We start from the raw sequence: 111,411 nt of genomic DNA on the forward strand, positions 1-111,411 counted from the left end.
TGATCACCAAGGGCGCCCACACCATGAACACAATCTTCGGCGACAAGCCGACGGGTTGAGTCCGAGTGAGATGGCTCCCCGATTGGCTCCTATCGACTTTCAGAAACGGAAAAGGGCCCGACCCGCTCAGTGGATCAAGCCCTCTACCTGGTTAAACGGCGTCGGGGTGGCGGGATTTGAACCCACGACCTCTTCGTCCCGAACGAAGCGCGCTGCCAAGCTGCGCTACACCCCGGCGCACGCCGGTCTTGCGCGTGCTTGGAAAAGTCTAGCGGACTCTCAAGGTGCTTGTGACCGCCTTTATCTCCGGGGCACGAGGGTGAGGAGGGAGGCCTCGGGGAAGCAGGCGAAGCGGGCAGGCGCGTACGGCGAGGTGCCGAGGCCGGCGGACACGTGGAGCCAGGCGCTGTCGTGGCGGCTCAGGCCCTTCACCCTGGCGCGGTCGATGCCGCAATTCGTTACCAGGGCGCCGTAGAACGGGATGCAGAGCTGGCCGCCGTGGGTGTGGCCGGCCAGCAGGAACTGGTAGCCGTCGGCGGCGAAGAGACTCATGTTGCGGGGCTCCGGCGAGTGCATGACGCCCAGGCGGAGGTCGGCATCCGCCGGGGCGGGGCCGGCCACCAGGTCGTAGCGGTCGCGGGAGATGTGGGAGTCGTGGATGCCGGCCACTGCCACGTCCAGGTCGGCCACCTTGATACGGGCCGTGGTGTTGTTCATGTCCAGCCAGCCCTCGGCTGCCATGCCTGCGCCCAGCTCTTCCCAGGGCAGGTTGGGTACGTGTTGGCGGCGTTCGTTCCTGGAGGTGCGCCACAGGTAGCGGGCCGGGTTCTTCGGCTGCGGGGCGTAGAGGTCGTTGGAGCCGTAGACGAACAGTCCCGGGCGGGACAGCAGGGGCTCCAGGGCATGCAGGAGCGAGGGCACGGCTTCCGGGTGTGCGATCGAGTCGCCGGTGTTGACGACCAGGTCCGGCTTGAGCGCGCCCAGCGAGCGGACCCAGTTGATGAGCATCGTGCGGCGCGGCGTCAGATGCAGGTCCGACAGGTGGAGGATGCGCACCGGACGCTGGCCGCGCTCAAGCACGGGCACGTCGAAGCGGCGCAGCCGGAACCAGTTGCGCTCCACAACAGAGGCGTAACCCAGCCCGGCCAGGCCGAGACCGAGCATGGACAGAGGTACTGCGACGGCTTTCCTCACCTACTCATGATGCCCGACATCCGGCGCGAGGTGTCCGCGCAGGCGGCAAGATGGACCGCATGAGCGCATTGAAAGACAAGCTGAAGGCCGATCTGACGGCCTCGATGAAGAGCCGGGACGAGGTACGTCTCCGGACGATTCGCATGGCACTGGCCGCGGTGAACGTCGAGGAGGTCGCCGGCAAGGAGGCCAGGCAGCTGACCGATGACGAGATCATCAAGGTGCTGACCAAGGAGGCCAAGAAGCGGCGCGAGGCGGCGGAGGCGTTCAGCAACGCCGGGCGCGCCGAGCAGGCCCAGGCGGAGCTGGACGAGCAGGCGGTGCTGGAGGAGTACCTGCCGGCGCAGCTGTCCGATGAGGAACTGGTCGAGCTCGTCGACGCCGCCATCGCCGAGGTCGGCGCCTCCGGGCCGCAGGCCATGGGGCAGGTCATGAAGGTCGTCAATCCGAAGGTGGCAGGGAGGGCCGAGGGGGGCCGGGTGGCCGCCATCGTCCGGGCCCGCTTGGCCGCCGGCTGACGGCCGTCACTTGACCGGCCGTCACTTGACCGGCCGTCACTTGACCGGCCGTCACTTGACCGGCCGTCACTTGACCGGCCGTCACTTGACCGGCCGTCACTTGACCGGCCGTCACTTGACCGGCCGTCACTCGATCGGTCGCCACTTGATCGGTTGCCGACTGGCGGCTGACCGCTGGCGGCCGCCACCTGGCGGCTGACCGCTGGCGGCTGACGAATGATGGCTGGTGGCTGGGCGGACCTGGCATCGCCACCGCCACCGCCGCCACTACCACCGCTGGTGCTGCGGCGGCGATGAGGCCCGGGGAAGCGGCGGCGGTGATCGGCCGACAGTGTCGGAGATCCAAGGATGGGCAGCCGACAGTGTCAGAAGCCCATGGATGGGCTTGCAGGCCGTGGCGAGTCTCGCGCAGGCCCGCGTTCGGTGACCGGCTCAGTCGCCCGGGACGATGGTGGGGCCTGCGTCGCCGCCGCGGCCGCGCCCGTCGTCGCCGTTGCCCGGCCCGTCCCCGTCCGGCGGCCCGTCGCCGTTGCCCGGCGGGTCGAAGATGTCGAACGGGTCGCCGTCCCTGGGCCCCTCCTCGTCCTCCTTCTCCTTCTTGGGCTTGGGCGCGCAGTTGTCCGTGCACCCGCCGAAGCGCGACCGGTCCACCGGCGTGAAGTCGACCGCCTCGATGCCCTTCAAGGCGTCGATCATGGATTCCTTCCAGATCCGCCCCGAGATGGACGCGCCGTACACGTACGAGTAGTAGCGTCCGCCGATCGTGATGCTGGTCAGCTTGTGGCCGGAGGCGCCGCGAGGGTCGCCCAAGCTGACCGCCGAGGCCAGGTTCGGCGTGTAGCCGGCGAACCAGGCCGACATGTAGTTGTCAGTGGTGCCGGTCTTGCCGGCCGCGTCCCGGCTGATGCCGCCGACCTCACGCATCGTGCCCTTGGTGAACACGCCGGACAGGATGCCGTTGACCGCGTCCGCGACTTCTTCCTCCAGGACCTGCGAGCACTTGGGCTTGTACTGCTTGGCCTTGCCGTTCCTGTCCTTGATCTCGGTGATGGCCAGCGGCTTGCAGTATTGCCCGCGCGAGGCGAACACGGCGTACGAGCTGGCGATCGTGACCGGGTCCACCTCGTTGACCCCCAGCGTGAACGTCTCCACCTCGGACAGCTTCTGTCCGTCGGCCCGCTTGACCCCGAGCTTCTTGGCCATCTTGACCACGCTGCAGAGCCCGACCTTCTCCTGGAGCTTGATGAAGAACGTGTTCACCGAGCCCCAGGTGCCGCTCTCCAGGGTCTTGAAGCCGCCGCCGCCCTCGCTGGAGTTGCGCACGGTGTGCGACGGGTCGCCGACGTTCTGGCCCTTGCAGTTCTTGAACGTGCTGTAGCCGCCTGCCCGGTAGCCGGCGGGGGCGGGGAAGCCGTCGCCGTACTTCAGGCCCTCCTCGAGCGCTGTGGCCAGCGTGTAGACCTTCGCGGTCGAGCCCTGCTGGAAGCCGGTGCCGCCACCGTGTGCCGCGTCGGCCACGATGTTGTAGCTCATCTCGTTCTTCTTCTTGCTCCCGCCGAACGTCCGCGAGGCGGCCATCGCCTTGATCTCGCCGGTGCCGGGGACGACCATGGCCTGCGAGGCCACGGGCTTGTCCTTGCGGGAGACGAACTCCTTGATGGCCTTGTCCGCGGCCGCCTGCATCTTGGGGTCGATCGTGGTCTTGATCGTCAGACCGCCCCGCTGGAGCAGCTTCCTGCGCTCGTCCGGGTTCTTGCCGAACTCCTCGTTGTTGAGGATCTCGTACTGGACGTAGAGGCAGAAGTACGGAAATTTGCTGGCCTCGCAGCCTCCGGGGAACTCGATGTCCTTGTACCCGAGCTTCTTCCCCCTGGCCTCGGCGGCCTCCTGCGGCGTGACCATCTGGAGCTCGAGCATCCGGTCGAGCACGGTGTTGCGCCGCTGCAGCAGCCGCTCCCGGGACTCGGGGCCGACGTTGGGGTCGGTCCTGGCGGGGTTCTGCACGGCGCCGGCCAACGTGGCGGCCTCGACGAGGGTGAGCTCGGAGGCTGGCTTGTTGAAGAAGCGCTTGGCCGCGGCCTGGATGCCGTGCGCACCGGCGCCGAAGTAGGCGATGTTCAGATACTTCTCGAGGATCTGGTCCTTGGAGTATTTCTTCTCGATTGCCATCGCGTAGCGCAGCTCGGCCAGCTTGCGGGAGACCGTCGGGGCGATGGCCGCCGCCTGCTCCTCCGGCGTCTCGGCCTTGTTGACCAGAACCTGCTTGACGTACTGCTGGGTGATCGACGAGCCGCCCTGCGTCACGCCGCCGGTGGTCAGATTCTTGACGAGCGCTCTGGCCGTTCCTTCCACATCGATCGGCCCGTGCTGGTAGAAACGGAAGTCCTCGATTGCGATCAGTGCGGTCCGCATGATCGGGGCGACCTGGTCGAGGCGTACGGACTGGCGGTTCTCGTAGTAGAAGCGCCCGATCTCCTTGCCGTTGGCATCTTGGAGGATCGTGCGCTCGGGAAGAGGGGGTTCGTCGAGCTCTTCGGGTTTGAGGTCGAGGGCCTCGACTGCGCTCTTCGCCGACACTCCCGCGCCACCGACCGCGGGCAAGGCCACGGCGGCCGCGAGCACCCCAGCGGCCGTTCCCGCGATGATCAGACGCAGGAGGGCCAGGATGGGGTTGGAGCGATCTTTGCGCTGCGCTTGCACGCCTCCAAGAGTACGTGGAAAGCCTGACGTTTTCGGTATCCGGACCCCATTTCGCCTTGACTGGAGGGGGTGACTAGTCATTCCCGGTCAAGATGGCCGCGAGAATTTGGTCCTCTGGGGTCTGTCGGCCCGAACGTCTCGTTGCGTACGTTCTCCTCTGCGGCAACTGAATACGGAGGCTCGGCGCCCGCGCCCGTCGGCCCCAAATGACGACTGACCACCTAAGGGGAGTGGGGTCGAAAATGTGGATCACGGATTGGACCTCCCGTGCCGCCTGTAAAGGTGCGGATCCGGATGCCCTGTTCGTGCAGGGCGCCGCGCAGAACAGAGCGAAGCTCATCTGCCGGGGTTGCCCGGTTCGTACCGAATGCCTCGCCGATGCGCTGGACAACCGCATCGAGTTCGGGGTGTGGGGCGGTATGACCGAGCGGGAACGTCGTGCGCTGCTGCGACGGCGGCCCGACGTGGACTCGTGGCGAGAGCTGCTCGAGTCGGCGAAGGAAGAGTACGAGCGAACCAATGAGCTGATCGCGGGCTGACCCAAGCCCGGCGAGCCGTGTACGGCCGGCCCCGTCCGCCGGCCGTACTTTTATGAGACATCTACGTGCTCGCCAGCAGCTCCCCGATCTGCCGCAACCCGGCCAGATCATGAACGTCCTCGGACATGGCGCGGACCTGCGTCACGGGCACCGTGGGGTGGGCCGAGACGAAGTGTTCCCGCTCGCGGCTCTCGCGGGCGGTGAGTTGCATCCGACCGGCGTGCAGCCGCAGCACGGCGGCGGTCAGCTCATGTTCGCCACGGGACTCCAGGTCCTCGGCCGCGGCGGCGCTACGGGCCGCAGAGAGCGCGACGCCAGGGGACATGTGCACGCGGTTGACCACAAGGCCGGCCAGCGGCATACGTTCCTCGGCGAGCCGTTCGACGAAGTAGGACGCCTCGCGCATCGCGTCACGTTCCGGGGCGGCCACCACGAGGAAGGCCGTGCCAGGGGCCTGCAGCAGCCGGTACGTCATGTCCGCACGCTGCCTGAACCCGCCGAACACGGCGTCGAGCGCGGACACGAACGTCTGCAGATCCTTGATCACCTGCGCGCCGAGCAGTTTGGTCATGGCCCCGGCCATCAGCCCGAACCCGGCGTTGAGCAGCCGGAACGCGCTGCGCCCCCCGACCTTGGCCGGTGCGGTCAGCAGCCGGATGAACCGGCCGTCAAGGAAGCGCCCGAGCCGCTCGGGAGCGTCGAGGAAGTCGAGCGCCGAGCGTGACGGCGGCGTGTCCACCACGATCAGGTCCCACTCGTCGGAGCGGCGCAGCTGGCCCAGCTTCTCCATGGCCATGTACTCCTGCGTGCCGGAGAAGCTGGAGGACAGTGACTGGTAGAAGGGGTTCGACAGGATCTGGCGGGCCCGCTCGGGATCGGCGTGCGCCTCGATGATCTCGTCGAACGTGCGCTTCATGTCGAGCATCATGGCGTACAGCTGGCCGTCGCCGTCCGGTGAGCTGATCAGCCGTGGGGTGTTGTCCAGCTCGGTGAGCCCCATCGACTGTGCCAGCCGCCGCGCCGGGTCCACGGTCAGCACGACGGCGCACCTGCCGCGCTCGGCCGCGCGCAGCCCCAGCGCCGCCGCGGTCGTGGTCTTGCCCACGCCGCCGGCGCCGCAGCAGACGATGATCCTGGTGCCGGGGTCGTCGAGTATCGCGTCGATGTCCAGCCTGGTGGGCTTCTTCACGCTGCTCCCTGGGTGCGGATGCTCTCTGCCAGCTCGTACAGTCCTGCCAGGTCCACGCCGTCGGCCAGCAGCGGCAGCTCGTACCTCTTCAGCCCCGCCTCGGTCAGCGACTCGCGTTCTGCCTGCTCCAGCTCGGTGCGGCGGGCGTGCTCGGCCACCTCTTCTGCGAGCGACTCGGCCAGCGCCGTGGCCTCCGCGCCGTCGGCCAGCCCTACCGCCTTGAGCCCGAGAACCAGCTCCCCGACGTCGAAACGGCCCTTGACAGCCGTGTCAAGGGCAGTCTGAGGGAGCAGTGATTCGCGCACCATGTTGACGAAGATCCCGCCGGTGGGCAGCCCTGCAGAACGCAGTTCCGCGATGCCGTCGAGTGTCTCCTGGACCGGCATCTCCTCCAGGAGGGTCACGAAGTGCACCGCCGTCTCAGGAGATTTCACGACTCCGCTGACGAGGTCCGAGTGGTTCTTGATCGGCCCCACCTTGGCCAGCCCGGCGACCTCCCTGGTGACGTTCAGGAAGCGCGCGATGCGGCCGGTGGGCGGCGCGTCCAGCACGACGGCGTCGTAGACCCTGCGACCGTTCCTGGCGCGCCTGCGTACCGCCTCGGTGGTCTTGCCGGTAACCAGCACGTCGCGGAAGCCCGGCGCCACGGTGGTGGCGAAGTCGACGATGCCCATCTTGGTCAGCGCCCGGCCGGCCCGGCGCATCCCGTAGAACATCTCCATGTACTCGAGCATGGCTTCTTCGGGGTCGATCGCCAGCGCGTACACGTCCCCACCCGACGGCGCGACGGCGATCCTGCGCTCCTCGTACGGCAGCGGCGGCAGATCGAAGATCTGCGCGATGCCCTGCCGGCCCTCCACCTCGACCAGGAGCACCTTACGGCCGCCCGCGGCCAGTGCGAGGGCGAGGGCCGCGGCAACGGTCGTCTTGCCCGTGCCGCCCTTGCCGGTGACGACATGGAGCCGTACGCCGGCCCAGTCCGAGTCCGGAGAGTCCACGTTTCGAGGCTACCGAACGGTCACTTGTCGAATGCCGGTGACCACCCTTTGAGATTGCTCACACTAATGTGACCGTCATGAAGAAATGGGAGTACCTCACAGCCCCCGTGCTGATCCACAACACGAAGATGATTCTCGACAACTTCGGATCGGACGGCTGGGAGCTGGTCCAGATCCTGCAGGGCGCCACGCCCGAGCAGCTGGTCGCCTACTTCAAGCGGGAGAAGCAGTGACGCCCGAGGAGCGCCTGGAGGCGCTCGGCCTGACGCTGCCCGAGGTGCCCAAGCCGGTGGCGGCCTACGTGCCGGCCGTGCGCACGGGAAACCTCGTCTACACCTCCGGCCAGGTGCCGCTGGTCGACGGCAAGCCTGCCAGGACCGGCAAACTGGGTGCGGAGCTGACCACCGAGGAAGGCGCCGAGATGGCCCGCATCTGCGGGCTCAACGTCCTGGCCGCGCTCAAGTCGGAGCTCGGTGACCTGGGGCTCGTCGCGCGGATCGTCAAGGTGGTCGTGTTCGTGGCCAGCGACCCGGCCTTCACCGAGCAGCCGAAGGTCGGCAACGGCGTGAGCGAGCTGTTCGCCGAGGTGTTCGGGGAGGCGGGCAAGCACGCGCGCAGCGCGGTGGGCGTGGCGGCGCTCCCGCTCGACGTGCCCGTAGAGGTGGAGGTAATCGCCGAAGTCGCCTGAGCGGGGATATGTCACCATGACCGAGTGATGTTCTAGAAGGAGGTCATGTGACCGGATTTCCGCTTCCAGCCGAGCTCGCCGCGCGGGCCAGGGATCTTCTCGCAGGACGGGTGGAGCCGGTGCCCACCCGGGACGCCGCCACGGTGGTGATCTTGCGCGGCGGGCCCGAGGTTTACCTTCTGCGACGAAAGTCCACGATGGCCTTCGCGGCGGGTGCGTACGTCTTCCCCGGCGGGTCGGTGGACGTCCGCGACACCGACCAGGCCGTGGCCTGGGCCGGGCCGTCGCCCGCGGAGTGGGGTGCGGTGTTCCACGCGAGCGAGCAGGTCGCACGCGGCCTGGTGTGCGCGGCCGTACGCGAGACGTTCGAGGAGTCCGGCGTGTTGCTGGCCGGTCCGGGACCCGGCTCCGTGGTGGCGGACACGACGGGGGACGACTGGGAGGCCGACCGGCTGGCGCTGATCGACCGGAGCCTCGCCTTCGCCGACTTCCTGGCCAGGCGTGGCCTGGTGCTCCGGTCCGACCTGCTCAAGCCGTGGGCGCACTGGATCACGCCGGAGATCGAGCAGCGGCGCTTCGACACGCGGTTCTTCGTCGCCGTGTTGCCCGAGGGCCAGCGCACCCGTGACGTAGGCGGCGAGGCCGACCAGGTCGCGTGGCGGCGCCCGGCCGAGGCGATCGAGTTGGCGCACCGGAGGGAGATCTTTCTGATGCCGCCGACGTATCACACGCTGACCGAGTTGTCGGCGTACGACAGCGTGGCCGAGATCCTGGCCGCGCACCGGGAGATCGTGACCATCATGCCGAGGGCCGTGGAGGTCGAGGGCGAGATGCGGCTGGTGACCATATGAGCGGACTGCACATCCCGATCGACACGCCCGACGGCTCCCGTACGGAGCACGCCGAGAACCTGCTCGCTCCCAACCCGTCGATCATGACGCTCGACGGCACCAACACGTGGGTGATCGGCGCCGCCGAGGAGGTGATCGTCGTCGACCCGGGGCCTGACGACGATCGGCACCTGCGGCGCGTACACGACCACCTGGCCGGCCGCCGCGTCACCCAGATCCTGCTGACCCACGGTCACTTCGACCACAGCGGCGGCGCCAAGTCCTTCGCTGCGATGACGCACGCCCCCGTACGCGCCCTGGACCCACGCCACCGGCTCGGCGACGAAGGGCTCGCCGACGGCGACGTCGTGACCGTGGCCGGCCTGGAGATCCACGTGTACGGCACCCCGGGCCACTCGTTCGACTCGCTGTGCTTCTGGCTGCCTGCCGACGCGGCGATGCTGACCGGCGACACGGTGCTCGGCAGGGGCACCACGATCGTCGCTCAGGACGGCGGCCTGGCCGACTACCTGCGCAGCCTCGACCGGCTCAGGGCGGCGGCGGAGAGCCTGGAGGCGCGCGCGCTGCTACCCGGCCACGGCCCAGTCCTGCCGGACCCGATCGGGGCGCTGGACGGCTATATCGCGCACCGGCGTCAGCGGCTCGACCAGATCAGGGCGGCGCAGGCGCAGGGCGCGCGCACGCCGCGCGAGATCGTCCGCATCGTCTACGCCGACGTCGACAGGTCACTCTGGGCGGCCGCCGAGATGTCAGTGAAAGCCCAGCTGGACTATCTGGAGCGGTTGTAGAGCCGGTCCATGTCGAGGATGACCACGGCCTTGGCCTCGATCCGCAGCCAGCCGCGCTGGGCGAAGTCGGCCAGCGCCTTGTTGACCGTTTCCCGCGAGGCGCCGACGAGCTGGGCCAGCTCCTCCTGCGTGAGGTCGTGGTGCACTCGCAAGCCGTCCTCGGTCTTGGTGCCGAACCGCTCGGCCAGGTCGAGCAGCTGCTTGGCCACGCGTCCTGGCACGTCGGTGAAGACCAGGTCGGCCAGCACGTCGTTGGTGCGGCGCAGCCGCTGCGCGAGCGCGCGCAGCAGATGCAGCGCCACCTCGGGACGGCCGGTCAGCCACGGGCGCAGGTCGTCATGGCCGAGGCCCGCCAGTCGCACCTCGGTCAGCGCCGTCGCCGTGGCCGTGCGCGGCCGCGGGTCGAACAGCGACAGCTCGCCGAACATCTCGCTCGGCCCCAGCACGCTCAGCAGGTTTTCCCTGCCGTCAGGTGAAGTGCGGGAAAGCTTGATCTTGCCTTCGAGCACGACATAGAGCCGGTCGCCGGTCTCGTTCTCGTGGAAGAGCGTCTGTCCCTTGGACAGCTGGACCTCCGTGATGCTTGTCCGCAGCGCCGCGGCGCTCTCGCGGTCCAGCGCGGCGAACAGGGGGGCCTTGCCCAGCACATCTTCGGTGTTCACTCTGCCTCCTCTGCTGCCATTGTGACGCACCCCACTCCAAGCGGCACACACAGGTTATGGGACTGCCGGAGTGTTCTGGTTCGTACCGATGAGTCGCATCCAGAGGAAAACTACCGGAGGCCCTGGTTCAGGAGGCGAGCAGGTCGTCGACAGAGGCCACGGCCGCCGCCACGGAGTGGCCGAGGAGGACGCGCAGCAGGTCCACGGGCCTTGGGCGGGCCGCGGCGTCCGATTGGCGGCACTGCTCGACCGCGATGCGCAGCGCAGGAGGCAGGACCGCGGGATCGCCGTCCTGGCGGCCGGTCGCCGCGAACACCACGAGGTCGGCCCAGGCCTGTACGTCTTCCGCCGCCGAGCAACCCTCTGCGGGCTGCCAGCCGATGAGCACCTGGCCACGCGTGCTAAGTGCCACGCTCTCCTGGCTGAGCCGCAGCCCGGCGGCGCCACGCGCGTGCAGCCTGGCCAGGGCGGCGGCGCAGGCCAGGGCGAGGCGGTGCAGCGCCTGCCCGCGCAACGGTCCCGAGTGCCGAACGAAGTCCGCAAGCGTCGCGCCCTGACCGCTCATGGCCACCGCCTCCCGTGTCGCCAGGTTGTACGCGAAAGCGCGGTCCTGGGTTCAAACCTTTGTGGCTACCCTTGCGGCATGGCGACGAACGCGGCGGGGCGCAAGCCGGAGACCCAGCTGGCACTGGTGCGGCGGGCGCGCAAGATGAACCGCATCCTCGCGGAGACGTACCCGGACGCCCACTGCGAGCTCGACTTCCGCAACCCGCTCGAGCTGCTGGTCGCGACCATCCTCTCCGCACAGTGCACCGACAAGCGGGTCAACATGGTGACCCCCATCCTCTTCGCGAAATATCCGAAGGCCGAGGACTACGCCGCCGCGGACCGGACCGACATGGAGGAGATCATCCGCTCCACCGGGTTCTTCCGCGCGAAGACCAACAGCATCATCGGCATGGCGCAGGCGATCTGCGAGCGGCACGGCGGCGAGGTGCCGGGCAAGCTGAATGACCTGGTCAAGCTGCCCGGTGTGGGCCGCAAGACGGCCAACGTGGTGCTGGGGAACGCGTTCGGCGTGCCGGGACTCACCGTCGACACCCACTTCCAGCGGTTGGTGCGCCGTTTCGGCTGGACCGAGCAGACCGACCCGGTCAAGATCGAGCACGTCGTGGGCGAGCTGCTGCCCCGGCGCGAGTGGACGATCTTCTCGCACCGGGTGATCTGGCACGGCCGCCGCATCTGCCACGCCCGGCGCCCGGCCTGCGGCGTCTGCCCGCTGACCGCGCTCTGCCCCTCGTACGGCACCGGGCCCACTTCGGCCGCCGAGGCCCAGAAGCTCGTCAGATCCGGGCCCTTCTCCTGACCGGCGGGGAACTCACCGGAGCCCCGGCTCCCTGTACGACCTCAAGAGGACCTCTGCCGAAGTGTGGCGGTGTAGGGGTGGGCGGCGAGATGTGGGGAAGTGACCGAAGCCCCGGCGTGTTGGAGGATGCGTGACCCAAGTGCCCGACTGGCTCGACACACTGGCGGCGCAAGCGCAGCAGACCCGAGTCCCCCGATACATGCGGCCACCCGCCGGGCGTGGGCGGGCCGCGGCGGTGCTGATGTTGTTCGGAGAAGGGCCGCACGGCCCCGACGTGCTGCTCATTCAGCGCAGCACACGCGGCCGCAGGCACGCGGGCCAGCCCGCCTTTCCAGGCGGTGGCGTGGACCCCGAGGACGGCGGCCCCATCGAGGCGGCGCTGCGCGAGGCCGAGGAGGAGACCGGGGTCGACCCGCGCGGGGTCGATGTGCTGTGCATGCTGTCGGAGCTCTACCTCAACCACAGCGACAACCGGGTCACGCCGGTGATCGCGTGGTGGCGCGAGCCGTCGGCGGTGCACGCGGCCTCGCCCGACGAGGTCGAGTCCGTGGAGCGGGTGCCGATCGCCGAGCTGGTCGACCCGGACAACCGGATCATGTTGCGGCACCCCAGCGGCATGGCGGGGCCGGCGTTCCGGGTGCGGGGCATGCTGGTGTGGGGGTTCACGGCGATGATCCTCGACTCGGTGCTGCGCGAGGCAGGGCTCGAACGGCCGTGGGATGCCTCGCGGATCGAGGAGCTGCCCCCGGACGTGGTCAAGCTAGCGCGCTGACCGCAACGCCACGCCCAGGGAGGCCCACCCCGCCACGTCGGCGTCGCTGTCGCCGGCCAGCATGCGCAGCGCGTCCAGGCCCGCAGGGTTCGGCGGGTCGCCGAGCACGTGTTGCAGCGCATACGCGGCGCCGTACCTGACCCGCGCGTCGTCGTGGCCGGCCAGGTCGATCACCGACGGCAGCGAGCGGGGATCCCCCAGGTGACCGAACGCGATCAGCACCGAGTAGAGCACCATGGCGTCGTCCTCGCTGGCGGCGAGGTACCGCAGCACCGGCAGCGTACGGTCCGCGAACGGCCCCAGCATCCCCATGATGTCCACCCCGAGCAGCCGCTCGGACACGCTGTCTGCGGCGCACAGCCGCCGTGCCTCGATGAAGGACTCGAGATCGCCGCGCTGGCGCAGCACGGAGATCACGTGCCAGCGCAGCGGGCCGTCAGGATCGCTGTCCCGTAGAGCTGCCTCGATGAGATCGCGCACTGTTCCCTCGGCCGGCGGCATACCGCTCAAGGTAGCCAGGGGTGACGCCGTCCTGGCCGAAGACGTGCACGCTTGACCGTATCGCTGGCTACCTTTGAAGCGTGCGCGGTGATCTGCTTGACCTCATCTTGATCGGCCTCATGATCGCCTTCGGCATCTCGGGCTATCGCCAGGGCTTCATCATCGGGGTCATGAGCTTCGTGGGGTTCGCCGGCGGGGCCGTGCTGGGCGTGTTCATCGCGCCGCCCATCGCCAAGGCCGTCGTGGACGGCGACACGCCGCAGGCGCTGCTGGCCATCGTGATCGTCTTCCTGTCCGCCACCATCGGTCAGTTCGCGTCCTCGACCATCGGCGCCGTCGTACGCAGCCACGTCACGTGGGAGCCCGCGAAGATGGCCGACGCGGTCGGCGGCACGTTCGCCAGCGCACTGTCCGTGCTGGTCTTCGCCTGGCTGATCGGCTCGCTGATCATCTCCACGGCCTTCACCCCGCTCGTCGACCAGGTCAAGAACTCCGCACTGCTCACCACGGTCGACGACGCGATCCCGCAGGCGGCACGCAACTGGCAGCAGCCGTTCAAGAAGTTCATCGACCGCTCGGAGTTCCCGCCCGTCTTCGACGCCATCGGCGCGGGCACCCTGATCGACGTGCCGCCCCCGGACCAGAGCGTGTTCCAGGGCAACCGGCTCAACCGGGCCCGGCGGGCGATCGTCAAGGTGCAGGGCAACGCCGAGAGCTGCAACAAGCACATCGAGGGCACCGGCTTCGTCTACGCCGCCGGCCGGATCATGACGAACGCGCACGTGGTCGCGGGCGTGACCAGGGACCTGCAGGTCATCGACCACAACAATGTCCGGCACACGGCCACGGTCGTGCGCTACAACCCGCGCCGCGACATCGCCGTGCTCTACGTGCCCGGGCTCGACCTGCCGCAGCTCGCCTTCGACGGCGAGGGGAGCCGGGGCGACGGCGCGATCATCGCGGGCTTCCCGAAGGGCAAGGGCTTCACGGCCGTGCCGGCCAGGATCGGCGGCAGGCTCGACGCCGAAGGGCCCGACATCTACCGGGAGAACACCGTCATCCGCAAGGTGTACGCGATCCGCGGCGAGGTGCTGCCCGGTAACTCGGGCGGCCCCCTGCTCGCGCCGGACGGCCGCGTCTACGGCGTCATCTTCGCCGCGGCGGTCAACGAGAAGGAGACCGGCTACGTGCTGACGGCCGAGGAGGTCGCCCCCGACGCTTCCGCCGGTCGCAACGACACCACGCCGGCCAGCACCCAGGAATGCGACTAGCCGCCTGACGTCCAGGGCGTGAGGGTCTGTCTTCGCGCGTTCCGATGTGATAACTTCTCACAATGTGAAAGCCAATCACATACAGACGCGCAGACTTGGCAAGACGGACATCGAGATCACCCCCATCGGCCTGGGCTGCATGCAGTTCGCCGGCACACGGAACGTCACGCGCTGGATCGTCAGGCCGATCGACCAGACGACCGCCACGTCGGTGGTGCGGGCAGCGCTCGACGGCGGCGTCAACTGGTTCGACACGGCGGAGATGTACGGTGCGGGCCACTCCGAGGAGATGCTGGCCGCCGCGCTCAAGGAGTGCGGCATCGCCCCCGGCGCGGTCGCCGTCGCGACCAAGTGGGCGCCGCTCGGGCGCACCGCGACCAGCATTCTCCGCACCATCGGCGACCGGCTGACGCACCTCGGCGGCTTCCCGATCGACCTGCACCAGATCCACATGCCGACAGGCAGCCTGTCGAGCATCCCCGCCCAGCTCAAGGCCATGGCCAAGCTGCTCAAGGCAGGGAAGATCCGCTCGGTCGGGGTGAGCAACTTCTCCGCCCGCCAGCTGGCGCTCGCCCACCAGGTGCTCGCCGGCGAAGGCGTCACGCTGGCCGCGAACCAGGTCAGGATCAACCTGCTGCACAGGAACATCGAGCGTGACGGCGTCCTGGACACCGCACGCAGGCTGGGCGTCACGCTGATCGCGTACTCGCCGCTGGAGGGCGGCATCCTCACTGGCCGATACCACGAGGATCCGGCGCTGGTCAGGTCGGCGCCGGTGATGCGCAGGTTCTTCGGGCGCCGCGAGCTGAGCGCCAAGGGGATCACGCGGACGCGGCCGCTCATCGACGCCATGCGGGAGATCGGGACGTCCTACGGCGTGTCCATCTCGCAGGTGGCACTGAACTGGGTGATCACCCGGTACGGCGACGCCGTGGTGGCCATCCCAGGCGCCTCCAAGCCGCGGCAGGCGGTGGAAGCCGCGGGCGCGATGGCGTTCACCATCAGCGAGGCGGAGATCCGCAGGCTGGATGAGCTGTCGCTAACCTGAGGCTGTGCCCCGAACCACCAAGCGCGACCGCTACCACCACGGCGACCTGCGGGCCGCGCTGATCGACACCGCGATGGAGCTGATCGTCGAGCACGGGGTTCAAGGGTTCTCTCTCGCCGAGGCCAGCAGGCGGCTCGGCGTCGCGGTCAGCGCCCCCTACCGCCACTTCGCCGACCGGGACGAATTGCTGCTCGCGGTCGGGGTGCGCGCGGGCGAGCTGCTGGTCGCGGCCGTCCGCGCGGAGGAGAGCGGCAGCGCGCCCGAGGACCGGCTCGTGGCGGTGGCCAGGGGGTACGTCAGATTCGCCGCCAAACACCGCGCCTTGTTCGAGTCGCTGTTCGGCACGGCGCTCTCGCCGATCGGGGAGCCGGAGCTCGAGCGGGCTTCCCGGCCGGTCAAGGAGGCCTTCCACACGGCGGCGATGACGCTGGCGGACGGCGACCCGGCGGCGGCCGAGGCGCTCGGGGTGGCGGTGGCGGCCACCGCGCACGGGCACGCGGGACTGCTGCACCTGGGGATGTTCGGCAAGGGCGCAGAGGCCGTGGACACGGCGGTGCTCCGTGCGGCCGCCGCCACGCGCGCGCTCATCGAAGGACGCGCGGCGCTGTGTTGATGGCCTCACTTCGTGAGGCGGGCTCGGTCGCCCTATGCCGCCGTCTTCCCCCGCTCTGGTCGCTGCGCTCCCGCCGCTCCTCCAGACGACGGCACTCCCTCCCCGGTTAACCGGGGAGTCTCTCCAGGATCAAGGCGATGGCCTCGGCCGGGTCGCTGTCGTGGCTCAGGTCGGAGGCGGCCTTGCCGACCGCGTCGTACGCGCCCCCGTACGCCTGCGCCTTGGCCGCGCCCCGGCTGAAGAGCGTCACCGCGCCGCTCCCGTTCCCGCGCTGCAGGTGCGTCAGCCCCACGCAGATCTGCGCCAGGCCCTGCCACAGGTCGCGCTCGTCGTCGGGGGCACATTTCCAGCGGCCCTCGAACACCTCGTGCGCGTTGAACGGCATTCCCTCGCTCAGGAACCTGCGGCCGTCGGCCAGGGCTTGCTCGGTCGTGGGAGCGTAGTCGTCGGGAACCCTGGGCACGCCCGGCGAGCCGTAGGGGAGCGGCCTGCCGAACGCGTCGCGCGGCCTGGCCTGGCGCGGCCGGCCCTCGGGGTCGCGGTCTCTCATCGGTCGGGCTCCGGGTCGGCCAGCCAGCCGAGCAGCTCGGTGTTGAACACGTCAGGGATCTCCTCATGGGGGAAGTGGCCGGCTCCTTCGAGCAGCCGCCACCGGTACGGGGCCGCCACGTAGCGGCTCGAGCCCTGGGCCGTACGCGGCAGGACCCGCGGGTCGAGCGCGCCGTGCAGGTGCAACGTGGGGGCCTCGACCTCGGTGCGCATGGCACGGGCGTAGCGGCGGCCGTCGGGACGCAGCTGGGAGCGGCCGAACCAGCGGTGGTACTCCAGCGCGCAGTGCGCCACGGCCGGGATCCTGAACGCCTCGCGGTAGGCGCGCGCGTCCTCGGGCTCAGGCCAGCCGGGCCGCGACCAATCCTCGAGGAACCGGCCCACGAGCGCCCCTTCGCGGCGCCTGAGCCGGTGCTCGGGCAGCAGCGGCAGCTGGAAGCCCAGCGCCTGGACGCTGGCCTTGAGCTGGCCGAACGGGTCGGTCAGCAGCGCATTGCGCAGCCGCAGCGGATGCGGCGCGGACACGACGACCAGCCGCCGCACGCTCTTGGGGTCGCGTACGGCCATCGTCCAGGCCAGCATCCCGCCCCAGTCGTGCCCGACCACGATCGCCCCGGTCTCACCCAGCGCGCGGATCAGGCCGGCTGCGTCGGCGGCCAGCGTGGGCAGGTCGTAGCCACGCGGCGGCTTGTCGCTGCCGCCGTAACCGCGCAGGTCGGCCGCGACCGCCCGGTATCCGGCCCGCGCCAGCGAGGCCAGCTGGTGGCGCCAGGTCCACCAGAACTGCGGGAACCCGTGCAGCAGCAGCACCAGCGGTCCCTCGCCGGCCTCGACGACGTGGAAGCGGGTGCCGCCCGCGTGCACCGCGCGGTGCGTCCACGGCCCCTCGATCTGGACGACCGACTCGTCAGGCGCCATCGCGGGTCACCGGCTCGCGATCAGGGCGTGGGGCGGGGAGGTGCGCCTCGGAAGTCGCGATCTCCTTCAGCCCCTTGATCGACCTGGCGGTGCGCTTCATTCCGGCCAGGCCCTTGAGCCGCCGCACGCCGATGAACACGAGCAGACCCGCGACCACCAGGTAGAACACGGTCACGATGAGGAAGGCGAGCCAGTTGGGCATCCACTGGGCCAGCGCGTAGGCGATGGCGAACGAGGCCAGGATCAGGCACAGATGCGCCATGAACGCGGCCGCGGCGAACAGGCCCCCGGCCGTGCCGACCCGCTTGGCGTCGAACCTGAACTCGGCCTTGGCCAGCTCGATCTCCGAGCGGACCAGGTCCGAGATGTGACTGCTTGCCTGGGCGACCAGGGAGCCCAGGGATTCTTCCTCGGGAGTCTGCGGCATGAACGTCTCCTATCGAGGCCTGGTGGCCGTGTCAATCATCATCTAGCGCATTGCGACGCTCGCGTAGCCGAACGTGCTGCGTATCGCCGCGATGTCCCGGCAGTGGAGCTCCTTCGACTCCCAGATCTACCCGATCGGAGAAGATAACGCCCAGGCGGAATGCGTTCGGTTCCGCCCCCGCCGTCAGCCGGCGGAGGGGGCACCCCACAAGAAGGCGCATGTCCCGAATTTTCGGGACATGCGCCTTCTGAGGCGGAGGTGTCAGTCCTCGGACTTCGCCGAGGGGAGCTTCTCCGAGATCAGGTTCATCACCGTGCTGTCGGCCAGGGTGGTGACGTCACCGACGCTGCGGTTCTCCGCCACGTCGCGCAGGAGGCGGCGCATGATCTTGCCGGAGCGGGTCTTGGGCAGCTCGGGCACCACCAGGATCTGGCGCGGCTTGGCGATCGGGCCGAGCGTCTTGGCCACGTGGTTGCGCAGGTCGGCGGCGATGTCCTCGCTCTCCTCCGCGCTGCCGCGCAGGATCACGAACGACACGATGGCCTGCCCGGTCACCGGGTCGGTCGCGCCCACCACGGCCGCCTCGGCCACCTTCGGGTGGCTGACCAGCGCGCTCTCCACCTCGGTGGTGGAGATGTTGTGGCCGGAGACCAGCATGACGTCGTCCACGCGGCCGAGCAGCCACAGGTCGCCGTCCTCGTCCTTCTTGGCGCCGTCTCCAGGGAAGTACATCCCCTCGAACCTGCTCCAGTAGGTGTCGATGTAACGCTGGTCGTCGCCCCAGATCGTGCGGAGCATCGACGGCCACGGCTCCTTGACCACGAGGAAGCCGCCCCCGCCGTCGGGGACACTGTTGCCCTGGTCGTCGACCACGTCCGCGGTGATGCCGGGGAGCGGGCGCATCGCGGCGCCCGGCTTGCCCGCGGTCACGCCGGGCAGCGGGCTGATCATGATGGCGCCGGTCTCCGTCTGCCACCAGGTGTCCACGACGGGGCAGCGGTTGCCGCCGATGTGCTCGCGGTACCAGACGTACGCCTCGGGGTTGATCGGCTCGCCGACGGAGCCGAGGATACGCAGGCTGGACATGTCGTACTTGGCGGGGATGTCGTCGCCCCACTTCATGAACGTCCGGATCGCTGTGGGAGCCGTGTAGAGGATCGTGATCTTGTACTTCTGCACGATCTCCCAGAACCGGCCGCGGTGCGGGGTGTCCGGGGTGCCCTCGTAGATGACGCTGGTGGCGCCGTTGGCGAGCGGGCCGTACACGATGTAGGAGTGGCCGGTCACCCATCCGATGTCCGCCGTGCACCAGTAGATGTCGGTCTCCGGCTTGAGGTCGAAGACCGCGTGGTGCGTCCAGGCCGTCTGGGTCAGGTAGCCGCCGGTCGTGTGCAGGATGCCCTTGGGCTTACCGGTGGTGCCGCTGGTGTAGAGGATGTACAGCGGGTCCTCGGCGTCATGGGGCTCGGGGGTGTGCTGGTCGCTCTGACGCTCCACCACGTCGTGCCACCACACGTCCTTGCCGTTCGTGGGGACGTCCTGGCCGGTACGCCGTACGACGAGGACGTGCTCCACCTGCGGGCACTCGGCGACGGCCTCGTCCACAGTGGGCTTGAGCGCGCTGGGCTTGCCCCTGCGGTAGCCGCCGTCGGCCGTGATCACCAGCCTGGCGTCGGCGTCGTCGATGCGGCTCTTCAGCGCGCTCGCCGAGAACCCGCCGAACACCACCGAGTGGACCGCGCCGATGCGGGCACAGGCCAGCATCGCGATCGGCAGCTCGGGGATCATCGGCATGTAGATCGCGACCCGGTCGCCCTTGCCGACGCCCAGCTCCTGGAGGGCGTTGGCGGCCTTGCTGACCTCGGTCTTCAGATCGTTGTACGTGAGGGTGCGGGTCTCGCCGTCAGGCTCGCCCTCCCAGTAATAGGCGACCTTGTCGCCGCGGCCCTCCTCGACGTGGCGGTCGACGCAGTTGTAGGCGACGTTGATCTCGCCGCCGATGAACCACTTGGCGAAGGGGGCGTTCCATTCAAGGGTCGTGTCCCACCGTCTGGCCCAGGTCAGCCGCTCAGCCGCACGCTCCCAGAAGGCGAGACGATCCGCGGACGCCTCCTCGTATGCGGTTGCGGTCACGTTCGCGGCCGCCGCCAGGTCAGCCGGAGGTGCGAACCGGCGGTTCTCCTGCAGCAGGTTGGACAGCGCCTGGGTCTCGGTGCCAGGGGTCTCCGGGGCCACCTCGTGCTCCTTCTATGGCCAGATTGGACAGGTCGTGTCCCACTTCACCAGCTCACAGTGTCCATACACAAGAGGTCTAGACAGGTCTGTACCGATGGGCCCGGCTCGGGGCGACGCTTATCAGGTCGCATGACAAACGCTATTGAAATGTTGTCGTCTTGAAATCAGGAGAATATATGACGGAGTCGTTTCGGGTTTATAGGACTCTTGGGGCGGCCGTTGTTTGCGTTGCCCGGTCCTGTCGTCCTTTCCCATGACTTTCCGCCCGGTCCCTACCGGCTGTGAGGTAGGAGTTGTGCGGTATGGCCTGTGTGGTAGACCGGAAGCGCGCTGAGTGAGTGTTGCGGCCCGCCCTTGAGGGGCTTTGCGTGAGCCTTGGGGGAGCAGGTCGTACTCACGGGTAAGGTCGGTTTCCGTGAGTGACCCATTGGCCGTCATCGCGCGGTTCCCCGGCGTTCCGGAGGCGGTGGACGAGGCTCGCCAGGCCGTCGACAGGCTCTACCGCCACCGCGTGCTGCGCCGGGCGAGCCCCGCCGTGTCCGCGGAGTCGTCCTTGCGCGGCGCCCGCGCGTCGGCCGCCGTGGAGGGCGTCGACGTACCCCTCGACGCCCTGCGCAGGGACGAGATCCATGACCCGCTCGTCCAGGGAGCGCTGCGCGCGTCGGCCGAGATGGGTCGCATGGGCCCGACCTGGCGCAAGGCGCCGCGGCAGGTGCTCGCCCGCCTGCACACGGTCGCGGCGGCCGGCCTCGTGCCGCAGGCCGCGCTGGGCCGTCCCCGCACGGAGGACGAGGCCCCTGACCCGCTGGAGCTGGGCCCGGCGCCGGACGCCAAGGTGACCGCGGCCCGCATGGACGGCCTGATGGACCTGCTGGAACGTCCTACGGAGGCCCCCGCGATCGTGCTGGCCGCCGTGGTGCACGCCGAACTGGCCGTGATGCGCCCCTTCGGTTCGGCGGACGGGATGATCGCGCGTTCGGCCGAGCGGCTGACCCTGGTCGAGTACGGGCTGGACCCGAAGTCCCTGGTGGCCGTGGAGGTCGGGCATCTGGAGCTGCCGTACGCGGAGGGGCTGCGGGCCTACCTGAGCGGCACGCCGGAGGGCGTCGGCCAGTGGGTACAACAGTGTGCCTCGGCGGTAAGCCTCGGGGTGCGCGAGACGGCCGCCATCTGCGAAGCCATGCAAAGGGGCTGAGCCAGAGAGGCTGACATAGCTGACGGCGTCTCAGTCAAGAGACGCCGTCTGCCGGTGCATCACGCCGGGTTACCAAGCGTGCACCTGTATTCGTCGGAGCGGGTCAAGCCCGCCACGACACGCCTCCCGCGGCTGGTCGCGCGTGGGTGCCCGGCTGATGCACCCGGACTATTCGTCCGTCACCTCTTTCTACGTCGGATTCGCCCTGATGGGAACCCCTCGGACCAAGACCTTTACCCGGCCGTGGACCGGGGTCCAGGTGGGCACGGGCGCCCGCCGGCGCGCCGGCCTGGTTACCAAGCCGTGATGATCACTCTCTGTGATCGTCTTTATGTGATCGTTATCGGTCGGCGAAAAAACTTGGCGAAAATGCGAGTTTGCTCCTCGACGAAACTCGATCCGATCGGGCAGCATACGGGGGTATCGCCTCGAAACTGGAGCGACCTTGCACGGGATAGGTTTGCCAGTCCCTTGCCAGGCTCTGGTGAAGTGATGAAAGCTTTCTTCTGAAACGGGACCGGCTCTACCCCCCCGGAGCCGGACCGGTCAGGCGACCCCCGCTCTCCCCCCCGGCGGGGGTCGCCCCTTTTCCGGCCTGTGCCCACTCCTAAGGCCGCCCGGACCCGGCGCCCGAGCTCTTCCCTCACCCGGATGCGCCGGGCTTTCCGCCACCCGGATGCGCCGCCCGGGGCCTTCCTGATCACACGGCCACCCGCAAACCCGGCCCGGGCCGCGCAGCCTCGACTCGTTTGCCTGGTCGAGTTGCCCGACCGCCCCTCCTGGTGCGCCCTGCCGACGACGACGCACGGCCCAGCGATCGCACACTCATCCACCGGTTGTCCACAAGAACACCGGCACCGACACCGTCTATCCCCAGAACCCCGTTCGCCCGCTCACCACCGCCACCATCTGCAACAAGCTGTCCCTCCCATCAAAACGGGAGGCCGACATGCACCGACCCTTGGTCATCACCGACGACCACGCCCTACTGGACGACCTGGTCCGCATAGCAGCCGCAGCCGGCGCACAACTCGACGTGGCCCACGTCCCAGCCCACGCCCGCCCATACTGGAACCTCGCCCCGCTCATAGCAGTGGGCGCCGACCAGGCAGAGGCCGTGGCCGCCTCATCCCCTCCCGCCCGCGATCAAGTCCTCCTGGTCACCCGTGACTTCGACGACCCGGACACCTGGCGAAAATGCGTCGCAGTAGGCGCCCAGTCCGTCGTGAACCTCCCCGCCGACGAACGCCATCTGGTGGAGCGGTTCGCAGACGCCATCGAGCCAGACTCCCGCTCCGGAGCGGTGATCTGCGTGACCGGCGGCCGGGGCGGAGTAGGCGCGAGCGTCCTATCCGCCTGCCTGGCCCTTCACGCCTCCGGCAGCGGCCACCTCCGCACGCTCCTCGTGGATGCCGACCCGCTGGGCGGCGGCATAGACGTGCTGCTGGGCCACGAGGAGGCGTCAGGCGCCCGTTGGGGAGACCTGGTAGCCAGGGAGGGCCGGATCAGCTGCGCTGCCCTGCAGGCGGCGTTGCCGTCGTTCGGCGACCTGGCGGTCCTGTCCTTCCACCGGGGTGAGGTGGCCGCAATCCCGGCCCAGGCCATGCGCTCGGTCCTCGAAGCCGGCCAGAGAGGCTTCGACCTGGTGGTCGTAGACCTCCCGCGCCACCTCGACCCGGCCGCCGTCGAGGCCCTCACCAGGGCGAACGCCACCCTCGTCGTGGCGGCGGCCGACGTACGCGGAATCCTCTCCGGAGTCCAGGTCCTGTGCGAGGCCCGCAAGCACACCTCCGACCTCCGAGCGATCCTCCGCCCCGGCGTCGTGGACGGCGACATGGCAGTGGCCGCGCTCGGCATCCCCTGCGCCGGCACCCTCCCCGACCAGCCAAGACTCACCGCCACCCTCAACCGCGGCGAGCTACCCAAACTGGGCCCGCGCACCGTACTAGGCGGCCTCTGCGCCTCCCTCCTACGCGACGTCCTACCACCGTGACAAGCCCCCTGCCCCCGGCCTGGGCGGCCAGATCCGACACACCTCAGCCACAACAGCGCCAACCCCACCTCCGGCCCGATACCCGGCACTTGGCCGCCGGGTCGACCCCGGCGCCTCGCATCCCCGAAAGCAGGCGAGCACCCTGAAGCCCCAGCCCACCCCTTCGGCAGCCCAGCAATCGACAACGTTCTCCCCTCCCGCACCGACGTCCGCGGTGTCCCCGGAGCTGGTGGAGGCCGTCCGGGTACGCCTGGCCCGCATAGGCGCCGAACCCAGCGCCGCCCAGGTAGCCGTCGCCCTCAGGGCCGAGAAAGCCGTCTACGGCGACGCGGAGATTCTGGCCGTGGCCCGAGCCCTCTGCGCGGACCTCATAGGCGCAGGCCCCCTGGAACCGCTCCTGGCCCGGCCCGACGTAACGGACGTCCTCGTCAACGGCCCCCGCGAGGTGTGGATCGACGACGGCAGCGGCCTGCACCGCACCTCGGTCACGTTCACCGACGATCCGGCAGTTCGCAGGCTGGCTCAGCGCTTGGCAGCCGCGGCAGGCAGACGACTGGACGACGCCTCCCCCTACGTGGACGCCAGACTCGCTGGAGGCGTACGTCTCCATGCTGTTCTCCCACCCGTCGCCCCCGGCGGCACCTGCGTGTCGCTGCGCCTGCCGCCGCGCCGCACGTTCACACTGGCGGACCTGGTGTCAGCGGGCATGATCACTCCGTCCGCCGTCCCTGTGCTGACCGCAATGGTGGCCGCCCGACTGGCCTTCCTCGTATCCGGCGGCACCGGGACAGGGAAGACAACGCTGCTGTCGGCCATGCTCTCGCTGGCCGACCCGGGCGAACGGCTTCTCCTGGTCGAGGATTCGGCCGAGCTCCGCCCTCTCCACCCACACGTGGTACGCCTGGAGACCCGTCCGGCGAACCTGGAGGGCGCGGGCGGCGTGGGTCTACGTGACCTGGTACGGCAGGCATTGCGGATGCGCCCGGACCGTTTGGTGGTCGGTGAGGTGCGAGGTGCCGAGGTGGTGGACCTGCTGGCCGCTCTCAACACCGGCCACGAAGGAGGCTGTGGCACCCTGCACGCGAACACGGCGGCGGACGTACCGCCCCGCCTGGAGGCACTGGGCTGTGCGGCCGGTTTGAGCAGGGAGGCCGTACACAGCCAACTGTCCGCGGCTCTCGACGCCGTCATTCACCTGACCCGCGACCGCCCGGACGGCCGAAGACGAATCGCCGAGATCTGCCTGCTCTCCAGAACGTCACCAGGCTTCGTGGAGTCGCTCCCCGCCCTGACCTTCGACACGAAGGGCAACTCCCGAACCGGCCCCGGCCACGACGCCCTGGTCCAGGCCGTACAGCCGGACACGCACCCCTGATGACTCGCCCATCGAATTGGGCAACCAGCCACCCAACGGAGACGAGTCAGACATCGATGACCGAGATGGAGGCAAGCTGGCGATGACAAACAGCGCCCTGGTAGCCGCCGCGTTGTCCACAGCCTGCGCACTGTGGCTGTGGACAGGCCCGACCACTGCCACAACCCGCCTCGCCAGACTGACCGCAAGCCGCCCGAAGCCCCAGTGGCAGTCCCTGCGAAGGCTATTCACTCGCCAAAGCCCCGCGCGCCGAGCTCAAGCCTGGCGACTGGCGTCGATCGAACTATGCCAGGCACTCTCCGCGGAGCTGTCCGCAGGCCGCACTCCAGGGGAGGCGCTGACCCGAGCCATTACGGCAGTGGACTTCCCCGACCGCGAGGCCCTGCGCCCGATCGTTGCGGCAGCGAGAGACGGCGGCGACGTCTCCGCTGCCCTGACCGCCTCGGCCCCACCACAGGGAGGCGAGGGCCTACGCCAACTCGCAGCATGCTGGAACGTGAGCGTCACGGTAGGCGCAGGCCTGGCAGCCCTGGTCGAACGCGTAGCCGGCACATTACGCACAGCGCAGGTCCACCGCCAGGACGTCGCAGCACAACTGGCAGGACCACGCACCACGGCCAGAATGCTGGCCGCGCTTCCCGCCCTCGGCCTCCTCATGGCCGCAGCCCTGAACATGCACCCCATGCACTTCCTCTTCGGCAGCATCCCCGGCTTCGCATGCCTGGTGACTGGAATCACCCTCGACGCCTGCGGCCTGTGGTGGACCAACCGAATGGCGGCCCAAGCACAAGGCTGACCAGCCACGCCCCGAACCAGCCCAGCCACGTCCCGGATCAGCCCCAGCCGCAAGATCCGCTCGGCCAAAGATCGCAGGGCCCCGCCAGGCGGACGTCTCCTTCCCTGGCGTCGGCGTGACGGACATTCCTTCCTCCGCACCTAGCCTCACGAAGTTGATCGGACTTCCCGCCAATGCTTCCATTCCTGTCTGCCCTGTGCGCCGGCATGGCCATGTGGCTGTGGCTCTCACCAAGGACGCCGCAGGAACGCCTGGCCCGACTCCACCCCCCGCAGAAGGAACCTCGTAGCCGTCCCGAGCCCCCCTCGCAGGACTTCTTGCCGTACCAAAACCCGAACACCCCTCCAAACACACCCACACCAACGCCGAACATCGAACGCCCCCACCCAACCTGGCTCGATCCAACCCATGACCAGGCACGACCGATCACGCGCAAGACGATCATCACCGCCACATGCGCGGGGCTGGCGACCGCCGCCCTCGTCGGCGGCACGATCGGAATCCTGGCCGGCCTTCTGATCAGCCCCGCCGCCGGGATTTACCTCCACAAAAAGAAGCCCAGGCGGACCCAACGCGAGCACGAACGAATCACCAATGACCTGCCGTTCGCCGCCGATCTGATGACGGCCTGCCTACTCGCTGGACGCCCGGTGAGCGCCGCCACCGAGATCGCCGCCGACGCGATCCGCGGCCCCCTCGGCGAGCGGTTGACCTGGGTGAGCAGCCAGCTACGTCTAGGCGCCGACCCCGAGCCCACCTGGGCTCTCCTCGCCAAGGACCCGGCACTGGGCCAGCTCTCCCGGGCCATGACTCGAGCAGCTCAGAGCGGTGCCCCGGTAGCCGACGTTCTTACCCGACTGGCCGACGACGCCCGAGAAGCGATCCGAGCCGCATCCGTAGCCTCGGCCAGGCGCGTCGGCGTAAAGGCAGTAGCGCCCTTGGGCCTGTGCTTCCTGCCGGCGTTCGTCCTTCTCGGCATCATCCCGGTAATAGCCGGCCTCGCCTCGACGATTGTCCTCCCATAGCGATCGTCCCTCGCGAAAACCGCAAAGCCTTCGCCCCGGGGCCGGGGTGCGGGCCCGGGGCGAAGGCTGCCGCACAGCTGCCGCACAAGGGGTGGGAGGTCCCGCACCGCCAAGGTCGCCAGGTGCCGCCGCCACGGTCCGCCGATAACCCGCCAGAGATGCCGACGCCACGTCGAGGTGCCGGTGCCCGGCCAGGGCGGATGGCCGATCAGGCCTGACGATTGCCAGGTTGGCCCCCCTTCGCCGAAACACTCATCACCGAACGCCTACGCGGATCACGGATATCCACAAACTCCCGTAATCCACAGGACTTGCGCCGTCGCCCTCGCCCATCCACAGAACGCCACTCGGCCCATCGAACCCGGCCTCGCCTCGGCGAACCTAGGTATCCCGCCGGACAAGACCCCGGCTCCACCGAGCACCTGGAGGCACGATGCATCGTCCCGCCACCACGCCAGACAACATCAGCGCCAACCCAGTAGCCCTCCTCGCCACATCGCCGGAATGCGCAGCTAGCAAACTGAATCTCAGCGAGACGAGCATTTCCACGCTCACCCACTCCGCCGATGCGCCCTCACCTGGCAATACGGCGTGCATGGCCATGACCACTCACAACCCGACCCACTCCATCGCAGGTAGAAGCGCAGCTCACAACGTTGCAGAAGCCGCCCATACAGACCGCGGGTTCGCAAGGGACATCGAGCCGGAGTCCAAGCGCCAACCAGCGCCTCACGCCTTTCCGCACGAGCCATCGACCACCGCTCCCGATGACCCCAGAGCACCCCGAAGCTCGCGACGGCCGTCCAACAGGTGGCTCCACTACGCGGCCGCCAACCGAGAGCGAGGCATGTCCACGGCCGAGTACGCCGTAGGAACCATCGCAGCCTGCGCTTTCGCTGCACTCCTCTTCAAAGTGGTCAGCAGTCCGGAGGTCCAGGAAATGCTCTCGTCCCTCATCGATCGAGCGCTCAACACGAACGGGTGACCCGGCGCCCCGCGCAGACTACGTCCCTCGCGTGGACCACTGGCGGCGCCCGGACTATGAGACTCGCGCGGCCTCGACTCCTGCTCGGTTCACGACGGTCGCGCAGGTCCTGAGCCCTGCGCGGTCTATGACGCTCTCGCCGCCTGCAAGCTTCAGACAGGCAGCAAGCCTCAGACAAGCTACGAAGCCTGCGTGTACACGGAAGGTCAGGCAGGTCATGAAGCTCACTCAGGTCATGAAGCTCACGCGGGTCACGATGCTCACGCGGGTCACGACGCTCACGCGGGTCACGATGCTCACGCGGGTCACGATGCTCACGCGGGTCACGATGCTCACGCGGGTAATGAAGCTCACGCAGGTTTCTAGCTCGGAGCAGACTGCGGGGGCGCGAACTGTGACGGACGGCCGGCGGATGGCATCGCGTGGATCGGTGACGGCTGAGACCGCCGCGATGCTGCCCGCGCTCATCGTCGTCCTGGCAGCCGCGCTATGGGCCATCCAAGCCGTGAGCGCGCAATTGGAATGCGTGGACGCGGCCCGAGCGGCGGCCCGAGCCGCCGCTCGCGGCGAGCCGCTGGACCAGGTTCGCGACGTCGCCCGCTCAGCCACACATCCAGACGCTCAAGTAGACGTAACGCGCGACACAGAGACCACAAAAGTGCAGATCACAGTCCAAGTCCGACCAGCGTGGGGCTCCTCGCTGCCAGCAGTTCGCGTATCAGCCTCGGCCACCGCCGACACCGAATCATGACGACCGCCATGACGTAGAAGGGGAGCCATGGAGTCGTGAGATCCATCCACCGTTCGTCATCTGGAAGGCGAAACCGGATGTATGACGACTTGCCACATCTCGCCAGCAACGGCTCCATGGCCTCCACGATCCATCAGCAAGGTGGCACGCAAGGGGAGGTAGAAATCAATCCCAGGGAACGAGGGTCAGCCACGCTATGGGGCGTTGCCCTCATGGGGCTCCTGATGGCCGTCGCTACGGCGTTCGCCACCGTGGGCGCCGCGCGCGTGGCCCGCCATCGCGTCAACAACGCCGCCGACATGAGCGCCCTTGCCGCTGCCAGGTTGGCCCTCTTCGACCCCGAAGGCGCCTGCGCCAGAGCCGCTGCATTGGCTGCCCAGAACGGCGTCGAGCTGACCCGATGCGAGATCAACGACGAGGTGGCCGATGTCTGGACCTCGTTACCGATCTCGTTGCCAATTGTCGGCACTCACACCGTGATGGGCAGATCACGGGCGGGCCCGGCAGAGTGGACTCCACCCGACAACGACGATCATTAGAAGCCCTCGCCGAGGTGAGCGGGCCGCGCTGGGAACTGGCCGCGCCGGGAAGTGGCCGCGCCGGATGGACCGCGCGGGATGGACCGCGCCGGGAAGTGGCCGCGCGGGATGGACCGCGCCGGGATGGACCGCGCTGGGATGGACCGTGCCGGGAAGCGGCCGTGCCCGGATAGGCCGCGCTGTGCGGCGCCTGTGGCGGACGGTCGAGCGACGCCATTTGGCAGCCCTTCCAAATGGGCCTGCCGAATGGTGGTTCGGGGGTCGAGTGTGCTGATGGGGGCCTTGCTTGGTCGGTGTGGGCGGATGGGTGTCATGCGGCTTTTGAGGTTTGTGAGGCAAGGTCGCAATCGAGTCACGACTTCTTGGACAAGGTGTCCAAGAGTTGAATATTTCGCGTAACGTTCCGCTTACCCTCGGTCCATGCCATCTATGACAAAGGGTCTGGGAGAGCCGGAACGGAGTCGCTAAGGTGCAGGTTCGGGGGGCGGTCGGTGACCGTATCGCCGGGCGGACTGCACTTCCGATCGTCGTCCGAGTGGCCCCATCCGGGCGGCCGGGCGGCGCGAGGCTCTCGATGGAGGGAAGCGTCGTGACGGTAGTTGGCAGAGTGGTGACCGCGGGGATCATCGCGGTGGGATCCATTGTGCTCGGCGGCTCCGCCCAGGCGGCCACGGTGACCGCGGTGACTCAGGCCGGCTCCGCCGGGCAGATCACCTCACCCTCTGACGGTCAGGTCGTCTCGAGTTCGTCCGTCACGGTGTCCGCGCGTACGGGGCTGATGCAGCTCCGCATGGGCCTGTACGTGGATGGGCCATCGACACCCACGCAGAAGGTGGCCGATGGCGGAGCGAACCAGACGATTTCCGGTACGTTCGACGCCGGGAACGCCCCCAACGGCACCTTCACCGTGACCCTCAAAGGCGAGATCACCGGGACCAAGTACGCGAGCAGCACGTTCAAGCTGCGGCGGCCCGCCGAGACCCCGGGCAACGTGAACGCCGGCCTCCAGGGCACCAAGAAGGTGCTCGTGACCTGGAGCAAGGGCTCCGAGCCCGACTTGCAGTCGTATGAGGTTGCCAACACCCAGTCCGGCGTCGTGGGACGGCTGTCTGTGGATAGCGCGTGCGCCGGCGGCACCTGTGAGGCGGCGCTCACGGTGCCGGCCAATGCGGCGGGGCAGAAGGTGGGGTTCACGGTCAAGGCGTTCCGGGGTGACGGCGACGGCGGGTCGATCGGGTCGGACGAATCGGGTGCCGCCTACGTCACGATCCCCGCCCCGGCCGCCGCCCAGCCGAAGAAGGAAACGGCCAAGACCCGGGAGACTCCTAGGGACACCAGGAAAGTCGATCCGCTGCCGACCCTGCCTGCCAAGAAGCAGACCGTACCCACGAGCAAGCCGACCATCCGCAAGCCGACGACCTCCAAGTTGCCGGCCATCCCCGATGCCGACTCGGACGGCAACCTCCCGATCCCGACCGCCGACGGCCAGGGCGAGACGGGTGGCCTGAACCCGGCGGGCACCAAGGAAGACGGCACGGATTCCGCGCCTGTCCAAGCGGGTGGCGTGAAGGCCCAATCGGACGAGTCCCCGATCGGGAACCTCGGCCAGTATGGGCTCTACATCGCGGGCGGCCTGCTCCTGCTGCTGCTCGGCGCCCACGCAGGGGGTTGGGCCCGGCGGCGCGCGCTCGCTGCCGAGGGAGGACGGCACCCCCAAGCCCCGGCCGTCATGGCGTCGGGGCCCGTTGCCGATTCGGAGGGGGGCGAGTTGGCGACGGTGCGGGGTGATGACGGGGACGCCCCGGTCACCTCGACACCCCCGCGACGCAGGCCCGCTGTGATCCTTGCCGTGGCCAAGACACGCGTTCCCGATCACTCACCTGCTTCGAAGGCGTCGTCCGCCGATCGGCCACGTGGCGAGGACACGTCCTCAGCCGAGGCTCGACTAGGTCAGGGGCTGTCGTCGGTTGGCCGGTCCCACGCTGAAGGGGCGTCGGCCGGTCGGTCGCATGCTCAAGGGTTGTCCTCGGGTGGTCGGTCGTTGACTCAGGGAGCATCCTCCGTCGATCGTCTGGAGGTTCGGGAGACAGCGACGTCCTCCGGCGACGGCCGGCGGTTGCAACAGGTGTCCGCTGCCGGCCCCCGCGCGCGGCTTCAGGAGCTTCCTCAGGCGGCTCCGATTGACCAGGCACACACGGAAGTGCCTGCTGCCGCGGCGCCGCTTGGTGGTGGCGAGGCGCGGGCGGTCGAGGGCAGCGCCGGGGATGCGGATGGTGCCGACGAAGCAGACGTGGTTCGTCAGGAGCCGGTTCGGATCGCACTGCCCAGTTCGGCTGTTACGGATGTGCCTGAGTCGTCCGCTTCCGTTCTCCGTCCCGCCCCCGCCGTGCAGATCGAGGATCGCTGGGACGACTACCTGCCGCCGTCGCCCAGGTCTATGGAGGACAGCGGGTTCTGGGAGCGGCCGCAGCCTGGGGCCGCGGATTTCTGGGCCGCGGACGACGATGACGACAACGTCGGCGATGAAGGGGATGACGACAAGCGCGCCTTCGCGGTGCGCCGGCGCGCCTGACGACAGACCACAAAGTCCCCCGCGTCCAGTGCCGCCGACGGGAAGCCGTCATCGACGTTCTGTGTCGGTGCGGCCGATCAGGAGTCGGCGTTGAGGTCCTGTGTCGGTGCGGCTGATGGGGGCCGGCGTTGAGGTCCTGTGCCGAGGCGGCTGATGGGGGTCGGCGTTGAGGTCCTGTGTCGGTGCGGCTGATGGGGAGCCGCCGTCGGCCACGCCGTCGCCGGGGTTGCAGTGCTCCACGACCTTCAACTCGACGTCGCTGCATTACTGCCCCGCGACCGAGGGCAGGAGGGCTCGCTCGTAGCCCACTACGGATGTCCTTGGGCAGACGAAGCCGTGCGGTTCACCTGCTCAAGGGCGTGCGTGGGCGGGGTTCCGTCGTATCGGGCGTGTGCCGGTGTCGGTCATTCGGCGGCCAAGAGTGTGTTCAGGAGACGGATGGCACCGTGTTTGTGAAGGGGTTCGTTGCCATTGCCGCATTTGGGGGACTGGATGCAGGAAGGGCAGCCGCGTTCGCATTCGCAGGAAGCGATGGCTTCGCGGGTGGCCGTCAGCCAGTCCGTCGCGCGGGCGAAGCCGCGTTCGGCGAAACCTGCGCCGCCTTCGTGGCCGTCGTACACGAACACTGTGAGCAGGCCGGTGTCGGCGTGCAGCTCCGTGGAGACGCCGCCGATGTCCCAGCGGTCGCAGGTGGCGAACAGCGGCAGCAGGCCGATCGAGGCGTGTTCGGCAGCATGGGCTGCGCCGCCGAGGTCGATGCCCGCTTCCGCGAGGGGGGCCACGGCCGAGGCGGGCAGCGTCCACCAGACCGCGCGGGTACGGAGGGTGCGGGGTGGCAGGTCGAGCGGCTCGTCGCCGAGCATCTCGCCCGATTGGATACGCCTCTTGAGGTACGAGACCACTTGCCTGGTCACCTCCACCTCGCCGAAGTGCAGCGTGCCGGGGCCCAGCGGCTGGGACCGCTCGGTGGCGAGGATGGAGATGTCGGTTATGTCCCGGGCGAACGTCGAGTAGTCGGGGTTGGCGCTGGAGACCAGGGCCACTCCGGCGTCCAGGTCGAGGAGCTCCACCAGGAAGGTCTCGCCCTGGTGGATGTAGACCGCGCCCGTGTGGACGGTGGTGTGCGAGGACGGCTCGTCCACGCTGCCCAGGAGGCGGCCTGTGGACGACTCGACGACCTGGATCGGGGCGCCTCCGCCGCCTCTGATGTCGGCGAGGTCGGTGGCCCGCTCGCGCCTGGTCCAGAACCAGCCCGCCGGGCGCTTCCGCAGCAGGCCCTCGCCGACCAGATCGTCCAGGACATCGGGGGTGGTGGGGCCGAAGATGGGCAGGTCGTCCTCGGTCAGGGGGATCTCGGCGGCCGCGGCGCAGAGGTGGGGGCCAAGGACGTAAGGGTTGCCCGGGTCCAGGACGATCGCCTCGACGGGCTGGCCGAACAGGGCCTGCGGGTGGTGTACGAGGTAGGTGTCCAGCGGGTCGTCTCTGGCGATCAGCACCGCGAGGGCGTCCCTGCCGTCGCGGCCCGCGCGGCCTGCCTGCTGCCACAGGGAGGCCCGGGTGCCGGGCCAGCCCGCGATCAGCACGGCGTCCAGGCCGGAGACGTCGACGCCTAGCTCGAGGGCGTTCGTGGTGGCCAGGCCCATGATGGTGCCTTCGCGGAGCGCCTTCTCCAGGATGCGGCGGTCTTCCGCGAGGTAGCCGGCTCGATAGGCGGCGATCTTGTTCGGGAGGTCGGCCAGGTCGGGGAGCTCCGGTAGCGCCCAGGTGAGGGGCGTCGCCGCCGTTGGTGCTGCGCCGCTCCTGATGTGCGATTCGTCGGGTACGGGCGAGGTAGTCGACGTGGTGCGGAGGTCGTCGACGGTGGGTGACGTGCCTGCCGAGGTGTGGAGTTCCGCCGGCCGCTCGGGGTCGGCCCGGCGATGTGCGCGGCTGGAGGCGGGCGTCGTGGCGCCGCGGCCTTGAGCGGGGGTCTGGTCCCGGTCCGGCGTGGCGGGTGCGGGGGTATGGAGTGCCGGGGGCGTGCCCGTACCGGTGAAGGGGGCGGAGAAGGCGACGTCGGCGAGTTTGGCGCGGGCCGACAGCGCGACCGTCTCCGCGCCGCGCCGGGAGCGTACGAAGGCGAGCGTGCGGACATCCGCCAGAACGAGGTCCGCCAGCAGATCCGCCGCCTCCGCCGTCGCCGTACGCCGCACAGGGGCCCCTCCCTCGCCCCGTAGCTCCGTCAGAGGCGGCTCCCAGAGGGCGATGGTGGTAGACCCCTTGGGAGAGGCGTCCATGGTCACCTCGTTCATCTCAAGCCCCGTCAGCCTCATTGCGAACGCCGCCGGCTCGCTGGCCGTCGCCGAGGCGAGCAGGAACGTGGGCCGCGAGCCGTACCGGGCGCAGACGCGCCGCAGGCGGCGCAGGATCTGGGCGACGTGGGAGCCGAAGACACCCCGATAGCCGTGGCACTCGTCCACGACGATCAAGCGGAGCCGACGGAAGAAGGCGGACCACTGGGCGTGGCGCGGCAAAATCCCTCGGTGGAGCATGTCCGGATTTGTCAGGACGTAGTTGGCGTGCTGGCGTACCCACGTCCGCTCCTCGAACGGCGTGTCGCCGTCGAAGCAGGCCGCGCGCAGCTGCGTGATCCGGAGCTCCCGAAGCCCGCGCAGCTGGTCGGCGGCCAGGGCCTTGGTCGGCGTCAGGTACAGCACCGTGCCGCCGTCAAGACATGAGGCGACTGCGGGAGTGAGATACGCGAGGGACTTCCCCGATGCCGTGCCTGTGGAGATGATCACGTTTCGGCCACGAAATGCCAGGTCGGCGGCCTCGTATTGGTGAGGCCAGAGTCCTGTCACCCCGCGGTTCGCCAAGCGCGTAACAAGCACTTCTGGCGTCCATTTGGGCCAGCGGGCTTGACCGGCCTGACGTGCTGGAACATGCTCCACATGGGTGACACGCTCATGACGTGCAGGAACACTGAGCAGGTGGCGGAGGAGTGGACCTGCTCGTTGTGGGGAGGATGCCGTGGAAGTCACTGTTTCCAGTCTTGCATCGATGGGCAAAGTCGTCGGGAATCGTGATTTCGTATAGACACAAGCCAGACGCGTGGTTGAATGCCCACGCGTCAAGGTCGGACAGTCTGGGGCCAGACTCCAGATTGCCAGGCTGGCAAGAGTACTTTCGCAGGCGAGGCGCTGGAGGATCTGTGGATCTGAAGTTGGATCACCACAACGAGGACCGACTCACCATCGTCGAGGTCGAGGGTGAGATCGATGTCTACACCGCGCCGAGATTGCGTGAGCTTCTGATCGACCTGGTGAACAAGGGTAACTTCCACCTTCTCGTCAACATGGAGAAGGTCGACTTCCTCGACTCCACGGGCCTTGGTGTCCTGGTCGGCGGGCTCAAGCGGGTGCGGGCGCACGACGGCTCCCTCGAGCTGGTCTGCACGCAGGAGCGCATCCTCAAGATCTTCCGGATCACCGGTCTGACCAAGGTCTTCGGGATCTACGCTTCGGTCGACGAGGCCAAGGAAGCTCACGGCAAAGACAAGTAGCATGGCTACCGTCGAGCTGACGTTCAGCGCTCTCCCCGCGCATGTGCGCACCGCCCGGCTGGTCGCGACGGCGATAGCTCGCCGCACCGGCGTGGAGGAGTCTCTGCTGGACGAGGTCAGGCTCGCCGTGGGTGAGGCGTGTTCCCGGGCAGTGGAGGCGCATCGCGCCCACTGCCCGGGCGAGCCCATTCGCATCGAGCTGCGTGACGACGCTGGACGCTTCGAGGTCACGGTCAGCGATCACGCCCCCAGTGATGAGCTCCAGCAGGAGAAGCCGCTTGACCTCGGCATGCTTTCCGACTCGTTCATGACGGGCTTCGGCCTCGCGGTCATCACGGGGCTGGCCGACGACGTCGAGGTCCTCCCCACGCCCAAGGGCACCGACATCCGCATGAGCTGGCCCGCCGCCGGTATCCCTACCTCATAGTCTTTCCCTTTCTTTCTTTACGGTGGCCCAGCCCGGCGCCACCCGCCGAACGGAGCTGAGGTCTCTCCAGGGAGACGCTGCTGACTCGGTCAGTGGCAGGCCGCCGTTACGGCGCTACCGGCACCTATGCCTCAGTACAGGCGTGGGCCGCAGGCTCCTTTCCCCTCAGGCGTGACCGTGGACATCGCATCGTCCACGGTCACGTCTCGCTTGCACGCGCTTTCCGATGCCGGGTTTCGGCTAACCGGAACCATGTCTTGTCATGACCGTAAACAGAAGGAAATTACGGTTGTCAGGGTGCAAACCGGGGCACGGGCACGGGCGTACGAGACGCATGCATAATTAGTGACCTTCCGAGCCTTCATATCCGTTCACTGCCTGCGTAGACTCCCGGCACCGGCCAAGGTGATCCGGCGGAACGCGGATTCAACCGGAAGCGGCACCCACAACCCGGATGGTGCCGCAACACCCGCCGAGGAAAACTGCAGCACCGTCCGGGCAGGACGACCGGTCTTGCCGAGGAGAACGATGAGCAGGCACATGCTGGCATCGGAGCCAGCGTCCAATTTGGCCCTTAGCGCAAACAATCTCACCATCGTGATCGTGGTCGCCGCGGTCGCACTGATCGCACTAGCCGTCGCCGGCGGCCTGGTGCGCGAAGTGCTGTCCGCCGGCCAGGGCACCGAGCGCATGCAGAACATCGCCCGTGCCGTACAAGAAGGCGCCGCCGCCTATCTCACGCGTCAATTCCGCACGTTGGCGATCTTCGTCGTCGTGATTCCCTTCCTGTTGCTCCTGCTACCTGGAGAGATGGACGTCCGCATCGGGCGATCGATCTTCTTCGTGGTCGGGGCGGTATTCTCCGCGCTGACCGGGTTCATAGGCATGTGGCTGGCCGTGCGCGGGAACGTCCGCGTCGCCGCCGCGGCCAATGACTCGGGCGAGAAGCGCGCCATGCGCATCGCGTTCCGCACCGGCGGCGTGGCCGGGATGTTCACCGTCGGCCTCGGCCTGCTGGGCGCGGCCGTGGTCGTGTTCATCTACCGGGGCGAGGCGCCCCACGTGCTCGAAGGGTTCGGGTTCGGGGCGGCGCTGCTGGCGATGTTCATGCGAGTCGGCGGCGGCATCTTCACCAAGGCCGCCGACGTCGGCGCCGACCTGGTCGGCAAGGTCGAGCAGGGCATCCCGGAGGACGACCCGCGCAACGCCGCCACCATCGCGGACAACGTGGGCGACAACGTCGGCGACTGCGCCGGCATGGCGGCCGACCTGTTCGAGTCGTACGCGGTGATGCTGGTCGCCAGCCTCATCCTGGGCAGTGCGGCCTTCGGCGAGCAGGGGCTGATCTTCCCCCTGATCGTCCCGATGATCGGCGTCATCACTGCGATCATCGGCATCTTCGTCACCGGGATGCGCGACGGCGACCGCAACGGCATGGCCGCGATCAACCGCAGCTTCTTCATCTCGGCCGGGATCTCTGCGGTGCTGGTGGCCGTGGCGGCCTTCTGGTACCTCCCCGCCGACTTCAGCGGTCTGACCGGCTCGGTCATCCAGTCCGACGCCGACCCGCGGCTCATCGCCATCGGCGCGGTCCTCATCGGCCTGGTGCTGGCCAGCGCCATCCAGCTGCTGACCGGCTACTTCACCGAGACCACCCGGCGTCCCGTACGCGAGATCGGCGAGAGCTCCCGCACCGGAGCCGCCACCGTCATCCTGGCCGGCATCAGCGTCGGCCTGGAGTCGGCCGTCTACTCCGCCCTGATCATCGGCGGCGCGGTCTACGGCGCGTTCCTGCTGGGCTTCGGCAACGTGACGCTCGCGCTGTTCGCGGTGGCCCTGGCCGGCACCGGCCTGCTGACGACCGTGGGTGTGATCGTGTCCATGGACACCTTCGGCCCGGTCTCCGACAACGCGCAGGGCATCGCCGAGATGTCGGGCGACGTCCATGGCGAGGGCGCCCAGGTGCTCACCAGCCTGGACGCCGTCGGCAACACCACGAAGGCGATCACCAAGGGCATCGCGATCGCCACGGCCGTGCTGGCGGCGACCGCGCTGTTCGGCGCCTTCCGCACCGCCGTGGAGGGCGAACTCGCCAAGGCGGACGCGTCGATCAAGGATGCGCTGGGCATCTTCCAGAACTTCAGCCTGAGCATCGACAACCCGAACGTCCTGGTCGGCCTCATCATCGGGGCCGCGGTCGTGTTCCTGTTCTCCGGCCTGGCGATCTCGGCCGTCGGGCGGGCCGCGATGCGGGTCGTCTTCGAGGTGCGGGACCAGTTCCGCACCAAGCCCGGCATCATGGACGGCTCGGAGAAGCCGGACTACGGGCGCGTCGTCGACATCTGCACCCGCGACTCGCTGCGCGAGCTGGCCACGCCTGGGTTGCTCGCGGTCATGACGCCGATCGCGGTTGGATTCGCTCTCGGGTACGCGCCGCTGGGCGCGTTCCTGGCGGGGGCGATCGCGTGCGGCACGCTGATGGCCGTGTTCCTGTCGAACTCCGGTGGAGCCTGGGACAACGCCAAGAAGCTGGTCGAGGACGGGCACCACGGCGGCAAGGGGTCCGAGGCGCACGCCGCCACGGTCATCGGCGACACGGTCGGCGACCCGTTCAAGGACACGGCCGGGCCTGCCATCAACCCGCTCATCAAGGTGATGAACCTGGTGGCGCTGCTGGTCGCGCCCTCGGTGGTGCTGTACGCCGGCAACCCGGCCCTGCGAATCAGCATCACTGTGGTGGCGGTGGCTGTGGTGGTCGGCGCCATTGTGGTGTCCAAGCGGCGGTCGGCGACCAGTGAGCCGGCCAGCAACAACAACGATCGAGAGCACGAGCCGGTCGCGTCCTAGCACCGCGCTCCACACCAGAGACGCCCGCTCCCAGTTTGGGGGCGGGCGTCTCGCGTGGTGCGGGCTGTCGGGGGTGTGGGGGGCGGTGGCAAGGGCCCGGTGCGCTGGGTGCACGGCGCTGACCCGGAGGACCAGTGCGATGGGCGGGCGTGGCACTGGAGACCCTCGGTGGCAAACTGGGCGCGTGGAAAATGGCAAGCAGCCCAGCGGCGGAAAGACCCTGGGCCTCATTCTGGTGGCGATGCTCGTCATCCTGGCCGTGCTCGTCGCGCTGGCCAACTTGGCTTCGAAGACAGGGTGATCGGGTGCGGACGTTGATCGTGCTGCGGCATGCGAAAGCCGCCCACATCCCCGGCCTCGCCGACCGGGAGCGGCCGCTGACCGACCGCGGGGAGCGGGACGCGAAGCGGGCGGGCGACGAGATCAGGGCGGCTGGGCTGGAACCGGACGCGGTGCTCTGCTCGCCGGCGCTCAGGACCAAACGCACCGCCGAGATCGCCTTCCCCGAGATGGAGATCAGCTACGAGCGTGACATTTACGAGGCCTACCCCGAGGAACTGCTGGAGCTGGTTCGCCGGTCGGATCCGGACCTGGGCACCGTGGTGTTGTGCGGCCACAACCCCGGCGTGCACGAATTGGCCTTGGGCCTGGCCGGAGGCGACTACGTGTTCCGGCCGGGCGCGTTCGCGGTGATCCGGGTGGAGTCGGCGTGGGCGGACCTGTACCCAGGGGAAGGCCGGCTGATGACGCTCTGGGATCCGAAGGAGAGCTAGCCGGTCGCGAGCACGGCGTCCTCGGCGTCGGCCGCCTCCACCTCGTCCCGCGAGATCCCCAGCAGGTAGAGGATCGAGTCCAGGTACGGCGTGTTGACCGCGGTGTCGGCGGCCTGCCGGACGACCGGCTTGGCGTTGAACGCGATCCCCAGCCCGGCCGCCGCGATCATGTCCAGGTCGTTGGCCCCGTCGCCGATGGCCACGGTCTGGGAGATCGGCAGGTGGGCCTCGCGCGCGAAGCGCTCCAGCGCCCGGGCCTTGCCGGGCCGGTCGACGATCTCGCCGACGACCCGGCCGGTCAGCCGCCCGTCCACGACCTCCAGGACGTTCGCGGCGGAGTAGTCGATGCCCAGCTCGTCGACCAGCCCATCGGTGATCTGGGTGAAGCCGCCGCTGACGATGGCGAAGCGGTAGTCGAGCCGCTTGAGCGTCCGCACCAGCGTACGGGCGCCGGGCGTGAGCACGACCTCCTTGCGTACGTGCTCGAACACCTCGGCAGGCAGCCCTTCGAGCAACGCGACCCGCTTGCGCAGCGACTCGGCGAAGTCCAGCTCGCCGCGCATGGCCTGCTCGGTGACCCTGGCGACCTCGTCGAGGCAGCCGGCGTGCGCGGCCAGCAGCTCGATGACCTCGCCCTGGATGAGCGTGGAGTCGACGTCCATGACGATCAGCCGCTTGGCCCGCCGGGACAGGCCCGTACGCTGCACGGCCACGTCGACTTCCTGGGCGGCGGCCTCGGCGGCCAGCTCGACCCGCAGGGCGTCCGGGTCGGCCCCGGACACGGACAGCTCGATGCACGTGACGGGCCACTGGGCGAGGCGCTCGATGCGGTCGATGTTGGCGCCGGCGGCGGCGATGCGCCCGGCGATGCCGGCGATCGCGGCGGGCTGGAGCGTGGCGCCGAGCACGCTGACCGACAGGCGGCCGCGGCGGCGCTGCTCCTTGGTCTGGGATCCGGTGGAGAGCTCGACCTCCATGCCGAGGTCCTCGGCCACCCGCTCGACGGCGGTCCACATGGCGCCGAGCGTGCTGCCGGTGCCGGTCGAGGGGCCGCCCGCGTACGCGACGAGCACGCCGAGCGTGAGCCGGCCCCGGATGACGACCTGCTCGATGTCCGAGACCGTCACGGGGAAGCCGGAAAGGACGGAGAAAAGACGCGACGTGACACCGGGCCGGTCGGGGCCGGTCAGGGTGATCAGGAGGGAGCGCTGGTCCACATCCAGCCACGGTACTGCGCCCGGTCCGATGGTCGTGCAGCAGGTACGCCATTCGGACCGGGCACCGGTCATCGAACGATCTTGGTCTTGACCGTCTTCTTGAAGCCGAACTCGGGGATGCCGAGCCGGTCCAGCTCCTCCTTGCTCATGTTCTCCATGCCCTGGTCGACGTTGTAGGAGACCACGCCGATCGTCGCCGTCTGCGTGCCCTTGGCGCCCTTCTTCAGCGGGGCGTCGAAGACCATGGCAACGGAGTCGCCCACCTCGACCACCTGCGGCAGGAAGCAGTAGAACGCCCGGCCCTCGCCGTAGCACTCAGTGCCCTTGACGCTCGTGCCGAACCTGATCTTCTTGAGGTCGACGCCCTTGGGGAACTCGCCACCGAGGAACCAGGAGTCCGCGTAGTGCGGGCCCTTGTTGGTGGCGACGATGGTGTACTTGATCTTCCCGCCGGCCTTGACCGTCTTAGGCGCCTTGACCTTGACGCCGAAGGCGGAGAACGGGTCGGCGGCCGTAGCCGCGGCCGAGGTGGTGGCCGTGGTGGCGGAGGCGGGAACAGCCGGGATGAGCAGGGCGCCGGCCAGCAATGCCAGCGTGGCGGCCTTGAGAAGGGAGTTGCGCATTAAACGTCTCCGGTGAGGAATTGGGCACGGGGACGCACATCGCCAAGCCCCCGTAAATGTCGGCTGTTCCTATCACAATGGCAAAATCTATGTAAAGCCTATTTCTTCAGTAGCAGGTGTGTGTCGCCGAACTCGTGCCACAGATACCCCTCCCGTAGCGCTTCGTCATACGCCTGGGCCAGGGCCTGCTCGCCCGCGATCGCGGTCAGCATCAGCAGGTGACTGGAGCGCGGCTCGTGCAGTCCCGTGATCAGCCCTGTGACGGCCCGCACGCCGCGTTCCGGGGTGACGACGTGCTCGGTCCAGCCCGCAGCCGCGATCACCCGCCCGTCCGCGCCTGCGGCCGTCTCCAGAGCCCGTACGACCGTCGTGCCCGCCGCCACCACCCGGTTGCCGCTCCGGCGGGCCAGGTTGACCAGCCGCGCGGTCGAGGCCGGCACCTCGTACCGCTCCGCGTACGGCGGCTCGTCCTTCTCCGGCGAGGCCACCCCCGTGTGCAAGGTGATCGGCGCGATCCCGACCCCGCGCGCCACCAGCGCCGTCACGAGATCGGCGGTGAACGGCCGCGCCGCGCTCGGCATCTCCGCGCTGCCCGGCACGGTCGCGAACACGGTCTGGTAGTCGTCGATCGGCCAGTCCCGATCCACGTAGGAGTAGCGGATCGGGACCCCAAACGCGCGCAGGTACTCCTCCACGTCCCGATCCAGCACCGCCCGCCACAACCGCGGCGTCTCCCGTTCGATCAGCCGCAGCGTGGCCCGCCCCGGCAGCGGCAGCCACTCCCCGGCCTCACCCCCTCCGTACGGCTCGGACGCCTTCGAGGTACGCCTGCGCAACTCGACCAGCCACGTGCCGTCCTCCCGCGCGGTGGAGAAGTGCACCGCCAGCCGGTCCAGCCTGACGGCCGCCGGCAGGGTGGCCGAGTTGTTCACCACGATCAGATCCCCTGGGTCGAGCAGCCCCGGCAGGTCGCCGAACCGGTGATGCTCGGGCTCCAGGTCGCCGCGCGACACCATCAGGCGTACCGCGTCCCTGGCCAGCCCTCTGGCCTCGGGCGGTTCGTGGGCTGACAGGCCGGGCGGCAGGACGAAGTCGAGTGCCAGAGTCATTGCAAGCTCACTTTTCCGCTGGCCGGCCGGGAGCTGACCAGGTCGTGCAGTGCCACGGCCACCTTCGCCGGGTCGGCCGCGGCGGCCGCCTCTTCGGCGCCCACGGCGTCGGCCAGCATGCGGGTGTTCATCTCGCCCGGATCCACCCACCAGACGCGGACCCCGCGCTCCTCGGCGGCCAGCACGTTCGACAGCTGCTCCAGGGCGGCCTTGCCGGCGCCGTAACCGCCCCAGCCTTCGTACGCGCCGGTGGCGGCGTCCGAGGTGACGTTCACGATGGCGCCGTGGGAGGACGAGCGCAGTGCCGGGAGTGTGGCCTGGATGAGGGCGAGGGGAGCGGTGACGTTCGTCTCCAGCAGCGCCCTGAACGCCTCCAGCGGATAGCCCGCCAGCGGCGGCAGCGGCGTCACGCCCAGGTCGCTGGCGTTGTTGACCAGCAGGTCCAGCTCGGGAGCCGCCCGGGCCAGCCGCTCGACATGCGCCGGGTCGGCCACGTCGCCCGGGATCGCGGTCGCGCCCAGCTCGGCCGCGACCCGCTCCAGGTCCTCCGCTCCGCGGGCGGTGAGTACGAGGTTCCAGCCAGACCCTGCCAGCGAGCGCGCCAGCGCGAGGCCGAGACCGCGTGAGGCGCCGGTGATGAGTGCGGTGTTCGTCATGTCTCGACGCTAGAAACGGGACGGCCGGCGGACATCGGGCTGAAGGCTGGTCCGGGCCTGGGCACATCGTCCTAGGACCCTGGGTGGCCGGGGATCATAGAGTGGTTCCGTGACGGCCGACCGAGACGAGATCCTGCAGGCGGTGAGCTCCGCGGTGCTCGCGGTCACCCGCCATCTGTCGGTCCGCGAAGTGCTGCAGGTCATCGTACGCTCGGCGCAGCGGCTGCTCGACGCCCGCTACGCCGCGCTCGGCGTGCCCGACGAAGAGGGGTCGTTCGGCGAGTTCGTCGCCGAGGGCATCACCGACAAGCAGTGGGACGCGATCGGGCCGCTGCCCCGGCAGCATGGCATGCTCGGCGCGATGCTCCGCGAAGGCGCTCCCGTCAAGCTGCCCGACCTGCGCAAGGACCCCAGGTTCGAGTGGTGGCCGAAGGCCCATCCGGTGATGAAGGACTTCCTCGGCGTCCCCATCCGCGACGGCGAGCAGGTGCTCGGCATCATCTTCCTGGCCAACAAGCGCACGCCCGGCGGCTTCACGCAGGAGGACCAGGACCTGCTCACGTTGTTCGCCGCGCACGCCGCGATCGCGCTGACCAACGCCAGGCTCTACGAGCGCGGCCGCGAGCTGGCCATGCTGGAGGAACGCAACCGCGTGGCCAGGGAGCTCCACGACGCCGTCACACAGAAGCTCTTCTCGCTCCGGCTCACGGCCCAGGCCGCGGGCACGATGCTGACGCGGGACCCCGGCAAGGCGGCCGTGGAGCTCGAACGAGTCCAGCGCCTGGCCGGCGAGGCCCTGTCGGAGCTGCGTGCCGTGATCGTGGAGCTGCGCCCGGCCGAGCTCGACCGGCACGGGCTGACCGAGACGCTGCGCAAGCACGTGCGCATGCTCGACAGGCTCCATCCGTCCCTGGTCGCGTTCGAGTGCGGCGAGCTGCCGCCGCTGGATTCGGCGGTCGAGGTGGCCGTGCTGCGGGTGGCCCAGGAGGCGCTGCACAACGCGCTCAGGCACTCCGGAGCCTCTCGTGTCCTCGTACGCCTGGCCTATGAGGACGGCAAGCTGGCGCTGACCGTCGGCGACGACGGCAGCGGGTTCGAGCAGGCGGACTCGCGCGGTCTCGGGCTGGTGTCGATGCGGGACAGAGCCGAGTCGGTCGGCGGCGTGCTGACCGTCGAGTCGGCCCCCGGCCAGGGGACGACAGTACGCGTGGAGGTGGGCGTTTGATCCGGGTGCTGATCGCCGACGATCATCCAGTGGTGCGGCAGGGGTTGCGGACGTTCCTTGACCTGCAGGACGACATCACCGTCGTCGGCGAGGCCGGCGATGGGGCGCAGGCCGTCGAGCTGGTCGCGGAGCTGGCCCCCGACGTGCTGCTGCTGGATCTGAAGATGCCGGTGCTCGACGGTCTCGGCACGTTGGAGCGGCTGTCCGGGACGGCGACCAAGGTGGTCGTGCTGACGTCGGTGAGCGATAGGGGGGACGTGGGCCCGGCGATGCGGGCCGGTGCGTCCGGGTTCCTCTACAAGGACGTCGACCCGACCGCGCTGGTCCAGGCGGTCCGGGCCGTGCATGGGGGCCAGGTGCTGCTCGCTCCCGAAGCGGCCGAGGCGATGTTGTCCACGGCCGGCGCCCCTGACGTGCCCGCGCCGGTCCCGCTGACCGACCGCGAGCGCGAGGTGCTCGCGCTCATCGCGGCCGGCCGGTCCAACAGGGAGATCGCCAGGAGCCTGGCCGTCGCGGAGAAGACGGTCAAGACCCACGTCTCCAACGTGCTGATGAAGCTGGGCGTGCAGGACCGCACCCAGGCCGCGCTGTACGCCGTACGGCACGGCCTGGGGTGATGGGTCAGGTGTCCTTCTTCTTGTTCGTCTCGACGTGGCTGGACGGCGGGTTGTACTCCTGGACCGGGGGCGGCGGCGTGTAGCTCCGGCCCGGCCGGCGCGGCGGGCTGACGATCGTCGTCTTGGCGGTCTTGAGCCAGTAGTAGCCCTTGATGCCGAGGCGCTTGAGCTCCGCCTCGCTCATGTTCTCCATGCCCTGGTCGACGTCGAACGACAGCACGCCGACGCGCGCCTTGGCGGTGCCCGTGGTGCCCTTCTTCAGGGTCACCTGGAAGTTGAGCCAGTCGGTCTCGCCCTTCTCCAGGCGTATCGGGCCCCAGCACCAGAACCAGCGGCCCTCCCAGGTGCACTTCGTACCCTTGGGGCCGCCCCAGCGGAGGGTCGACACGATGCCCTTCGGCACCTCGCCGCCCATCCAGTAGTAGTCGGCGTAGTGCGGGCCGAGGTTTTTCGCCTTCACGTAATATGTGATCTTGCCGCCGCGCTTGGTGCGCTTGGTGTGCTTGACCGAGACCTTGAAACTCGAGTACGGCGCCAGCCGCGCCGTCGTCTTCGTGGGTGTCGCCGCGGTCGTGGCAGTGGTGGTGGGGGCAGTGGTGATGGCCGCGCCGGCCTGGCCGGGTGCGGTCAGGGCGCCGGCGGCGAGTCCTCCGGCTAAGAACAGGCTGAAGCTTCTGCGCATGTGACGGCTCCCCGTACGGTGCTGGAAATCCCCGATCATCTCCACGATTATTGCGGAGGGCAAATATTTCGCAAAGAGCGATGATCTTTCGTGATCTGGGATGGCTTGCGGGGGTTCGCGTAGGCCCATCACGCTTGTGATCGGGGGATTAACACAAGGGGGAGGACCAGGTGCCGGACACGCACCCCTTACAGGCGGGCGATCCGCAGACGCTGGGCACCTACCGGCTGCTCGGCCGCCTGGGCAAAGGGGCGCAGGGGATCGTCTTCAAGGGGGAGGCGCCCGACGGGCGGCTCGTGGCGATCAAGCTGCTGAACACCCGGCTCGACAAGCCGGGGCTGGACGGCGAGCGGTTCATGCGCGAGGTGGCCGCGGCGCGCCGGGTCGCCCAGTTCTGCACCGCTCAGGTGCTGGACGCCAATATGGACGGCGAGCAGCCGTACATCGTGAGTGAGCTGGTCGATGGCGTGTCGCTCCAGGTCGTGGTGCAGCGGGACGGGCCGCGCGAGGGCGGTGCGCTCTACCGGCTGGCCGTCGGCACGGTCACCGCGCTGGCCGCCATCCATCGGGCGGGCATCGTGCACCGGGACTTCAAACCGAGCAATGTGCTGATCGGCAGCGACGGGCCGCGGGTCATCGACTTCGGCATCGCCAGGGCGCTGGACTCGGCGATGACGATCAGCAGCGGGGTGGTCGGGACGCCGGCGTACATGTCGCCCGAGCAGATCTCCGCCGAACGGGTCGGACCGGCCAGCGACATGTTCAGCTGGGGCCTGACCATGGTGTACGCCGCAACGGGGCGGCCTGCGTTCGGGCAGGACAGCCTGCCGGCGGTCATCTACCGGGTGATGAACGAGGAGCCGGATCTGTCGGCGCTGCCCGACGATCTACGGCCGATCGTGCAGGCGTGCCTCAGCAAGCGGTCCGAGGAGCGGCCTACGGCGGCCGACGCGCTGTTCGCGCTTCTGGAGCACCAAGGGGGGTCGCCTCGGCTCGACGACGAGGTGGCCCTCACCACCGGCTCCCAACTCGCCGCCGAACAAACTCCTCCCACCCCCAACCCCTCACCTACCCCTCGCCTTGCACCCACCCCCGGCCCCTCACCTACCCCCAGCCCTGCATCCAGCCCCGGTCCTGCACCCACCGCCGCCGGTCCTGCACCCACCCCAGGGTGGGCGCCCCCTCCGCCCTCCGGCTGGGCAAGCCCAGAAGGCCCTGCGCCCGCCACCGCCCCGGCCGCAACTTCCGGCCCGCAGGCCTCGAGGCCGCATGCTGTCGGGCCGCCGGCCGCTGGCCCGCGTCCTGCTGGCCCGCAGGCCTCGGGCCCGCCTGCTGCTGGCCCGCAAGCCGCTGGCCCGCAAGCCGCTGGCCTGCAAGCCTCAGGGCCGCCTGCTGCAGGCGCAGGTGGAGCGTCCCCGGCCTCGGGGTGGGGCAGGCCGGAAGGGCAGTCGGCCGCCGTGTCTGGGTGGGTCAGTCCTGATGGACATGAGCCCGCTGTGGGCCGTGCGGCGTCCGGGTGGGCCAGCCCCTCCGGGGAGGCCTACGCGAGCCCGCAGCCGCCCAGTGCCGAGTCGCCCGCCGGGCACCCGGCTGGTGCGCCTTACCCACCCTCGCATCCAGGCGCCGTGCCCTCCGCCCCGCCGTCGCAGCAGCCGCCTGGTGGGCAGCCGCAGGGCGGCGCCCGGGGGCCGTCGGCGGGCTCCTTCGTGCCGCCGCAAGGCCAGCAGTACATGCCGCCGCCGTATCCGATGGGAGCGGCCCCGAATCCGCAGTCGCCTGGACAGGGCGCTGCGTCCGGGCACGTCGGTGCGCCAGGAAATAGCCCCGCCGCCGGCACGGGATCGCCCGGCCAGGACCCGGCGGCCGGTCACATAGCTTCGGCCGGGCAGGCAGGTGTGCACGGGCAGGCAGGTGTGCACGGGCAGGCCGGAGTGCACGGGCAGGCCGGAGTGCAACGGCACGCCGGTGTGCACGGGCCGGTGGTTGATCGTGGGCGTGGTGGCTCGCGCCGGCCCACCGGCCCGGGTCAGGGGGAGCCGCGTGTCAGGGGGGACAACGACGCGTTCTTCAAGCACACGCCCCTCGATGATCGGCCCGAAGAGGCCAACGCCAGGCGAAGGCGCGCCGCCCTGGTCGCGGGCACCCTGGTCGTGGCGCTCGCCCTGGCCGGCGGCGTGCTGTACTTCGGGCCGAAGATGTTCGGACCCACCACCGGCCCCGGGGGCGAGAGCGTCGCCCAGGCGACCACGTCCCTCAGCCCGACAGCCCCCACACCGACAGCCCCCACACCGACAGCCCCCACACCGACAGCCCCCACACCGACAGCCCCCACACCGACGGCCCCCACGCCGACAGCGCCGACGCCCACCCCCACAGCGGTGACCCCGACCCCCACACCCACCCAGGACCAGCCCTCGGAGCAGACGGTCCCCGTGGTGGGCAAGCAGGACGGCAAGTCGCTCAAGGGCCACACCAAGGGCGTCCAGACGTTCTCCGCCGTCTCCGTGAGCGACAAGACGACCTGGCTGGTCACCGGCGGCCAGGACGGCCGGGTACGCCTCTGGGACCTGGCCACCCACAAGTCCCTGGCCACCATGAAAGGCCACAGCCAGGAGGTGTACGCCGTGGCCGGCGCGATGATGGGCAAAACCCCCGTCGCGGTCTCCGGCGGCTACGACGGCAGCGTCCGCCTGTGGAACCTCAAGACCCGCAAGGGCAAGGTCCTCGGCTGGCATGGCGACGCCGTCTACTCGGTAGCCGTGACCAAGGTCAAGGACAAGTGGATGGCGGTCACCGGCGACGCCAACGGCTACCTGAGGTTCTGGGATCTGGGCAAGCGCAAGGCCACGGGCAAGAGCATCAGAGCCCACCGCAAGCCGGTGAACTGGCTCAGCGCCACGCACATCGGCGACCGCGCGATCGCGATCTCGGCCAGCGAGGATGAGTCGCTGCGCATGTGGGACATGTCCAAGCGCAAGTCGTACGGGAAGACGTACAAGGGCCACTCGAAGGGCGTGTACGCCGTCACCGTCGGCGAGGTCGACGACAAGACCGTCGTGGCGTCGGGTGGTAAAGACGGAAAAATCCGGATCTGGGATCCGAAGAACGGCAAAACCGTCGGCACCATGTCCGGCCACAAGAAGATCATCTACTCCCTGTCCTTCGGCACGGTGGCCGACCGGCCGGTCCTGCTGTCCGGCAGCACGGACGGCACGATCAGGCTGTGGGACCTCGGCGCCCGCAAGGCGCTCGGCAAGCCCGTCAAGGCACACAAGAGCGGCGTGTACGCCGTAGGCATCGTCCGCCTCGATGATCGCGTCGCCCTTATCTCGGCCGGCAAGGACAAGCTGGTCAGGCTGTGGAAGGCCGGGGACGCGACTATTGGTTCCTGATCGGCTCGAAGATCGCGTGGTGGGCGGCCACGAGCGCGCGCCGTACCGCGCGGTCGAGCTCGCGCAGTGCGGCGCCGCGGGTGGCGATCTGCCCGGAGGTGAGGCCCCGGTCGTCGGCCAGGCGCAGCACGGCGGCCAGCCGCGTGGCCAGCGCCGCGACCCGATGCGCCCGCGAGGGGTAGCCCGGCGCCAGCTCGCCGCCTCGCCGCCCCAGTTCGGGCCGGCCCTGCGAGGGCCCGTCGACGGAGGCCAGTGCCTCGGTGGCCGAGCGTATCGCGTCCGACAGCTCGCGCTCGGCCTCGGACAGCGAGGGCAGATCATGGCGTACCGGCCCGGATTCGTGCACGTCCAGCCGTACCCCGACATAGGACGACCCGCGCAGGTCCGGCGCCGGCACCATCCCGAGGTTGTGGTCGTCGAGCACCGCGATCACGGCCTGTCCGGCGTCGACCGCGGCCGAGTTGAACGACGCGGGACCCGAAAGCCCGAGCGGGTCGCCCGGCGCGGGCAGGGCGAGGCGCAGCTCGCGCAGCCCGCCCGCTCGCAGGTTTGCGAGGTATTTACGCAACGTGACCTCGCCCACGACGGCGGGCCCGCCGGCGGATTCCACGTGGTCAGCCGCCTCGTCGAGGCCGACGTGGCCGGCCAGCCACGCGTTGCCCCAGGCGACCAGAGACGGACAGACAGGCGATTCAGGGTGCACCGATCCACGATAAGCGCTCGGCCTGCAATAGGTTTGTCCCCAGGGTGACTCCAAAGGGAGGTTCGGGGATGGGTGGTCAGGTGCTGCGGCTCCAGGACGTCGCCGTCAGGCGCGACGGAGCGGCCCTGCTGCGCGGCATCGACTGGACGGTCAACGCGGACGAGCGGTGGGCCGTCATCGGCCCCAACGGGGCTGGCAAGACCACGTTGCTGCAGGTCGCCGCCACGTTGCTCTATCCGAGCGAGGGCGTGGTCGAGGTGCTCGGGGAGCGGCTGGGGCAGGCGGACGTGTTCGATCTGCGGCCGCGCATCGGGCTGGCGAGCGCCGCGCTGGCCGAGCGCATCCCGCCCGAGGAGAAGGTCATCGACCTGGTGCTGACCGCCTCCTACGGGATCATGGGCCGCTGGACCGAGGAATATGACTCCAACGACGTGACCAGGGCCGTCGAGCTGATCGACATGATGGGCGCGGCCCATCTGATCAGGCGGCACTTCGGCACGTTGTCCGAGGGGGAGCGCAAGCGGGTGCAGATCGCCCGCGCGCTCATGCCCGACCCCGAGATGCTCCTGCTCGACGAGCCCGCGGCCGGGCTCGACCTGGGCGGTCGCGAGGACCTGGTGCGCCGCCTGTCGCTGCTGGCCGGGGACTTCCGCTCGCCGACGCTGGTCCTGGTGACGCACCACGTGGAAGAGGTGCCTGCCGGGTTCACGCACGCGCTGCTGCTGCGGCACGGCTCCGTGGTGGCCCAGGGGCCGCTCGAGCACGTGATGACGTCCGACACCCTGTCCCAGACGTTCGGGGTGCCGCTGACGCTGGATCGCAGCTCGGAGGGCCGCTGGTACGCCCGCGCGTACTAGCTCTTCGGGAGTAGATCACTTTTGTGCACATAAAAGGCTCCTCCGGCTGAAACGAAATAGGATCTACGGAGTCGGTCCCCTCGACTTCGGAGCGTCGCCATGTCCGTCGAGCAGCTCATCGTCGCCCTCGTCGTGGTCGCGGCGGTGGGCTTCGGAATGGTCCGCACCATTCGGATCATCCCGCAGGCCACGGCGGCCATCGTGGAGCGGCTCGGGCGCTACCACAGGACGCTGACACCGGGACTGAACCTGGTGGTGCCGTTCATCGACCGCATCAAGGACATGATCGACCTTCGGGAGCAGGTGGTGTCGTTCCCACCTCAACCGGTGATCACGTCCGACAACCTGGTGGTCTCCATTGACACGGTGATCTACTTCCAGGTCACGAACCCGAAGAAGGCGACGTACGAGATCGCGAACTTCCTCGTCGGCGTCGAGCAGCTCACGGTCACCACGCTGCGCAACGTGGTCGGCGGCATGGACCTGGAACGCACGCTGACCTCGCGCGAGGACATCAACACCGCGCTGCGCGGCGTCCTCGACGAGGCGACCGGCAAGTGGGGCATCCGCGTCAACCGCGTCGAGTTGAAGGCCATCGACCCGCCCGCCTCCATCCAGGACTCGATGGAGAAGCAGATGCGCGCGGACCGCGACAAGCGCGCCGCCGTGCTGACCGCAGAAGGCCAGCGGCAGGCGGCGATCCTGCAGGCCGAGGGGGAGAAGCAGGCATCGGTGCTGCGGGCGCGCGGCGAGGCCGAGGCGGCCGTGCTGCGGGCTCAGGCCGAGGCCGAGGCGCAGGCCATGCGTGCCAAGGGGCAGGCGGACGCGATCGGCATGGTGTTCAAAGCCATCCACGAGGGGAAGCCCGACCAGCACCTGCTCGCTTACCAGTATCTGCAGACCCTGCCGGAGATCGCCAAAGGCGAGGCCAATAAGATCTGGATCGTCCCATCGGAGATGGGCAAGGTCCTGGAGAGCCTTGGCGGCCTGTTCACACCCCCCAAGAGCCCAGATACGTAAAGGGAGGGTTCGTGACGGGGTGGGAGCTGGTCGCGGTCTGCGCGGCCGGGGTGGTGGCCGGTGCCATCAACGCGGTCGTCGGGTCGGGCTCCCTGATCACCTTCCCGACGCTGGTGGCCATCGGCATCGATCCCGTCACGGCGAACGTCTCCAACACCATCGGACTGGTCCCCGGCTCCTTCACCGGCGCGTACGGCTACCGCCCCGAACTCCACGGCCAGCGCGACCGCCTGCTGCGCCTGGGCGCGGCCTCGGCGGCCGGAGCGCTGATCGGCGGCATCCTGCTGCTGTTCCTGGACCCCGACATCTTCGAGATCGTCGTCGTCGCGCTGATCGCGCTGGCCTGTGTGCTGGTCGTGGCGCAGCCGTGGATCAATCGCTGGCTGGCCGATCGGCGCGAGCTCGCGCACCCGCACGGGGGCCTGGAGCTGTGGCTCGGCGTGCTGGCCGCGGGCGTTTACGGCGGGTATTTCGGCGCGGCCCAAGGCGTGCTGCTGATCGGCCTGCTGGGCAGCTTCCTCGATGACCACCTCCAGCGGGTGAACGCCGCCAAGAACGTGCTCGCGCTGATCGTCAACCTGGTGGCCGCCACGCTGTTCGTCCTGGTCGCAGACGTGGACTGGCAGGCCGTGGCCGGGGTGGGGCTGGGCGCGATGGCGGGCGGGTTCCTGGGGGCCCGGGTGGGGCGGCGGATCCCGGCGCCCGTCTTGCGGGGCGTCATCGCGTGCGTGGGGATCGCGGCGATTATCGTACTGGTGTACGGATAGGTGTGGTGGGTATAACCCGGACATGAAGGGTGACCGGGTGGAGATCGTCATCGACGCGGGCGGCACCCCGCGTACTTACGAGATCAGGGCCACCCGCGCCGGCCGGCGGGTGGAGGTGGCCACGCGCCGGGGGCTCGTCGAGGTGAGCGAGGTCACCCGCAGCGGCACCCCCGTACGCACGGCCAGGTTCATGTCCAGCCGCATCCTCGCGCTCGTGGAGCACCCGGCGGACGAGATCAGCTGAAGTCGGCGGCGTGGTCGCGCGCCCACTGGTGGAGGGTCAGCGCAGGCCGGCCGAGCAGCCGCCGCACCGTGTCGGTGACCTGCTCGGGGCTGGTCACGAAGCCCTCCCACGTTCGCAGCGCGTTCTCCACGAACGTCGGGTCACCCCACGCCGCCATGAGCTGGTCGCGGGCCTCGTCCGGCGGCTGGTCGTCCCAGCGCACCTCGCGCCCGACCGCTTCGCCGATCACCCGTACCTGCTCGGCCTGGGTGAGCTGCTCCGGCCCGGTGAGGACGTATGTGGCCCCGTTGTGGCCCGCGGAGGTGAGCACGTGGACGGCCACCGCCGCGATGTCCTTCTCGTGGATCAGCGATCTCGACGCCTGCCCGTAGGGCCACCGCACGACACCCTGGCGGATCTGCCCGGCCCAGCCCAGCGTGTTGGCCGCGAAACCGCCAGGCCGCAGGAACGTCCAGCCGAGTCCGGAATGCCGGATCATCTGCTCGATCTCGTGGTAGTGCGTCGTAGGCGCCTCCGCGAGCTCCGGCACGTTGGCCGACAGGTACACCACGCGGCGCGCGTGCTTGGCGATCGTCGCGACCACTTCGCCGGCGCCGTCCGCCGTGAACCCCGGCCAGAGCAGGAACACGCTCTCCACGTCCTCCAACGCGGGCTCCAGCGTCTCTGCCGCGTTCAGGTCGCCCGGGACCATCTCGACGGGCAGCCGCGCCCGCCCGGGGTCCCTGACGAGCGCCCGTACCTCCAGTCCAGCGTCCGCGAGCTGGGAAACCACATGCCTGCCAACATTGCCGGTCGCGCCGGTCACCAGAATCTTGCCCATGGCTCGACCGTAGAACCTCAACCAAACTTCAGGTCAAGCCCGGCCGTACCTGGATCGTCCCGTCCCGCCTGATTCGCGTCTCGAACGTGGGCGCGGGAGCGGTCGCGGGCCCATGCCGCACCGAGCCGTCTCCCAGCCGGAACGTGCTGCCGTGCCACGGGCAGACCACGCAGGCCTCACCGTTGTCCATGACGAGCCTGCCCTGGTGCAGCGGACCGGCCAGATGGGGGCAATGGTCGACGAGCACGGTCACGGCCTCGCCCTGGCGCAACACGAAGAGCTGGATGTAGCCGAGCCGCCGCGCCACCGGCCGGCCGTCCGGCAGGTCCTTGATCGGGCACAGATCGTGCCAGCCCAGCGGCACCAGGTGCGAGACCTGCGGGGCGTGGTTGGCCCCCGCGGCCTGCCGGTACGCCATGTGGCCGCCGAGATAGGCGCCGAGCGTGCCGACGCCCAGACCGGCGAAGGAAAGGATCTTCCCTGAGCGCTCCTGGCCGCGCAGGCGGGCCAGCAGCGACGCGGAGAACAGGCTGAGTGCGGTCAAATTTGACAACATGTGGACGAAGCCGACCCGCTGCTGCTCGCGGTGGAGCGAGGACCAGTCGGTCAGCCCGGCGGCGGCGGTGGGCACCGCGTTGGCCACACCCGTGGCCAGCAGCACCCGCGCGGCCCGCGGGTCGGCGCCGGCCAGGTCGAGCACGGCCGTCGAGATCCAGCAGCCCAGGCTGACCGAGGCCAGCGGCGGGTGCAGGGGCTCGCCGATGGGCACGCCGTGCAGCAGGTCCCGTAGAAAGCCTGGGCGGACGCGCTGGCGTATCGCCTTGGCGAGCACTCTGATCGGCCGGTCCATGGACTTCGACTTCTCGAGCCGATCGGCAAGGGCAACCGGTCCGGCGAAACCCCGCAATTGCCGACGCCTCGCTCGTACTTCCTCTTTCACGACAAGTCCCCTACCCCCGCCGTGAGGGGATCACTCGGACAGGTGTCCCCTGGCCACGGAGAGTTCAACCAGCTCCAGGGCGTACGCGCCGAGCGAGGGCGAGCCTTCCTCGATGATCTGCACCTTCTCCCTGACCTGCGAAGCCTTGACTTTGAACAGCGGCCACGTGCCGCCCTCGGTGTGGTGGTTGGCCAGGATCGGGGCGAAGCGGTCGAGCGCCTTGGCGAAGCGCGCCTCCGGAGTCCTCCTGTCCTCGAACTCGTCCCACAACTCCCGGACCCACCCCGCCTGGTCGGCGGGGAGCAGGCCGAAAATGCGGTCGGCGGCGGCCCGCTCGGCATCGGCCTGAGCGGCGACCTCCACCGGGTCGTAGATGAACGTGTCGCCGGCGTCGATCTCCACCAGGTCGTGCACCAGCAACATGGCCACCACCCGTTGGAGGTCGGTCCCCGGCGGGGCATGCTCGCCGAGGACCATCGCCAGCGTGCCCACGTACCAGGAGTGCTCTGCGGTGTTCTCCCGCCGCGAACCGTCGATGAGATGGTTGCGGCGGATGATCCGCTTCAACTTGTCGATTTCGATGGCGAAGGAGATCTGGGCGTTCAGGCGGTCCTCTTCTGGCGCGATAGTCACGCGCGACACCCTAATGTGCGGTGATCACCCCAGTTGGTGAAATCGTGACCGGAACTCCGTTGAACACTGCGTTACCACTTGGAACGTCAATGGCCGATTCGTCCGTGAGCGTGTTCACGGAGACGCCCGCGTGCTCGGCCGCCACGCTCTGGGCGCTGCCCGCGTGGCCCCAGCCGTGCGGCAGGCTGACCACACCCGGCATGATGGTGTCGGTGGGCTCCAGCGGCACCGTGAGCTGGCCCTTCGCCGAGCGGACCACGGCCTCCCCGTCGAGCCCGAGCCGGGCCACGTCGGCCGGGTTGATCTGCAGCGTGCAGGTGTTGCTGCCGCCGACCAGCGAGCCCACGTTGTGCAGCCAGCTGTTGTTGGAGCGCAGGTGGCGCCGCCCGATCAGGACGATCTCCGGCGGCTCCTCGTCCAGCTTGCTCCGCAGCCGCTCCACGTCCTCGATGAGCTGCGGCGGCGCCAGCTCGATCATTCCGGAGGCGGTCTTGAGCACCTCGTCCAGCCGGGGCTCCAGCGGGCCGAGGTCGAGGCCGTGCGGGTTGTCCAGCAGCTTGCGCAGCGAGAGGTCGCCCTTGCCGGACCACTCACCGTACGGGCCGAGCCTGAGCATGAGGTCGAGCCTGCGCTCGCCGCCGGTCTCGCCGTCCAGCGCCTCACGGAGCTCGGCCACGTCGCGCCCCTCGACGCCGGAACCGGCCGTCTGCGTGGCCTTGCGCAGCATCTCGTCGATGACGAACGCGTCCAGATCGCCCTCGAGCCCAGAGGCGATCATGGCCAGTCGCGCCAGGATCTCCGCCTCCGAGGGCTGCCCGTCCAGCGGCAGCAGCGGCGGCGAGTACCGCGTGTAGTTCCGCACGGCGAACCCGAGCAGCGCGAAGTCGTAGTGCCCCGACTGCAGCACCCGCGGCGGCGGCAGGATGACGTTGGCGTGCTTGGTGGTCTCGTTCAGGTACGGGTCCACGCTCACCATGAAGTCGAGCCGCTCGAAGGCCGCGTCCAGCCTGTCCCCATGGGGCGCCGACAACACCGGGTTGCCCGCGATCGTGATCAGGAACTTGACCTGGCCCTCGCCGGGGGTCTCGATCTCGTCCGCGAGCGTGGCCACCGGCAGCTCGCCGTTCGCCTCGGGCAGGCCCCGGACCCGGCTCGTCCACCGCCCCACCTGGTACGCCCTGCGGCGCGCCGCGAACTCGGTGGCCGGCTTCGGGAACATCGCGCCGCCCGGCCGGTCGAGGTTGCCCGTGAGCACGTTGAGCACGTCCACCAGCCATTGAGCCAGCGTGCCGAACTCGGCCGTGCAGGTGCCGATCCTGGCGTACACGGCCGCCGTACGGGCCGCCGCCAGCTCCCTGGCCAGCCGTACGATCACCTCGGCCGGCACCCCGGTACGGCGGGCCACCGACTCGGGCGGGAAGTGCTTGGCCGCCTCCCGCACCTGGTCCAGGCCATTGATCTCGTGGAACAGCGTGACCAGATCCTCTGCGAACAGCGTGTGGACGAGGCCGAACAGCAGGTAGGCGTCGGTACCCGGGCGGACGAAGACGTGCTCATCGGCCAGCGCCGCGGTCCTGGTTCGCCGCGGATCGACGACGACGAGCCGCCCACCGCGCCTGCGCAGCGCCTTCAGCCTGCCGGGGAAGTCCGGCGCGGTGCACAGCGAGCCGTTGGACTCCAGCGGGTTGGCGCCCAGCATCAGCAGGTAGTCCGTACGGTCCAGGTCGGGGACCGGGATGGCCAGCGGGTGCCCGAACATCAGACCGCTGGCCACGTGCTTGGGCATCTGGTCGGCGGTGCTGGCGGAGTAGATGTTGCGGGTGCCGAGCGCCTTGATCAGCGGGGCGCCGTAGAGCGCGCCCGCCATGCTGTGGGCGTTCGGATTGCCGAGGTAGACCGCGATGGACTGGCGGTCGGTCGCCTGGCCGAGCGCGGCCTTCACGGCGCCGAACGCCTCCTCCCAGCCGACTTCCCGCCACAGGTCACCCTCCCTGATCAGCGGCTTGCGCAGCCGGTCGGGGTCCTCGTCGAGCCGGCCGAGGCTCGCCCCCTTCGGGCAGATGAAGCCCTTGCTGAACGGATCGTCCTTGTCGCCGCGGACGCTGGTCACGTGTCCGCCCTCGTCGAGGGTCAGCGTCAGGCCGCAGACGGCCTCACAGAGGGGACATGTCCGGTGGACGGTCGAGGTCATCACGACTCCTGAGTTCGCCAGATGAACTCATCTTGGCCCGTGCCGCGCGCGTGGGGAAGCCCCGGAGCCCCCGCGGTCTCCGGGGCTTCCTCCCCGGGGAAGGCCCCTTACCCCGGGGGTCTCAGCCGACCTGCGACAGCATGACCCGCGTGCGCAGATCAGGCGGCTCCTCGAGATCGGGTCTGAGCGAGACCCAGTCGCGCCTGCCGTAGAGCCGGTCCAGCCCGGGTGAGGCGGCGCCGGGTACCTCGTCGCGCCGGACGATCTCCACGACCAGCAGTTGCGCCCGCGCACGGTGCCGATAGACGTTCGCGCTCCTGGCCCAGCAGGCCGCCGCCAGCTCCTCGCTGTACGCCTCGAACTCCTCGGCGCTGATCCCGGCCCGCGTCAGGATCAGTGCCTTCTCGCCGGTCGTCGTCGGAGTGATCCACAACACCAGCGGGATGCGTCCGGCCCTGGTGTGCATCGTCGTCTCCAGGCAGACCCGCTGCAGGCGGTGCCTGGACACCACGCACCAGAAGTGGGCGGCGATCCAGTTACGGCCGATCCTGGTGGCGGCCGGCGCCGAGACCGCGCTGGCCAGCAGCAGGAAGGGCACCCACCGGCCTTCCTGCGTCGCGTTGAACAAGGTCAGCGCGAACAGCGCCAGCATGCTCGCCAGCAACAGTTCGGTCCGCGACCGCCAGAGCCGGACCAGCGCCCCGCCGCCGCGGGCGGCGGGGAGGTCCTCGACGCCGGGGTAGATCTGCTTGCGCGGGTTCCTCGACATCAGGTCACCTCCTCGTGCACCCGGCGAGGCAGGCGGAGCTGGTCGAAGCGTGGATCCCGGTAGCGACGGGACCCGAATCCCGTCCTGGTCACGGTCCAGCCGACGTGGTGCGCGAATTCATCGGGCTCCATGCAGATTTCGCGGTCGGCCCATGCGATGAGTTCCCGGATCCGGGACTTGATTCGGCTGAGTCCCTTGGTACCTTGTGAGTACATAGAAGACCCCTTTCGCGGCATTTCTAGAGGTGGCTTCTTTGCCGGTCCGAGGGCTGATGACCAGGCCCTTCGCAGGGTGGCAGCCCAAATGCGGGGACACTGGTCGTCAGTCTCGGATCGGCTTTTTCATGCACCGGTGAGTCAACGTGCGCCGGATTCGTCAGCGCTGGCTGCTTCAGTCGATTGCGAGGTCCTTCCGGCAAGTGGCCTCCCTGGGGGAAAGATGCGTTTCCGGGACGGCGACGTTGCCGGCGATGCGGCCCTGGCAGGGGCGCGCGACCAAGGGGGGAAGGCCCGGTGCGTGCGGCGATGTCGTCATGCCCGGCCTCCCTCACACTCGAGAAACCCTCCTGGCTACTGATGGTCCTCCGAGGTCTACGTTGCTGCAATACCTTAAGCAAGGAAGATTTCATTTTCTTCGCTTCTTGCCGATGAGCTTGCCCTGCAACTTGCACGAGAAGTGTCGATGAGCCCTCTGGCCGGGGGATGGAGGCTGGGAACCTCGCCTCGACCTAGAAGGCTTCACGGAGCTTGTCTTGCTCCTACGCTCTCCCCGTGACAGCCTTCTGGCAAGGCCAAACGCGACTACGCGTGCAACTTGCAGTGTAAGATTGGGCGACCGGTCTCTAAACTCAGCTTCCAAACGATCCCTTCCGGCTACACCTTCCTTCCTGACAAGGAGAGCGGACGGTGCCAACGCAGCAGGGCAGCCCGACCGTACGCAGGCTCCGGCTCGGCCAGGAGCTGCGTTTGCTGCGCGAGCGGCAAAAGCTCACCGGGGCCAAGGCGGCCAAAGAGCTCGGCTGGTCGCCGAGCAAGGTCAGCCGCATCGAGGCCGCCAGGACGATGCCCAGCACCGACGACATTAAGGCGCTGGTGAAGCTCTATCGTGTCGATGGGGACAAACTTGATGAACTCATCGGCCTGTTGCGGGATGCGGAGCAGCGGGGGTGGTGGGAAGATTACGAGGACGCTCTACCCGAGGAATACACAAGATTCCTGGGGCTGGAGGCGGAGGCGACCTCTCAGCGATCCTGGGAGCCGCACATCGTGCCTGGCCTTCTGCAGACCGAGGACTACGCGCGGGAGGTCATCCTGGCTTCCCGGGGCATCGCGCGCATCACGCACAGCGGTGTCCGCAGCCGCGTCGAGGCCCGCCTCCATCGGCAACGCCGCGTGTTGCACCGGCCGGAGCCCTGCCGGCTCACGGTCGTGCTCGACGAGTCGGCGCTGATGCGCCGCTTCGGCGAACCCTCGGTGATGCGTGAGCAGATGGAGCATCTCCTGGAGATTTCCCTGCTCCCGCATGTCAGCGTGCGCGTCCTGACCCTGGACTCACTTCATCCGGTGAACACCGGCACTTTTATTCATCTGCAGTTTGCGGAATTCGACGATGTTGTGTACCTGGAACAGCTGTATACTGCCAGCTTCGTCGAAGACCTCCAACGTGTGGCTGGATACGAAATCGCTTTCGACCACATCAAGTCGGAGGCACTCGACGAGGACGAGTCCCGCGTCCTCATCCAGCGCAAAGCCATGCTGTGGCGGCGATAGAGACGCCGACCTCAACAAGGGGCAATGGAGCCCCTTTAGCTATTTGGGGAGATAATGCACAACCACCCTTCGAAGGCGGCTTGGCGGAAGAGCACCTTCTGCAATGGCGCAGATGCCTGTGTCGAGATCGCCCCGCTCTCTGACGGCAACGTCGCGCTGCGTGACAGCAAGGAGCAGGACGGTCCCGTTCTTGTGTTCACTCCTGCGGAGTGGGCCGCGTTCACCTCCGGCGTTCGCGAGGGTGAATTCGACCTGGCGACACTGGCGGCGACGAGCGCCTAAAGAAAACGGCCCGGCGACGTTGAGGACGCAACATCGCAGGGCCGCTCCCCGCACGGCCCACAAGGGGCCATGGCCAACTCCTGCTCACCTCGCGAGCGAGCGTAGAAGACGTAGCCATCATGGCACAGCATCCCCCTGGACGATCAAGCGCCATGGGGTTCGATCTCGCGTGGACCGCCGCCAATTCGAGGTGCGATAAGCCGCCTTACCGGATCCATTTCGAAAGCTGCCGGTGAAAAGCAGGGGCGGCCGGAAGAATTTCGCTTGAACATGCGTACGGCGCATCCTTTTCCAGGACGCGCCGCACGAACGGGTTTTCAGGTCAGGACAGCCCCAGGCCCTGGGCGCAGGAAGAGCGGGGTCTCCTTGCCCTTCTGGAACAGCTTCGCCTTCGTGTACTGGCTCACGTCCTCGGTGATCTGCAGAATCCCGTGGGGCGCCACCGCCCTTGGCGTGCACGACGCGCTCGGGGGCGCGCTCCCGGTTGAAGTGCGCCATCTTCTGGATCAGATAGTGATCCTGCATGAGCAGGGGCCGTTCGGGCCGACGGAGAGCGAATGCTCGTCGCTCGGGGCAGGAAGGCCCGAGTCGTCGGTGGTCATGGGCCTGGTCGTTATTAGCGCGGGTCCTCCGAAAGGTCATCGTTGGCAGTTCGGGCAGACGCCCCAGAAGGTGACGTCGGCTTCGTCCACGACGTAGCCGGCCGTGTCGGTGGGCTCGAGGCAGGGGGCGACCCCCACCACGCAGTCGACATCGGCCACGGCGCCGCACTCCCGGCAGACGAGGTGGTGGTGGTTGTCGCCCACGCGTGCCTCGTAACGCGCCGGGCTGCCCATGGGCTCGATCTTCCGTACGAGACCGGCCTCGTTCAGCGCGTGCAGCGAGTCGTAGACCGCCTGGAGTGAGACCTGTCCCACACGTTCACGCACGCCCTGATAGACGTCGTCCACGTCCGGGTGGTCGGTATCGCGTACGGTCTGCATGATCGCCAGCCTGGCCGCGGTCACCCGGAGCCCGGCCTGGCGGAGAAGGTCGTCGTCCCCCATGGCAACCACGCTACGTCTTTAACCTGAAGCATTTAAGTAAAGGAATTCTCCAAGTTAGGCCAATGACGGCACGCGGACGCGTACGAGGAAGATGGAGCTCAGGCCGGCGAGCACCGCCAGTCCGGCCATGGCGAGTGAGGCGCCCAAGGGCGCCGACAGGGTGCCGTGGCCCTGGCTCAGCGCGATGAACAACGTTCCCACCGTGGCGACGCCGATGACCTGGCCAAGCTGCATCACCGTGAGCAGCGCGCCCGAGGCGTCGGCCGCGTACACGCCGTCCACCCGCTCGGTCGCCATATTGGTCACCGCGACCTGGACGCCGAGCCCGGCGCCGATGAGCGCGCTCATGATCGCGTACGCGAGCCCGCCCCCGGCGGCGAGCCCGAGTCCGAGGTAGGCGGGCGCGGCCACCACGTAGCCAAAGGGCACCAGCGGGCGCTGCAACCGGCTCGGCAGGCGCGGCCAGAGGAGCCCGACCAGGCCGAAGGCCAGCGCGCAGGGGACCATCATCATGCCGGAGGCAAGCGGCGACAGGTGCAGCTCGCCCTGCAGGTGCAGGGCCGAGGTGAACAGGAAGGCGCCCCAGGTGGCGGGTCCGAAGAGCAGGATCACCAGGCCCGGCCGCATGCCGGGTGCGCGCAACACCCGCGCGTCCACAAGAGGGCGGCCGCCTCGCGCGGTCACCCACCGCTCGACCCTGACGAAGGCTCCGAACATGGCCACGCTCAGCCCCATCGAGATCCAGCCCCACAGCGGCCAGCCGAGGTCGCGGCCGAGCACCAGCGGCACCACGAACAGCAGCACCGCCGCCGACAACGTGACCAGACCCCACGGGTCGAGCCCGGTCCGGCCGCCGCCCTCGTCGGTGGGCAACACCTTGAGCCCGGCCGCCAGCAGGATCGCGCTGATGGGCACCAGCACCAGGAACACGATGCGCCAACCCGCGCCGAAGCCCAGCAGGATCCCGCCGAACGCCTGGCCGACCACGATGCCGCCACTGATGGTCAGCGACCACATCCCGATCGCCCGCCCTCGTGCCGCGCCCTGGTAGTTCCGCTGGATCAGCGTTAGCACCTGCGGCATCATCAGCGCCGCGCCGGCGCCCTGGAGCAGGCGGAAGGCCACCAGCCAGCCGGTGGAGGGCGCCAGGCCCGCGGCCAGCGTGGTGGCCGTGAACACCGCCAGGCCGCCGAGGAAGGCCTTGCGATAGCCGAACAGGTCGCCGACCCTGGCTCCGGTGATCAGCAAGACGGCGTAGACAATGGTGTAGCCGGCCACGATCATCTGCAGGCCGGCGCCCGAGGAGTGCAGGTCGGCCTCGATGGTCGGGGTGGCCACGTTGACGATGTTGACGTTCAGGATGGCCAGGAACTGCCCCACGAGGATGATCGCAAGGAGCAGGCCGCTGGCTCTGGTCCCTCTCTGTGGGTTTGTGTCCACGGGAGAGGTGAAATCGGCGATTTGCGTCATACTGAGCAGTCTGCCGGGGTATCAGTACCAGTAACGAGAGCCCATTTATACTGGTACTAGCGGTAACTGGATAACGGGTGGCGATATGAGCGTGGCAACGGCCAAGCGTGCGGATTTGTCGGCGTTCCTGCGGACGCGTCGCGAGCGCATCACCCCTGAGATGGTCGATCTGGCGCCAGGCCCACGCCGGCGCACCCCTGGGCTGCGCCGCGAGGAGGTCGCGCAGCTGGCCGGGGTCGGCGTGACCTGGTACACGTGGCTGGAGCAGGGGCGGCCGATCAACGCCAGCACCCAGGTGCTCGACGCGATTGCGCGCACGCTGCGGCTCGACAGTGCCGAGCGGCAGCACCTTTACCGGCTGGCGGGGCATGCCGAGGATCCCGGCCTCGTGGACTCGGGGCACGTGACGCTCGAGCTCCAGGGCATACTCGACCGGCTCGGTGACCTGCCCGCCGTCGTCTCCAACGGCCGCTGCGACGCCCTGGCCTGGAACGACGCCTACGCCGCCCTGTTTCCCGAAGTCGTCAACGCAGCTGAGGGCGAGCGCAACTCGCTCTGGCAGACCTGCCTCAACCCCATGCTCTCCGCCATGCTGCTCAACCGCGATCAGGAGCTGGCGCGGGCGGTCGCCGTCTTCAGGAGCGCCTACAGCCGGCACGCGGACGACCCCTGCTGGCAGGACTTCGTCCGCCGGCTCAGCGCTGAGAGCGCCGAGTTCGCCCTGCTGTGGGCCAGGCAGGACGTGGCCGAGCCCGGGCCGAGGGTGAAGACGTTCAAGCACGTGGAGCTGGGCGAGCTGCGCTTCAGCACGACCAGCCTCGTGGCGGTCCCGGAGCTCCGGGTGATCGTGTACACGCCGATGGACGACGCGACCAGGTCCGCAATGAGCAAATTGATGGGGTCTGCCCTGTAATCTGCCGTGCATGGCATGCTCGATCCCTGAAAGTCAGGATTCGAGCGGAAATGGCGGCAGATGAGACTCCCCCGTGCCCTCCCGTTGTTCGCCGTCGTCGTCTCGCTTGCCGCCTGCTCATCGGCGCCTGAGCGGGAGTTGCAGAGCAAGCCGGTCGACCGGCAGGCGGCCGCCTCGCCGGAGGAGGAGCCGACGCCGGAGCGGCGGCCGTACACGATCTCTTTCGGCGGGGACGTGCACTTCGAAGGGATGTTGCGGCCCAGGTTGTCCAACCCGCGCACCGCGTTCGGGCCGATCGCGAGCGTGCTGCGTCAAGCCGACTTATCGATGGTGAACCTGGAGACCGCCATCACCACCGGGGGGACGCCCGCGCCTGGCAAGCAGTTCACGTTCCGTGCGCCCTCGACGGCGTTCACCGCGTTGAAGGCCGCGGGAGTGGACGTCGTGTCCATGGCGAACAACCACGGCATGGACTACATGGAGAGCGGGCTGGCCGACTCGCTGGTGGCGATCAAGCGCAGCAAGTATCCCGTGGTGGGGGTCGGGAAGAACGCGGCGGAGGCGTACAAGCCGTTCAGGAAGACCGTGAACGGGAACCGGGTCGCGATCATCGGGGCCACTCAGGTGCTGGACGCGGAGTTCATCCAGGCGTGGACGGCCACGGCCGACAAGGGCGGGCTGGCCTCGGCCAAGGACGAGGCGAGCCTGCTGAGGGCGGTGCGGCAGGCACGCAAGAACTCCGACACCGTGATCGTCCACCTGCACTGGGGCACCGAGATGCAGAAGTGCCCGAACCAGGCTCAGCTCTCGCTCGCCCCCAAGCTGGTCAAGGCCGGCGCGGACGTGATCGTCGGCGGACACGCGCACATCCTGCTGGGGTCCGGATATCTCGGTAAGGCGTACGTCAACTACGGCATGGGCAACTTCGTCTTCTACAACTCCAATCCGGCGACCACCGGCAGGACCGGGGTGTTGACGTTGACGATCAACGGGCGGAAGGTGCTGAAAGACCGCTGGACGCCGGCCACCATCCAGGGCGGTGTCCCGGTCCCGATGACCGGGTCCGCCAGGACCCAGGCGGTGGCGGACTGGAAGGCGCTGCGCTCCTGCACCGGGCTGGCCGCGCGGCCCTGACAGATCTATAATTGGACGTCCCGTCCAATAGGAGGTCGCGATGCGGTGGGTCGAGTCCGGTGACGTGCGGCTGGCGGTCTTCGAGGACGGCGACCCGGCTCACCCCACACTGCTGCTCCTGCACGGCTATCCGGACACGCATCGGGTCTGGGACGAGGTGGTCGCGCTGTTGCGCGACCGCTTCCACGTGGTGCGGTACGACGTGCGCGGGGCCGGGGCCTCCACCGAGCCGCTGGACCGCCGCGACTACGGGTTCGACCGGTTGATCGGCGATCTCTCCGCCGTGCTCGACGCCGTGGGGAAACCCCACGTGCATCTCGTCGGGCACGACTGGGGGTCCCTGCAGGGTTGGGAAGCGGTGGGACGGGCCGGGGTGCTGGAGCGGTTGGCCTCGTTCACCAGTGTCGGGGGGCCGGGATTGCGGCAGACGGCGCACTTCCTGCGGCACGGCAGGCGGCGCCAGGTCGCCGCGCAGATGGTCAGGTCCTGGTACATCGGTGGGTTCCTGGTCCCTGTGGTGCCTGAGCTCGTATGGAGCTCGATCCTGCCCCGGCTGATCGCGCAGGGCTTCGGCGACGGGGTCGCGGCGCGGGCCGGCCATCCCGCCGAGACACTGGTCAAGGACGGGCACAACGGGCTGTGGCTCTACCGGCGGAACATGCCTGACACGCTCGCGGACCCCGATCTCAGTCCGGCCGTCGGGGACATCCCCGTGCAGCTCATCGAGGCCACCCGCGACAGGTTCGTGACGCCGGCGCTGCTGGCCTCGACCGGGCAGTGGGTGCCCAGGCTGTGGCGTCGCGAGATCGCGGCGGGCCATTGGGTGCAGCGCAGCCATCCAGAACTCGTCGCCGGGATGATCGCCGAGTTCGCCGCCCACGTGGACGGTGCCCCCGCGTCCAGGGAATTGCGGCGGGCGCGGGCGGGCGCGCGGCGCGGGGCGTTCGGGGACCGGCTGGTGGTGGTCACCGGCGCGGGGTCGGGGATCGGGCTGGCCACGGCTCGGGCGTTCGCCGCCCATGGGGGCGAGGTGGTCTGCGCGGACATCGATGCCGACGCCGCCGCACGGGCCGCAAGCGGGATCGTCAAGGACCTCGGGGGCACGGCGTGGGCCAAGCAGGTAGATGTCGCGAATATCGATCAAATGGAGGACTTTTCTCGAAATATTCTTTCCCAATATGGGGTGCCGGACATTGTGGTCAACAATGCCGGGATCGCCGTGGCCGGGTCCATTCTCGATCACACGGTTGACGACTGGCGCAGAACGATCGACGTCAACCTCTGGGGAGTCGTGCACGGCTGCCGGCTGTTCGGGGCCGCCATGGTGGATCGCGGCCAGGGCGGGCACATCGTCAACGTCGCCTCCTTGGCCGCGTTCGCGCCGTCCAGGATGTTGCCCGCGTACTCGGTCTCGAAGGCGGCCGTGAAGATGCTCAGCGACTGCCTCAGGGCCGAACTCTCCGGGCACGGGATCGGCGTCAGCGCCATCTGCCCGGGCTTCGTGTCCACGCCCCTGGCACAGCACACCACATACGTGGGGCGGGACCTCCGCGAGGAGGCCGTGCGCGGGCTGGCGCGGCGCCGGTACCCGCCCGAGCGGGTGGCCGCCCACATCCTGCGGGCGGTGCACCGGAATCAGGCGGTCGTACCTGTCAACCTGGAAGGCAAAATAGGCTACGTCCTGTCCAGGATTTCGCCGCGGGTGATGCGCGGGCTGGCGCGGCTGAGTGGACCCACAAGAAATCCATAAATTTGCAAGTAACGATCGCCCGTAGGGGAGAAGATGAATCCGTGTCTTCGCCGCAGATGGATGACGATTGTGCCCAGCCCCAAACTCTGAGGCGGCAGCCCGCACAGCGCCGCAGTGCGCGGCGGGTCGAGCGCATGCTCGACGCCTGTGCCGAGCTGCTCGACGAGACCGGATACGAGGCCCTGTCCACCACCCGCATAGCCGAGCGGGCGGACGTGGCGATCGGGTCGGTCTACCAGTTCTTTCCCGACAAGCGGGCCATCACCCAAGAAGTCACCCGGCGCAACGTCGAGGAGTTCGTCCGCAGGGTGGACCGCCGGTTCCTGGAGGAGGACCATCGCGGCTGGTGGGAGGCGGTCGACGCGATCATCGACGAGTACGTCGACATGCACAGGACGGTCGCCGGCTTCAAGAGCCTGCACTTCGGTGACGCCGTCGACCTCAACATGCTCGACTCCGACTCCGACAACAACACGGTGATCGCGGGACGGCTGCGTGGGCTGTTCCTGAAGGAGTTCGGGCTGGCCGACAGCTCGGAGCTGGACCTGGCCGTCCTGGTGGCCGTCGAGGCCGGGGACGCCGTGCTGAAGCTGGCCTTCCGCCGCGACCCCGACGGCGCTCCCGAGATCATCGATGCCGCCAAGCAGCTGATCCGCGGCTTCCTGTCCCGTCAGCTGAAATCCTGGTCGCCACCGTCATAGGGCCTTGCCGCGGAAGTACGCCAGCGTCGCCAGGATCAGCACGATCGCGATGGCGAACGGCAGTTCCGCCGTGTTCGAGCCGAAGCTGATGCCGTGTTCGGCCAGGACCGAGGGCGGCAGGCCCTGGCGGGCGACCTCCGCCTCGGCCGCCGCCTGCGCGCCGGCGCCGTGGACGAGAACGACGTAGGTCCCGAGCAGGAACGGCACGGCGCTCAATAACTGCAGCGTCGCGGCAAGGACGACGCGGCGTGGGCGCTTGACCAGGGAGCAGATCATCCGGGCCGCAGTCGAGGTCCTGGACGCCGAGGGCGTGGAGGGGCTCAACATGCGGCGCCTCGGCACGTGGCTCGGCTCCGCCGCCACGGCGGTCTACTGGCACGTCAAGAGCAAGGATGAGCTCGTCGTGCTGGCCGCCGACGAGGTGTGGAGCGAGATCGAGCTACCCGACCCGGCCGGGGTGGGCTGGCGCGAGGCCGCCGCCGTAATGGCCCGCAACCTTCACGCGATGGTCGTCAGGCATCCGTGGCTGGTGACGGCCATGAGCCTGTACTCCATCTACGGCCAGGGCAAGGCCCACCACGACGACCACCTCATCGGGGTCTACGAGGCGGCCGGGTTCACCGGCCGGCAGGTGGACTGGGCGATGAACGTGGTGTTCGTCCTCGCCCTCGGCCAGGCGCTCGGCGAGGCGTCCGACGCCGCCTGGCGCCGGCGACTCCGCCGAGGTACGGGCCGATACGGCGTGGATCGCCGAGATCGCCGCGCAGTTCCCGAGGTTGCGGGCCCGCCTGGACGCCCTGGGCGACGACGGCCCGGAGGAGAGCTTCGAGTTCGGCCTTCAGACGGTCCTCGACGGCCTGGAGGCCCGGCTGGTCGCACCGTGAGCGTGGGCTCAGTCCTCGATGGCGTTCGCGACCTCCTTCAGCAGCCCTGGCAGCCAGTCCGGAATCTCAGAGTGCCCGTGCTTGTGATCACTGAGCGCGGTCGCCGGCACCTCCTGGAACCGGGGCGTGGAAGGCGTGCGCAGACACGGCGCGGGGAACGACACCGGGCGCGCGTCCCGGGCCTCACGGAGATCCAGCCTCGCCTCCAGTGCCCGCAGGTTACGTTCCGCGGCCTCGATGGCCTCCAGCCGGGCCGACAGATAGCCGGCCACACCCGGGATGAGAGCCGACAGTACGACCGTACAGGCCAGCGCGAAGGTCATCTGCTTGGACATGCCCATCACAGCCCCTTCCGCTCGCAAGGCGCAAAGCAACCGATATATGCCCCGCAACCTGCATAAACACGCGCAGTGTGAGCATGGTTGAACGAGACGTTACCGAATTTCGCACCGACCGGCCATGTGCATTGACCGGGCAAAGCCTCGGGTGGCTCGGTAGTCTCGCGGTGTGGCGCATGTGACCCGTGAGCACCTTGATCGTCTGCTTGACCAGGCCCTGCTGGCCGACGACCACAGTTCCCTGGCCAGTCGGCTCTACGACGTCGCGCTCGACTACTCGTCCGGCGACGTCTCCAGGGCGTCCATCCTGGTCCTCGCCGCCGAGGAATGGCGAGCGGCGGGCCAGCCTGCGCGCGCGATGGAGTGTTTCCAGCGCGCGGTCGAGGACGGCGGCGATGCGGGTTTCGACCCGCGTGCCGGAATCGCTGACACGCTCTTCGAGCTCGACAGGGCCGATGAGGCAAGGGAGGTCATCGAGACGATACGCGCTGAGGGCGGCGTGTCCACGGCGACCGCACACACGATCGCCGAGACGCTGGTGGCGTACGGGGATCTGCAGGGCGGTCTCGAGTGGGCCACGCAGGCCGCGCTGGGGTCCGACGAGAGCGATCCTGACCATGTGGCGGCGTTGCGTACGCGCTACCGGATCAGGGTCGATCTGGGACTCCCCGAGGACGAACTGGACGCACTCGTCCACTGACGCCGCGGCCGGCCTGCCGGCCAGGAGTCGGCGCGTGCGCGCCTGCCCTCGCGCACGCTGTCCATGCCACTATGCCCCTCGAAGGGACGCCTGCGCCCCAAGCGACAGATGTGACGTCCTGCCGGCTCCACCTCATTGGGGCGGGGGCCCTCTGGCGGGATGGTCCGAGTCGATGGGGGAGGCAGCCACCATCCTCCCGCCCAGCGCCTCTCGCACGCACATGGGAGTCGTGTCGGCGGACGCGGCGCTCGTCGGCGGTGGGCACCCCATCGGCACGTTCCGCTCCGCGCGACGGCTCCGCTCGTACACGGTGCGTCGCGCCGGGCCGAGGGGCATCCGGCTGCATACGGGGCCGTCCATATGGCATGGGGGCCGTCCAGATGGCGTACGGGTCGTCCGGGATGGCATGCGCGTCCGGGATGGCATGCGGGCCGTCCGGACGGCGCCGGGAACTCAGGCACGCCGGTGCCTCACTGGCCCGGCGGGTGGCATCCCCCGCCAACGCGCCGAGTGACCCGCAGCGGGTCCCAAGGGAGCGGCGGGCGTCCAGAGGCGGGTAGCCGCGACCGTCCGGCCGGTTGCGTGGGCGCGGCGTCGCCCGGGGGGCGATGGGCTGCGGGCACAAGCCGAAGGGGCACGTCCGAGGCTGGCGGGTGGGGCCGAAGGGGCCGCGGCTCTGGATGGACGCGGCCCCTTCGGCTAGGGGGCGCCGGGCGCGGCAGGCACGGTCCGCGCCCGGACGAGGTGGCTGGGAAGCCGCAGGTTCACCGCAGGGTGACGCCCTTGACCAGGCCCGCAAGGCCCTCCATCCCCGCGGCGCCGCCCGGCGGTATGGAGGTGTTCCCGAGACCAGGCATGGCCGTCGGCAGCACCTCGCCGATGAGCTTCGTCCCGATCGTGTGCATCGGCTTCTCCACGCCCTTCGGGTCGTGGGTGGTGACCGCCGGGGCCTTGGCGTGGTTCGGGCCGTGGCCGATCGCCGTCTCGTTCGGCACCCGTTCCATCAGTGCCGTACCAGGAAGAGGAAGAGGCGGCAGCGCGGGCACGTGAGCCGCGGTCGACCGGTCCTCCATCCCGGCCCGGCCCGTTCTCGTGGGAAGGAGTCCTGGCGAGCCGGAGGCCAGCGAGGGCATGTCCCAGGTCGCCACCATCCCGCCGAGGTCGGCCAGGCCGGGCGCCGGGTTCCCGGCCGCCAGGCCGGCAAGGCCGGCCAGCCTGGCCAGCTGCCCCGTGGCCACGCTGGGCTGGACCGCCTCCGGGGAGAGCGCCCCGGCGCCGGGAGTGCCGTCGTTCAGGTACGGCCCGCGGCCCTCACCGCAGTTCCGGTCGGACGCCGCCACGGCGCGCCCCTTGTCCCCGCAGGCGTTCGCCTGGGTGGCTGCCACGGCGAGCCAGGTGACGCCCGCGGCCAGGGTCGCCGCCGCGACGATGCTTCGGATCTTCTGGGCTGGCACCGCACGCCCCCTGATCGATTTCGGTGATCTGACGAACGCCGAACGTAGTCGCCGCAGAGGTGGCCCGAGTGGGGCTTGTCCGAAGAGTGGGCGGGACCTTACCAAGGAGGGGGCCCGATGACCGCGCCATGACACGCCGGAGCCCGGAGATCGCGGCTGGATCTCCGGGCTCTCTGTGGTCAGGCGGCTCGCTGGATGAGCAACTCGTCGTCGCCGAGATCGACGATGACCTTGTCGCCGTCCACGACGTCCCCTGACAGCACGGACTTGGCCAGCTTGTCGCCGATGGCGGACTGGACCAGGCGGCGCAGCGGGCGGGCGCCGTACAGCGGGTCGTAGCCGGTCATGGCCAGCCACTCGCGCGCCGCCGGCGTGACGTCCAGGATCAGCCTGCGGTCGGACAGGCGCCGCGCCAGGCGCTCGACCTGCAGATCGACGATCTGCGCCAGCTCCTCCGTCCCCAGTGCGTCGAAGAGGATCACGTCGTCGAGGCGGTTGAGGAACTCCGGCTTGAAGGAAGTGCGCACCGCCCCCATGACGGCCTCTCGCTTGGCGCCGTTCTCCAGTTTGGGGTCGATGAGGTACTGCGAGCCGATGTTGGAGGTGAGGATCAGGATCGTGTTGCGGAAGTCGACCGTGCGCCCCTGGCCGTCGGTCAGCCGCCCGTCGTCGAGCACCTGGAGGAGGATGTCGAATACCTCGGGGTGGGCCTTCTCGACCTCGTCGAGCAGCACGACGGTGTACGGGCGGCGCCGGACGGCCTCGGTGAGCTGGCCGCCCTCCTCATAGCCGACATAGCCGGGCGGCGCGCCGACGAGCCTGGCCACGCTGTGCTTCTCGGAGTATTCGCTCATGTCGATGCGGGTCATCGCCCGCTCGTCGTCGAACAGGAACTCCGCCAGCGCCTTGGCCAGCTCCGTCTTCCCCACACCTGTCGGGCCGAGGAAGACGAACGAGCCCGTCGGCCGATCGGGGTCCGCGATGCCGGCCCGGCTGCGCCGGACGGCATCGGAGACGGCCTGTACGGCCTGCTGCTGGCCGATGAGCCGTCTGCCCAGCTCCTCCTCCATCCGCAGCAGCTTGGCCGTCTCAGCCTCCAGGAGACGCCCTGCGGGGATGCCGGTCCACGACGAGATCACCTCGGCGATGTCGTCGGCGCCGACCTCCTCCTTGACCATGGCGTTGTCCGGCGGCGCGGCCTCGGAGGCGGCCTTCAGCGCCTGCTCCAGCCCCGGCACCTCGGCGTACATCAGGCGCGAGGCGGCCTCGAAGTCGCCGTCTCGCTGTGCCCGTTCGGCGGCGCCGCGAGCCTCGTCGAGTTGCTTCTTCAGCTCGCCGACCTTGTTGAGCCCGGCCTTCTCGTGCTCCCAGCGGCCGACGAGGGCATTGAGCTCCTCCTGGCGGTCGGCCAGCTCCCTGCGGAGCCGCTCGAGGCGCTGCACCGAGGCCTCGTCGGTCTCCTTCGACAGGGCCAGCTCTTCCATCTTCATGCGGTCGACGTTGCGCTGGAGCTGGTCGATCTCCACGGGACGGGAGTCGATCTCCATGCGCAGCCGCGAGGCGGCCTCGTCGACCAGGTCGATGGCCTTGTCGGGGAGGAAGCGGCTGGTGATGTAGCGGTCGGACAGCGCGGCGGCGGCCACCAGCGCGCTGTCGGCGATCTGCACCTGGTGGTGGGCCTCGTAGCGGCCCTTCAGCCCGCGCAGGATCGCGATCGTGTCCTCGACCGTGGGCTCGCCCACGTAGACCTGCTGGAAGCGGCGCTCCAGCGCCGGGTCCTTCTCGATGCGCTCGCGGTATTCGTCGAGCGTGGTCGCGCCGATCATGCGCAGCTCGCCTCGGGCCAGCATGGGCTTGAGCATGTTGCCCGCGTCCATCGCGCCCTCGGCCGCCCCCGCGCCGACCACGGTGTGCAGCTCGTCGATGAACGTCACGATCTGCCCGTTGCTCTCCTTGATCTCGGAGAGCACGGCCTTGAGCCGCTCTTCGAACTCGCCGCGGTATTTCGCCCCGGCCACCATCGCGCTCAGGTCCAGCGCGATGAGCCGCTTGTTGCGCAGCGACTCGGGCACGTCGCCGGCCACGATGCGCTGGGCCAGGCCCTCGACGACGGCGGTCTTGCCGACGCCGGGCTCGCCGATCAGCACCGGGTTGTTCTTGGTGCGGCGGCTGAGCACCTGGACCACGCGGCGGATCTCGCTGTCGCGGCCGATGACCGGGTCGAGCTTGCCGGCGCGGGCACTCTCGGTCAGGTCGACGCCGTACTTCTCCAGCGCCTGGTAGGTGTCCTCAGGGGTCTCGCTGGTGACGCGGGCGTGGCCGCGTACCTTCTCGAAAGCGTCGAGCAGCGCCTGCGGCGTCGCGCCCTGCGACTTGAGCAGCTCGGCCGTCTGGCCGCCGTCGGCGGCCAGGCCCACCAGCAGGTGCTCGGTGGAGACGTAGAGGTCCTCGAGGCGGTTGGCGTGCTGGGCGGCAGTGTTCATCACGGTGAGCAGCTGGCGCGAGCTCGACGGCGCCCCGACCGTCGCGCCCTGCGCCTTCGGCAGCGCCGCGAGCAGCTCCTCGGCCCGCGCCCGCAGTGTGCGCCAGTCGGCGCCGACGGCCTCGAGCAGCGGCACGGCGGTGCCGCCCGTCTGCGACAGCAGCGTGGTCAGCAGGTGAGCCGGTGCGATCTCCGGGTTGCCCTCAGCGGCAGCACGCCGCATGGCCCCCGAGAGCGCTTCCTGGCTCTTCTGGGTGAGCTTGTAGTCCATTCCTTCTAAGCCCCCGGTGGCAGTTCATAGCGGATCAACGCTCTGACCATCCGCATCTCGGCACGCAGACGGTGAACCTCCTCACGCAGCCGAAGAGATTCGTTCTCGAGCTCGAGGATCCGCTTGATGCCCGCGAGGTTGATGCCCTCCTCCTGGGAGAGCCGCTGCACCTCGCGGAGCTGGATGATGTCTCTTGTGGAGTAGAGGCGGCCCCGGCCCGCCGTGCGGCCAGGACTGACCAGCCCCAGCCTGTCGTACTGCCGCAGGGTCTGCGGGTGGAGCCCGGACAACTGCGCGGCCACCGAGATCACGTAGACGGGTGTGTCGTCTGACAGGTCGAAGTAATTGGCGTCCATCGGCTACTCGCTTCTGGCTCGCTGAATGAGATCAGCGCGCGGGTCCTCCCCCGCGGTCGCGGTGTTGAACTCGGTCAGGAGCTCGCGCGACTTGTCGTCGAGCGTCTTCGGCACGACCACTTCGACGGTGGCGAGCAGATCGCCCTTCGTGCCGTCCTTGCGGGTGACGCCCCTGCCGCGCACCCGGAACGTGCGCCCGTTGGGCGTGCCCGTGGGGATACGCAGCGTGACCGGCAGGCCCTTGAGGATCGGCACCTTGATCTCGGCGCCCAGCGCGGCCTCCGTGAACGTCACCGGCACCGTGACGGTCAGGTTGTCACCCGACCTGCCGAACACGGCGTGCGGCTTGACGTTGGTCTGGATGTAGAGGTCGCCGGCCGGGCCGCCGTTCTCGCCCGGGGCGCCCTTGCCCTTGAGCTTGACCCGCTGGCCGTCGGCCACGCCGGCGGGGATGCGGGCCTGGATGTTGCGGGTGCTCTTGGCCCGGCCGTTGCCCTCGCACACGGGGCAGGGGTCGTCCACGATCAGGCCGCGGCCCTTGCAGTCGCGGCAGGGCTCGGAGAAGGCGAAGTTGCCCAGGTTGCGGCTGGCCGCCCCGGTGCCCTCGCAGGTGGGGCAGACCCTGGGGGTCGTGCCCGCCTTGGCGCCGGTGCCGCTGCACGCGGTGCAGGCGGCCGAGCTGGTCAGCCTGAGCGACACCGTGGTGCCCTCGACGGCCTCGGTGAACGTCAGCGTGACCTCGGACTCGACGTCCTGGCCGCGTCGTGGCCTGGACGTCGTGGTGGTGCGGGTCGTGCCACCACGGTTGAACAGCCCGCCGAACAGGTCGCCGAGCCGCTCACCCGCGCCGCCGTGGCTCTGCTGTCCGGTCCCGCCGAACAGGTCACCGAAGTCGAACGGGAAGCCGCCACCGCCGGCCCGCTGGCCGCCCACCCCGGAGCCGAACAGCGTGCGCGCTTCGTCGTACTCCTTGCGGCGCTTGCTGTCGGACAGGACGTCGTAGGCCTCGGAGACCTCCTTGAACTTGGCCTCTTTGGTCGCGTCGCCCTGGTTGCTGTCGGGGTGGTATTGCCTGGCCAGCTTGCGGTAGGCCTTTTTGATCTCGTCTGCGGTGGCGGTCTTGGGCACACCAAGGACGGCGTAGTAGTCCTTCTCCAGGTAGTCCTTGGTGCTCATCTAGGGCCCTTCGTCCTCGTCCTTAGTTGTCTTCTTCGGATTGTGCGTCGCCGTTCGGCGCCGCGGGGGCGTCTTCGGGCTCGGCCACGGCCACCCGAGCCGGGCGGAGCACCCTGTCACCCATCCGGTATCCAGGCTGGAGCACCTCGATCGCGGTCGGCTCGATCACGTCCGGGGAGTAGCTGTGCATCAGCGCCTCGTGGACGGTCGGGTCGAACGGCTCGCCCTTCTGCCCGAAGGGGCTGAGGCCAAGCTTGGTGACGACCGCCTCCAGCGACTCCGCCACCTTCGCGAAGCCCCCGGTGAGCTCACCGTGGTCGCGGGCCCTGCCGATGTCGTCGAGCACGGGCAGGAGCTCCACCAGCGCACCCGCGACCGCCTGCTCCCTGACCGCGGCCCGGTCGCGCTCGACCCGCCTGCGGTAGTTCACGTATTCGGCCTGGAGCCGCTGCAGGTCGGCGGTCCGCTCGGCGAGCTGGGCGGCCAGCTCGCCGTCGGGGGAGGCCACAGCCGGCGCCTCGGCGAACGGCTGCCCGGCCGCCTGGTCGGCGGCGGCGGTCTCCCTGACCTGCCCCGTCTCCGGGTCGATCTTGCGCTTGTCGCGGATCACCGGCTCCTCATGCCCGTTTTCACGCGCCGGCATCACTTGTCCTTCTTCGGCTCGTCGTCGACGATCTCGGCCTCGACCACGTCCTCGTCGGCCTTCTGGCCGTCACCGGCGGAGGCGTCCTGCGGGGCGCCCTCGCCACCGGCCTGCTGGCCCTGGCTCGCGGCGTAGATCGCCGAACCCATCTTCTGGCTCACGGTGGCGAGCTTCTCCGCCGAGGTGCGGATGACGTCGGTGTCGGTGCCCTCCAGAGCCTTCTTCAGCTCGGCCAGGGCGTCGTTGACCTCGGTCTTGATGTCGCCGGGGACCTTGTCGTCGTTCTCGCGGAGGAACTTCTCCGTCTGGTAGGCCAGACCGTCCGCGTTGTTGCGGACCTCGGCCTCCTCGCGGCGCTTCTTGTCCTCCTCGGCGTACGACTCCGCCTCGCGCATCATGCGCTCGATGTCGTCCTTCGGCAGCGCGGAGCCGCCAGTGATCGTCATCGACTGCTCCTTGCCCGTGCCCAGGTCCTTGGCGCCGACGTTGACGATGCCGTTGGCGTCGATGTCGAAGGTGACCTCGATCTGCGGGATGCCGCGCGGCGCCGGCGCGATGCCGGTCAGCTCGAACGTGGCGAGCTTCTTGTTGTACGCGGCGATCTCGCGCTCGCCCTGGAAGACCTGGATCTGCACCGACGGCTGGTTGTCCTCGGCCGTGGTGAAGACCTCAGAGCGCTTCGTCGGGATCGTCGTGTTGCGCTCGATGATCTTGGTGAAGATCCCGCCCTTGGTCTCGATGCCCAGCGACAGCGGGGTCACGTCGAGCAGCAGGACGTCCTTGACCTCACCCTTGAGCACGCCGGCCTGCAGGGCGGCGCCGATGGCGACGACCTCGTCCGGGTTGACGCCCTTGTTGGGCTCCTTGCCGCCGGTCAGCTCCTTGACCAGCTCGGTCACGGCGGGCATGCGGGTCGAGCCGCCGACGAGCACCACGTGCGCGATGTCGGCGACCTTGATGCCGGCGTCCTTGATGACCTGGTGGAACGGGCCCTTGGTCCGCTCGAGCAGGTCGGCCGTCAGCCGCTGGAACTCGCTGCGCGTGAGCTTCTCGTCGAGGTGCAGCGGGCCCTCGGACGACGCCGTGATGTAGGGCAGGTTGATGTTGGTCTCGGACTGGCTGGACAGCTCGATCTTCGCCTTCTCGGCGGCCTCGCGCAGGCGCTGGAGCGCCATCTTGTCCTTGGCCAGGTCGACGCCGTGAGCGTTCTGGAAACGCTTGACGAGCTCGTCCACGACGCGCTGGTCCCAGTCGTCACCACCGAGGTGGTTGTCACCGGAGGTGGCCTTGACCTCGACGAAGCCGTGGCCGTCCTCCTGGCCGACGTCGAGCAGCGACACGTCGAAGGTGCCGCCACCGAGGTCGAAGACCAGGATGGTCTGGTCCTGCTCCTTGTCGAGCCCGTAGGCGAGGGCCGCCGCGGTCGGCTCGTTGATGATGCGGAGCACGTTGAGGCCCGCCACCGTGCCGGCCTCCTTGGTGGCCTGCCGCTGGGCGTCGTTGAAGTATGCCGGGACGGTGACCACCGCGTCGGTGATCTTCTCGCCCAGGTATGCCTCGGCGTCCTGCTTGAGCTTCTGCAGCACGAAGGCGCTGATCTGCTGCGGCGAGAACTTCTTGCCGTCGATCTCCTTGGACCAGTTGGTGCCCATCTCCCGCTTGACCGAGCGGATCGTCCGGTCCACATTGGTGACGGCCTGCCGCTTGGCGACCTCACCGACCAGGACCTCGCCGTTCTTCGCGAAGGCGACCACGGACGGCGTGGTCCGCGAGCCCTGCGCGTTGGCGATGACGGTGGGCTCACCGCCCTCGAGGATCGAGACGACGGAGTTGGTCGTCCCAAGGTCGATACCTACCGCACGTGCCATGAGTACGTCCTTGTAGTCAAAGTTGAGTCGGTCGGACTCAAGCTACGGATGCCTGTCGGCTTTGTCAAACGACTTGAGCCTACTCGACTCAACCCTCGTGAGTGCGGTCGCATTCCTGATTCTGCATGACAAGAGACCCCCGATGCGCTGGCACACGGGGGTCTCTTCGCGCGAATGGAGAGTCAGGTTTTGGCGCCGTCCACGATCTTGCGCTTGCCGAGTGCCTTCTTCAGCTTCACCGTCGTGGTCTTCTCGACCGCGATCATGATGCAGGACACGTTCCTGGCCTTGGGCGCGATGCCCTCGTACAGGGTGATCGTGACCCTCTTCCTGGTCTCCTTGACCTTGACCTTGTGCAGCACCGTGCACGGCGCTACGCCGGACGACCAGAAGAGCTGGATCTGCTTGCCCTTGGCGACCGGCTTGGCCTTGGTCCAGCGGACCTTGTGGACGTTGATGGCGTTGCCCGTCGGCTTGACCGGCTCCGGTCCCTTCGTGGGGGCGGTGGTGACCGGGCTCACGGCGACCGGGGCGTCGGGCGTGGAGGACGCGGCCTGCTTGGCGGGCGGCGCCGTGGCACAACTCGTCGCGAGCACCAGAGATCCGGCCAGAAGAGTCGCTTTCGTCATTGTGCGCATACTCATACGACGGACAAGGCCGACGCCCGGTTCAGCGCCATACCAGAGTTAGTGTGGTTCCCGTGCTCCGTCAGGCCCTGCTCGCCGTCTCCAAGAGCGAACGCGCCGAACGCGTCATCTCCTCCGCGCCGCTGACCAGGGACGTGGTCAGGCGCTACGTCGCCGACGACGTCGGCGCCGTGATCGACGAGCTGACCCGTAGTGGGCTGCTCGTCACGGTCGATCACCTCGGTGAGGAGGTGACGGATCCCGCGCAGGCCGGGAACACCGTCGGGGAATACCTGTCGCTGCTCGACCTGCTGCCCGCAGGCGCCGACGTGTCGGTCAAGCTCACGGCGCTCGGGCTGCGGCTGTCGGAGCAGCTCGCGCTCGACCACGCCGCCGCCATCTGCCGGGCCGCAGCGGCCAGGAACGTCACGGTGACGCTCGACGCCGAGGAGCACGACACGATCCCGGGGCTGCACTCCGTGCACACCGCGCTGTGCAGGGACCATCCGGACGTGGGCGTGGTGGTGCAGGCCTACCTGCCGGAGGCGGTGGAGCGCTGCGAGAAGCTCGGGGGCGCCCGGGTACGCCTGTGCAAGGGCGCCTACACCGCTCCCGGTGCCTACACCCGGCCCGCCGACATCGACCGCTCGTTCGTCCGCTGCCTGAAGGTCCTGATGGCCGGCACCGGCTACCCCATGGTCGCCACACACGACCCCAGGCTGGTGCGCATCGCCTCCACGCTGGCCGTGCTCTCCGGGCGCGACGTGACGGGCTTCGAATACCAGATGTTGTACGGGGTCCGCCCCGACGAGCAGGCCCGCCTGGCCGGCCTGGGCGCCCAGATGCGCGTCTACGTCCCGTACGGCTCCGACTGGTACGCCTACCTCATGCGCCGCCTCGCCGAGCGTCCCCGCAACCTGACCTTCTTCCTCAGGTCGCTGCTCTCCCGCCGATAGCCCGATCGCCGACGGGTTGCCGCCCCTGCGCCGGCACCCACCCGCAAGCGACCAACGGCGGGGTGTGAGTAGGCTGCCAGCGTGATTGCAATTCTGGGCACGGGCAAGATGGGCGAGGCCCTGCTGTCCGGTCTGCTGCGCGCGGGCTTCAAGCCGGGTGACATCATGGCGACCAGCCGCCGGGCCGAGCGGGCGCAGGCGTTGCGCGAGACGTACGGCGTGCGCACCGTCTCCAACTCCGAGGCGGCCAAGGCGGCCGACACGCTGATCCTGGCGGTCAAGCCGCAGGACATGGCCACGCTCCTGGCCGAGATAGCCCCCTACGTCCCCGCGGACCGCCTGGTGATCAGCGCGGCGGCCGGCATCACGACGTCGTTCGTCGAGCAGCGGCTGGGCGTCGACGTGCCCGTGGTGAGGGTGATGTCCAACACGCCCATCAGGTTCGACGAGGCGATGAGCGTGATCTCGGCGGGCGCGCACGCGGGGGAGGAGCACCTGAAGCTGACGGAAAACCTGCTCAAGCCCGTCGGCAAGGTGCTGCGCATCCCGGAGTCCCAGCAGGACGCCGCCACGGCGCTGTCCGGCAGCGGCCCCGCCTACTTCTTCTACCTGGTGGAGGCCATGGTGGACGCGGGCATCCTGCTCGGCATGCCGAGGGCCGCCGCGCTCGACATGGTCACCCAGTCCATCGTCGGCGCGGCCGTGATGTTGCGCGACTCGGGCGAGCACCCGGTCATCCTGCGCGAGGCCGTCACCTCGCCGGGCGGCACGACGATCGCCGCGATCGCCGAGCTGGAGCGGCACAGCGTGCGTGCGGCGTTCCTGGCCGCCATCGAGGCCGCCCGCGACCGCGGCCGCCAGCTCGCCTCCGGCTGAGAGGCTGAGGGGTTGCTGAGAGCTCGCTGAGAGCCGGTCGGCGGCCCGAGGGCACCGGCTCATACGATGTCTCGGGTGACGTTACGTCGCGGCGTCGCGCCGCTGCTCGTCCTCTTAGCACTGACCGGCTGCACGTCCGAGGAGCCGTCGAGCGTCCAGGTCGGGGACGTCAGGCGTGCCCCGGTCACCGAGGTCGTCGAAGCTCCCGCCACGGTGGGCGCGCGGGCCTCGGCGACGCTACGGTCCCCCGCCCAGGGCACGATCGCCAAGCTGTACGTCCGCGAGGGCGACCGCGTCCGCAAAGGCGACATCCTGGCCAAGATCCGCTCGCCCCAGGCTCAGAGCCAGCTCGAACAGGCCCGCCAGGCCTCCAAGATGGCCGCCCCGGCGGGCGTCGCCATGCCGAGCGTGCGCCTGCCGTCGCTCGACACCAGGGCGTTCGACCGCAAGGTGGCCGCGCACTTCGCCAAGGCCCGCAAGGAGGCGAAGAAGGTCGAGGACGCCAGGGCACGCAAGCGACTGCTCCAGGCCATCGACCTGGCCCAGGACCAGCACAAGGCGCAGACCAAGGCCCTGGCCACGATCACCGCCCAGCTCAACCGCTCGATCAACGGCGTCCTGTCCGGCGTGACCAGCGGCCTGTCGAGCTCCATGGCCTCGCTCCAGGCCGCCTCGAAGTCCCAGGCCAAGGCCGCGGTCAAGGCGGCGGAGAGCACCGTCAAGTCGCTCACGATCAAGGCGCCGTTCGGCGGGGTCGTCACGCTGGGCCGCGTGTCGGGCGGCGGTGGAGGAGGCGGCGTCGAGAGCCTGCTCGGCCAGCTCCCCAGCGGGGGCGGGCAGCAGTTGCCGTCCCTTCCCTCGGGAGGCTCATCGGGCGGGACTCCGGTGGCGACGGGGGTGCCCGTCTCGGTGGGCGACACGATCGCCACCGTCACCGACGTCTCCACGCTCCTGCTGGACGCCGACGTCGATGAGACGGACGTGTTGCTGGTCAAGAAGGGCGTGAAGGCCGCGGTCGAGCTGGACGCGGTCCCCGGGGGCACGTACACGGCCGTTGTCACCGGCATCGGCGTCACCCCCAAGGAGGGCACCACGGGCGGCGTCAGCTATCCGGTACGGCTCACGCTCGGCGCCGGGACGTTCGACGACGGCTCGGAAGCGCCCACCCCCAAACCGGGTATGAGCGCGGTCACCCGGCTGACCGTGCGCGAGTCGCCGTCCGCGGTCTCGGCCCCTGCCTCTGCCATCGTCTCCAGCGGGCGCGAGAGCGTCGTCTGGGTGATCAGGAACGGCGTCGCCGAGCGGCGCGTGGTCAAGCTCGGCGCGCAGGGCGATGCGGTGGTCGAGGTGCTGAGCGGGCTGTCGGTGGGTGATCGGATCGTGGTCAAGGGGGCTGACTCCGTACGGCAAGGGCAGCCCCTGCCATGACGCCGGCCATCGAGGGCGTGGACCTCACCAGGCGTTACGAGCTCGACGGCGTGGCCGTGGAGGCGCTGCGCGGCGTCTCGCTGACGATCGGGCAGGGCGAGTTCGCCGCGATCCTGGGCCCGTCGGGCTCCGGCAAGTCCACGCTCATGCACCTGCTCGGCTGCCTGGACCGACCCACCTCGGGGACGCTCATGATCAACGGAGTGGAGATGTCGGGTTTATCGGACATCGCCCTGGCGGACCTGCGCAACAAGACGATCGGCTTCGTCTTCCAGTCCTTCCACCTGCTTGGCCGGACCACCGCGCTGGACAACGTGGCGCTGCCGCTGGTCTACCGGGGCGTCGGCAGGTCCGAGCGGCGGGCCAGGGCCAAGGCGGCGCTGGAGTCCGTCGGGCTCGGGCACCGCATGGGGCACCGGCCGTCGCAGATGTCCGGTGGCGAGCAGCAACGCGTCGCCATCGCCAGGGCGCTGGTCGGCGAGCCCAAGGTGCTGCTGGCAGACGAGCCCACCGGCAACCTCGACACCGCCAACGGCGCGGAGGTGATGGGCATCCTCGACCGGCTCAACAGCGACCGGGGCGTGGCCGTGGTGCTGGTCACGCACGAGCCCGAAGTCGCCGCCCACGCCCGTCGGCAGATCCACGTACGGGATGGCTTGATCGAGAAGGACACCTCGTGAGGACGGGCGAGGCCTTGGCCATGGCCTTGGAGGCGCTGCGGGTCAACCGGCTTCGTAGCGTGCTGACGATGCTCGGCGTCATCATCGGCGTGCTCGCCGTGGTGATCCTCGTGGCCATCGGCACCGGCGCCAAGGACGAGATCGAGAAGCAGATCTCCGGCCTCGGCAGCAACATCATCCTGGTGGTCCCCGGGCGCATCAGCCTGGGCGCGGCGCCGACGCAGAGCAAGCTGAACCTGGCCGACGTGGCGTACGTGCGGCGCGTGGTCGGAGACCCGTCGAAGGTGACGGTCTCGCTGCAGTCGGGCGAGACCGTGCGCGTGGGCCGGACGGAGGCTTTCGTCACGGTGGTCGGCACCGACCAGAACCTGGTCAACATCTTCGAGCGGCCGCTCGAGAAGGGCCGCCCGCTGAGCGAGACCGACGTCGACACCCGCCGCAGGGTGGCGGTGCTCGGCTCGGAGGTGGCCGACCGCATGTTCGGCGACCTCGACCCGATCGGGCGGCAGGTGACGATCTCCGGGGCCAGGTTCCGGGTGGTGGGGGTGTACGCCGAGGTCGGGCAGACGTTCGGGCTCTCCCGCGACCAGGAGATCCACATCCCGGTGACCACCGCGCAGCGGCTGTTCGGGCTCGAGCGGATCAACGGGATGGCGGTCGGCGCCTCCGGGCCCGATGAGATCGACCCGCTGTCGGACAAGGTGACGGCCGCGCTGCGGGCCCGCTATCCGGGCGAGCAGTTCTCCGCCGTCACGCAGACCGCGCTGCTCGGCACGATCGGCAGCGTGCTGGGCATGCTCACCGGCGTGCTGGCCGCCATCGCGGGCATCTCGCTGCTGGTCGGCGGGGTGGGCGTGTCGAACATCATGCTCGTCAGCGTGCGCGAGCGCACCCGCGAGATCGGGCTGCGCAAGGCGCTGGGGGCCAGGCAACGCGACATCCTGGCCCAGTTCCTCATCGAGGCGGTGTTGCTGACCACGATCGGCGGCCTCATCGGGATCCTGCTCGGGGTCGGTGGCTCGCTGGCCATCGCCGCCTTCACGGAGGTGCCGGCGTCGATCACGTGGTGGTCGATCGCGCTGGCCTTCGGCGTGTCGGCGGCGGTCGGGGTGTTCTTCGGCGTGGCGCCGGCGCGGAGGGCGGGCAGGCTGGACCCCGTCATCGCACTCCGCGCCGAGTAGCCGAGCAGCGGGGCTCAGGCGTCGCGGCGTTGCATCAGCACCGCACCCGCGATCACGGCGACCACGACCCACACCGCGTAGACGCCAAATCCGCTCCACGGGCCCAGCGTGCCGTTGTCCTGGTTGGTGACGACCAGCAGGCCCGCGTTGGTGGTGAAGTATTCGGCCACGGTCTTGCCCCACTGCCCCGGTAGCTGGTTCGCCACCGTGGGCAGCACCAGCATCAGCGCGATGGCCGACACGAGCGCACCCGGCGTGTGCCTGATGAGCGTGCCGAGGCCGAGTCCGAACACGCCGCACGCGGTGAGGTAGAGAGTCGCCCCGAGCACGGCCCGCGCCACATCGCCCATCTCGACCGACGGTGGTTGGGAGATGGCCAGGCCGATGCCGATCGCGGCGGCCGACGCGACGGCGGAGACGATCAGCGATGTCACGGTGAAGATCACGAACTTGCCGGTCAGCAGGCTCATGCGCTTGGGCACGGCCATCAGCGACGTGCGGATGCCGCCCGTGCGGTATTCGCTGGAGATCACCAGCACGCCGAGCGTGGCCATGGACAGTTGCGCGAACATGATGCCGAGCAGGCTGATCATGATCGCCTCGTCGCCGGAGGGCGGCCCGCCGGGATTGTTCTTGGAGGCGGCGGTGACGAGCGCGGCCAGGCCCGCCATCAGCACGACCGTGACGGCCAGCGTCCACACCGTCGAGCGCACCGAGCGGATCTTGGTCCATTCGGACCTGAGGATGTCGATCATGACGAGAACTCCAGGCTGTCCTTGGTGAGCTCCATGTAGGCGGCTTCGAGCGAGGGCTGCACGTACGTCAGCTCCTCCAGCGGGATGCCGGCGCGCGCCGCGAGCGTGCCGATCTCGAGCGGGCTCATCGCGGTCACCCGCAGGTGGTCGGGATGCAGCTCGCCCACCTTGATGAGCTCGGCCACCTCGGCCAGCCGGGGCGAGCGCACCCGTACGTACCCCTGCGAGCTGCGCCCGATGAACTCCTCCACGCTCGTGTCGGCGATGAGCTTGCCCTTGCCGATCACGATCAGGTGGTCGGCGGTCTGCGCCATCTCGCTCATGAGGTGGCTGGAGACGAACACCGTCCGCCCCTCCGCCGCCAGCTTGCGCATGAGCGTGCGGATCCACAGGATGCCGTCCGGGTCGAGCCCGTTGACGGGCTCGTCGAAGAGCAGGATCTCCGGGTCGCCGAGCAGCGCCGCGGCGATGCCCAGCCGCTGCGACATGCCCAGCGAGAATCCGCCGACCCGCCGCTTGGCCACCTCCGCCAGCCCCACCGTCTCCAGCACCTCGGTCACCCGGCTCGCCGGGATGCCGTTGCTCTGGGCGATGGCCAGCAGGTGGTTGCGTGCGCTGCGCCCGCCGTGCACGGCCTTGGCGTCCAGCAGGGCGCCCACCTTGTGTAAGGGGTGCCGCAGCTCGTGGTAGGGCCGCCCGTCCACGAGCACGGAGCCGCCGGAAGGCCGGTCGAGGCCCAGGATCATCCGCATGGTCGTGGACTTGCCTGCCCCGTTGGGCCCGAGGAAGCCGGTCACCTGACCGGGCTCGACGTCGAACGACAGGTCCGCCACCGCGACGGTGCCGCCGTAGCGTTTGCTCAGGTTCGTTGCTCGAATCTCGGTCATGATCCCAGGGTGCCGTCGCGGGCGGCCGGTTTCGTCCTGCCCCGGGACTGTTCTCGACGGAGGTCTCTAGGACTCTGGTCCTACTCTCCAGGGTGGATCAACGCCGCCTCGTAGGCGACGATCACTGCCTGCGCCCGGTCCCTGACACCGATCTTGGCGAACAGGCTCGTCACGTGGTTCTTCACGGTCGACGGGGAGACGGACAGGTCGGCGGCGATCTCCGGGTTCGACCGGCCGCGGGCGATCAGGACGAGGACCTCCCGCTCCCTATCTGTCAGCCCGGCCAGCCGGGCAGGCACCGCCCGCGGCCGGGAGGCGCGGACGAACGTGCCGATCAGCCTGGTGAGCAGGCGCGGCGCGACGGCCGACTCGCCGCGGTGCACAACGCGCACGCCCTCGATCAGCTCTTCGGGGGAGACGTCCTTGGGCAGGAACCCGTCCGCGCCCGCCCTGAGCGCCGCGACCACGTTCTCGTCCAGGTCGAACGTGCTCAGCGCGAGCACCCGCACCTCCGGTAGCTCCGTGGTGATCAGCTCGGTCGCGCGGACCCCGTCCAGGGTCGGCATGTGCAGGTCCATGAGCACCACGTGGGGTGAGAGCCGCCTGCTCAAGTCCACTGCCTCCGCGCCGTCGGCGGCCTCGCCGACCACGCTCAGGTCGGGCTGGGCGTCCAGCATGAGCCTGAAGCCCTTGCGCACGAGCTCGTGGTCGTCGGCAAGCAGGACTCTGATCGGCTCTCCATGGATCATGCTCTCTCCAGGGGGATACGGGCGTGCACTCGGAACCCGCCTTCGGGGCGTGGGCCCGTGGACAGCTGGCCGCCGCATAATGCCACCCGCTCGGCCATGCCGCCGAGCCCGAATCCCGGCGCGCCGTCGGCCTTCGCCAGGCCGTCGTCGATCACCTCGACCTCCACCGCCGCCGGCTCGTACGCCAGTCGCACGCTGGCTCTGGCGCTCACCGCGTGCTTGCGCGTGTTCGTCAGCGCCTCCTGCACGATGCGGTAGACGGCGTGGTCCACGGCGGCGGGCAGTTCGACGGGCTCGCCCGTCACGGTCAGACTCGCGGGCAGCCCCGCCGACTTCGCCTCCTTGATCAGCGTCGGCAGCCGCTCCGCGCCCACCCCCGTCGCGGCGTCTGGGCCGTCCCCGCCGTCGGCCCTCAGCACGTCCAGCAGGCGGCGCATCTCCGACATCGCCTGGCGGGCGGTCTGCTCGGCGCTCTCCAGCGCGTTCCTGGTGACCTCCTGCTCGGGCGGGAGCGTGGCCCGCGCGCCGCCCACCAGGGCGTTGATGACGGTGATGTGGTGGGCGACCACGTCATGCAGCTCTCTGGCGATGCGCCGCCGCTCGGCGCGTACGGCGGCGTCGGCGGCCTCGCGCCTGCTGCGCTGGTTGAGCTCGGTTCTGAGGCGGACGAGCTGCCCGATGCCCACAGAAACGCCGATGGAGAACAGGGCGCCGATCCAGTTGCCCCGTCCGGGCCAGTAGATCTCCATCGTCGACGCGTATACGGCGTAACCGGCCACTGCGGTCAGCACGGTCGCGCGGCCGGCGGTGTAGCGGCCCACGCTGTAGAACGCGATGGCGGAGGGGACGTTGGCGATTTGGACGAGGTGCGTCGCGAAGCCCACGACGTCCAGGGCGGTCACCAGTGCGGTGGTCAGGATCGGCCGGTTACGCCGCATGAGGAGGAGCAGGGCGCCTGCCAGGTAGTGCGCTGCGCTGAGCGGCGTCTCCACCTCGCCCCGGGGGACCATGGAAATGATCGCAAGAGCCGCCGGGAGGGAGATCAGGATCACCAGGGTGGTGTCGAAGACCCGGGGTCGTCGGAAGAAACGCACGATCTTCGTGAGGGTTCGTGCCACGCGCACGTTTAGACCCTAATTCACCCGGGCTACAACGAGCCGTCTGCGCTGCGGTAACGTCGGCGAAAAGCTGAAGCAGCACGTGGAGGGTTGGGCATGAGCCGGTCGGCACGGGTGATCTGGGACGACGCTCTCACCTCCTACAACTTCGGCCCCAGCCATCCGCTCGCCCCCGTGCGCGTGGAGCTCACCATGGCGCTCGCCCGCTCGCTCGGTGTCCTGGACAAGGTCGAGATGGCGGGCTGCGCTCCCGCGAGCGACGACGAGCTGTCCATGGTTCACGATCGCGGCTACATCGAGTCCGTCAAGCGCGTGTCCGCCTCGGGCGTGCCCGATCTCGGCTGCGGGCTCGGCACGCCCGACAACCCCGCGTTCGCGGGCGTGCACGAGGCCTCCGCACTGATCGCCGGCGCCTCCCTGGCCGCCGCCCGCTCGGTCTGGGAGGGCGCGGCGGAGCACGCCGTCAACATCGCCGGCGGGCTGCACCACGCCATGCCGGCCGTGGCCAGCGGCTTCTGCGTCTACAACGACCCCGCGCTGGCCATCGCGTGGTTGCTGGCCCAGGGGGTGGGCAAGATCGCGTACGTGGACGTGGACGTCCACCATGGCGACGGCGTGCAGGCGATGTTCTACGACGACCCGCGGGTCCTGACGATCAGCCTGCACGAGAGCCCGCGCACGTTGTTCCCCGGCACCGGGTTCCCCGAAGAGACCGGCGCCGACGGCACGGCCGTCAACGTGGCGCTGCCCGCGGGGTGCGGCGACGCCGGCTGGCTGCGCGCCTTTCACGCCGTGGTGCCGCCGCTGCTGCACGAGTTCAAGCCCGACATCCTGGTGACCCAGCACGGCTGCGACAGCCACGCGCTCGACCCGCTCGCCAACCTGATGCTGAGCGTGGACGGCCAGCGAGCCGCGTACGCCGCCCTGCACCGCCTGGCCCACGAGACGGCCGGCGGGCTGTGGATCGCCACAGGAGGCGGCGGATACGAGCTGGTCCAGGTCGTGCCGCGGGCGTGGACGCATCTCATCGCCGAGCTCGCCGGGCACCCCCTCGATCCGGCCACGCCGACCAGCGAGGAGTGGCGCAGGTTCGTCAGGGAGCGTACGGGCGAGACCCCGCCGTTGACCATGACAGATGGTCGAAACCCGGAATTTCACGACCTATCTGGTGGTTATGACCCAGCGGACCCCATTGACCGTGCGGTCATGGCGACGCGAAACGCGGTGTTCCCCCTGCACGGCCTCGACCCGATCCCCTAGCGAGGAAAAGCTGTGCTGAGCCGCGACCAACTCCGCGAGCACCTCGTCCAAAGCCGCATCGCCGGCGACGTCGCGACCCCCCGCGAGAACAACCTCGACCACTACAGCTCGCTGGCCAACGGCGACGACTACTACCGGCTGGGCCTGACGTTCGACCAGCCGTGGTCCTACCGCGACATTCTGGCGCTCATGGCCAAGTCCGCCGGCGTGGTCGCCGACCCTGGGCACCGCTGGGGCCAGGACACCATCGATCCCGACCTGACGATCGACGCGATCGACGCCATGGCCGAGCGGATCGCGGCGGTGTTGTCGCGGCCGAGCCCGCGCGTGCTCTTCGCCACCGGACACCCGACCGGGTTGCTCGCCATCCACCTGCCGCTGGCCGCGTTGTGCGCCGGGCGCGGCGCGGTGCTGCTGACGCCGGCAGAAGGATGGGCGTACGCCGGGTCGGCCTTCGGCCGCCCTCGCCGCATCCGCTACCTGCAGGATGTCGCGATGCTCGACGACAAGGGCGGCTTCGTGCACTCCCACGACGCCGCGCCGATGCGGCACATGATCGGCGAGCTCGACGGGGAGTTGCCGGACCTGGTGATCGCCGACCACGGCTGGGCGGGCGCGGCCGGTGAGGCGGGCGTGCCGACGGTGGCGTTCGCCGACTCCAACGACCCCGGACTGTTCGTCGGGGAGGCGGAAGGCAAGATTGACGTGGTCGTGCCACTTGATGACAATGTGCTACCGCGATATTACGCTCCGCTGACCGACAGACTGGTCACTCAGGTCTCACGAGCCCTTTGAGACGAATTCGGCCCTCCCGATACCGTCTTTTCGCGCCTGCATTCCAAGAGGCTCGCTGTCCCTTTGCCAACTTTTGATGAGGCTCCGGCGACTCTTATGTGTGGCAACTTGGACAGTTCCAACGTCCGAGTCAGGTGCTCGGCTCGGGTGCTGGCCAGCGTTTTTGCTGGTTCGGCTGACAGGTGGCTCCGCCCAGAGAGAAAATAGGGGGTTTGCCGACTCGGAGTCCCGACTTACGCTGACGGCAGTACACGTGCGTGAGCAATGGCACCAGTGGGGATAACCCGGAAACCACGTGCGGAAGAGGCGTCCGATGGGTGCAGGCGAGAGACCTCTCAGTGAGGTTAAGTTCCTGACCGTCGCAGAAGTGGCGACGGTCATGAGGGTGTCCAAGATGACGGTGTACCGGCTCGTACACTCCGGCGAGCTCCCGGCCATCAGGGTAGGCCGGTCGTTCAGAGTGCCCGAGCAGGCGGTACACGACTATCTACGGGAGGCCTACATCGAGGCAGGTTGACGTAGCGACGTGAATGGTCACGCCGTGAGTGCTGTCGCGGGAGAGGCCCGGCCGCGGCGAGAGACACGACCGGGCTCTCACCCCCCCGAGGGGCGATCTACCGTGGATCGCCGGTAGTCTGTGAGCCGGTGTGCGCTCGCACTCCGATCAGACTTGCTACCAGCACCTGGGGGTCCCGTGGGCTCTGTTATCAAGAAGCGCCGCAAGCGGATGGCCAAGAAGAAGCACCGCAAGCTGCTCAAGAAGACGCGCATCCAGCGGCGTAACAAGAAGTAACGAACGCAGCTGCGAGGCGCTGATGACCCACACCGTGCTCGTCACCGGGGTCTCGCGCCACATCGGCGCCCGGGTGGCGAGCGTTCTGGCAGCGGACCCGGACATCAGCCGTGTCATAGGAGTCGACACCGTGCCGCCCCCCTCGTTGACGCGGGACGGCGGCATCTCCCTCGGCCGGACGGAGTTCGTCCGGGTCGATCTGCGTAGCCCCGACATCGCTCAGGTGATCGCGGCCGCGGACATCGACACCGTTGTGCACATGAGCCTGGTCAGCGCTCCCTCGCGGAGCGGAGACAGGGCTGCCATGAAAGAGCACAACGTCATCGGCACCATGCAGCTGCTCGGCGCCTGCCAGCGGTCGGCGACCGTGCGGAAAGTGGTGGTCCGCTCCACCACTGCCGTCTACGGCTCGTCGCCGCGGGATCCGGCGGTGTTCACGGAGGACCTGGAGCCGCACGACGGCCCCAGCCACGGCTACGCCAAAGACGCTGCCGAAGTCGAAGGCTACGTACGCGGTTTCGCCCGGCGCCGTCCCGACGTGACGGTGTCGCTGCTGCGCTTCGCCAACTTCATGGGTCCAGGCGTCGACTCGCCGCTGACGCGTTACTTCACCCAGCCGGTGTTGCCGACCGTGTTCGGCTTCGACCCGCGGCTGCAGTTCATCCACGAGGACGACGCGGTCGAGGTGCTGCACCGGATGGCGACCGAGGATCACCCCGGCACGTTCAACGTGGCCGGGGCCGGCGTGCTGCTGCTGTCGCAGTGCGCCAGGCGGGCGGGGCGGCTGTCGATGCCACTGCTCTCGCCCGCGTTCAAGCTGCTGGGCAACACCGCGCGCAGGGTCGGGCTGGTCGAATACTCGCCCGAGCAGCTCAGGCTGATGAGCTATGGCCGCGCCGTCGACACCTCCAGGCTGGAGGCCGAGCTCGGCTGGAAGCCCAAGTTCACGACCGGGGCGGCCTACGACGACTTCCTGCGTTCGCGTGGCCTGCACCCGTTCGGAGGTGTGCCGAGTTGAGCATTCCCAGCGAAGAGGGCGACGCCCGCGTGATCCCGATCAGCGCCGCGCCGTCCTTCGGGCAGCCGGATCCGGAGTCCCTGGCCAAGCTCCTGGCCTTCGTACGCAGGCGGGTCAGCGGCGACTACGAGGTCGACGAGTTCGGCTACGACGCCGAGCTGACCGACAAGGTCTTCCTCGAGCTGGTCCGGCCTCTCTACAACCACTGGTTCAGGGTCGAGACGGTCCAGCTCAAGAACGTGCCCGAGGAGGGCGGCGCGCTGATCGTCGCCAACCACTCCGGCACGCTGCCGCTCGACGCGCTGATGCTCCAGGTGGCCATGCACGACGACGTGGGCAGGCCGCTGCGGCTGCTCGGCGCCGATCTGGTCTACCAGCTGCCGATGCTCAGCCACGTGGCCCGCAAGACCGGCCACACGCTGGCCTGCCGCGAGGACGCCGACCGGCTGCTGCGCAAGGGCGAGCTGGTCGGGGTGTTCCCCGAGGGCTTCAAGGGGGTCGGCAAGCCGTTCTCCGAGCGCTACAAGCTGCAGCGGTTCGGCCGCGGCGGGTTCGTGGCGTCGGCCATCCGCGCCGGGGTGCCGATCATGCCCACCGCGATCGTGGGCGCCGAGGAGATCTACCCGAAGATCGGCGATCTGAAGTTCCTGGCCAGGACGCTCGGCCTGCCCTACCTGCCGATCACGCCGTTCTTCCCGCTGCTCGGGCTGCTCGGACTGGTTCCGCTGCCGTCCAAGTGGATGATCGAGTTCGGCGAGCCGATCCGCACCGACGAATACGAGCCGTCGGCGGCCGATGATCCGATGCTGGTGTTCAACATCACCGACCACGTACGCGAGGTGATCCAGCAGATGCTCAACGAGCTGCGGCTGCGCAGGGGCCACGCCTTCCCGCCGTTCTTGTAGCCCCTGCAACCCGTGGGGTGTCCGCGGTGTTCCTTCGAGCGATTTGCCGTGACATCGAAGGGACAACCCCATGGATCTGGAGCTTTCCGGCCGCGTCGCCGTCGTCACCGGTGCGTCCAAGGGCATCGGCCTCGCCGTCGCCCGCACCCTGGCCGACGAGGGCGCGCACGTGGTCGCCGCCTCCCGTACGCCGGTCGACGCCAAAGCGACGCACGTCGCGGTCGACCTCATGGACCCGCAGGCACCGGCGCGGGTCATCGCGCGAGCGGTGGAGGAGTTCGGGGCCGTGGACATCCTCGTCAACAACGCCGGCGGGCCGCCGCCCGGGGTGACGTTGCCGCGGGTCGGGTTCATGACGCCGGGAGACGCGGACTGGCAGGCGATGTTCGAGTTCAACCTGTTCTCGGCCGTACGCATGATTCGCGCCGCCGTGCCCGTCATGATCGAGCGGGGCGGAGGCTCGATCATCAACATCTCCAGCGGCTCGGCTCGGCAGCCCGGGGCCATGAACGTCGACTACGGCGCGGCCAAGGCGGCGCTCAACCACATCGGCAAGGCCGTGTCGGAGGAGTTCGGCGCGCAGGGCATCCGGGTCAACACGATCGCGCCGGGGCCGGTGCTCACCGACTGGTGGACCAAGGACGGCGGGGCCGCCGAGGTCATCGGGGGCATGGCCGGGGTCTCCAAAGAGGACGTAGTCGCCCGGGTCGCCCCTGACATGATGAAACTGGTCACCGGGCGTCTGGTGCATCCGCAGGAGATCGCGGACATGGTCGCCCTGCTGGCCTCGCCCCGCTCGGCCAGCACGACCGGCGCCGAGTTCGCCGTCGACGGAGGCTTCTTGAAGGAGCTGTGAACCCTTGTGGCGGGTTGTGGCAAGACATCGGTGACCCATCCCCCTACAGAAGGGCGGAGATGATCCTGCAACCCGCCACCCGGGGTGCGGACTCGGAGCTCGTATGCGCCTCGTGGACCGATCCCGAGATGTTCGCTGAGTTATTCGACCGCTACTCCGCCATGCTCTACCGGTACGTCTCCAAACGGCTCGGCCCGGAGCCCGCGGAAGACCTCGTCGGCGAGACGTTCCTGGTCGCCTTCTCCCGCAGGGAGAGCTATGACCTGGCGTACGAGGACGCCCGGCCGTGGCTCTTCGGCATCCTCACCAAGCTCATCTCCCGGCACCACCGCAAGGAGGCCACCCGCTACCGCGCCCTCCTGCGTGCCCCTGTCGACTCCGACATCGAGTCGCCCGCCGATCGGGTGGCCGCCGGTGTGACCGCACAGGCCGTACGCGCCGAGCTGGCGGGCGCCCTGGCCGCCCTGCCCGCCAAGGACCGCGACGTCCTGCTGCTGATCGCCTGGGGCGATCTCACGTATGAGGAGGTCGCGCAGGCGCTCGGCATCCCCATCGGAACCGTGCGCTCCCGCCTCAACAGGGGCAGGCGGAAGGTACGTGCCGCGCTCGGCGACGCCAACCCCATGGAGGAGGAGTGATGGACGACCTGAAGCTGCTCCGCGACCTCGGCGGGGAACTGGAGCACGAACCGCCCGCGACGCTCGTCCGCCAGCGGGACCGCCTGCTGCGGGCCCGGCCGCGGCGCCGGTGGGCCGGCTGGTGGACCGCCGGGCTCGTAGCCGCCGCCACGGCCGCTGCGGTCGCCGTGCCCACCGTGCTGATCGCCGACCGGCACACCGCAGCGCCTCCTGCCGGGTCGCAGGCCGTGGACATGAGCGGCACGCGTAACGTGCTGGTGATCGGGTCGGACACGCGGGAGGGTGAAGGCAACGCTCCATATGGCCCGCAGTCCACCGGAGCCGGGAAACGGTCCGACACCATCATGATCATTCACGTGCCCGCCGACCGGGGCAGGGCCACGACTGTCAGCGTGCCACGCGACTCGATAGTGGCGATTCCGGCCTGTTCGGGACTGCCGGCGCGGACGGACATGATCAATTCGGTGTACAACAAGGGTGGGGCCGCCTGCCTGCGCACGACGCTGGAGAAGCTGACCGGGCTGTCCATCCAGCACACGGTGGAGGTGGACTTCGCGGGCTTCAAGGGCATGGTGGACGCGCTCGGGGGAGTGGAGGTCACCGTGACCCGGGCCGTGGACGATCGCAAGTCGAAGCTGAAGCTGCCGGCCGGCAAGGTCATGCTGAACGGGGAGACGGCGCTTGGCTACGCGCGGCTGCGGTATGTCGGCGATCGATCGGACGTCGGGCGGATCAAGCGCCAGCAGCAGCTCGTGCTTGCGATGTTGAAGAAGGCCACGGGGACCTTCACGGACGCCGGCCGGCTCAAGGCCTTCCTCGGTGAGGTGCGTAAGACGGTCAAGACCGATCTGAGCTTGGAGGCGATGTTCGAGCTGGCGGGCGAGCTGTCGAAGACCAAGATGGATGTGGTGACGATCCCGTGGGAGCCGTACACGCGCGACGAACACCGCCTCCAGTGGAAGCAGCCGGAGGCCGGTGAGCTGTTCAAGTCGCTGAAGTGACGCGACCCGCCAGCCGCCAAACGGAGGCCGCGGCGGGCGGGCCGGTTGGTGCGGGGAGGCTCAGCGCTGGGTGCGGTAGTGGCGGCGGAGTGCGATGGCGGCGGCGACGCCGCCGGCTACGGCGCCCACGCCGGCCGCGATGGGCAGGGCCGTGAGAGTCGCCTTGCGCCCGGTACGGAAGTCCTTGATGGGCCAGTCGTGCGCCCTGGCGTGCTCGCGCAGCTCGCTGTCCGGGTTGATGGCCACCGCCTGGCCGACCAGCGACAGCATCGGCAGGTCGTTGGCCGAGTCGCTGTAGGCGGTGCAGCGGGTCAGATCGAGGCCCTCGCGGCGGGCCAGCGCCCGGACCGCCTCGGCCTTCGCCGGCCCGTGGAGGAGGTCGCCCACCAGCCGGCCGGTGTAGATGCCGTTGCTGGTCTCGGCCACCGTCCCGAGTGCGCCCGTCAGGCCGAGGCGCTGCGCGATGACCCTGGCCAGCTCCACGGGCGTGGCGGTGACCAGCCAGACCCGCTGGCCGGCGTCGAGGTGAGCCTGGGCGAGCGCACGGGTGCCGCCCCAGATGCGGTCGGCCATGACCTCGTCGTAGATCTCCTCGCCGAGGCGTACGACGTCGTCGACCTTGGCGCCGGCCACGAACGCCAGCGCGGTCTCCCGCGCCACCGCGATGTGCTCGGGGTTCTCGTTGCCGCGCAACCGGAACACCGCCTGCCCCACGGCGAACTTGAACAGGTCCGACGTGGTGAACATGCCGCGTGTGGCCAGCCCTCTGGCGAAGTGGTAGATGGAGGCGCCGCGCATCATCGTGTTGTCGACGTCGAAGAACGCCGCAGCCTGGAGGTCCGGCTCGACCGGGGCGACGGTGATCGCCGCCTGCGCCGCGGCCTCACCGGCGGCCTCGGGCTCCACCTCATGTCGTCGTCGGATTAGCCGCCACATGAGCGTCAGCTTACTAAGCTACTGCGGCGCGGCCAGACCTTCGATGTAGTGCAAATAGCCCTCCGCCTGGGCCTGCTGATCCTCGCTGAGCTGCGGAAGCATCGGCCCGACGACCTCCTTCTGGTCCCGCGCGAATTTCTCGATCTTAGATGAGCGCGGCTCGGCCCGTTCCAGCCTGCTGATGCCCGACCGCGTGGACTTCTCCATCTCCGTGAGCGTCTCGCCGACCAGCGAGCCGTCGGACGAGCCGAGCAGGGTGGCGACCTCCTTGGCGCGGGTCTTGGCCGAGTCCAGCTCCCGCTCGCCGCGTTCGGCGTCGTCGGCGCTGAGGCGTACGAGCGTGCTCTCGGCGGCACGCTTGAGCGGGTAGAGGGAGTCACCCGGCACCGCCTGATAGGTGGCGAACGCCGAGATCATCATGGCCGCCGCCAGCCCGAACGTGGCCAGATGGGACAGCAGGGGCCGCCTGCGTGCCGGGCGGCGGCGCGCGTGCTTGGGCGCTGCGGGACGCGCCCGCTCCGCGGCCAGGGCGGCCGAGAGCAGCTCCGCGCGCAGCCGGGCGCGGAAGGACGGCTCCGGCGCGCCGCCGATGGGCAGCCGTCGGAGCTCCGTGAGGTGCGCGAGCACGCGTTCCCGCCGTCTGCGCGCCCTACCCATGGCAGCTCCCGTATGGCCGTGACACCTGCCTAACGAGGGGTGGATGGGGGAGGTTACGCCAGGTCGTGCTTGAGTGCCCGGGCGAGCGCGCGTACGGCACGGAACTGCAGCGCTTTGATCGCTCCACTCTTCTTCCCCATGATCAGCGCGGTTTCCGCGAGCGAGAGGCCGTGCAGGAAACGCAGGACCACGCATTCCTGCTGCTCAGGATTGAGATCTCGGACGGCACGCAGCATCCGGTCGTTGATGATGGCCGTGACCACGGCGTTCTCCGGAATGTGCGAGCCGTCGAGCGGAACGTCGATGATCTCCCCGGTGGGTATCTCGAGCCGGTACCGCCCCGATTTGAAGTGATCGGCCACCAGGTTTCTGGCGATGGTCACGAGCCAAGCGCCGAAGTCCCGGCCCTGCCAGGTGAAGTCGGCGATCCTGCGCAGCGCCCGCAGGAAGGTCTCGCTGGTCAGGTCCTCGGCGAGCTGGTGCGAGCCGACCCGGAAGTAGATGTAGCGGTAAACCAGGTCCACGTAGCGGTCGTAGAGCGTGCCAAAAGACTCCGTGCATCCTTCCTTGGCATGCATCACGAGCGTGCGTACGTCGTCGGGCGCTGCCGCGCTGGACTCCTCTGGGCGCACGCCGAGCTCGCCCGTCGGGGCAGGTCCAGCGACCGCTGGCGCGAGCAGCCCGGCGAACGGCGGCGAGTCAGGCATCCGGTATCCCTAGGGGTAAGGGGTGCGGCGTGCTCGAACACTCTAGAAATCAACCGGAAATTCCACAATCCGCTGAGTGTGTGCATGACTACGTGTAATCGGCGGATACCGTGTAGGCGCGCAGTCCCCTACCTGCGGTGAACCGTTCAACTCGGCTCACGTCGTTGTACCCGTTCCGTCATCGGCTACCGGCTGGGAGGCATCCTCCGGCAGCATTGGAGTCACCATGGAGATCCTCGTTGCTGTCATAGGACTTGCCGGTGCGCTCCTCGCCGCCTTCGCGGCCGGGGCGTTGATCAGACGGCTGCGCGACGAGCCCGAGGGGTGGTTGATCGCTTGGACCGTCGCGGCCGTGGCACTGTGCTTGTCACTGGGCGTGATCGCGGTCGGCTACCTCATGGGGTTCGGGTCGGTCACGTTCCGGCTCTATCAGGTGACGGGATCGCTGCTGGCGCCGCTCTGGCTGGCCGTCGGCATGATCCAGCTGCTGGCCGAGCGGGTGCCGCCGCGATTCCTCGCGTGGTTGATGGGCATCGCTCTGACCGTCGTCGCGGGCACGATCATGATCATCGACCCGCTGAAATCGACCGAGATGGGCAAGTCGCTGCCCGCCAGCTCGAGCTTCTGGAATCTCGTCCCAGGCTTCCTGCTCATCGGCGTGCACGCGATCTCGGTGCTGGTCATGCTGGCCATGCTCGTGGTCGCGGCGCTCAAATGGCGCAGCGGCGACGAGTACGACACCGACAACCTGCACGCATCCCTGGTCATCGTCCCGTCGGGGATCGCGCTCGTCGGCGCGATGAGGTTCACGGTGCCGCCGCTGTTCACCACGGTGCTGCTGGCCGTGGCCGGGGCGGCGATCTGGTACACCGTGCTGCGGCCACTGGCGCCGTACGAGGACGAGGACGAGGACGAGTTCGACGACCAGCGAGGAGCCCCTGTGACGCAGGAATCGCCGATGCTGGCGGGCGACCGCTCCCAGCGGGGGCGAAGGGCCATGCCTGAGCCCGTGCCGGCCGCGGACCTGCCGCCGGGCCCGCCACGCAGGCCGACCGGGCTGGGCGATCTGGTGGCCGAATACCGGGCGGGGGACCAGCAGGTCGACTACGCGGCCCGCATGGTGCCGCCGGCCGGCTCCGGCCCGGCGACCGGTTACATCATGAACGGCGCCCCACCCCAGCCGGCCCCACCCCAGCAGGACCTGCCGCCCCAGCGCCCCGACTACGCGATGCCGCCCAGCCCGCCGCCGTCGGGCTACGCGATGCCGCCCAGCCCGCCGCCGTCGGGCCCGGCCACCGGGATGCTCTACACCGGCTCCGACCTGTTCTCGCCTGCCCAGCCCCAGCCCCAGCAGCAGCCCGGCTCCAACAAGCCGTCGCCGAACATCTACGGCATGCTCACCGTGTTCACGATCATGGAGGGCGCCGGAGAAGCGTTCGACCGGCTCGCCGAGTCGACCGTGGAGGCGGTGCGCCGCGGTGAGCCCGACACGCTCGTGTACGTCTGCCACGCCGTCAAGTCGGCGCCCCTGCAGCGCATCGTCTACGAGCTCTACCGCGACGAGGTGGCCTACCGGGACCACCAGCGCCAGCCGCACGTCGAGAGGTTCGTCAACGAGCGGCAGTCCATGGTGCTGGCCACCAACGTCATCGAGCTCAACGTCAACGCCGCGAAGGTGGTGCCCCTGCCGACGGCGATGTTCTGAGGACTCAGGCGCTGAGCGCGGCGCGCAGGCGGCCCTCGTCGACCCGCCAGAAGTCGTGCTGCACGCCGTCGATCAGCGTCACCGGGATCATCTCCCAGTACTTTTCCCTGAGCTCCTCGGAAGTCTCGATGCTCACTTCCTCCCAGGGCACGCCGAGCTCGCCCGCCACCCGGGCGATGACCTCGCGCGCGTCCGCACACAAGTGACAGCCGGGCTTCCCGATGAGCGTGATGCGGTGCATATGGCAACCGTACTCCGGTTACTTTGTGCATCGGTTCACAAAGGGATTAACCTGAAAGACGGTTCGATTCATTCACGCGGTCCCCAAGCCGCCCGTCCCCTGGAGCTCCCGCACGTGAAGAGCCCGTCCCAGCCCCGTGACCGCGGTATCCCCGAGGCGACAGTCGCCCGGCTCCCGCTGTACCTGCGGGCGTTGCACGGGATGGCCGAGCGGGGCATCGCCACCGTCAGCTCCGAGGATCTGGCCCTGGCCGCAGGGGTCAACTCCGCCAAGCTCCGCAAGGATCTGTCACATCTCGGCTCATACGGCACGCGGGGCGTAGGCTATGACGTGGAATACCTCGTCTACCAGATCTCCCGCGAGCTCGGGCTGACGCAGGACTGGGCGGTCGCGATCGTCGGAGTCGGTAACCTCGGCCGCGCGCTTGCCAACTACGGTGGTTTCGTCTCCAGAGGCTTCCGTGTGGCGGCGCTGGTCGACGCCGACCCCGAAGTCGTGGGCGACACCATCGCGGGGTTGAATGTGGAGCACATCGACGAACTGGAAGCCGTCGTGAAACGGCGAGGAGTCTCGATCGTGGTGCTGGCGACACCGGCGGAAGCGGCGCAGGAAGTCTGCGATCGCGTGATCGCCGTAGGCGTCACCAGCATCCTGAACTTCGCCCCAGTTGTGCTTTCCGTCCCGGATGGTGTCGATGTCCGTAAGGTCGACCTGTCAATCGAACTGCAGATTCTCGCGTTCCACGAGCAACGCAAGGCTGGGGGGCCACTCATGGCGGTGGACAGTCAATGAGTGTTCTGGCGATCGGACTCAGCCACCGGACCTCTCCGGTGGCCCTTCTCGAGCGCGTGTCGATGACGGGCGACGCGCTCGTCAAGCTCCTGCACGACCTGCAGGAGGACCCCTACGTGGCCGAGGCCATGGTGGTCTCGACCTGCAACAGGGTTGAGATCTACGTCACCGTCGACCGCTTCCACGCCGCCGTCACCGCCGTCACCGGCCTGCTTGGTCGGCACTCGGGCGTCCCGGTCGCGGAGCTGACGCCGCACCTCTACGTGCATTACGAGGAGCAGGCGGTCGAGCACCTGTTCTCCGTCGTGTGCGGGCTCGACTCCATGGTCGTCGGCGAAGGCCAGATCCTCGGCCAGGTCCGCCAGGCGCTCAAGCTGGCGCAGCGCCGGGGCACCGTGGGCGCCACCCTCAACGACCTGGTCCAGCAGGCGCTGCGGGTGGGCAAGCGGGCGCACACCGACACCGGCATCGACCAGGCAGGCGCCTCCCTCGTATCGGCCGGCCTCGCGCTGGCGGGCGAGCTCGCCGGGCGGCGGGCGCTGGTGGTCGGCGCGGGCTCCATGAGCTCGCTGGCCGCCGTCACGCTCGCGCGCGCGGGCGTGACCGACATCGTGGTGGCCAACCGCACGTACGAGCGCGGCGCCCGGCTGGCCGAGAACGTCGGCGGGCGGGCGGTGGAGTTCGCCGCCGTGCGGCGAGAGCTGGCCGAGGCCGACATCGTGATCACGTGCACGGGCGCGGGCCGCCACATCATCACGCCGGGCATGCTGAGCCGGCCGGCGTTCCTGCTGGACCTGGCGCTGCCGCACGACATCGACCCGGCCGTCCGCGAGGTGCCCGGCGTCACGCTGGTCGACCTGGAGACGATCCAGGAGTCCGGCATCGGCTCGCGGGAGGACGACGCGGTCCCGTCCGTACGCGCCCTCGTCGCCGAAGAGCTGCGGGCCTACCTCGACGCGGAGCGGGCCGCCAAGGTCACCCCGACCGTGGTCGCGCTGCGGACCAAGGCCGCGGGCGTGGTCGAGTCCGAGCTGGGCCGCCTGCTGATGCGGGTGCCCGACCTCGACGAGCGGGCCAGGGACGAGGTGGCCATGACCGTGCAGCGGGTCGTGGACAAGTTGCTCCACGAGCCGACTGTGCGTGTCAAGCAGCTCGCCACCTGCCCCGGAGGCGATCATTATGCCGAGGCGCTGCGTGAGTTGTTCAATCTGGATCCGAAGATGCCCGAGGCCGTGAGGGAGGTGGAGCTGTGAGGTTGGGGACCCGCAGGAGCCTGATGGCCACCACACAGTCGCAGATGGTGGCGGACGCCTACACCGAGCGCACAGGGCGCTCGATCGAGCTGGTGGGCGTCACGACGTTCGGCGACGTCACGAAGGCCCACCTCGCCCAGCTCGGCGGCACCGGCGTGTTCGTCACGGCGCTGCGTGACAAGCTGCTCGAAGACGAGATCGACTTCGCCGTGCACTCGCTCAAGGACCTGCCGACCAAGCAGGACCCGCGCTTCACGCTGGCCGCGATCCCGGCCCGCCACGACCACCGCGACGCGCTGGTCGGCCCGCACAAGTTCGCCGACCTGGCGCCTGGTTCCAGGGTCGGCACCGGTTCGCCGCGCAGGATCGCCATGCTCAGCGCGCTCCGCCCTGACCTGGAGTACGTCCCGATCCGCGGCAACGCCGACACGCGCATCGGCAAAGTGGTCTCGGGCGAGCTGGACGCGGTCGTGCTGGCCTCCGCCGGCCTGACCAGGATCGGCCGCGGCGCGGACGTCGCGCAGATCTTCGAGATCGAGGAAGTGCTGCCCGCGCCCGGCCAGGGCGCGCTCGCCGTCGAGTGCCGCTCCGACCGTCCCGACCTGATCGAGTTCCTCAGCGTGCTCGACGACCCGCGCACCCGCTCCGCGGTGACCGCCGAGCGTGAGGTGCTGTCCGCCCTGGAGGCGGGCTGCGCGGCACCAGTGGGTGCTTTCGCGGTCGATGACGGGCACACTCTGAACTTGACCGCCACGGTCGTCGCTGTCGACGGCCGCGAGGCGGTCCGCAAGTCCGCCGCCGGCTCTCCTTCGGAGGCTGCAAACCTGGGCCGCCTCCTCGCGGCCGAGATGATCGCCGAAGGGGCCGACAGATTGATGGGGGAGCATTCCCATTGAGCTCCGATAGTCCAACCACCGGTTTCGTCGCGTTCGTGGGCGCGGGTCCCGGTGATCCCAATCTGCTCACGCTCCGCGCCGCCGAGCTGCTCGCCAAGGCCGACGCCGTGGTGCTCGGCGAGGAAGCGCACCGCCCGCTGCTGCGTCACTGCCGCGAAGGCGTTCACGTCGTCGATGACGACATCGTCAAGCACGCCAAGGGCGGGCAGGTCGTGGTACGCCTGTGTGCGGGCGACCCCATGCTGTTCTCCTCGATCACCGAGGAGGTCGCGGCCTGCGCCGCGGCGGAGGTGGACTTCGAGATCGTGCCCGGCGTGCCGCCCGCGACCGCGGTGCTCGCCTACGCGGGCATTCCGCCGGCGACGGCCGTGCCCGAGTTCCGGATCGTCGACGCCGCGCAGGAGCAGGACTGGGCGCAGCACGCCGCCTGCCGCGGCACGCTGGTCGTCTACAACGGCATCGCCGACGCCGTGGCCATCGGCAAGGCCCTCATCGCGGGTGGCAAGCCCGACACCACGCCGGTCGCGGTCAGCAGCGGCGGCACCACCACCGAGCAATACACCGTCGTGTCCTCGCTCGGCCGGCTCCAGGCCGACCTCAAGCACGCCGGGTTCACCGAGCCCGCGCTGATCGTGGTCGGGGAGGCCGTGGGGCTGCGGGACAAGCTGTCGTGGTTCGAGACCAAGCCGCTGTTCGGGTGGCGGGTGCTGGTGCCCCGCACCAAAGAGCAGTCGCGCAGCCTGTCCGAGCAGCTCGTCGCCTACGGCGCGGTGCCCGAGGAGGTGCCGACCATCTCGGTCGAGCCACCCCGCACGCCGCAGCAGATGGACCGGGCGATCAAGGGCCTGGTCACGGGCCGCTACGAGTGGGTGGCCTTCACCAGCGCCAACGCGGTCAAGGCGGTACGCGAGAAGTTCGAGGAGTACGGTCTCGACGCCCGCGCCTTCGCCGGGCTCAAGGTGGCGGCCGTGGGCGATGCCACCGCGCGGGCCCTGGTCGAGTTCGGGGTCAAGCCGGACCTGCTGCCGTCGGGCGAGCAGTCGTCCGAGGGGCTGGTGGCCGAGTGGCCGCCGTACGACTCGATGCTCGACCCGATCAACCGGGTGTTGCTGCCGCGGGCCGATATCTCGACCGACACGCTGGTGGCCGGGCTCACCGAGCTGGGCTGGGAGTGCGACGACGTCACCGCGTACCGGACCGTGCGGGCCGCGCCGCCGCCCGCGCCGATCCGTGAGGCGATCAAGGGCGGCGGGTTCGACGCTGTGCTCTTCACCTCGTCGTCCACCGTGCGCAACCTGGTAGGCATCGCGGGCAAGCCGCACAACGTCACCGTGATCGCGGTCATCGGGCCGCAGACGGCCAAGACCGCCGAGGAGTTCGGGCTCCGGGTCGACGTCATGTCCGACAAGCCATCCGCATCCGCCTTGGCGGCCGCGCTGGCCGAGTACGGAGCCAAGCAGCGCCAGGCGGCGTTGGCCGCGGGAGACACTCCGCGCAAGCCCTCGCAGAACCGGCGCGGCGCGAGAAGGAGACCGAGATGAGCGCGCGATACCCGGTAGCCCGGCCGCGTCGGCTGCGCCGCAGCCCCGCGTTGCGGCGGATGGTGGCGGGCACCCGGCTGCACGCCGCCGACCTCATCCTGCCCATGTTCGTCAAGGAGAGCATCACCGAGCCGCAGCCGGTGGCCTCCATGCCGGGCGTCGTGCAGCACACCCGCGACTCGCTGCGCAAGGCGGCGCACGAGGCGGCGGAGGCCGGCGTGGGCGGGCTGATATTGTTCGGCATCCCCGCGGTGAAGGACGCCCGTGGTTCGGCCGCCGACGACCCCGACGGCATCCTGCAGGTCGCGCTGCGCGAGGTGAACGCCGAGGTCGGCGACTCCATCGTGGTGATGGCCGACACGTGCCTCGACGAGTTCACCGACAACGGGCACTGCGGGATCCTCACCCCGTCCGGTGACGTGGACAACGACGCCACGCTGGAGCGGTACGCCTCGATCGCGGTGGCCCAGGCCGAGGCCGGGTCGCAGATGGTGGCACCGAGCGGGATGATGGACGGCCAGGTCGGGGCGATCCGGGCGGCGCTGGACGGTGCCGGTTACGGAAATATCCCGATTTTGGCTTATACCGCCAAGTATGCCTCTGCCTTCTATGGGCCGTTCCGCGACGCCGCCGAGTGCGCGCCGCAGTTCGGTGACCGCAGCACGCACCAGCAGGACCCCGCGGGGCCGCTGGAGGAGGCGCTGCGCGAGGTCAGGCTCGACCTCGCCGAGGGCGCCGACGCCGTCATGGTCAAGCCGGCGCTGGCCTACCTGGACATCATCGCCCGGTTCCGGGACGAGGTGGACGTGCCGGTGGCCGCCTATCAGGTGAGCGGCGAGTACGCCATGATCGAGGCCGCGGCGGCCAACGGCTGGGTGGACCGGGAACGGATGATCATGGAGTCGCTGGTCGCGATCAAGCGGGCCGGGGCCGACCTGATCTTGACGTACTGGGCCACCGAAGTGGCACGGCGCATCTGATTGGCGAGCTTCCGCTCGCGTACCTCGATGGATGTCCTCGCTTCGCTGCGGATCCATCGAGGTCTAACCAAGGGGTTTCCCGTCAACTCCTGTGGCCTGTGCGTTAGAGTGCGATAACAAGTGCTGGTGTGTCCCGCGTGTGCTTAAGTCCGCCCGGAGCCGGGACCTCCTCAGGCGCGCGAGGGACTTGACGGGAGACACCAATGGTGGGGGTACCACTAGCTCGGCGTACCAAAAAGCGGCCGCGGCCGACGCGCATCGGCGTCGTGCTCGAATACGCGGCCATGGGCTGGCCTGTGGTGCCCGGGGCGTACCCGCTGCGGAACGGTCCGCGCGCGTGCTCCTGTGACCGGCTCGGCTGTCCAGACCCCGGCGCCCACCCGCTGTCTCCAGCCTGGTCGCTCCAGGCCACTACGGACCCCGCGCAGCTCACCCGGTGGTGGCATACCGAGCCCGAGGCCGGTGTGATTCTGCCCACGGGACGGGTGTTCGACGTCTTCGACGTACCGCTCGCCGTAGGCCTCTCGGCCCTCACCCGAATCGACGCCGCAGGAGCGCACTCAGGCCCGGTCGCCGCCAGTGGCGACCGGGTCTTGTTTTATGTGGCCACGCGGGGCAACCCGGAGGACGAGGACGAGTGGTGGTCGTGCCATCTGGACTGTGGTCCGGCGACCATCGAGGACACGCCGGGATTGCGGTGGCACTGCCGCGACAGCTACGTCCTCGCGCCGCCGTCGACCCTCCCCAACGGGCAGGTCACGTGGTTGCGGCCACCGGACGGCCGGCCCTTGCCTGATCCGTTGCGCATCTTGGAGTGGCTCGCCGACTGAGTCGGAAGCGGCGAGCTCTGCGCGCGCGAGGGTGGAGGGTGGCAGGTGGAGCGGGGTAGGGCGGGACTAACCTGGGTCGGGTGAGCCGTACACAGAACTCCGAGGACCTGTTCGCCCGCGCCCGCCAGATCGTGCCGGGGGGCGTCAACTCGCCGGTGCGTGCGTTTGGCGCGGTCGGCGGGACGCCGCGTTTCATGGCCGAGGGGCAGGGGCCCTACATCACGGACGTGGACGGCAACCGGTACGTGGACCTGGTCTGCTCCTGGGGGCCGATGATCCTCGGGCACCGGCACCCGGCGGTGGTCGAGGCCGTGTCGGACGCGGTCGCTCACGGGTTCTCGTACGGCACCGCCACGCAGGGCGAGGTCGAGCTGGCCGAGCAGATCGTCGCCAGGGTGGCGCCGGTCAAGAAGGTACGGCTGGTCAGCTCAGGCACCGAGGCGACGATGAGCGCGGTGCGGCTGGCCCGCGGCTTCACCGGGCGGTCCAAGGTCATCAAGTTCGCCGGGTGTTACCACGGGCACGTGGACGCGTTGCTGGCCTCGGCGGGGTCCGGGGTGGTGACCTTCGGGCTGCCGGACACGCCCGGCGTGACCGGGGCGTCGGCGGCGGACACGATCGTGTTGCCGTACAACTCCGTCGAGGCCGTCGAGGAGGCGTTCAGGGTGGGGGCCGACGTCGCTTGTGTGATCACGGAGGCGTGCCCGGCGAACATGGGGGTCGTCCCGCCGCGTGACGGGTTCAACGCGCGGCTGCGCGAACTCTGCACGGCCAACGGGGCGCTGCTCATCGTGGACGAGGTGCTGACGGGCTTCCGGGTCTCGTCCGCCGGCTGGTACGGGCTGGACCCGGTCGAGGCGGACCTGATGACGTTCGGGAAGGTCATGGGCGGCGGGCTGCCGGCGGCGGCGTTCGGCGGGCGGGCCGATGTCATGGCCAATCTCGCGCCGGAAGGCCCCGTCTATCAGGCGGGCACGTTGTCGGGGAATCCTCTGGCATGTGCGGCCGGCCTGGCCACGTTGCGTGCACTCGACGACGCGGCCTATGAGCGGGTCGACGCCGCGGCGCTCGCCGTCGGGCAGGCGGCTTCGGAGGCCCTGGCCGCGGCAGGGGTGCCGCATCGCCTGCAGCGGGCGGGGAGTCTGTTCTCGATCTTCTTCACCGACGCGGAGGTGACGAACTTCGACGAGGCCAAGACGCAGAACACGGCCGCGTTCACCGCGTTCTTCCACGCGATGCTGGACCAGGGCGTCTACCTGCCGCCGTCCGCGTACGAGGCGTGGTTCCTGTCGGCCGCGCACGACGACGAGGCGCTCAACCGCGTCGCGGAAGCGCTTCCTGCCGCGGCGAAGGCGGCTGCCGCCGTTCTGTAGCCCGGGGCTTGGTTCCGGCGTAGAGCACGCCTGCGACGATGAGGCCCGCCGCCAGGAGCTTGAGCCAGGTGAGCGGCTCTCCGGTCACCAGCGCCGCCGACGACATGCCGAACACGGGCACGAGCAGCGTGTACGGCGCCACCGTCGAGGCGTCGTAGCGGCCCAGGAGCCATCCCCAGACGCCGAAGCCGCCCAGCGTGGAGATGAACGCCACGTAGAGGAGGGACAACCAGCCCTCCAGGGGAGAGGCCAGCGTCGGCACGCCCTCCAGCCACAACGACAGCAGCAGAAGTGGCGGCGCGGACAGCGCGCTGACCCAGACCATGAAGCGCAGGGAGTCCGGAGGGGCGGCCCGGCGCTGGATTACGTTGCCCAGGCCCCAAGCGGCTGCTGCGGCCACGCATAGGGCGAAGGCGCCGATCGGGCCTGAGACGCCGAAGTCGAGCGCGACCAGGGCCAGCCCGCCGAAGGCGACGGCCAGCCCGAGCACGCGGCGGGCGGTGAGCCGCTCCCCGAGCAGCGTCACCGCGAACACCACGGTGAACAATGCCTGCATCTGCAGGACGAGTGAGGTGAGCCCCGCCGGCATGCCTGCTCGCATGCCCACGAGCAGCAATCCGAACTGGCCCACCCCGATGGTGGCCGCCACTCCGGCGACCCAGCGCCAGGGGACTCCGGGGCGCCCCACGATGAGCAGGGCTGGGAACGCCGCCATGGCGAACCTGATCCCCGCGTACAGCAGGGGCGGGAAGTGTTGCAGGCCGACTTGCATGACGACGAAGTTGAAGCCCCAGACAGCTGCGAGGCCGACGGCGAGGGCGAGGTGGCGGGGCCGCACTCAGCGAGTGGGCTTCTGGTAGCGGATGCGCTGCTCGCGAGCCTGCTCGGCGAGGGCCTTCAGGTACGAGGGGGAGTCCGACTGCTGCTTCTTCGACTTAAGGATTCTCATGCATATATTTTCATCTGCTTCAGATTGAAGGACAAGCGAGACTTTCTACGCTAAACCCTTTAGTCTGGCTTACATGTTGGACTTGAACCGGCTCAAGGCCCTTCACGCAGTTCACACCTACGGGTCGGTCGGCGCGGCGGCCGACGCGCTCATGGTCACGCCGTCGGCCGTGTCCCAGCAGATCGCCAAGCTGGAGCGGGAGACCGGCGCCAGGCTCATGGAGCGCAACGGCCGCGGCGTGCGGCTGACGGACGCGGCCGGGCTGCTCGCCGAGCACGCCGAGCGCATCCTCGCCCTGGTCGAGACGGCCGAGGCGGACTTCGAGGCGCTGCGCGGCGAGGTCGTCGGCCGGCTCAACATCGCCGCCTTCCCCACCGCGACCCGCGGCATCATGCCGAAAGCGCTGTCCGCGCTCCGGGAGCGCCATCCCGACCTGTGGATCCAGCTCATGGAGCGCGAGCCCGAGCGGGTCGTCCGCGACGTGGCCAGGGGCGAGCTGGACCTGGGCGTCATCCAGGACTGGCTCAACCGGCCGATGGCGCTGCCCGACGGGCTGTCCAAGGCCACGCTGCTCGACGACATCGCCGACGTGGCGCTGCCCGCCGGACACCCGCTCGCCGACGCCAAGGAGCTGGAACTGGCCGACCTGCACGGCGAGCTCTGGGTCAGTTCCTCGCCCGGCACCGTCTGCCACGACTGGCTGGTGTTCACGCTGCGCAACGCCTCGCTCGAGCCGGTGATCGCGTGCATGGCCGACGAGTACCCCACACAGCTCGCTCTGGTGGCGGCCGGACTGGGCTGCGCCATCGTGCCGCGGCTCGGCCGCGACTGCGTGCCCGCCGGCGTGCGGCTGGTGCCGATCAGGCCGCGGCAGTCCCGCCGCATCTACGCGGTGTGGCGGGCGGACGCGGCCCGCCGCCCCGCGATCAGGGCGCTGGTCGAGGCGCTCGCCGAGGCGAGCAGGCAGCAGGAGAACGCCTGGGCGGTCAGCTGACCGCGTGGCTCGATCCAACCGCGTGACTCGATCCAGCGGATAGGCTGTCCCTCACCATGGCTGAAACCACCGTCGTCCACCTTCTGCGCCACGGTGAGGTGCACAACCCCAGCGGCATCCTCTACGGCAGGCTTCCCGGATACCACCTGTCCGAGACAGGTCACCTCATGGCCGAGACGGTCGCCAAGGCGGTCGGCGGCCGTGACATCGTGGCTCTCTACAGCTCGCCGCTCGAGCGCGCCCTGGAGACCGCGACCCCGCTCGCCGAGAAGCTCGGCCTGGAGATCCAGCAGGACATCCGCCTGATCGAGGCGGGCAACCTCCTGGAGGGCCGCCCGGTCGGGCAGGGAATGGCGCTGTTTCGCGACTGGCGCAACTACCGCTATTTCTGGAACCCGCTGCGCCCGTCATGGGGCGAGGCCTACCCAGTCATCGTCCAGCGCATGAAGTCGATGGTCGACGCGGCGAGGGCAGCGGCACGCGGGCACGAGACTGTGCTCGTCAGCCACCAGCTCCCGATCTGGGCGATCAGGATGGCCGCCGAGGGCCGCAGGCTCTGGCACGATCCCCGGCGCAGGCAATGCGCCCTGGCCAGCCTCACCACGCTCACGTTCGACGACGACCGGCTGATCAGCGTCGGCTACAGCGAGCCCGCAGGGTCGCTGGACGCCGGGCCGTCCGTCCCCGGCGCCTGAACCCGATGTCCGGGGCGTGCGACCCCGCCGGTAGAGTTGCAAGCTCTACCGGTTGTAGTACAAGGAGATCTTCCTCCGTGCGCGCCAAGTCCATCTCCCTCGTGCTCCTGGCCGTCCTGGTCGGGGGTTGTGCCGGCAACCAGAGCGGGCAGCCGCAGGCGGGTGACACCCGGTTCGTCGCGGGCGACGGGAAGATGCAGGTGTTCGCCGCGGGCGAGCGCAAGGCCGCGCCGGCCATCCAGGGGCCGACCCTCGACGGGGGCAACGCCTCGCTGGCCGCGCACAAGGGCAAGGTCGTCGTGCTCAACTTCTGGGCGTCGTGGTGCGGCCCGTGCCGGGCGGAGGCGCCGGTGCTCAAGGAGGTCGCGGCCAAGACCAAGGGCAGCGGCGTGGAGTTCCTCGGCGTCGACTTCAAGGACCGCCAAGCCGACGCGCTGGCGTTCGAGCGCACCGAGAAGGCCGGCTACCCCTCGATCTTCGACCAGCCGGGCAAGGTGGCACTGGCCTTCCAGGGCACGGTGCCGCCCGCGGCCATCCCCTCCACGCTGATCATCGACAAGCAGGGCAGGATCGCGGCCAGGGCGCTCGGCGCGGTCAAGTACACCGACCTCATGGACACGGTGACCAAGGTGCGCGATGAGTGACGTCGTCGCCTCCGGGTCGCTGCTGGTGGCGGTGCCGATCGCGGTGCTCGCCGGGGTGGTGTCGTTCCTGTCGCCGTGCGTGTTGCCGCTGGTGCCGGGCTATCTGTCGTATGTGACCGGCATGAGCGCCGACCCCAAGCGCGGGCGGCTGGTGCTCGGGACGGCGTTGTTCGTGGCCGGGTTCGGTGTGGTGTTCGTGCTCAGCGGGGCGCTGTTCGGCGGGCTCGGGTCGGTGTTGCTGGGTAACGCCGAGATCATCACGCGGGTGCTCGGGGTGCTGACGATCGTGCTCGGGCTGGCGTTCCTGGGCGTGGTGCCCGGCCTGATGCGTGAGGTGCGCATCCACCGGCTGCCGGCAGCGGGGCTGGCCGGGGCGCCGCTGCTCGGAGTGGTGTTCGGGCTCGGGTGGACGCCGTGCATCGGGCCCACGCTGGCCGTCGTGCTCGCGCTCGGGCTCAACGAGGGCAGCGCCGCCCGTGGGGCCCTCCTGGCCGTGGCGTACGCGCTGGGTCTCGGGCTGCCGTTCGTGGGCGCGGCGCTCGCGTACAGCAAGGCCCTGCGCACGTTCCGGGCCATCCGCAAGCACTCACGCCTGATCACCAGGATCGGCGGCGGCATGATGGTGGCCGTCGGTGTGCTGCTGGTGACCGGGGTCTGGGGAGAGCTGATCGCGGGCATGCAAGGGCTGATCGGCGCGTTCGAGCCGGTGATCTGATGAGCGTTCAGGAGCTGGAGAAGGAGCGAGCGCCCAAGCAGGCCGCGTTCGGGTTGACGGGCTGGCTGCGGTGGGGGTGGCGCACGCTCACCTCCATGCGGACGGCGCTGATCCTGCTGTTCCTGCTGGCGCTCGGTTCGGTGCCCGGCTCGCTGGTGCCGCAGCGCGGCGTCGAGCCCGACAAGGTGGCACGGCTCTACGAGCAGAACCCCACGCTGGCCGAGTGGTACGACAGGTTCCAGCTGTTCGAGGTGTTCACCTCCACCTGGTTCGCGGCCGTCTACCTGCTGCTGTTCACCTCGCTGATCGGCTGCGTCATCCCGCGGGCCGCGACCTACCTGCGCGAGCTGCGCCGCAAGCCGCCCGCCGCGCCGAAGAACCTGTCGCGGCTGCCGCACTTCGCCTCGTTCGAGGGCGACCTGGAGGTCGAGAGGGCGGCGCGGCGGCTGCGCAAGCTGCGGTTCCGCGTCGTGACCGGGGACGGCTGGATCTCCGCGGAGAAGGGCTACCTGCGGGAGACGGGAAACCTGTTCTTCCACATCGCCCTGCTCGGCATCCTGTTCGCGATCGGCGCCGGCTCGTTGTACGGCTACCGCGGCAACGTCCTGGTCGTGGAGGGCGACGGCTTCGCCAACACCGTGGCCGCGTACGACCGGTACATCCCGGGCAGCCAGGTGTCGGCCGAGTCGCTGGAGCCGTTCTCGCTCCAGCTGGCCGACTTTAAGGTCGCCTACCAGGTCGCGGGCGACAAGAAGGGGCAGGCGCTCGACTACACCGCCCATCTCAAGGTCAACGACTCGCCGGACGCGCCCGCCAGGGACTTCGGCCTCAAGGTCAACACGCCGCTCGAGGTCAACGGCACGCAGACCTACCTGATCGGCAACGGTTACGCCCCCGTCTTCAAGGTCACCGACGGCAAGGGGCAGGTGGCGTTCGAGGGCGCGGTGCCGTGCCTGATCGAGGACAAGGGCACGATGACCTCGGGATGCGTGGTCAAGGCGCCGGACGCGCAGCCGGAGCAGCTGGGATTCCTGCTGCGGTTCCTGCCGACCAGCGTGCCGCTGACCGACGGCACGTACGCCTCAGCCTTCCCCGGGGAGCTCAACCCCGAGGTGCAGCTCATCGGGGCCTTCTCCGGCGACCTGGGGTTGCGCTCGGGCAAGCCGCAGTCGGTCTACGAGCTCGCGCCGACCGAGGTCATGAAGAAGCTCAAGCCGCTCGTCATGGGCACGAACGTGCCCAAGCCGCTCGCCGTCGGGCAGTCGGTCGACCTGCCGGAAGGGGCGGGCAAGATCGAGTTCGTGGGGGTGAAGGAGTGGATCACCCTCCAGGTCGCCCACGACCCTGGGCGGGTGCCCGCCCTGGTGTTCGCCGGTATGGCCGTCGTCGCCATCGCGCTCTCTCTCATGATCCGGAGGCGCAGGGTCTTCGTGCGGGTCAAGGAGGGCCCCGACGGGGGCAAGGTCGAGGTGGGCGGCCTGACCCGCACCGAGGGCTCCGCGGCGGGCTTCGCCGAGGAGTTCGCCGACATCGTCAAGGTTCTATCAGCAGGAGAGAAGCATGTCCGCTGAGCAACTCGCTGAACTGAGCGACCTCTTCGTCGTCGGCGCGGTCCTGCTCTACGTCCTCGCCATGGTGGGCTTCGCCACGGAGCTGGCCTTCGGGCGCTTCCGGACGGGCAAGACGGCGGCAGAAGGGGCCGGCGTCGAGCGGCACACCGTCAAGCAACCGGTCGCGGTCGGGGCCGGGGATGCGGGTGGCGCCGTCGACGCGGACGCGTCCGGCGCTTCCGGCGTGGCGCTGCCGGGCGACTCCGAGGCCGGCGGCTCCGGCTCGGGTGCGCTGACAGACGCCGGAGAGGCGGGCGCGGCAGACCCGGTCGGGCAGTCGCCGGGGGCGGCCAGGGCCGGGATGGTGGCGCTGGTGCTCGCCTGGGTCGGCTGGGCCGCCAACCTGGGCGCCATCGGCACCCGCGGCCTGGCCGTGGAGCGGTGGCCGTGGGGCAACATGTACGAGTTCGTCGTGGCCATCTGCTTCGCCGCCGTGACCGCGTTCCTCGGCACCCAGCTGCGTCACAACGTGCGCTTCCTCGGTGCCTTCGTCATGGTGACGGCCGCGCTCGGGCTCGGGCTCGCCGTCAAGGTGTTCTACACGGCCGCGGGCCCCGTCGTGCCTGCGCTGAACTCGTACTGGATCGCCATCCACGTCACCGCGGCGATCATCGCCAGCGGCCTGCTGACGTTGGCCGGCGTCGCCGGCATCCTCTATCTGCTGCGCGGGGACGGGATGTCCCGCCTGCCGGCCCGTGAGGACCTCGAGCGGGTTGCGCACCGGGCGATCGTGTTCGCCTTCCCGCTGTGGACGTTCGCGGTGATCGCGGGTGCGTTGTGGGCGGACCGCGCTTGGGGCCGCTACTGGGGCTGGGACCCCAAGGAGGTCTGGTCGTTCATCACGTGGGTGGCCTACGCCGCCTACCTGCACGCCAGGGTGACGGCCGGGTGGCGCGGGCGGGCCGCGACGATCGTGCAGCTGGTGGCGTTCGCCTGCCTGCTGTTCAACCTGATCGGCGTCAACATCTTCATCAGCGGTCTGCACAGCTACGCCGACGTGTGATCTAGCCCAGGTCGTCACCC

General features: G+C 69.4%; 112 protein-coding genes, 1 tRNA gene and 3 pseudogenes (1 of these 116 only partly in view). 68 read left to right on the plus strand and 48 right to left on the minus strand.

Features of this window, described 5'->3' with window-relative positions:
* Positions 1-161: 161 nt before the first annotated feature.
* Together ACTWPT_RS43310 and ACTWPT_RS43315 are read right to left on the minus strand one after the other, a co-directional pair.
* A tRNA-Pro gene (locus ACTWPT_RS43310) sits at positions 162-235 on the minus strand.
* Positions 236-300: 65 nt separating this feature from the next.
* The gene (locus ACTWPT_RS43315; protein ID WP_443183479.1) at positions 301-1,164 is read right to left on the minus strand and encodes a metallophosphoesterase; all 864 of its coding nucleotides are present in this window, start codon (positions 1,162-1,164) and stop codon (positions 301-303) included.
* An 89-nt stretch (positions 1,165-1,253) separates the two neighbouring features.
* Between ACTWPT_RS43315 and ACTWPT_RS43320 the strand changes: the two genes are divergently transcribed.
* On the plus strand, positions 1,254-1,712 hold the full coding sequence (locus ACTWPT_RS43320) for a GatB/YqeY domain-containing protein (protein ID WP_443183368.1): 459 nt from the start codon (positions 1,254-1,256) through the stop codon (positions 1,710-1,712).
* Positions 1,713-2,144: 432 nt separating this feature from the next.
* On the opposite strand, the gene ACTWPT_RS43325 is transcribed toward ACTWPT_RS43320, so the two are convergent.
* Positions 2,145-4,412: a transglycosylase domain-containing protein gene (locus tag ACTWPT_RS43325; RefSeq protein WP_443183369.1), complete on the minus strand. Its 2,268-nt coding sequence runs from the start codon at positions 4,410-4,412 to the stop codon at positions 2,145-2,147.
* Between the two features lie 242 nt (positions 4,413-4,654).
* On the opposite strand from ACTWPT_RS43325, the gene ACTWPT_RS43330 reads away from it, so the two are divergent.
* Positions 4,655-4,951 carry a WhiB family transcriptional regulator gene (locus ACTWPT_RS43330; RefSeq protein ID WP_020542548.1) on the plus strand — a complete coding sequence of 99 codons (297 nt, stop codon included), beginning with the start codon at positions 4,655-4,657 and terminating at the stop codon, positions 4,949-4,951.
* A 61-nt stretch (positions 4,952-5,012) separates the two neighbouring features.
* Here ACTWPT_RS43330 and ACTWPT_RS43335 read toward each other — a convergent pair whose 3' ends face one another.
* The gene (locus tag ACTWPT_RS43335; protein ID WP_443183370.1) at positions 5,013-6,140 is read right to left on the minus strand and encodes an ArsA family ATPase; all 1,128 of its coding nucleotides are present in this window, start codon (positions 6,138-6,140) and stop codon (positions 5,013-5,015) included.
* A complete protein-coding gene (locus ACTWPT_RS43340) occupies positions 6,137-7,138 on the minus strand; it encodes an ArsA-related P-loop ATPase (RefSeq protein ID WP_443183371.1) in 1,002 nt (333 codons plus the stop codon). Before ACTWPT_RS43340 ends, ACTWPT_RS43335 begins: the two co-directional genes overlap by 4 nt.
* Positions 7,139-7,215: 77 nt before the next feature.
* On the opposite strand from ACTWPT_RS43340, the gene ACTWPT_RS43345 reads away from it, so the two are divergent.
* The 4 genes from ACTWPT_RS43345 to ACTWPT_RS43360 are packed head-to-tail and all read left to right on the plus strand — an operon-like array spanning position 7,216 to position 9,465.
* Positions 7,216-7,371: a hypothetical protein gene (locus ACTWPT_RS43345; RefSeq protein WP_090945153.1), complete on the plus strand. Its 156-nt coding sequence runs from the start codon at positions 7,216-7,218 to the stop codon at positions 7,369-7,371.
* Positions 7,368-7,826: a RidA family protein gene (locus ACTWPT_RS43350; RefSeq protein WP_443183372.1), complete on the plus strand. Its 459-nt coding sequence runs from the start codon at positions 7,368-7,370 to the stop codon at positions 7,824-7,826. The genes ACTWPT_RS43345 and ACTWPT_RS43350 overlap by 4 nt, the downstream gene beginning before the upstream one ends.
* Before the next feature lie 47 nt (positions 7,827-7,873).
* A complete protein-coding gene (locus ACTWPT_RS43355; RefSeq protein WP_443183373.1) occupies positions 7,874-8,677 on the plus strand; it encodes an NUDIX hydrolase in 804 nt (267 codons plus the stop codon).
* Positions 8,674-9,465 (plus strand): MBL fold metallo-hydrolase, encoded by a 792-nt coding sequence (locus ACTWPT_RS43360; protein ID WP_443183374.1) that lies wholly within the window; start codon positions 8,674-8,676, stop codon positions 9,463-9,465. The genes ACTWPT_RS43355 and ACTWPT_RS43360 overlap by 4 nt, the downstream gene beginning before the upstream one ends.
* On the opposite strand, the gene ACTWPT_RS43365 is transcribed toward ACTWPT_RS43360, so the two are convergent.
* Both ACTWPT_RS43365 and ACTWPT_RS43370 read right to left on the minus strand, forming a co-directional pair.
* Positions 9,447-10,127, minus strand: a complete 681-nt coding sequence (locus ACTWPT_RS43365; protein WP_138709006.1) for a Crp/Fnr family transcriptional regulator — start codon at positions 10,125-10,127, stop codon at positions 9,447-9,449. The genes ACTWPT_RS43360 and ACTWPT_RS43365 overlap by 19 nt on opposite strands.
* A gap of 127 nt (positions 10,128-10,254) precedes the next feature.
* A complete protein-coding gene (locus ACTWPT_RS43370; protein WP_443183375.1) occupies positions 10,255-10,692 on the minus strand; it encodes a hypothetical protein in 438 nt (145 codons plus the stop codon).
* Between the two features lie 78 nt (positions 10,693-10,770).
* Between ACTWPT_RS43370 and nth the strand changes: the two genes are divergently transcribed.
* On the plus strand, positions 10,771-11,493 hold the full coding sequence (nth, locus tag ACTWPT_RS43375; protein ID WP_443183376.1) for an endonuclease III: 723 nt from the start codon (positions 10,771-10,773) through the stop codon (positions 11,491-11,493).
* A gap of 130 nt (positions 11,494-11,623) precedes the next feature.
* The gene (locus ACTWPT_RS43380; RefSeq protein WP_443183377.1) at positions 11,624-12,265 is read left to right on the plus strand and encodes an NUDIX hydrolase; all 642 of its coding nucleotides are present in this window, start codon (positions 11,624-11,626) and stop codon (positions 12,263-12,265) included.
* Here the strand turns inward: ACTWPT_RS43380 and ACTWPT_RS43385 are convergent.
* On the minus strand, positions 12,254-12,766 hold the full coding sequence (locus ACTWPT_RS43385; protein WP_443183378.1) for a HEAT repeat domain-containing protein: 513 nt from the start codon (positions 12,764-12,766) through the stop codon (positions 12,254-12,256). The genes ACTWPT_RS43380 and ACTWPT_RS43385 overlap by 12 nt on opposite strands.
* An 80-nt stretch (positions 12,767-12,846) precedes the next feature.
* Here ACTWPT_RS43385 and ACTWPT_RS43390 point away from each other — a divergent pair, with 80 nt between their 5' ends.
* The 3 genes from ACTWPT_RS43390 (at position 12,847) to ACTWPT_RS43400 (ending at position 15,698) form a co-directional block, all read left to right on the plus strand.
* Complete coding sequence (locus ACTWPT_RS43390) at positions 12,847-14,037, plus strand: MarP family serine protease (protein ID WP_443183379.1); 1,191 nt, start codon at positions 12,847-12,849, stop codon at positions 14,035-14,037.
* Between the two features lie 64 nt (positions 14,038-14,101).
* Positions 14,102-15,085, plus strand: a complete 984-nt coding sequence (locus ACTWPT_RS43395) for an aldo/keto reductase (RefSeq protein ID WP_443183380.1) — start codon at positions 14,102-14,104, stop codon at positions 15,083-15,085.
* A 4-nt stretch (positions 15,086-15,089) separates the two neighbouring features.
* On the plus strand, positions 15,090-15,698 hold the full coding sequence (locus ACTWPT_RS43400) for a TetR/AcrR family transcriptional regulator (protein WP_443183381.1): 609 nt from the start codon (positions 15,090-15,092) through the stop codon (positions 15,696-15,698).
* 106 nt (positions 15,699-15,804) lie between these two features.
* Here the strand turns inward: ACTWPT_RS43400 and ACTWPT_RS43405 are convergent, their stop codons facing one another.
* From ACTWPT_RS43405 to acs, 4 genes are all read right to left on the minus strand, one after another.
* Complete coding sequence (locus tag ACTWPT_RS43405; RefSeq protein WP_443183382.1) at positions 15,805-16,248, minus strand: DUF309 domain-containing protein; 444 nt, start codon at positions 16,246-16,248, stop codon at positions 15,805-15,807.
* The gene (locus tag ACTWPT_RS43410) at positions 16,245-17,165 is read right to left on the minus strand and encodes an alpha/beta fold hydrolase (RefSeq protein WP_443183383.1); all 921 of its coding nucleotides are present in this window, start codon (positions 17,163-17,165) and stop codon (positions 16,245-16,247) included. Before ACTWPT_RS43410 ends, ACTWPT_RS43405 begins: the two co-directional genes overlap by 4 nt.
* The gene (locus ACTWPT_RS43415) at positions 17,155-17,592 is read right to left on the minus strand and encodes a phage holin family protein (protein ID WP_443183384.1); all 438 of its coding nucleotides are present in this window, start codon (positions 17,590-17,592) and stop codon (positions 17,155-17,157) included. The genes ACTWPT_RS43410 and ACTWPT_RS43415 overlap by 11 nt, the downstream gene beginning before the upstream one ends.
* Before the next feature lie 261 nt (positions 17,593-17,853).
* Positions 17,854-19,827: an acetate--CoA ligase gene (gene acs / locus ACTWPT_RS43420; protein ID WP_443183385.1), complete on the minus strand. Its 1,974-nt coding sequence runs from the start codon at positions 19,825-19,827 to the stop codon at positions 17,854-17,856.
* Positions 19,828-20,242: 415 nt separating this feature from the next.
* Here acs and ACTWPT_RS43425 point away from each other — a divergent pair, with 415 nt between their 5' ends.
* The 6 genes from ACTWPT_RS43425 (at position 20,243) to ACTWPT_RS43450 (ending at position 27,196) form a co-directional block, all read left to right on the plus strand.
* Positions 20,243-21,022, plus strand: a complete 780-nt coding sequence (locus tag ACTWPT_RS43425; protein ID WP_443183386.1) for an oxidoreductase — start codon at positions 20,243-20,245, stop codon at positions 21,020-21,022.
* Between the two features lie 949 nt (positions 21,023-21,971).
* Entirely contained in the window at positions 21,972-23,015 is a 1,044-nt protein-coding gene (gene ssd / locus ACTWPT_RS43430; RefSeq protein ID WP_443183387.1) for a septum site-determining protein Ssd, read from the plus strand.
* Positions 23,016-23,229: 214 nt separating this feature from the next.
* On the plus strand, positions 23,230-24,390 hold the full coding sequence (locus ACTWPT_RS43435; RefSeq protein WP_443183388.1) for a TadA family conjugal transfer-associated ATPase: 1,161 nt from the start codon (positions 23,230-23,232) through the stop codon (positions 24,388-24,390).
* 82 nt (positions 24,391-24,472) lie between these two features.
* Positions 24,473-25,186: a type II secretion system F family protein gene (locus tag ACTWPT_RS43440; protein ID WP_443183389.1), complete on the plus strand. Its 714-nt coding sequence runs from the start codon at positions 24,473-24,475 to the stop codon at positions 25,184-25,186.
* 317 nt (positions 25,187-25,503) lie between these two features.
* Complete coding sequence (locus ACTWPT_RS43445) at positions 25,504-26,211, plus strand: type II secretion system F family protein (RefSeq protein WP_443183390.1); 708 nt, start codon at positions 25,504-25,506, stop codon at positions 26,209-26,211.
* A gap of 847 nt (positions 26,212-27,058) precedes the next feature.
* Positions 27,059-27,196, plus strand: coding sequence for a DUF4244 domain-containing protein (locus ACTWPT_RS43450; RefSeq protein ID WP_127938717.1), 138 nt, complete (start codon positions 27,059-27,061; stop codon positions 27,194-27,196).
* A gap of 228 nt (positions 27,197-27,424) precedes the next feature.
* Here the strand turns inward: ACTWPT_RS43450 and ACTWPT_RS43455 are convergent, their stop codons facing one another.
* Complete coding sequence (locus ACTWPT_RS43455) at positions 27,425-27,664, minus strand: hypothetical protein (protein WP_443183483.1); 240 nt, start codon at positions 27,662-27,664, stop codon at positions 27,425-27,427.
* On the opposite strand from ACTWPT_RS43455, the gene ACTWPT_RS43460 reads away from it, so the two are divergent.
* From ACTWPT_RS43460 to ACTWPT_RS43470, 3 genes are all read left to right on the plus strand, one after another.
* Positions 27,648-27,947, plus strand: a complete 300-nt coding sequence (locus ACTWPT_RS43460) for a TadE family type IV pilus minor pilin (RefSeq protein ID WP_443183480.1) — start codon at positions 27,648-27,650, stop codon at positions 27,945-27,947. The two genes, ACTWPT_RS43455 and ACTWPT_RS43460, sit on opposite strands and share 17 nt — an antisense overlap.
* A gap of 77 nt (positions 27,948-28,024) precedes the next feature.
* Complete coding sequence (locus ACTWPT_RS43465) at positions 28,025-28,486, plus strand: Rv3654c family TadE-like protein (RefSeq protein WP_443183391.1); 462 nt, start codon at positions 28,025-28,027, stop codon at positions 28,484-28,486.
* A 610-nt stretch (positions 28,487-29,096) separates the two neighbouring features.
* A complete protein-coding gene (locus tag ACTWPT_RS43470) occupies positions 29,097-31,058 on the plus strand; it encodes a hypothetical protein (RefSeq protein WP_443183392.1) in 1,962 nt (653 codons plus the stop codon).
* A 404-nt stretch (positions 31,059-31,462) separates the two neighbouring features.
* Here the strand turns inward: ACTWPT_RS43470 and ACTWPT_RS43475 are convergent, their stop codons facing one another.
* Positions 31,463-33,838, minus strand: coding sequence for a DEAD/DEAH box helicase (locus ACTWPT_RS43475; protein ID WP_443183393.1), 2,376 nt, complete (start codon positions 33,836-33,838; stop codon positions 31,463-31,465).
* Between the two features lie 410 nt (positions 33,839-34,248).
* On the opposite strand from ACTWPT_RS43475, the gene ACTWPT_RS43480 reads away from it, so the two are divergent.
* The 4 genes from ACTWPT_RS43480 (at position 34,249) to ACTWPT_RS43495 (ending at position 38,646) form a co-directional block, all read left to right on the plus strand.
* Positions 34,249-34,599, plus strand: a complete 351-nt coding sequence (locus ACTWPT_RS43480; protein ID WP_020542579.1) for an STAS domain-containing protein — start codon at positions 34,249-34,251, stop codon at positions 34,597-34,599.
* Between the two features lies 1 nt (position 34,600).
* Entirely contained in the window at positions 34,601-35,026 is a 426-nt protein-coding gene (locus tag ACTWPT_RS43485; RefSeq protein WP_443183394.1) for an ATP-binding protein, read from the plus strand.
* A gap of 528 nt (positions 35,027-35,554) precedes the next feature.
* A complete protein-coding gene (locus ACTWPT_RS43490; protein WP_443183395.1) occupies positions 35,555-37,873 on the plus strand; it encodes a sodium-translocating pyrophosphatase in 2,319 nt (772 codons plus the stop codon).
* A gap of 305 nt (positions 37,874-38,178) precedes the next feature.
* Complete coding sequence (locus ACTWPT_RS43495; RefSeq protein WP_443183396.1) at positions 38,179-38,646, plus strand: SixA phosphatase family protein; 468 nt, start codon at positions 38,179-38,181, stop codon at positions 38,644-38,646.
* Here the strand turns inward: ACTWPT_RS43495 and serB are convergent.
* The 4 genes from serB to ACTWPT_RS43515 form a co-directional block, all read right to left on the minus strand.
* Entirely contained in the window at positions 38,643-39,863 is a 1,221-nt protein-coding gene (gene serB, locus ACTWPT_RS43500; RefSeq protein WP_443183481.1) for a phosphoserine phosphatase SerB, read from the minus strand. The two genes, ACTWPT_RS43495 and serB, sit on opposite strands and share 4 nt — an antisense overlap.
* A 68-nt stretch (positions 39,864-39,931) precedes the next feature.
* On the minus strand, positions 39,932-40,486 hold the full coding sequence (locus ACTWPT_RS43505) for a hypothetical protein (protein ID WP_443183397.1): 555 nt from the start codon (positions 40,484-40,486) through the stop codon (positions 39,932-39,934).
* Between the two features lie 98 nt (positions 40,487-40,584).
* Positions 40,585-41,595: an S-adenosylmethionine:tRNA ribosyltransferase-isomerase gene (locus tag ACTWPT_RS43510; RefSeq protein ID WP_443183398.1), complete on the minus strand. Its 1,011-nt coding sequence runs from the start codon at positions 41,593-41,595 to the stop codon at positions 40,585-40,587.
* Positions 41,592-42,251: an SDR family oxidoreductase gene (locus ACTWPT_RS43515; protein WP_443183399.1), complete on the minus strand. Its 660-nt coding sequence runs from the start codon at positions 42,249-42,251 to the stop codon at positions 41,592-41,594. The genes ACTWPT_RS43510 and ACTWPT_RS43515 overlap by 4 nt, the downstream gene beginning before the upstream one ends.
* Before the next feature lie 109 nt (positions 42,252-42,360).
* Between ACTWPT_RS43515 and ACTWPT_RS43520 the strand changes: the two genes are divergently transcribed.
* Positions 42,361-43,476, plus strand: a complete 1,116-nt coding sequence (locus ACTWPT_RS43520) for a GAF domain-containing protein (protein WP_443183400.1) — start codon at positions 42,361-42,363, stop codon at positions 43,474-43,476.
* Entirely contained in the window at positions 43,473-44,093 is a 621-nt protein-coding gene (locus ACTWPT_RS43525) for a response regulator (RefSeq protein ID WP_443183401.1), read from the plus strand. Before ACTWPT_RS43520 ends, ACTWPT_RS43525 begins: the two co-directional genes overlap by 4 nt.
* A 4-nt stretch (positions 44,094-44,097) precedes the next feature.
* Here ACTWPT_RS43525 and ACTWPT_RS43530 read toward each other — a convergent pair whose 3' ends face one another.
* Positions 44,098-44,775, minus strand: coding sequence for a hypothetical protein (locus ACTWPT_RS43530; protein WP_443183402.1), 678 nt, complete (start codon positions 44,773-44,775; stop codon positions 44,098-44,100).
* A 170-nt stretch (positions 44,776-44,945) separates the two neighbouring features.
* On the opposite strand from ACTWPT_RS43530, the gene ACTWPT_RS43535 reads away from it, so the two are divergent.
* Entirely contained in the window at positions 44,946-48,167 is a 3,222-nt protein-coding gene (locus ACTWPT_RS43535; RefSeq protein WP_443183403.1) for a protein kinase domain-containing protein, read from the plus strand.
* Here the strand turns inward: ACTWPT_RS43535 and ACTWPT_RS43540 are convergent.
* Entirely contained in the window at positions 48,154-48,870 is a 717-nt protein-coding gene (locus tag ACTWPT_RS43540; protein ID WP_443183404.1) for a hypothetical protein, read from the minus strand. The two genes, ACTWPT_RS43535 and ACTWPT_RS43540, sit on opposite strands and share 14 nt — an antisense overlap.
* 68 nt (positions 48,871-48,938) lie before the next feature.
* On the opposite strand from ACTWPT_RS43540, the gene ACTWPT_RS43545 reads away from it, so the two are divergent.
* From ACTWPT_RS43545 to ACTWPT_RS43560, 4 genes are all read left to right on the plus strand, one after another.
* Positions 48,939-49,727, plus strand: a complete 789-nt coding sequence (locus ACTWPT_RS43545; protein WP_443183405.1) for an ABC transporter ATP-binding protein — start codon at positions 48,939-48,941, stop codon at positions 49,725-49,727.
* A 99-nt stretch (positions 49,728-49,826) separates the two neighbouring features.
* A complete protein-coding gene (locus tag ACTWPT_RS43550; RefSeq protein WP_443183406.1) occupies positions 49,827-50,747 on the plus strand; it encodes an SPFH domain-containing protein in 921 nt (306 codons plus the stop codon).
* 11 nt (positions 50,748-50,758) lie between these two features.
* Positions 50,759-51,514 (plus strand): sulfite exporter TauE/SafE family protein, encoded by a 756-nt coding sequence (locus ACTWPT_RS43555; RefSeq protein ID WP_443183407.1) that lies wholly within the window; start codon positions 50,759-50,761, stop codon positions 51,512-51,514.
* A gap of 22 nt (positions 51,515-51,536) precedes the next feature.
* Complete coding sequence (locus tag ACTWPT_RS43560; protein ID WP_443183408.1) at positions 51,537-51,758, plus strand: hypothetical protein; 222 nt, start codon at positions 51,537-51,539, stop codon at positions 51,756-51,758.
* Here ACTWPT_RS43560 and ACTWPT_RS43565 read toward each other — a convergent pair.
* The 6 genes from ACTWPT_RS43565 to ACTWPT_RS43590 all read right to left on the minus strand — a co-directional run bounded on the left by ACTWPT_RS43565 (position 51,751) and on the right by ACTWPT_RS43590 (position 57,326).
* Complete coding sequence (locus ACTWPT_RS43565) at positions 51,751-52,578, minus strand: NAD(P)H-binding protein (RefSeq protein ID WP_443183409.1); 828 nt, start codon at positions 52,576-52,578, stop codon at positions 51,751-51,753. The genes ACTWPT_RS43560 and ACTWPT_RS43565 overlap by 8 nt on opposite strands.
* 28 nt (positions 52,579-52,606) lie before the next feature.
* Positions 52,607-53,428, minus strand: coding sequence for a Rieske 2Fe-2S domain-containing protein (locus ACTWPT_RS43570; protein ID WP_443183410.1), 822 nt, complete (start codon positions 53,426-53,428; stop codon positions 52,607-52,609).
* Positions 53,429-53,548: 120 nt separating this feature from the next.
* A complete protein-coding gene (locus tag ACTWPT_RS43575) occupies positions 53,549-54,160 on the minus strand; it encodes an HD domain-containing protein (protein ID WP_443183411.1) in 612 nt (203 codons plus the stop codon).
* Between the two features lies 1 nt (position 54,161).
* Positions 54,162-56,342 carry a molybdopterin-dependent oxidoreductase gene (locus ACTWPT_RS43580; protein ID WP_443183412.1) on the minus strand — a complete coding sequence of 727 codons (2,181 nt, stop codon included), beginning with the start codon at positions 56,340-56,342 and terminating at the stop codon, positions 54,162-54,164.
* Between the two features lie 121 nt (positions 56,343-56,463).
* Complete coding sequence (locus tag ACTWPT_RS43585; protein WP_443183413.1) at positions 56,464-57,111, minus strand: hypothetical protein; 648 nt, start codon at positions 57,109-57,111, stop codon at positions 56,464-56,466.
* Positions 57,111-57,326, minus strand: coding sequence for a hypothetical protein (locus ACTWPT_RS43590; protein WP_443183414.1), 216 nt, complete (start codon positions 57,324-57,326; stop codon positions 57,111-57,113). Before ACTWPT_RS43590 ends, ACTWPT_RS43585 begins: the two co-directional genes overlap by 1 nt.
* A 690-nt stretch (positions 57,327-58,016) precedes the next feature.
* On the opposite strand from ACTWPT_RS43590, the gene ACTWPT_RS43595 reads away from it, so the two are divergent.
* Positions 58,017-58,880, plus strand: a complete 864-nt coding sequence (locus tag ACTWPT_RS43595) for a helix-turn-helix domain-containing protein (protein ID WP_443183415.1) — start codon at positions 58,017-58,019, stop codon at positions 58,878-58,880.
* A 54-nt stretch (positions 58,881-58,934) separates the two neighbouring features.
* Positions 58,935-59,162, plus strand: coding sequence for a DUF397 domain-containing protein (locus tag ACTWPT_RS43600; RefSeq protein WP_327586353.1), 228 nt, complete (start codon positions 58,935-58,937; stop codon positions 59,160-59,162).
* A gap of 344 nt (positions 59,163-59,506) precedes the next feature.
* Here ACTWPT_RS43600 and ACTWPT_RS43605 read toward each other — a convergent pair.
* From ACTWPT_RS43605 to ACTWPT_RS43615, 3 genes and pseudogenes are all read right to left on the minus strand, one after another.
* A pseudogene (locus ACTWPT_RS43605) lies at positions 59,507-59,764 on the minus strand (catalase); the annotation flags it as partial.
* Positions 59,765-59,800: 36 nt separating this feature from the next.
* Positions 59,801-60,208 carry a Fur family transcriptional regulator gene (locus ACTWPT_RS43610; protein WP_443183416.1) on the minus strand — a complete coding sequence of 136 codons (408 nt, stop codon included), beginning with the start codon at positions 60,206-60,208 and terminating at the stop codon, positions 59,801-59,803.
* 54 nt (positions 60,209-60,262) lie between these two features.
* Entirely contained in the window at positions 60,263-61,678 is a 1,416-nt protein-coding gene (locus ACTWPT_RS43615; RefSeq protein WP_443183417.1) for an MFS transporter, read from the minus strand.
* Between the two features lie 85 nt (positions 61,679-61,763).
* Here ACTWPT_RS43615 and ACTWPT_RS43620 point away from each other — a divergent pair, with 85 nt between their 5' ends.
* The 4 genes from ACTWPT_RS43620 (at position 61,764) to ACTWPT_RS43635 (ending at position 66,176) form a co-directional block, all read left to right on the plus strand.
* Positions 61,764-62,591 (plus strand): helix-turn-helix transcriptional regulator, encoded by an 828-nt coding sequence (locus tag ACTWPT_RS43620; RefSeq protein WP_443183418.1) that lies wholly within the window; start codon positions 61,764-61,766, stop codon positions 62,589-62,591.
* Between the two features lie 60 nt (positions 62,592-62,651).
* The gene (locus tag ACTWPT_RS43625; protein ID WP_443183419.1) at positions 62,652-63,725 is read left to right on the plus strand and encodes a CapA family protein; all 1,074 of its coding nucleotides are present in this window, start codon (positions 62,652-62,654) and stop codon (positions 63,723-63,725) included.
* Positions 63,726-63,765: 40 nt separating this feature from the next.
* Positions 63,766-65,475: an SDR family oxidoreductase gene (locus tag ACTWPT_RS43630; RefSeq protein ID WP_443183420.1), complete on the plus strand. Its 1,710-nt coding sequence runs from the start codon at positions 63,766-63,768 to the stop codon at positions 65,473-65,475.
* Positions 65,476-65,609: 134 nt separating this feature from the next.
* Entirely contained in the window at positions 65,610-66,176 is a 567-nt protein-coding gene (locus ACTWPT_RS43635; protein ID WP_443183421.1) for a TetR family transcriptional regulator, read from the plus strand.
* Here the strand turns inward: ACTWPT_RS43635 and ACTWPT_RS43640 are convergent.
* Positions 66,171-66,503 carry a hypothetical protein gene (locus tag ACTWPT_RS43640; protein WP_443183422.1) on the minus strand — a complete coding sequence of 111 codons (333 nt, stop codon included), beginning with the start codon at positions 66,501-66,503 and terminating at the stop codon, positions 66,171-66,173. The two genes, ACTWPT_RS43635 and ACTWPT_RS43640, sit on opposite strands and share 6 nt — an antisense overlap.
* Here ACTWPT_RS43640 and ACTWPT_RS43645 point away from each other — a divergent pair.
* A pseudogene (locus ACTWPT_RS43645) lies at positions 66,502-66,810 on the plus strand (TetR/AcrR family transcriptional regulator C-terminal domain-containing protein); the annotation flags it as partial. The gene ACTWPT_RS43640 and the pseudogene ACTWPT_RS43645 sit on opposite strands and share 2 nt — an antisense overlap.
* Before the next feature lie 142 nt (positions 66,811-66,952).
* Positions 66,953-67,060 carry a hypothetical protein gene (locus tag ACTWPT_RS43650; protein ID WP_443183423.1) on the plus strand — a complete coding sequence of 36 codons (108 nt, stop codon included), beginning with the start codon at positions 66,953-66,955 and terminating at the stop codon, positions 67,058-67,060.
* A gap of 8 nt (positions 67,061-67,068) precedes the next feature.
* Here the strand turns inward: ACTWPT_RS43650 and ACTWPT_RS43655 are convergent, their stop codons facing one another.
* Positions 67,069-67,395, minus strand: a complete 327-nt coding sequence (locus ACTWPT_RS43655) for a hypothetical protein (RefSeq protein ID WP_443183424.1) — start codon at positions 67,393-67,395, stop codon at positions 67,069-67,071.
* Positions 67,396-67,567: 172 nt separating this feature from the next.
* Here ACTWPT_RS43655 and ACTWPT_RS43660 point away from each other — a divergent pair, with 172 nt between their 5' ends.
* Complete coding sequence (locus tag ACTWPT_RS43660) at positions 67,568-68,098, plus strand: hypothetical protein (protein ID WP_443183425.1); 531 nt, start codon at positions 67,568-67,570, stop codon at positions 68,096-68,098.
* 764 nt (positions 68,099-68,862) lie between these two features.
* On the opposite strand, the gene ACTWPT_RS43665 is transcribed toward ACTWPT_RS43660, so the two are convergent.
* The 7 genes and pseudogenes from ACTWPT_RS43665 to ACTWPT_RS43695 form a co-directional block, all read right to left on the minus strand.
* Entirely contained in the window at positions 68,863-69,552 is a 690-nt protein-coding gene (locus ACTWPT_RS43665) for a hypothetical protein (RefSeq protein ID WP_443183426.1), read from the minus strand.
* A 179-nt stretch (positions 69,553-69,731) separates the two neighbouring features.
* A complete protein-coding gene (gene clpB / locus ACTWPT_RS43670) occupies positions 69,732-72,305 on the minus strand; it encodes an ATP-dependent chaperone ClpB (RefSeq protein ID WP_443183427.1) in 2,574 nt (857 codons plus the stop codon).
* Between the two features lie 32 nt (positions 72,306-72,337).
* Positions 72,338-72,661 (minus strand): annotated as a pseudogene (locus ACTWPT_RS43675) (heat shock protein transcriptional repressor HspR); the annotation flags it as partial.
* Between the two features lie 3 nt (positions 72,662-72,664).
* Positions 72,665-73,837 (minus strand): molecular chaperone DnaJ, encoded by a 1,173-nt coding sequence (gene dnaJ, locus ACTWPT_RS43680; RefSeq protein WP_443183428.1) that lies wholly within the window; start codon positions 73,835-73,837, stop codon positions 72,665-72,667.
* A 22-nt stretch (positions 73,838-73,859) separates the two neighbouring features.
* Positions 73,860-74,480 (minus strand): nucleotide exchange factor GrpE, encoded by a 621-nt coding sequence (gene grpE / locus ACTWPT_RS43685; RefSeq protein WP_443183429.1) that lies wholly within the window; start codon positions 74,478-74,480, stop codon positions 73,860-73,862.
* On the minus strand, positions 74,480-76,348 hold the full coding sequence (gene dnaK / locus ACTWPT_RS43690; RefSeq protein ID WP_305914379.1) for a molecular chaperone DnaK: 1,869 nt from the start codon (positions 76,346-76,348) through the stop codon (positions 74,480-74,482). The genes grpE and dnaK overlap by 1 nt, the downstream gene beginning before the upstream one ends.
* Positions 76,349-76,530: 182 nt before the next feature.
* A complete protein-coding gene (locus tag ACTWPT_RS43695; RefSeq protein WP_443183430.1) occupies positions 76,531-76,977 on the minus strand; it encodes a hypothetical protein in 447 nt (148 codons plus the stop codon).
* Positions 76,978-77,048: 71 nt separating this feature from the next.
* Here ACTWPT_RS43695 and ACTWPT_RS43700 point away from each other — a divergent pair, with 71 nt between their 5' ends.
* The 5 genes from ACTWPT_RS43700 (at position 77,049) to ACTWPT_RS43720 (ending at position 82,095) form a co-directional block, all read left to right on the plus strand.
* The gene (locus ACTWPT_RS43700; RefSeq protein ID WP_443183431.1) at positions 77,049-77,930 is read left to right on the plus strand and encodes a proline dehydrogenase family protein; all 882 of its coding nucleotides are present in this window, start codon (positions 77,049-77,051) and stop codon (positions 77,928-77,930) included.
* A gap of 81 nt (positions 77,931-78,011) precedes the next feature.
* On the plus strand, positions 78,012-78,806 hold the full coding sequence (gene proC, locus ACTWPT_RS43705; RefSeq protein WP_443183432.1) for a pyrroline-5-carboxylate reductase: 795 nt from the start codon (positions 78,012-78,014) through the stop codon (positions 78,804-78,806).
* A 75-nt stretch (positions 78,807-78,881) separates the two neighbouring features.
* Complete coding sequence (locus ACTWPT_RS43710) at positions 78,882-80,234, plus strand: efflux RND transporter periplasmic adaptor subunit (RefSeq protein WP_443183433.1); 1,353 nt, start codon at positions 78,882-78,884, stop codon at positions 80,232-80,234.
* Complete coding sequence (locus tag ACTWPT_RS43715; RefSeq protein WP_443183434.1) at positions 80,231-80,914, plus strand: ABC transporter ATP-binding protein; 684 nt, start codon at positions 80,231-80,233, stop codon at positions 80,912-80,914. The genes ACTWPT_RS43710 and ACTWPT_RS43715 overlap by 4 nt, the downstream gene beginning before the upstream one ends.
* Complete coding sequence (locus ACTWPT_RS43720; RefSeq protein WP_443183435.1) at positions 80,911-82,095, plus strand: ABC transporter permease; 1,185 nt, start codon at positions 80,911-80,913, stop codon at positions 82,093-82,095. Before ACTWPT_RS43715 ends, ACTWPT_RS43720 begins: the two co-directional genes overlap by 4 nt.
* Positions 82,096-82,109: 14 nt before the next feature.
* On the opposite strand, the gene ACTWPT_RS43725 is transcribed toward ACTWPT_RS43720, so the two are convergent.
* From ACTWPT_RS43725 to ACTWPT_RS43740, 4 genes are all read right to left on the minus strand, one after another.
* Entirely contained in the window at positions 82,110-82,850 is a 741-nt protein-coding gene (locus tag ACTWPT_RS43725) for an ABC transporter permease subunit (protein WP_443183436.1), read from the minus strand.
* A complete protein-coding gene (locus tag ACTWPT_RS43730) occupies positions 82,847-83,737 on the minus strand; it encodes an ABC transporter ATP-binding protein (protein WP_443183437.1) in 891 nt (296 codons plus the stop codon). Before ACTWPT_RS43730 ends, ACTWPT_RS43725 begins: the two co-directional genes overlap by 4 nt.
* 80 nt (positions 83,738-83,817) lie before the next feature.
* On the minus strand, positions 83,818-84,486 hold the full coding sequence (locus ACTWPT_RS43735) for a response regulator (RefSeq protein WP_443183438.1): 669 nt from the start codon (positions 84,484-84,486) through the stop codon (positions 83,818-83,820).
* The gene (locus ACTWPT_RS43740; protein ID WP_443183439.1) at positions 84,483-85,610 is read right to left on the minus strand and encodes a sensor histidine kinase; all 1,128 of its coding nucleotides are present in this window, start codon (positions 85,608-85,610) and stop codon (positions 84,483-84,485) included. The genes ACTWPT_RS43735 and ACTWPT_RS43740 overlap by 4 nt, the downstream gene beginning before the upstream one ends.
* 90 nt (positions 85,611-85,700) lie before the next feature.
* Here ACTWPT_RS43740 and ACTWPT_RS43745 point away from each other — a divergent pair, with 90 nt between their 5' ends.
* The 9 genes from ACTWPT_RS43745 (at position 85,701) to ACTWPT_RS43785 (ending at position 92,870) form a co-directional block, all read left to right on the plus strand.
* Positions 85,701-86,864, plus strand: coding sequence for an acetoin utilization protein AcuC (locus tag ACTWPT_RS43745; protein ID WP_443183440.1), 1,164 nt, complete (start codon positions 85,701-85,703; stop codon positions 86,862-86,864).
* A 12-nt stretch (positions 86,865-86,876) separates the two neighbouring features.
* Complete coding sequence (locus ACTWPT_RS43750) at positions 86,877-87,659, plus strand: phosphatase (RefSeq protein ID WP_443183441.1); 783 nt, start codon at positions 86,877-86,879, stop codon at positions 87,657-87,659.
* 313 nt (positions 87,660-87,972) lie between these two features.
* A complete protein-coding gene (locus ACTWPT_RS43755) occupies positions 87,973-88,176 on the plus strand; it encodes a helix-turn-helix domain-containing protein (RefSeq protein WP_026214222.1) in 204 nt (67 codons plus the stop codon).
* 177 nt (positions 88,177-88,353) lie between these two features.
* Positions 88,354-88,452 (plus strand): 30S ribosomal protein bS22, encoded by a 99-nt coding sequence (locus ACTWPT_RS43760; RefSeq protein WP_018654693.1) that lies wholly within the window; start codon positions 88,354-88,356, stop codon positions 88,450-88,452.
* Between the two features lie 22 nt (positions 88,453-88,474).
* Positions 88,475-89,470, plus strand: coding sequence for an NAD-dependent epimerase/dehydratase family protein (locus tag ACTWPT_RS43765; RefSeq protein ID WP_443183442.1), 996 nt, complete (start codon positions 88,475-88,477; stop codon positions 89,468-89,470).
* Complete coding sequence (locus ACTWPT_RS43770; protein WP_443183443.1) at positions 89,467-90,375, plus strand: lysophospholipid acyltransferase family protein; 909 nt, start codon at positions 89,467-89,469, stop codon at positions 90,373-90,375. The genes ACTWPT_RS43765 and ACTWPT_RS43770 overlap by 4 nt, the downstream gene beginning before the upstream one ends.
* A 70-nt stretch (positions 90,376-90,445) precedes the next feature.
* Positions 90,446-91,231, plus strand: a complete 786-nt coding sequence (locus tag ACTWPT_RS43775) for an SDR family NAD(P)-dependent oxidoreductase (protein WP_443183444.1) — start codon at positions 90,446-90,448, stop codon at positions 91,229-91,231.
* 59 nt (positions 91,232-91,290) lie between these two features.
* Positions 91,291-91,869, plus strand: a complete 579-nt coding sequence (locus ACTWPT_RS43780; protein WP_443183445.1) for an RNA polymerase sigma factor — start codon at positions 91,291-91,293, stop codon at positions 91,867-91,869.
* Positions 91,869-92,870 (plus strand): LCP family protein, encoded by a 1,002-nt coding sequence (locus tag ACTWPT_RS43785; protein WP_443183446.1) that lies wholly within the window; start codon positions 91,869-91,871, stop codon positions 92,868-92,870. Before ACTWPT_RS43780 ends, ACTWPT_RS43785 begins: the two co-directional genes overlap by 1 nt.
* Before the next feature lie 60 nt (positions 92,871-92,930).
* On the opposite strand, the gene ACTWPT_RS43790 is transcribed toward ACTWPT_RS43785, so the two are convergent.
* From ACTWPT_RS43790 to ACTWPT_RS43800, 3 genes are read right to left on the minus strand one after another with little or no spacing between them, the layout of a single operon-like run.
* Entirely contained in the window at positions 92,931-93,806 is an 876-nt protein-coding gene (locus ACTWPT_RS43790) for an HAD family hydrolase (RefSeq protein ID WP_443183447.1), read from the minus strand.
* Positions 93,807-93,824: 18 nt separating this feature from the next.
* On the minus strand, positions 93,825-94,463 hold the full coding sequence (locus tag ACTWPT_RS43795; protein WP_443183448.1) for a DUF5667 domain-containing protein: 639 nt from the start codon (positions 94,461-94,463) through the stop codon (positions 93,825-93,827).
* Positions 94,464-94,516: 53 nt separating this feature from the next.
* Positions 94,517-95,170 (minus strand): sigma-70 family RNA polymerase sigma factor, encoded by a 654-nt coding sequence (locus ACTWPT_RS43800; protein WP_443183449.1) that lies wholly within the window; start codon positions 95,168-95,170, stop codon positions 94,517-94,519.
* A 226-nt stretch (positions 95,171-95,396) separates the two neighbouring features.
* On the opposite strand from ACTWPT_RS43800, the gene ACTWPT_RS43805 reads away from it, so the two are divergent.
* Entirely contained in the window at positions 95,397-96,875 is a 1,479-nt protein-coding gene (locus ACTWPT_RS43805; protein ID WP_443183450.1) for a putative quinol monooxygenase, read from the plus strand.
* A 4-nt stretch (positions 96,876-96,879) separates the two neighbouring features.
* On the opposite strand, the gene ACTWPT_RS43810 is transcribed toward ACTWPT_RS43805, so the two are convergent.
* The gene (locus ACTWPT_RS43810; RefSeq protein ID WP_443183451.1) at positions 96,880-97,116 is read right to left on the minus strand and encodes a glutaredoxin family protein; all 237 of its coding nucleotides are present in this window, start codon (positions 97,114-97,116) and stop codon (positions 96,880-96,882) included.
* 114 nt (positions 97,117-97,230) lie between these two features.
* Between ACTWPT_RS43810 and ACTWPT_RS43815 the strand changes: the two genes are divergently transcribed.
* The 7 genes from ACTWPT_RS43815 to hemL all read left to right on the plus strand — a co-directional run bounded on the left by ACTWPT_RS43815 (position 97,231) and on the right by hemL (position 104,781).
* Complete coding sequence (locus ACTWPT_RS43815) at positions 97,231-97,908, plus strand: redox-sensing transcriptional repressor Rex (RefSeq protein ID WP_443183452.1); 678 nt, start codon at positions 97,231-97,233, stop codon at positions 97,906-97,908.
* Complete coding sequence (locus tag ACTWPT_RS43820) at positions 97,905-99,161, plus strand: glutamyl-tRNA reductase (RefSeq protein WP_443183453.1); 1,257 nt, start codon at positions 97,905-97,907, stop codon at positions 99,159-99,161. Before ACTWPT_RS43815 ends, ACTWPT_RS43820 begins: the two co-directional genes overlap by 4 nt.
* A 23-nt stretch (positions 99,162-99,184) precedes the next feature.
* Positions 99,185-100,057, plus strand: coding sequence for a hydroxymethylbilane synthase (gene hemC / locus ACTWPT_RS43825; RefSeq protein WP_443183454.1), 873 nt, complete (start codon positions 99,185-99,187; stop codon positions 100,055-100,057).
* On the plus strand, positions 100,054-101,598 hold the full coding sequence (locus ACTWPT_RS43830; protein ID WP_443183455.1) for a uroporphyrinogen-III synthase: 1,545 nt from the start codon (positions 100,054-100,056) through the stop codon (positions 101,596-101,598). Before hemC ends, ACTWPT_RS43830 begins: the two co-directional genes overlap by 4 nt.
* Positions 101,595-102,578: a porphobilinogen synthase gene (hemB, locus tag ACTWPT_RS43835; protein ID WP_443183456.1), complete on the plus strand. Its 984-nt coding sequence runs from the start codon at positions 101,595-101,597 to the stop codon at positions 102,576-102,578. The genes ACTWPT_RS43830 and hemB overlap by 4 nt, the downstream gene beginning before the upstream one ends.
* A 203-nt stretch (positions 102,579-102,781) precedes the next feature.
* On the plus strand, positions 102,782-103,408 hold the full coding sequence (locus tag ACTWPT_RS43840; RefSeq protein ID WP_443183457.1) for a bifunctional DNA primase/polymerase: 627 nt from the start codon (positions 102,782-102,784) through the stop codon (positions 103,406-103,408).
* Between the two features lie 80 nt (positions 103,409-103,488).
* Complete coding sequence (gene hemL, locus ACTWPT_RS43845) at positions 103,489-104,781, plus strand: glutamate-1-semialdehyde 2,1-aminomutase (RefSeq protein ID WP_443183458.1); 1,293 nt, start codon at positions 103,489-103,491, stop codon at positions 104,779-104,781.
* On the opposite strand, the gene ACTWPT_RS43850 is transcribed toward hemL, so the two are convergent.
* Positions 104,723-105,619 (minus strand): EamA family transporter, encoded by an 897-nt coding sequence (locus ACTWPT_RS43850; RefSeq protein ID WP_443183459.1) that lies wholly within the window; start codon positions 105,617-105,619, stop codon positions 104,723-104,725. The two genes, hemL and ACTWPT_RS43850, sit on opposite strands and share 59 nt — an antisense overlap.
* 184 nt (positions 105,620-105,803) lie before the next feature.
* Here ACTWPT_RS43850 and ACTWPT_RS43855 point away from each other — a divergent pair, with 184 nt between their 5' ends.
* The 6 genes from ACTWPT_RS43855 to ccsA all read left to right on the plus strand — a co-directional run bounded on the left by ACTWPT_RS43855 (position 105,804) and on the right by ccsA (position 111,391).
* Positions 105,804-106,724 carry a LysR family transcriptional regulator gene (locus ACTWPT_RS43855; RefSeq protein WP_443183460.1) on the plus strand — a complete coding sequence of 307 codons (921 nt, stop codon included), beginning with the start codon at positions 105,804-105,806 and terminating at the stop codon, positions 106,722-106,724.
* Between the two features lie 56 nt (positions 106,725-106,780).
* Positions 106,781-107,419: a histidine phosphatase family protein gene (locus ACTWPT_RS43860; RefSeq protein WP_443183461.1), complete on the plus strand. Its 639-nt coding sequence runs from the start codon at positions 106,781-106,783 to the stop codon at positions 107,417-107,419.
* A 77-nt stretch (positions 107,420-107,496) separates the two neighbouring features.
* The gene (locus tag ACTWPT_RS43865; RefSeq protein WP_443183462.1) at positions 107,497-108,063 is read left to right on the plus strand and encodes a TlpA family protein disulfide reductase; all 567 of its coding nucleotides are present in this window, start codon (positions 107,497-107,499) and stop codon (positions 108,061-108,063) included.
* The gene (locus ACTWPT_RS43870; RefSeq protein ID WP_443183463.1) at positions 108,056-108,778 is read left to right on the plus strand and encodes a cytochrome c biogenesis CcdA family protein; all 723 of its coding nucleotides are present in this window, start codon (positions 108,056-108,058) and stop codon (positions 108,776-108,778) included. Before ACTWPT_RS43865 ends, ACTWPT_RS43870 begins: the two co-directional genes overlap by 8 nt.
* Complete coding sequence (resB, locus tag ACTWPT_RS43875; protein WP_443183464.1) at positions 108,778-110,349, plus strand: cytochrome c biogenesis protein ResB; 1,572 nt, start codon at positions 108,778-108,780, stop codon at positions 110,347-110,349. Before ACTWPT_RS43870 ends, resB begins: the two co-directional genes overlap by 1 nt.
* On the plus strand, positions 110,339-111,391 hold the full coding sequence (ccsA, locus tag ACTWPT_RS43880) for a cytochrome c biogenesis protein CcsA (RefSeq protein WP_443183465.1): 1,053 nt from the start codon (positions 110,339-110,341) through the stop codon (positions 111,389-111,391). The genes resB and ccsA overlap by 11 nt, the downstream gene beginning before the upstream one ends.
* 1 nt (position 111,392) lies before the next feature.
* On the opposite strand, the gene ACTWPT_RS43885 is transcribed toward ccsA, so the two are convergent.
* Positions 111,393-111,411 carry the 3' end of a PLDc N-terminal domain-containing protein gene (locus ACTWPT_RS43885; RefSeq protein WP_443183466.1) on the minus strand. 275 nt of this gene lie beyond the right edge of the window, so the window shows 19 of its 294 coding nt (coding positions 276-294); its start codon lies off the right edge, out of view; the stop codon is at positions 111,393-111,395.

This window comes from Nonomuraea sp. 3N208 (assembly GCF_052245935.1).
GTDB lineage: Bacteria > Actinomycetota > Actinomycetes > Streptosporangiales > Streptosporangiaceae > Nonomuraea.

Coding starts and splice junctions, on each gene's coding strand:
- ACTWPT_RS43315 (WP_443183479.1), bottom strand. CDS start 1,164: ATGCTCGGTCTCGGCCTGGCCGGGCTGGGTTACGCCTCTGTTGTGGAG.
- ACTWPT_RS43320 (WP_443183368.1), top strand. CDS start 1,254: ATGAGCGCATTGAAAGACAAGCTGAAGGCCGATCTGACGGCCTCGATG.
- ACTWPT_RS43330 (WP_020542548.1), top strand. CDS start 4,655: ATGTGGATCACGGATTGGACCTCCCGTGCCGCCTGTAAAGGTGCGGAT.
- ACTWPT_RS43345 (WP_090945153.1), top strand. CDS start 7,216: ATGAAGAAATGGGAGTACCTCACAGCCCCCGTGCTGATCCACAACACG.
- ACTWPT_RS43360 (WP_443183374.1), top strand. CDS start 8,674: ATGAGCGGACTGCACATCCCGATCGACACGCCCGACGGCTCCCGTACG.
- ACTWPT_RS43370 (WP_443183375.1), bottom strand. CDS start 10,692: ATGAGCGGTCAGGGCGCGACGCTTGCGGACTTCGTTCGGCACTCGGGA.
- nth (WP_443183376.1), top strand. CDS start 10,771: ATGGCGACGAACGCGGCGGGGCGCAAGCCGGAGACCCAGCTGGCACTG.
- ACTWPT_RS43385 (WP_443183378.1), bottom strand. CDS start 12,766: ATGCCGCCGGCCGAGGGAACAGTGCGCGATCTCATCGAGGCAGCTCTA.
- ACTWPT_RS43405 (WP_443183382.1), bottom strand. CDS start 16,248: ATGAGAGACCGCGACCCCGAGGGCCGGCCGCGCCAGGCCAGGCCGCGC.
- ACTWPT_RS43410 (WP_443183383.1), bottom strand. CDS start 17,165: ATGGCGCCTGACGAGTCGGTCGTCCAGATCGAGGGGCCGTGGACGCAC.
- ACTWPT_RS43415 (WP_443183384.1), bottom strand. CDS start 17,592: ATGCCGCAGACTCCCGAGGAAGAATCCCTGGGCTCCCTGGTCGCCCAG.
- ssd (WP_443183387.1), top strand. CDS start 21,972: ATGCACCGACCCTTGGTCATCACCGACGACCACGCCCTACTGGACGAC.
- ACTWPT_RS43440 (WP_443183389.1), top strand. CDS start 24,473: ATGACAAACAGCGCCCTGGTAGCCGCCGCGTTGTCCACAGCCTGCGCA.
- ACTWPT_RS43450 (WP_127938717.1), top strand. CDS start 27,059: ATGTCCACGGCCGAGTACGCCGTAGGAACCATCGCAGCCTGCGCTTTC.
- ACTWPT_RS43460 (WP_443183480.1), top strand. CDS start 27,648: ATGCTGCCCGCGCTCATCGTCGTCCTGGCAGCCGCGCTATGGGCCATC.
- ACTWPT_RS43455 (WP_443183483.1), bottom strand. CDS start 27,664: ATGAGCGCGGGCAGCATCGCGGCGGTCTCAGCCGTCACCGATCCACGC.
- ACTWPT_RS43465 (WP_443183391.1), top strand. CDS start 28,025: ATGTATGACGACTTGCCACATCTCGCCAGCAACGGCTCCATGGCCTCC.
- ACTWPT_RS43485 (WP_443183394.1), top strand. CDS start 34,601: ATGGCTACCGTCGAGCTGACGTTCAGCGCTCTCCCCGCGCATGTGCGC.
- ACTWPT_RS43490 (WP_443183395.1), top strand. CDS start 35,555: ATGAGCAGGCACATGCTGGCATCGGAGCCAGCGTCCAATTTGGCCCTT.
- ACTWPT_RS43505 (WP_443183397.1), bottom strand. CDS start 40,486: ATGCGCAACTCCCTTCTCAAGGCCGCCACGCTGGCATTGCTGGCCGGC.
- ACTWPT_RS43510 (WP_443183398.1), bottom strand. CDS start 41,595: ATGACTCTGGCACTCGACTTCGTCCTGCCGCCCGGCCTGTCAGCCCAC.
- ACTWPT_RS43515 (WP_443183399.1), bottom strand. CDS start 42,251: ATGACGAACACCGCACTCATCACCGGCGCCTCACGCGGTCTCGGCCTC.
- ACTWPT_RS43530 (WP_443183402.1), bottom strand. CDS start 44,775: ATGCGCAGAAGCTTCAGCCTGTTCTTAGCCGGAGGACTCGCCGCCGGC.
- ACTWPT_RS43545 (WP_443183405.1), top strand. CDS start 48,939: ATGGGTGGTCAGGTGCTGCGGCTCCAGGACGTCGCCGTCAGGCGCGAC.
- ACTWPT_RS43550 (WP_443183406.1), top strand. CDS start 49,827: ATGTCCGTCGAGCAGCTCATCGTCGCCCTCGTCGTGGTCGCGGCGGTG.
- ACTWPT_RS43560 (WP_443183408.1), top strand. CDS start 51,537: ATGAAGGGTGACCGGGTGGAGATCGTCATCGACGCGGGCGGCACCCCG.
- ACTWPT_RS43565 (WP_443183409.1), bottom strand. CDS start 52,578: ATGGGCAAGATTCTGGTGACCGGCGCGACCGGCAATGTTGGCAGGCAT.
- ACTWPT_RS43570 (WP_443183410.1), bottom strand. CDS start 53,428: ATGGACCGGCCGATCAGAGTGCTCGCCAAGGCGATACGCCAGCGCGTC.
- ACTWPT_RS43580 (WP_443183412.1), bottom strand. CDS start 56,342: ATGACCTCGACCGTCCACCGGACATGTCCCCTCTGTGAGGCCGTCTGC.
- ACTWPT_RS43585 (WP_443183413.1), bottom strand. CDS start 57,111: ATGTCGAGGAACCCGCGCAAGCAGATCTACCCCGGCGTCGAGGACCTC.
- ACTWPT_RS43590 (WP_443183414.1), bottom strand. CDS start 57,326: ATGTACTCACAAGGTACCAAGGGACTCAGCCGAATCAAGTCCCGGATC.
- ACTWPT_RS43600 (WP_327586353.1), top strand. CDS start 58,935: ATGCACAACCACCCTTCGAAGGCGGCTTGGCGGAAGAGCACCTTCTGC.
- ACTWPT_RS43610 (WP_443183416.1), bottom strand. CDS start 60,208: ATGGGGGACGACGACCTTCTCCGCCAGGCCGGGCTCCGGGTGACCGCG.
- ACTWPT_RS43615 (WP_443183417.1), bottom strand. CDS start 61,678: ATGACGCAAATCGCCGATTTCACCTCTCCCGTGGACACAAACCCACAG.
- ACTWPT_RS43620 (WP_443183418.1), top strand. CDS start 61,764: ATGAGCGTGGCAACGGCCAAGCGTGCGGATTTGTCGGCGTTCCTGCGG.
- ACTWPT_RS43625 (WP_443183419.1), top strand. CDS start 62,652: ATGAGACTCCCCCGTGCCCTCCCGTTGTTCGCCGTCGTCGTCTCGCTT.
- ACTWPT_RS43630 (WP_443183420.1), top strand. CDS start 63,766: ATGCGGTGGGTCGAGTCCGGTGACGTGCGGCTGGCGGTCTTCGAGGAC.
- ACTWPT_RS43635 (WP_443183421.1), top strand. CDS start 65,610: ATGCTCGACGCCTGTGCCGAGCTGCTCGACGAGACCGGATACGAGGCC.
- ACTWPT_RS43640 (WP_443183422.1), bottom strand. CDS start 66,503: ATGTTGAGCCCCTCCACGCCCTCGGCGTCCAGGACCTCGACTGCGGCC.
- ACTWPT_RS43655 (WP_443183424.1), bottom strand. CDS start 67,395: ATGTCCAAGCAGATGACCTTCGCGCTGGCCTGTACGGTCGTACTGTCG.
- clpB (WP_443183427.1), bottom strand. CDS start 72,305: ATGGACTACAAGCTCACCCAGAAGAGCCAGGAAGCGCTCTCGGGGGCC.
- dnaJ (WP_443183428.1), bottom strand. CDS start 73,837: ATGAGCACCAAGGACTACCTGGAGAAGGACTACTACGCCGTCCTTGGT.
- grpE (WP_443183429.1), bottom strand. CDS start 74,480: ATGCCGGCGCGTGAAAACGGGCATGAGGAGCCGGTGATCCGCGACAAG.
- dnaK (WP_305914379.1), bottom strand. CDS start 76,348: ATGGCACGTGCGGTAGGTATCGACCTTGGGACGACCAACTCCGTCGTC.
- ACTWPT_RS43695 (WP_443183430.1), bottom strand. CDS start 76,977: ATGACGAAAGCGACTCTTCTGGCCGGATCTCTGGTGCTCGCGACGAGT.
- ACTWPT_RS43715 (WP_443183434.1), top strand. CDS start 80,231: ATGACGCCGGCCATCGAGGGCGTGGACCTCACCAGGCGTTACGAGCTC.
- ACTWPT_RS43725 (WP_443183436.1), bottom strand. CDS start 82,850: ATGATCGACATCCTCAGGTCCGAATGGACCAAGATCCGCTCGGTGCGC.
- ACTWPT_RS43730 (WP_443183437.1), bottom strand. CDS start 83,737: ATGACCGAGATTCGAGCAACGAACCTGAGCAAACGCTACGGCGGCACC.
- ACTWPT_RS43735 (WP_443183438.1), bottom strand. CDS start 84,486: ATGATCCATGGAGAGCCGATCAGAGTCCTGCTTGCCGACGACCACGAG.
- ACTWPT_RS43745 (WP_443183440.1), top strand. CDS start 85,701: ATGAGCCGGTCGGCACGGGTGATCTGGGACGACGCTCTCACCTCCTAC.
- ACTWPT_RS43755 (WP_026214222.1), top strand. CDS start 87,973: ATGGGTGCAGGCGAGAGACCTCTCAGTGAGGTTAAGTTCCTGACCGTC.
- ACTWPT_RS43765 (WP_443183442.1), top strand. CDS start 88,475: ATGACCCACACCGTGCTCGTCACCGGGGTCTCGCGCCACATCGGCGCC.
- ACTWPT_RS43775 (WP_443183444.1), top strand. CDS start 90,446: ATGGATCTGGAGCTTTCCGGCCGCGTCGCCGTCGTCACCGGTGCGTCC.
- ACTWPT_RS43780 (WP_443183445.1), top strand. CDS start 91,291: ATGATCCTGCAACCCGCCACCCGGGGTGCGGACTCGGAGCTCGTATGC.
- ACTWPT_RS43785 (WP_443183446.1), top strand. CDS start 91,869: ATGGACGACCTGAAGCTGCTCCGCGACCTCGGCGGGGAACTGGAGCAC.
- ACTWPT_RS43790 (WP_443183447.1), bottom strand. CDS start 93,806: ATGTGGCGGCTAATCCGACGACGACATGAGGTGGAGCCCGAGGCCGCC.
- ACTWPT_RS43795 (WP_443183448.1), bottom strand. CDS start 94,463: ATGGGTAGGGCGCGCAGACGGCGGGAACGCGTGCTCGCGCACCTCACG.
- ACTWPT_RS43800 (WP_443183449.1), bottom strand. CDS start 95,170: ATGCCTGACTCGCCGCCGTTCGCCGGGCTGCTCGCGCCAGCGGTCGCT.
- ACTWPT_RS43805 (WP_443183450.1), top strand. CDS start 95,397: ATGGAGATCCTCGTTGCTGTCATAGGACTTGCCGGTGCGCTCCTCGCC.
- ACTWPT_RS43810 (WP_443183451.1), bottom strand. CDS start 97,116: ATGCACCGCATCACGCTCATCGGGAAGCCCGGCTGTCACTTGTGTGCG.
- ACTWPT_RS43820 (WP_443183453.1), top strand. CDS start 97,905: ATGAGTGTTCTGGCGATCGGACTCAGCCACCGGACCTCTCCGGTGGCC.
- hemC (WP_443183454.1), top strand. CDS start 99,185: ATGGCCACCACACAGTCGCAGATGGTGGCGGACGCCTACACCGAGCGC.
- hemB (WP_443183456.1), top strand. CDS start 101,595: ATGAGCGCGCGATACCCGGTAGCCCGGCCGCGTCGGCTGCGCCGCAGC.
- ACTWPT_RS43840 (WP_443183457.1), top strand. CDS start 102,782: ATGGTGGGGGTACCACTAGCTCGGCGTACCAAAAAGCGGCCGCGGCCG.
- ACTWPT_RS43855 (WP_443183460.1), top strand. CDS start 105,804: ATGTTGGACTTGAACCGGCTCAAGGCCCTTCACGCAGTTCACACCTAC.
- ACTWPT_RS43860 (WP_443183461.1), top strand. CDS start 106,781: ATGGCTGAAACCACCGTCGTCCACCTTCTGCGCCACGGTGAGGTGCAC.
- ACTWPT_RS43870 (WP_443183463.1), top strand. CDS start 108,056: ATGAGTGACGTCGTCGCCTCCGGGTCGCTGCTGGTGGCGGTGCCGATC.
- resB (WP_443183464.1), top strand. CDS start 108,778: ATGAGCGTTCAGGAGCTGGAGAAGGAGCGAGCGCCCAAGCAGGCCGCG.
- ccsA (WP_443183465.1), top strand. CDS start 110,339: ATGTCCGCTGAGCAACTCGCTGAACTGAGCGACCTCTTCGTCGTCGGC.